This is a genomic window from Burkholderia sp. HI2761 (assembly GCF_002223355.1).
GTDB lineage: Bacteria > Pseudomonadota > Gammaproteobacteria > Burkholderiales > Burkholderiaceae > Burkholderia.
Genome location: NZ_NKFN01000008.1, coordinates 280877 through 396219, shown reverse-complemented (window position 1 = coordinate 396219; position 115343 = coordinate 280877). Strand labels below are relative to the sequence as shown.

93 protein-coding genes and 4 pseudogenes (2 of these 97 running past the window's edge) are annotated in these 115343 nt (G+C 66.0%); 56 read left to right on the top strand and 41 right to left on the bottom strand.

Features of this window, described 5'->3' with window-relative positions; all coding sequences use genetic code 11:
* Together CFB46_RS31750 and CFB46_RS31745 are read left to right on the top strand one after the other, a co-directional pair.
* Positions 1–501, top strand: the 3' portion of a protein-coding gene (locus tag CFB46_RS31750) for an AEC family transporter (RefSeq protein ID WP_027786206.1). Its footprint begins 423 nt before the window's first position; only the last 501 of its 924 coding nucleotides appear in the window; its start codon lies off the left edge, out of view; the stop codon is at positions 499–501.
* A 72-nt stretch (positions 502–573) separates the two neighbouring features.
* The gene (locus tag CFB46_RS31745; RefSeq protein ID WP_027786205.1) at positions 574–1485 is read left to right on the top strand and encodes an amidohydrolase family protein; all 912 of its coding nucleotides are present in this window, start codon (positions 574–576) and stop codon (positions 1483–1485) included.
* Between the two features lie 248 nt (positions 1486–1733).
* Here CFB46_RS31745 and CFB46_RS36805 read toward each other — a convergent pair.
* Positions 1734–2333: pseudogene (locus tag CFB46_RS36805) on the bottom strand (helix-hairpin-helix domain-containing protein); the annotation flags it as partial.
* Positions 2334–2939: 606 nt separating this feature from the next.
* Between CFB46_RS36805 and CFB46_RS31730 the strand changes: the two are divergent.
* Both CFB46_RS31730 and CFB46_RS35630 read left to right on the top strand, forming a co-directional pair.
* Positions 2940–8960: an RHS repeat-associated core domain-containing protein gene (locus tag CFB46_RS31730; protein WP_051421434.1), complete on the top strand. Its 6021-nt coding sequence runs from the start codon at positions 2940–2942 to the stop codon at positions 8958–8960.
* Between the two features lie 25 nt (positions 8961–8985).
* Positions 8986–9366, top strand: coding sequence for a DUF6984 family protein (locus CFB46_RS35630; protein WP_143751682.1), 381 nt, complete (start codon positions 8986–8988; stop codon positions 9364–9366).
* A gap of 31 nt (positions 9367–9397) precedes the next feature.
* Here CFB46_RS35630 and CFB46_RS31725 read toward each other — a convergent pair.
* Together CFB46_RS31725 and CFB46_RS31720 are read right to left on the bottom strand one after the other, a co-directional pair.
* Positions 9398–10489, bottom strand: a pseudogene (locus CFB46_RS31725) (helix-hairpin-helix domain-containing protein); the annotation flags it as partial.
* Positions 10471–11151, bottom strand: a pseudogene (locus CFB46_RS31720) (Y-family DNA polymerase); the annotation flags it as partial. The pseudogenes CFB46_RS31720 and CFB46_RS31725, both read right to left, overlap by 19 nt.
* An 816-nt stretch (positions 11152–11967) precedes the next feature.
* Here CFB46_RS31720 and CFB46_RS31715 point away from each other — a divergent pair.
* Positions 11968–12504, top strand: a complete 537-nt coding sequence (locus CFB46_RS31715; protein WP_034185512.1) for a hemerythrin domain-containing protein — start codon at positions 11968–11970, stop codon at positions 12502–12504.
* Positions 12505–12840: 336 nt separating this feature from the next.
* Here the strand turns inward: CFB46_RS31715 and CFB46_RS31710 are convergent, their stop codons facing one another.
* Both CFB46_RS31710 and CFB46_RS36680 read right to left on the bottom strand, forming a co-directional pair.
* Positions 12841–13125, bottom strand: coding sequence for a hypothetical protein (locus CFB46_RS31710; protein ID WP_027786202.1), 285 nt, complete (start codon positions 13123–13125; stop codon positions 12841–12843).
* Positions 13119–13643, bottom strand: a complete 525-nt coding sequence (locus CFB46_RS36680; protein WP_227789563.1) for a hypothetical protein — start codon at positions 13641–13643, stop codon at positions 13119–13121. Before CFB46_RS36680 ends, CFB46_RS31710 begins: the two co-directional genes overlap by 7 nt.
* Before the next feature lie 242 nt (positions 13644–13885).
* Here CFB46_RS36680 and CFB46_RS31700 point away from each other — a divergent pair, with 242 nt between their 5' ends.
* The 3 genes from CFB46_RS31700 to CFB46_RS31690 all read left to right on the top strand — a co-directional run bounded on the left by CFB46_RS31700 (position 13886) and on the right by CFB46_RS31690 (position 16310).
* Positions 13886–14203 carry a co-chaperone GroES gene (locus CFB46_RS31700; RefSeq protein WP_006482399.1) on the top strand — a complete coding sequence of 106 codons (318 nt, stop codon included), beginning with the start codon at positions 13886–13888 and terminating at the stop codon, positions 14201–14203.
* Positions 14204–14283: 80 nt separating this feature from the next.
* The gene (gene groL / locus CFB46_RS31695; RefSeq protein ID WP_027786201.1) at positions 14284–15906 is read left to right on the top strand and encodes a chaperonin GroEL; all 1623 of its coding nucleotides are present in this window, start codon (positions 14284–14286) and stop codon (positions 15904–15906) included.
* Positions 15907–16022: 116 nt separating this feature from the next.
* Positions 16023–16310 carry a hypothetical protein gene (locus CFB46_RS31690; protein WP_027786200.1) on the top strand — a complete coding sequence of 96 codons (288 nt, stop codon included), beginning with the start codon at positions 16023–16025 and terminating at the stop codon, positions 16308–16310.
* A 101-nt stretch (positions 16311–16411) separates the two neighbouring features.
* On the opposite strand, the gene CFB46_RS31685 is transcribed toward CFB46_RS31690, so the two are convergent.
* The 4 genes from CFB46_RS31685 to CFB46_RS31670 all read right to left on the bottom strand — a co-directional run bounded on the left by CFB46_RS31685 (position 16412) and on the right by CFB46_RS31670 (position 20552).
* A complete protein-coding gene (locus CFB46_RS31685; RefSeq protein ID WP_027786199.1) occupies positions 16412–17317 on the bottom strand; it encodes a manganese catalase family protein in 906 nt (301 codons plus the stop codon).
* A 598-nt stretch (positions 17318–17915) separates the two neighbouring features.
* Positions 17916–18197, bottom strand: coding sequence for a hypothetical protein (locus tag CFB46_RS31680; RefSeq protein WP_027786198.1), 282 nt, complete (start codon positions 18195–18197; stop codon positions 17916–17918).
* A 328-nt stretch (positions 18198–18525) separates the two neighbouring features.
* Positions 18526–19818, bottom strand: a complete 1293-nt coding sequence (locus CFB46_RS31675) for an NRAMP family divalent metal transporter (protein WP_027786197.1) — start codon at positions 19816–19818, stop codon at positions 18526–18528.
* Between the two features lie 131 nt (positions 19819–19949).
* Positions 19950–20552, bottom strand: a complete 603-nt coding sequence (locus tag CFB46_RS31670; RefSeq protein ID WP_027786196.1) for a TetR/AcrR family transcriptional regulator — start codon at positions 20550–20552, stop codon at positions 19950–19952.
* 415 nt (positions 20553–20967) lie between these two features.
* Between CFB46_RS31670 and CFB46_RS31665 the strand changes: the two genes are divergently transcribed.
* The 6 genes from CFB46_RS31665 to CFB46_RS31645 all read left to right on the top strand — a co-directional run bounded on the left by CFB46_RS31665 (position 20968) and on the right by CFB46_RS31645 (position 25952).
* Positions 20968–21555, top strand: coding sequence for a tetratricopeptide repeat protein (locus CFB46_RS31665; RefSeq protein ID WP_089502444.1), 588 nt, complete (start codon positions 20968–20970; stop codon positions 21553–21555).
* Between the two features lie 121 nt (positions 21556–21676).
* Positions 21677–22504, top strand: coding sequence for a hypothetical protein (locus CFB46_RS31660; RefSeq protein WP_027786194.1), 828 nt, complete (start codon positions 21677–21679; stop codon positions 22502–22504).
* A gap of 214 nt (positions 22505–22718) precedes the next feature.
* Positions 22719–22865, top strand: a complete 147-nt coding sequence (locus tag CFB46_RS36155) for a hypothetical protein (RefSeq protein WP_155257382.1) — start codon at positions 22719–22721, stop codon at positions 22863–22865.
* Positions 22866–22946: 81 nt separating this feature from the next.
* Positions 22947–23306 (top strand): avidin/streptavidin family protein, encoded by a 360-nt coding sequence (locus CFB46_RS31655; RefSeq protein WP_027786193.1) that lies wholly within the window; start codon positions 22947–22949, stop codon positions 23304–23306.
* Between the two features lie 433 nt (positions 23307–23739).
* Entirely contained in the window at positions 23740–24450 is a 711-nt protein-coding gene (locus tag CFB46_RS31650; RefSeq protein WP_027786192.1) for a response regulator transcription factor, read from the top strand.
* Positions 24450–25952: a sensor histidine kinase gene (locus CFB46_RS31645; RefSeq protein WP_027786191.1), complete on the top strand. Its 1503-nt coding sequence runs from the start codon at positions 24450–24452 to the stop codon at positions 25950–25952. Before CFB46_RS31650 ends, CFB46_RS31645 begins: the two co-directional genes overlap by 1 nt.
* A gap of 15 nt (positions 25953–25967) precedes the next feature.
* On the opposite strand, the gene CFB46_RS31640 is transcribed toward CFB46_RS31645, so the two are convergent.
* Positions 25968–27068 carry an AraC family transcriptional regulator gene (locus CFB46_RS31640; protein ID WP_027786190.1) on the bottom strand — a complete coding sequence of 367 codons (1101 nt, stop codon included), beginning with the start codon at positions 27066–27068 and terminating at the stop codon, positions 25968–25970.
* A gap of 311 nt (positions 27069–27379) precedes the next feature.
* On the opposite strand from CFB46_RS31640, the gene CFB46_RS31635 reads away from it, so the two are divergent.
* The 3 genes from CFB46_RS31635 (at position 27380) to CFB46_RS31625 (ending at position 31153) form a co-directional block, all read left to right on the top strand.
* On the top strand, positions 27380–29014 hold the full coding sequence (locus CFB46_RS31635; protein WP_089502443.1) for an AMP-binding protein: 1635 nt from the start codon (positions 27380–27382) through the stop codon (positions 29012–29014).
* Positions 29014–30174, top strand: a complete 1161-nt coding sequence (locus tag CFB46_RS31630; protein WP_027786188.1) for an AraC family transcriptional regulator — start codon at positions 29014–29016, stop codon at positions 30172–30174. Before CFB46_RS31635 ends, CFB46_RS31630 begins: the two co-directional genes overlap by 1 nt.
* Before the next feature lie 292 nt (positions 30175–30466).
* Entirely contained in the window at positions 30467–31153 is a 687-nt protein-coding gene (locus CFB46_RS31625) for a GNAT family N-acetyltransferase (RefSeq protein WP_256980724.1), read from the top strand.
* 34 nt (positions 31154–31187) lie between these two features.
* Here CFB46_RS31625 and CFB46_RS31620 read toward each other — a convergent pair whose 3' ends face one another.
* The 4 genes from CFB46_RS31620 to CFB46_RS31605 are packed head-to-tail and all read right to left on the bottom strand — an operon-like array spanning position 31188 to position 36884.
* Entirely contained in the window at positions 31188–32465 is a 1278-nt protein-coding gene (locus CFB46_RS31620) for an MFS transporter (protein ID WP_034185511.1), read from the bottom strand.
* A gap of 29 nt (positions 32466–32494) precedes the next feature.
* A complete protein-coding gene (locus CFB46_RS31615) occupies positions 32495–35314 on the bottom strand; it encodes a molybdopterin-dependent oxidoreductase (RefSeq protein ID WP_027786185.1) in 2820 nt (939 codons plus the stop codon).
* On the bottom strand, positions 35295–36149 hold the full coding sequence (locus CFB46_RS31610) for an FAD binding domain-containing protein (protein ID WP_027786184.1): 855 nt from the start codon (positions 36147–36149) through the stop codon (positions 35295–35297). The genes CFB46_RS31615 and CFB46_RS31610 overlap by 20 nt, the downstream gene beginning before the upstream one ends.
* Positions 36150–36206: 57 nt before the next feature.
* Positions 36207–36884, bottom strand: a complete 678-nt coding sequence (locus CFB46_RS31605) for a TetR family transcriptional regulator (protein WP_027786183.1) — start codon at positions 36882–36884, stop codon at positions 36207–36209.
* Positions 36885–37216: 332 nt separating this feature from the next.
* Between CFB46_RS31605 and CFB46_RS31600 the strand changes: the two genes are divergently transcribed.
* From CFB46_RS31600 to CFB46_RS31590, 3 genes are all read left to right on the top strand, one after another.
* The gene (locus CFB46_RS31600) at positions 37217–38605 is read left to right on the top strand and encodes a sensor histidine kinase (protein ID WP_027786182.1); all 1389 of its coding nucleotides are present in this window, start codon (positions 37217–37219) and stop codon (positions 38603–38605) included.
* Between the two features lie 322 nt (positions 38606–38927).
* On the top strand, positions 38928–39335 hold the full coding sequence (locus tag CFB46_RS31595) for a BON domain-containing protein (RefSeq protein ID WP_027786181.1): 408 nt from the start codon (positions 38928–38930) through the stop codon (positions 39333–39335).
* Between the two features lie 99 nt (positions 39336–39434).
* Entirely contained in the window at positions 39435–39881 is a 447-nt protein-coding gene (locus CFB46_RS31590) for a DUF3331 domain-containing protein (protein ID WP_080681406.1), read from the top strand.
* 49 nt (positions 39882–39930) lie between these two features.
* Here the strand turns inward: CFB46_RS31590 and CFB46_RS31585 are convergent, their stop codons facing one another.
* The 3 genes from CFB46_RS31585 to CFB46_RS31575 all read right to left on the bottom strand — a co-directional run bounded on the left by CFB46_RS31585 (position 39931) and on the right by CFB46_RS31575 (position 42042).
* Complete coding sequence (locus tag CFB46_RS31585; RefSeq protein ID WP_373558216.1) at positions 39931–40431, bottom strand: universal stress protein; 501 nt, start codon at positions 40429–40431, stop codon at positions 39931–39933.
* A gap of 94 nt (positions 40432–40525) precedes the next feature.
* Positions 40526–41074: an RNA polymerase sigma factor gene (locus CFB46_RS31580; RefSeq protein WP_027786179.1), complete on the bottom strand. Its 549-nt coding sequence runs from the start codon at positions 41072–41074 to the stop codon at positions 40526–40528.
* Positions 41075–41805: 731 nt separating this feature from the next.
* On the bottom strand, positions 41806–42042 hold the full coding sequence (locus CFB46_RS31575) for a DUF4148 domain-containing protein (protein ID WP_027786178.1): 237 nt from the start codon (positions 42040–42042) through the stop codon (positions 41806–41808).
* A gap of 702 nt (positions 42043–42744) precedes the next feature.
* On the opposite strand from CFB46_RS31575, the gene CFB46_RS31570 reads away from it, so the two are divergent.
* The 5 genes from CFB46_RS31570 (at position 42745) to CFB46_RS31550 (ending at position 49094) form a co-directional block, all read left to right on the top strand.
* Complete coding sequence (locus CFB46_RS31570) at positions 42745–45114, top strand: ATP-binding protein (RefSeq protein WP_373558215.1); 2370 nt, start codon at positions 42745–42747, stop codon at positions 45112–45114.
* Between the two features lie 103 nt (positions 45115–45217).
* The gene (locus tag CFB46_RS31565; RefSeq protein WP_027786177.1) at positions 45218–45886 is read left to right on the top strand and encodes a response regulator transcription factor; all 669 of its coding nucleotides are present in this window, start codon (positions 45218–45220) and stop codon (positions 45884–45886) included.
* A 133-nt stretch (positions 45887–46019) separates the two neighbouring features.
* Positions 46020–46403 carry a response regulator transcription factor gene (locus tag CFB46_RS31560; protein ID WP_027786176.1) on the top strand — a complete coding sequence of 128 codons (384 nt, stop codon included), beginning with the start codon at positions 46020–46022 and terminating at the stop codon, positions 46401–46403.
* 136 nt (positions 46404–46539) lie between these two features.
* Entirely contained in the window at positions 46540–47607 is a 1068-nt protein-coding gene (locus CFB46_RS31555) for an ATP-binding protein (protein WP_051421432.1), read from the top strand.
* A gap of 167 nt (positions 47608–47774) precedes the next feature.
* Positions 47775–49094 (top strand): MFS transporter, encoded by a 1320-nt coding sequence (locus tag CFB46_RS31550; protein WP_027786175.1) that lies wholly within the window; start codon positions 47775–47777, stop codon positions 49092–49094.
* Here the strand turns inward: CFB46_RS31550 and CFB46_RS31545 are convergent.
* Together CFB46_RS31545 and CFB46_RS31540 are read right to left on the bottom strand one after the other, a co-directional pair.
* Positions 49091–50020, bottom strand: a complete 930-nt coding sequence (locus tag CFB46_RS31545; protein WP_089502442.1) for an alpha/beta hydrolase — start codon at positions 50018–50020, stop codon at positions 49091–49093. The genes CFB46_RS31550 and CFB46_RS31545 overlap by 4 nt on opposite strands.
* A gap of 228 nt (positions 50021–50248) precedes the next feature.
* Positions 50249–50542 carry a DUF4148 domain-containing protein gene (locus tag CFB46_RS31540; protein ID WP_027786173.1) on the bottom strand — a complete coding sequence of 98 codons (294 nt, stop codon included), beginning with the start codon at positions 50540–50542 and terminating at the stop codon, positions 50249–50251.
* Between the two features lie 859 nt (positions 50543–51401).
* On the opposite strand from CFB46_RS31540, the gene CFB46_RS31535 reads away from it, so the two are divergent.
* The gene (locus CFB46_RS31535) at positions 51402–52595 is read left to right on the top strand and encodes an MFS transporter (protein WP_080681405.1); all 1194 of its coding nucleotides are present in this window, start codon (positions 51402–51404) and stop codon (positions 52593–52595) included.
* 97 nt (positions 52596–52692) lie between these two features.
* On the opposite strand, the gene CFB46_RS31530 is transcribed toward CFB46_RS31535, so the two are convergent.
* Positions 52693–53970 carry a phthiocerol/phthiodiolone dimycocerosyl transferase family protein gene (locus CFB46_RS31530; RefSeq protein ID WP_027786171.1) on the bottom strand — a complete coding sequence of 426 codons (1278 nt, stop codon included), beginning with the start codon at positions 53968–53970 and terminating at the stop codon, positions 52693–52695.
* Positions 53971–54025: 55 nt separating this feature from the next.
* Entirely contained in the window at positions 54026–54508 is a 483-nt protein-coding gene (locus CFB46_RS31525; RefSeq protein ID WP_027786170.1) for a cupin domain-containing protein, read from the bottom strand.
* 206 nt (positions 54509–54714) lie between these two features.
* Here CFB46_RS31525 and CFB46_RS36675 point away from each other — a divergent pair, with 206 nt between their 5' ends.
* The 6 genes from CFB46_RS36675 (at position 54715) to CFB46_RS31495 (ending at position 60214) form a co-directional block, all read left to right on the top strand.
* Entirely contained in the window at positions 54715–55092 is a 378-nt protein-coding gene (locus tag CFB46_RS36675; protein ID WP_227789565.1) for a DUF4148 domain-containing protein, read from the top strand.
* A gap of 83 nt (positions 55093–55175) precedes the next feature.
* A complete protein-coding gene (locus CFB46_RS31515) occupies positions 55176–55592 on the top strand; it encodes an organic hydroperoxide resistance protein (protein ID WP_027786168.1) in 417 nt (138 codons plus the stop codon).
* A 139-nt stretch (positions 55593–55731) separates the two neighbouring features.
* A complete protein-coding gene (locus CFB46_RS31510; RefSeq protein WP_027786167.1) occupies positions 55732–57012 on the top strand; it encodes an epoxide hydrolase family protein in 1281 nt (426 codons plus the stop codon).
* 90 nt (positions 57013–57102) lie between these two features.
* Complete coding sequence (locus tag CFB46_RS31505) at positions 57103–58389, top strand: MFS transporter (protein ID WP_089502441.1); 1287 nt, start codon at positions 57103–57105, stop codon at positions 58387–58389.
* A 341-nt stretch (positions 58390–58730) separates the two neighbouring features.
* On the top strand, positions 58731–59279 hold the full coding sequence (locus CFB46_RS31500) for an RNA polymerase sigma factor (RefSeq protein ID WP_027786166.1): 549 nt from the start codon (positions 58731–58733) through the stop codon (positions 59277–59279).
* Complete coding sequence (locus CFB46_RS31495) at positions 59276–60214, top strand: anti-sigma factor (RefSeq protein ID WP_027786165.1); 939 nt, start codon at positions 59276–59278, stop codon at positions 60212–60214. The genes CFB46_RS31500 and CFB46_RS31495 overlap by 4 nt, the downstream gene beginning before the upstream one ends.
* A gap of 153 nt (positions 60215–60367) precedes the next feature.
* Here the strand turns inward: CFB46_RS31495 and CFB46_RS31490 are convergent, their stop codons facing one another.
* Positions 60368–61273: a ketopantoate reductase family protein gene (locus CFB46_RS31490; protein ID WP_027786164.1), complete on the bottom strand. Its 906-nt coding sequence runs from the start codon at positions 61271–61273 to the stop codon at positions 60368–60370.
* 552 nt (positions 61274–61825) lie between these two features.
* Here CFB46_RS31490 and CFB46_RS31485 point away from each other — a divergent pair.
* The 4 genes from CFB46_RS31485 (at position 61826) to CFB46_RS31470 (ending at position 67461) form a co-directional block, all read left to right on the top strand.
* Positions 61826–63616: an acyl-CoA dehydrogenase gene (locus CFB46_RS31485; protein WP_027786163.1), complete on the top strand. Its 1791-nt coding sequence runs from the start codon at positions 61826–61828 to the stop codon at positions 63614–63616.
* 81 nt (positions 63617–63697) lie between these two features.
* Positions 63698–65326 carry an electron transfer flavoprotein-ubiquinone oxidoreductase gene (locus CFB46_RS31480; protein ID WP_373558218.1) on the top strand — a complete coding sequence of 543 codons (1629 nt, stop codon included), beginning with the start codon at positions 63698–63700 and terminating at the stop codon, positions 65324–65326.
* A gap of 48 nt (positions 65327–65374) precedes the next feature.
* Positions 65375–66568, top strand: a complete 1194-nt coding sequence (bktB, locus tag CFB46_RS31475; RefSeq protein WP_027786161.1) for a beta-ketothiolase BktB — start codon at positions 65375–65377, stop codon at positions 66566–66568.
* A 38-nt stretch (positions 66569–66606) separates the two neighbouring features.
* The gene (locus CFB46_RS31470) at positions 66607–67461 is read left to right on the top strand and encodes a 3-hydroxybutyryl-CoA dehydrogenase (RefSeq protein ID WP_027786160.1); all 855 of its coding nucleotides are present in this window, start codon (positions 66607–66609) and stop codon (positions 67459–67461) included.
* A gap of 148 nt (positions 67462–67609) precedes the next feature.
* Here CFB46_RS31470 and CFB46_RS31465 read toward each other — a convergent pair whose 3' ends face one another.
* The 3 genes from CFB46_RS31465 to deoC all read right to left on the bottom strand — a co-directional run bounded on the left by CFB46_RS31465 (position 67610) and on the right by deoC (position 70570).
* Positions 67610–68473 carry a DUF2071 domain-containing protein gene (locus CFB46_RS31465; RefSeq protein ID WP_027786159.1) on the bottom strand — a complete coding sequence of 288 codons (864 nt, stop codon included), beginning with the start codon at positions 68471–68473 and terminating at the stop codon, positions 67610–67612.
* A gap of 265 nt (positions 68474–68738) precedes the next feature.
* Positions 68739–69650 carry a phytanoyl-CoA dioxygenase family protein gene (locus CFB46_RS31460; RefSeq protein ID WP_027786158.1) on the bottom strand — a complete coding sequence of 304 codons (912 nt, stop codon included), beginning with the start codon at positions 69648–69650 and terminating at the stop codon, positions 68739–68741.
* Positions 69651–69889: 239 nt separating this feature from the next.
* Positions 69890–70570, bottom strand: a complete 681-nt coding sequence (deoC, locus tag CFB46_RS31450) for a deoxyribose-phosphate aldolase (protein ID WP_027786157.1) — start codon at positions 70568–70570, stop codon at positions 69890–69892.
* Positions 70571–70716: 146 nt separating this feature from the next.
* On the opposite strand from deoC, the gene deoR reads away from it, so the two are divergent.
* Positions 70717–71487 (top strand): DNA-binding transcriptional repressor DeoR, encoded by a 771-nt coding sequence (gene deoR / locus CFB46_RS31445; RefSeq protein WP_027786156.1) that lies wholly within the window; start codon positions 70717–70719, stop codon positions 71485–71487.
* Between the two features lie 58 nt (positions 71488–71545).
* Here the strand turns inward: deoR and CFB46_RS31440 are convergent, their stop codons facing one another.
* From CFB46_RS31440 to CFB46_RS31425, 4 genes are all read right to left on the bottom strand, one after another.
* The gene (locus CFB46_RS31440; RefSeq protein WP_027786155.1) at positions 71546–72598 is read right to left on the bottom strand and encodes an aldose 1-epimerase family protein; all 1053 of its coding nucleotides are present in this window, start codon (positions 72596–72598) and stop codon (positions 71546–71548) included.
* A 2-nt stretch (positions 72599–72600) separates the two neighbouring features.
* The gene (gene fucP, locus CFB46_RS31435; protein ID WP_089502440.1) at positions 72601–73974 is read right to left on the bottom strand and encodes an L-fucose:H+ symporter permease; all 1374 of its coding nucleotides are present in this window, start codon (positions 73972–73974) and stop codon (positions 72601–72603) included.
* A 40-nt stretch (positions 73975–74014) separates the two neighbouring features.
* On the bottom strand, positions 74015–74941 hold the full coding sequence (gene rbsK, locus CFB46_RS31430; RefSeq protein WP_027786153.1) for a ribokinase: 927 nt from the start codon (positions 74939–74941) through the stop codon (positions 74015–74017).
* Between the two features lie 392 nt (positions 74942–75333).
* Positions 75334–75936: a LysE family translocator gene (locus CFB46_RS31425; RefSeq protein WP_027786152.1), complete on the bottom strand. Its 603-nt coding sequence runs from the start codon at positions 75934–75936 to the stop codon at positions 75334–75336.
* 931 nt (positions 75937–76867) lie between these two features.
* Here CFB46_RS31425 and CFB46_RS31420 point away from each other — a divergent pair.
* The 4 genes from CFB46_RS31420 to CFB46_RS31405 are packed head-to-tail and all read left to right on the top strand — an operon-like array spanning position 76868 to position 82462.
* Positions 76868–78484, top strand: coding sequence for a tryptophan halogenase family protein (locus CFB46_RS31420; protein ID WP_027786151.1), 1617 nt, complete (start codon positions 76868–76870; stop codon positions 78482–78484).
* The gene (locus CFB46_RS31415) at positions 78484–79569 is read left to right on the top strand and encodes a monodechloroaminopyrrolnitrin synthase PrnB family protein (protein ID WP_034185509.1); all 1086 of its coding nucleotides are present in this window, start codon (positions 78484–78486) and stop codon (positions 79567–79569) included. The genes CFB46_RS31420 and CFB46_RS31415 overlap by 1 nt, the downstream gene beginning before the upstream one ends.
* Positions 79570–79620: 51 nt before the next feature.
* A complete protein-coding gene (locus CFB46_RS31410) occupies positions 79621–81321 on the top strand; it encodes an NAD(P)/FAD-dependent oxidoreductase (RefSeq protein WP_027786149.1) in 1701 nt (566 codons plus the stop codon).
* Positions 81322–81346: 25 nt separating this feature from the next.
* Positions 81347–82462: a Rieske 2Fe-2S domain-containing protein gene (locus CFB46_RS31405; RefSeq protein WP_027786148.1), complete on the top strand. Its 1116-nt coding sequence runs from the start codon at positions 81347–81349 to the stop codon at positions 82460–82462.
* Here the strand turns inward: CFB46_RS31405 and CFB46_RS36150 are convergent.
* The gene (locus tag CFB46_RS36150; protein WP_155257381.1) at positions 82459–82611 is read right to left on the bottom strand and encodes a hypothetical protein; all 153 of its coding nucleotides are present in this window, start codon (positions 82609–82611) and stop codon (positions 82459–82461) included. The two genes, CFB46_RS31405 and CFB46_RS36150, sit on opposite strands and share 4 nt — an antisense overlap.
* Before the next feature lie 86 nt (positions 82612–82697).
* Between CFB46_RS36150 and CFB46_RS31395 the strand changes: the two genes are divergently transcribed.
* Together CFB46_RS31395 and CFB46_RS31390 are read left to right on the top strand one after the other, a co-directional pair.
* Positions 82698–83375 (top strand): heavy metal response regulator transcription factor, encoded by a 678-nt coding sequence (locus CFB46_RS31395; protein ID WP_027786146.1) that lies wholly within the window; start codon positions 82698–82700, stop codon positions 83373–83375.
* Positions 83372–84832, top strand: a complete 1461-nt coding sequence (locus CFB46_RS31390) for a heavy metal sensor histidine kinase (RefSeq protein ID WP_027786145.1) — start codon at positions 83372–83374, stop codon at positions 84830–84832. The genes CFB46_RS31395 and CFB46_RS31390 overlap by 4 nt, the downstream gene beginning before the upstream one ends.
* On the opposite strand, the gene CFB46_RS31385 is transcribed toward CFB46_RS31390, so the two are convergent.
* Genes CFB46_RS31385 through CFB46_RS31375 form a run of 3 tightly spaced genes read right to left on the bottom strand, consistent with a single transcriptional unit; the run spans position 84810 to position 91061 of the window.
* Positions 84810–86336, bottom strand: coding sequence for an efflux transporter outer membrane subunit (locus CFB46_RS31385; protein WP_027786144.1), 1527 nt, complete (start codon positions 86334–86336; stop codon positions 84810–84812). The genes CFB46_RS31390 and CFB46_RS31385 overlap by 23 nt on opposite strands.
* Positions 86337–86364: 28 nt before the next feature.
* Positions 86365–87768: an efflux RND transporter periplasmic adaptor subunit gene (locus CFB46_RS31380; RefSeq protein ID WP_027786143.1), complete on the bottom strand. Its 1404-nt coding sequence runs from the start codon at positions 87766–87768 to the stop codon at positions 86365–86367.
* Positions 87769–87821: 53 nt separating this feature from the next.
* Entirely contained in the window at positions 87822–91061 is a 3240-nt protein-coding gene (locus CFB46_RS31375) for an efflux RND transporter permease subunit (RefSeq protein ID WP_027786142.1), read from the bottom strand.
* A gap of 267 nt (positions 91062–91328) precedes the next feature.
* Here CFB46_RS31375 and CFB46_RS31370 point away from each other — a divergent pair, with 267 nt between their 5' ends.
* Positions 91329–91796 carry an MEKHLA domain-containing protein gene (locus CFB46_RS31370; protein WP_027786141.1) on the top strand — a complete coding sequence of 156 codons (468 nt, stop codon included), beginning with the start codon at positions 91329–91331 and terminating at the stop codon, positions 91794–91796.
* 236 nt (positions 91797–92032) lie between these two features.
* Positions 92033–92311 carry a DUF4148 domain-containing protein gene (locus CFB46_RS31365; RefSeq protein ID WP_027786140.1) on the top strand — a complete coding sequence of 93 codons (279 nt, stop codon included), beginning with the start codon at positions 92033–92035 and terminating at the stop codon, positions 92309–92311.
* Between the two features lie 199 nt (positions 92312–92510).
* On the opposite strand, the gene CFB46_RS31355 is transcribed toward CFB46_RS31365, so the two are convergent.
* Positions 92511–93653: an FAD binding domain-containing protein gene (locus CFB46_RS31355; RefSeq protein ID WP_089502439.1), complete on the bottom strand. Its 1143-nt coding sequence runs from the start codon at positions 93651–93653 to the stop codon at positions 92511–92513.
* Between the two features lie 41 nt (positions 93654–93694).
* On the bottom strand, positions 93695–94570 hold the full coding sequence (locus tag CFB46_RS31350; RefSeq protein WP_027786137.1) for an alpha/beta fold hydrolase: 876 nt from the start codon (positions 94568–94570) through the stop codon (positions 93695–93697).
* A gap of 95 nt (positions 94571–94665) precedes the next feature.
* Between CFB46_RS31350 and CFB46_RS36670 the strand changes: the two genes are divergently transcribed.
* Together CFB46_RS36670 and CFB46_RS31340 are read left to right on the top strand one after the other, a co-directional pair.
* Positions 94666–95139 (top strand): DUF1427 family protein, encoded by a 474-nt coding sequence (locus tag CFB46_RS36670; protein WP_227789567.1) that lies wholly within the window; start codon positions 94666–94668, stop codon positions 95137–95139.
* Entirely contained in the window at positions 95121–95858 is a 738-nt protein-coding gene (locus CFB46_RS31340) for a YoaK family protein (protein WP_027786135.1), read from the top strand. The genes CFB46_RS36670 and CFB46_RS31340 overlap by 19 nt, the downstream gene beginning before the upstream one ends.
* Positions 95859–96200: 342 nt before the next feature.
* Here CFB46_RS31340 and CFB46_RS31335 read toward each other — a convergent pair whose 3' ends face one another.
* Positions 96201–97109: a LysR family transcriptional regulator gene (locus CFB46_RS31335; protein WP_027786134.1), complete on the bottom strand. Its 909-nt coding sequence runs from the start codon at positions 97107–97109 to the stop codon at positions 96201–96203.
* 152 nt (positions 97110–97261) lie between these two features.
* Positions 97262–97540: a XapX domain-containing protein gene (locus CFB46_RS31330; protein WP_027786133.1), complete on the bottom strand. Its 279-nt coding sequence runs from the start codon at positions 97538–97540 to the stop codon at positions 97262–97264.
* Positions 97541–97846: 306 nt separating this feature from the next.
* On the opposite strand from CFB46_RS31330, the gene CFB46_RS31325 reads away from it, so the two are divergent.
* From CFB46_RS31325 to CFB46_RS31300, 5 genes are all read left to right on the top strand, one after another.
* A complete protein-coding gene (locus CFB46_RS31325) occupies positions 97847–98533 on the top strand; it encodes a hydrolase (RefSeq protein ID WP_027786132.1) in 687 nt (228 codons plus the stop codon).
* Between the two features lie 168 nt (positions 98534–98701).
* Positions 98702–98869, top strand: a complete 168-nt coding sequence (locus CFB46_RS31320) for a DUF1427 family protein (protein ID WP_034185508.1) — start codon at positions 98702–98704, stop codon at positions 98867–98869.
* 19 nt (positions 98870–98888) lie between these two features.
* Positions 98889–100778, top strand: coding sequence for an amidohydrolase (locus CFB46_RS31315; RefSeq protein WP_027786131.1), 1890 nt, complete (start codon positions 98889–98891; stop codon positions 100776–100778).
* 440 nt (positions 100779–101218) lie between these two features.
* Positions 101219–102172: a VOC family protein gene (locus tag CFB46_RS31305; RefSeq protein ID WP_027786130.1), complete on the top strand. Its 954-nt coding sequence runs from the start codon at positions 101219–101221 to the stop codon at positions 102170–102172.
* Positions 102173–102186: 14 nt separating this feature from the next.
* On the top strand, positions 102187–103650 hold the full coding sequence (locus CFB46_RS31300; protein ID WP_027786129.1) for an alginate export family protein: 1464 nt from the start codon (positions 102187–102189) through the stop codon (positions 103648–103650).
* A 21-nt stretch (positions 103651–103671) separates the two neighbouring features.
* Here the strand turns inward: CFB46_RS31300 and CFB46_RS36800 are convergent.
* Positions 103672–103891, bottom strand: a pseudogene (locus CFB46_RS36800) (LysR substrate-binding domain-containing protein); the annotation flags it as partial.
* 131 nt (positions 103892–104022) lie between these two features.
* Between CFB46_RS36800 and CFB46_RS31290 the strand changes: the two are divergent.
* Complete coding sequence (locus tag CFB46_RS31290; RefSeq protein ID WP_089502438.1) at positions 104023–105093, top strand: MBL fold metallo-hydrolase; 1071 nt, start codon at positions 104023–104025, stop codon at positions 105091–105093.
* Positions 105094–105120: 27 nt separating this feature from the next.
* Here the strand turns inward: CFB46_RS31290 and CFB46_RS31285 are convergent, their stop codons facing one another.
* The gene (locus CFB46_RS31285) at positions 105121–106041 is read right to left on the bottom strand and encodes a helix-turn-helix domain-containing protein (protein ID WP_027786126.1); all 921 of its coding nucleotides are present in this window, start codon (positions 106039–106041) and stop codon (positions 105121–105123) included.
* A gap of 395 nt (positions 106042–106436) precedes the next feature.
* Here CFB46_RS31285 and CFB46_RS31280 point away from each other — a divergent pair, with 395 nt between their 5' ends.
* The 3 genes from CFB46_RS31280 to CFB46_RS31270 all read left to right on the top strand — a co-directional run bounded on the left by CFB46_RS31280 (position 106437) and on the right by CFB46_RS31270 (position 112139).
* Positions 106437–109331, top strand: coding sequence for an ATP-binding protein (locus CFB46_RS31280; protein WP_027786125.1), 2895 nt, complete (start codon positions 106437–106439; stop codon positions 109329–109331).
* Positions 109332–109475: 144 nt separating this feature from the next.
* The gene (locus tag CFB46_RS31275; RefSeq protein ID WP_027786124.1) at positions 109476–111374 is read left to right on the top strand and encodes an amidohydrolase; all 1899 of its coding nucleotides are present in this window, start codon (positions 109476–109478) and stop codon (positions 111372–111374) included.
* Between the two features lie 90 nt (positions 111375–111464).
* Positions 111465–112139, top strand: a complete 675-nt coding sequence (locus CFB46_RS31270) for a hypothetical protein (RefSeq protein WP_027786123.1) — start codon at positions 111465–111467, stop codon at positions 112137–112139.
* 81 nt (positions 112140–112220) lie between these two features.
* Here CFB46_RS31270 and CFB46_RS31265 read toward each other — a convergent pair whose 3' ends face one another.
* Both CFB46_RS31265 and CFB46_RS31260 read right to left on the bottom strand, forming a co-directional pair.
* A complete protein-coding gene (locus tag CFB46_RS31265; RefSeq protein ID WP_027786122.1) occupies positions 112221–113138 on the bottom strand; it encodes a LysR family transcriptional regulator in 918 nt (305 codons plus the stop codon).
* A 97-nt stretch (positions 113139–113235) separates the two neighbouring features.
* Positions 113236–115343 carry the 3' portion of a xanthine dehydrogenase family protein molybdopterin-binding subunit gene (locus tag CFB46_RS31260; protein ID WP_089502437.1) on the bottom strand. It continues 154 nt past the right edge of the window, so the window shows 2108 of its 2262 coding nt (coding positions 155–2262); its start codon lies beyond the right edge, outside the window; the stop codon is at positions 113236–113238.

Sequence of the window (115343 nt, the reverse complement as noted above, 5' to 3'; positions counted from 1 at the left end):
GTGCTGTTGTCGTTCGAGCATGGCCAGACCGGCGGCCGCGGGCTCGTGCGGATCGTCGGCAAGGTGGCGGCGAATCCGCTGATCGTCGCGAGCGCGTTCGGGATCGTGCTGAACCTGACCGGCTGGCGTCTGCCCGCCGCCGTGGACCAGACCGTCGACGTGCTCGGCGGCGCCGCGCTGCCGTTGAGCCTGATCTGCGTGGGTGCCGCGCTGCGACTGCCGCTGCCGCGCAAGGAGGCGGCACTCGTGCGCGCGGGGCTCGTGACCACCGCGATCCGGCTGGTCGGCTTTCCGCTGCTCGCGCTGACCGCGACCAAGGCATTCGCCGTGACGCCGTTGTCCGGGAACCTGATCCTGCTCTATTCGGTGCTGCCGTGCGCGAGCAACTCGTACGTGCTGTCCACGCAGTACGGCGGCAACCATCGGCTGATGGCGTTCGTTGTCGCGCTGTCGACGGTGCTGTCGTTCGTCCCGATATTCCTCGTCGCGCGCACGATGTAGGCTGATGTGCCGCCTCGCGACCGGCGGGGCCGCGCCGTTCACCCTCAATCGAAAAAAAACCAGGAGACACCCATGATTTCGAGGCGGTCGTTCAACCGCGCACTCGCCGGCATCGCAATGGCCGAAGTGCTGGGCGGATGCGCCGGCACGACGCCGGATCGGCGGACGGTTACCGGTGTCGACGCGCACGCGCACGTGTTCCTGAAGTCGCTGCCGCTCGTGCCGGGCCATCGCTACACGATCACGTACGACGCGTCGCTCGACCAGTACCTCGCGATGCTCGACCGGCACGGCATGTCGAATGGCGTGCTGATCCAGCCGAGCTTTCTGGGCACCGACAACCGCTATCTGCTTGCCGCGCTGCGCGCGCAACCCGCCCGTTTGCGCGGCATCGTCGTGATCGATCCCGCGCGCGATGCGGAGCAGGTTGCCGCATGGACGCCGCTCGGCGTGCGCGGCATCCGGCTGAACCTGATCGGCGAACGCGATCCGGATTTCGCGGGTGCGGCGTGGCGCGCGCTGTTTCCGCTGCTGCGCGCGCATGGCTGGCAAGTCGAGCTGCATGCGGAGGCCGCTCGATTGCCGGGGCTGATGCCGCCGCTACTCGATGCGGGCGTCGACGTCTCGCTCGACCATTTCGGCCGGCCCGATCCGCGGCTCGGGATCGACGATCCCGGCTTCCGCTATCTGTTGACGACGGCGGCAAGCAAGCGCGTCTGGGTCAAGGTGTCGGGCGCCTACCGGAACGACCGCCCCGACCGCTGGCAGGCGTCCGGGCTGACGGCGATGCGCGCGCTGCGCGACGCGTTCGGTACGCAGCGGCTCGTGTGGGGCAGCGACTGGCCGCATGTCGGATACGAGAAGGCCGTCGACGATACGCTCGCGTACCGGTATCTGGCGACGCTGCTGCCGGACGAGGCCGGCTTCCGGCAGGTGATGGTAGATACGCCTGCGGCTTTGTATCGATTTAACGTGGAACTGTGATTTTCCTCGGGAGCGCTTTCCTTAGCGGCAGGCGGTACTAGGCAACGCCGACGACTCCCAAATGCGTCGGGTAGGCGCAGCCCAAGTAATAGATCTGCCGATCCGAATGAAGCGCGACGCGATATTACGTCGTCTCCGCTTTCATAAAATCGGATACACGGGCGAGCCCTCGTCCTCGTTGAAGCGCCGTTCGCTTGTTTGCATATCCGATGCGCTTGCACCCCTATGTTGAGTGTGCTTCGATGCGGAAACGTTATGTCGTTGACCGTGGCCGGCCGTTGCCGCACCGTGACCAGACCGCATGCACGCGCGAGTTGCCCGCTCCACAGGGTCGCGAGCTACTCAGCTGACTGCAGACGATCGAGCGCCAGGCGATCGCCCAGTAGCGCCAGCGGGTGCCGGCCGAGCGTGAAGCCAATCGCGTTGTAGTCGGTCACGATCTCTTTGCCTTCGGAAGCCTGCGGCAGCGCCGGCACCGCGTCGTCGCGCTCGGCGCCGCGCAGCAGATCCCGATCGGGCACTGCGGCGGCCGCCAGCCAGAGCGCGGCACGCCGATTGCCACTGGCGAGCGAGCGTAGCGCGTTAGCGCGCGCATGCACCTGCAGGTCGTGCCGGTCGGGCTGGGCTCGGCGCGCGAGATCTGCGACGTCGACGAACGGTCGCGCGGCGTGTGCGGGCCACGGCTTCGCGCATGCCCAGCAGCAGCGAGAAGCTAAGCCGCACTGGCTCCGATACGGTCAGCCCTTCGATCGTGGGGCCCCCTTGGTCACGTTCACGTCGACGGACAGCACCTGGACGCCATGACGTCGCGCGTCCTGCAGCAGCTTAGAGGGTTTGAAAAAACTCAATCGATCGCATGGGCCACACGGCGACGCGGAACTTGCACGCTCCTCGCATGGCTATAGGAATTGATATCGATCGAGGTCTTCAATTGGGCGCGCGTATACCCTAGGTATCGGGGAACGCAATGCTTTGATATGTTTATTTCAAAATGTTTCAGAATAAGAGCTTGTGAGAGCCGAAGTGCAAAATAGGCGTAGGGAAACTGTCATTTTTTTGCCTTGTGCACTTTGTGACCTATCAGTACGACAGGTGCATCCGGGGGCAACATGCGTCATCCGAAATTCCAGCTTGGCCGTCGCCAGGGCAGGGGAGTAGCGCACTCTTTCATCCGAGGAGCTATGGCTCTGGCGCTGATTGGTGTCAGCGCTGTCGCAACCTCCGGTTCCATCAGCTACACATATGATCCACTGGGCCGATTGACAAAGGCCGTTTTCAATAACGGGTCCAGTACCACAACAGTTATCTACAACTACGACGCAGCGGGTAACCGTACGTCTGTCTCCACCACATCCCCATAGCGTCCTATTGCGTCGTCGCGCAGCGCACGAATCGCATGCGTCGAATCTATCTATTTCGTAATCCGAAGTGATGGTTTTTGTCGAGGGGATGCAATGTCCAGGTTGCTGCGCGTCGTTTTCCGTACTTCGGTCGGTGTCGTCCTTCTGAGCGGTCTAATGGTGACGGGACCTCATAGCCTCGCTGCCCCAATGCAATCTGCCTTGCCACCGGTCGCCAAAAAGACGCCAGCCGAGAGGATGTTGGGCGTGCAACCAACTGCGAAGGCCGGAAAGCACTACGTTGGAAAAGAACCATCTTCCACCGGGGTGGGGCAACCGGTGACCTTCTCGAGCGGGAAGCCCGCGATCGCGTATTCGGCAGAACGCCTTTCGGCTCTCGCCAACATGAAGGGACCTGGGAGAAATGCCGCTAACTTGTTCCCGATTTCGGGCGAGGATTGGGAGCAATCTCGCAGGCGAGTCGTACTTTCACCCACAGTCAATCAAGGCGCAGCGATAGAAACGAAGACCGTTTCTCCCTCAACACGCGACACCAAGACGCATGCCTTGAGCGCCGGTGGAAACGCGAGTCCTCAAGGTCCGGCGTCGATCGCTGAGCTGGCGCGTGCTCTGAATTACAACCCGGACGTCATCTATCAGTACGTCCACAACAATGCCGAGGTCTATCCGATCTACGGTACCCAGAAAGGCTCGTTCGGCACCGTATTGGACAACTACGGGACGGTCTACGATCAAGCCATGCTGATGGTCGACCTCCTGCGAGCATCCGGTTACACCGCAAGTTTCACGACAGGTGTGATCAAGTACACCGCGGCTCAGCTCAATTCCCTTTACGGCATTGACACGTCGAATGTCTGTGCGGCCATCCACCTGTTGGGTGTGGGTGGAATCCCCGTCTATGCGACGACAGCGGTGAATCCAGGACAATGCCCAGGCAACACGTCGGCACTCGTCGATGTGTCCGTTGGCCATGTCTGGGTGAAAACGGTCATCAACGGTACGTCCTATTACTTCGATCCCAGCTTCAAGACTCACACGTTCAAGACGGGTATCGATCTCGCCAGCGCGAGTACGACCGGGTACAACGCGGCCGCGTATCTCAGTTCCGCCACGAGTGGTGCGACGATCACCGCCAATTACGTCCAGAATCTCAATCGGACAAACATCCGGAATAACCTCACAACATACGCCAACAACCTTGCGGCGTATCTGCGCGCGAACATGCCAACGGCCACAATCGATGATGTGGTGAGTGGCAAATCGATCGATCTGCTCTACGGCGCGATTCCGCACTATACGGCGCCCCCTCTGCAGAATACTGCATACCCTTTGCGGGATGTTACAGACGTTCCGACGTCAATGAAGGTGACACTGAGGATCCAGTATCAAGGGATAGACCAAACATATACGTCCGATGCAATCTATGGGCATCGTCTAACTATTACGTATAACGCGTCGAATCAGCCAATCCTCAGTTTGGATGGTAACGCTGTTGGCAGTCCCGGAATCGCGCCGACTGTTGGCTCGAACACGACCCTCACGATGGTCGTTACCCATAATGCGTTCGGAACAACAGGCGCTGACCAGACCGTCACGCAGACGATCGTCGCGAAACCGGGGAATGTCTTTGCGATTTCCGATGCATGGGGACCAACTAGTCGCGGCCTCGCGAACTTCTTCCAAACGTCACTTGGCAATTTGCGAGCATCCGGCGTCCCTGATACATCGGACGCGGTCGGGGGTACCACGTTGGCCCTGCTTGCCGCTCAGTGGCTCGGCCAGACTTCGCAGGCCTACTACTTGAGCGAACGCCTTTCTGGCACCTCGATCTTGCTATATCACGATGTCGGCGTAGCCGGTTATACCGGCGCGTCCTCCTACGTTGATTTGCCGGGCGGGTTGGTTGGGCTCGCCAACGTTGCCGGAGACTCGACGAAGGAGCCGCTTGCGTTGTATCAATCGGGGATGCATTCAAGCATCCTCGAATCGACCGTAGTTCAGCAGGTCAGCACTATCTCGGCCGCTTCGACAGTGAAACTCATTGATCTGGCGGCAGCTGCTGGGCAGCCAATTTACAACGCGACCTCAGCAAACTACGCGAGCGCGGTACAGCCGAATCTCGTGAATTGCAGCGCATATTTCGGAACATTCAGTAACTACCTCGCTGCCGGATACAACCTGATATTGCCGCAACACTGCGATATTACTGAGAATAGTTGGACCGGTGCGGGTTACTATTTTCTTGGCCCAAACATTTTGGGCTCGATGATCAAAGGAAACCTCGCCGGTGGGTTCATGACCCTCGGTCAATATCTGTCCACGCTTTCCCCGCTGGCGCTGCTCGCGGCGCCGTTTCCGCTCTCGATGTACAACCTTCCGGTCACTGTGCTCAATAATGGCGCCATCCAAATTGGGGCGCCCCTCCAAGGCGAGCCACTCAATTACGTCGGCGACCCGATCGGTCTAGTGGCCGGTAATTTTACGTACAACCGAGATGACCTTTCGTCAGGGGTGGGGGCCTTTCCGCAACGCCTCACCTTCAGACGCATGTACAGTTCGAGCGCCAAGAATCAGGACAGTGTTCTGGGGAAGGGCTGGGCACACAATTTCAATGTGACCGCGAAAGTAAATTCGGACGGTTATCAGGGGATGGGCGAAGATTCTGCACTCGATGCAGTAGCTGCGTTGGTCGAGATGAAGGCGTCGGTGGATTTGCTTGCGGATTCGTCACATCCTATTGAGAAGATGGTCATTGCGACTCTGGGGCAGCGGTGGTTCGGTGATCAGCTGATCAACAATACCGTGATCGTTACACAAGGTCTGAATGGCGAGGTGTTCGTGAAGTTGCCGGACGGCAGCTACAACCCGCCCCCTGGAAATTCGTCGAAACTGATACTGAACGGGGATGGGACGTACAGCTACGATACTGTTCACCACAATGCGATTCACTTCAACTCGTCGGGGAACATCGATACCTACAAGGACGGGAACGGTACGCAGGTCAACTACAGCTATTCCGGAAACAACCTGACCAGCGTGAGCAACGGCTTCTGGCGCACGCTAAATTTCAGCTACACGAACGGACGGATCAGCCAGGTCTCCGACGGTGCTCGAACCGTCCAATATGGCTACGACACGAATGGCAATCTGACGACCTTCACCGACACGATGTCGAAGAGTACGACCTACGGCTATGGGTTGCCAGGTCAGATGACGCAAATCTTTTACCCAAGCTTCCCGTCCGCCGCGGGCGTCACAAATGTCTATGACAGCCTGGGACGAGTCCAGACCCAGACGAATGCGCGTGGCAAAACGTACAGCTACTACTTCGCCGGATCGCGAGCTGTTGAATTAGCACCGGGTGGTATCACGAGGCTCAGCTATCTTGATGTGCTTGGGAATGTGTTACAGCAAGCGGACCCCCTATTCAACGTCACCCAATTCGCCTATGACGGGCAGGGACGGTTGATCACCAAGACGCTGCCACAGGGCAATGGGTTTTCGTACACCTACGACGATGCAACGTGCGCGAGCACCGAAAAGCGTTGTACGCAAAATGTGAAGTCGATCACGCAGTTCGCACCGCCCGGTTCTGGTCTCGCACCACTTGTTCGAAGCTTCACCTACGAGAGTGCATACAACAAAGTTGCAACAGAAACCGATGCGCGAAGCAATACCACGACGTACACCTACGCCCCCTGGGGCGACATCGCGACCGTAACCTCGCCAGTTGACGCGAGCGGGGTAGCGCCGTGGACCGCCTACGATTATTACTCGTGGACACCTACGGGCTTTCCCACGATGTATCTGCTGGCGAAGACAACGGTAAAGACGAGCGCATCCAATACCACCGCGACAACGAGGACCTATGATTGGGCGCACCATGAAGTACCCGCGACCACGACAGTCGACGCCGGCACTGGGACGCTGAATCTCACAACAACCTACACCTACGACGACATCGGCAACCTGACAGTGGTTGACGGACCGCGCACTGACGTGATCGATACGATTACGACGAGCTATGATAGTGAACGACGCCCGAGCGTCGTCACGGATGCGCTTGGGAAGCAATCTCAAACCACCTATGACGCAGACGGCCGGCCGATTGCTGTCGCCCGGCAGATCGGCGCTCAATGGTTAACAAATTGTTCGCGGTACAGCGCGACCGGAAAGGTTATCCGGGCATGGGGGCCTTCGTTGACTGCATCGGCGACAACCTGCCCATCCGAGGCTGCTCCGGTGCCGATCACGGACACCGCGTATGACGATCTCGATCGGCCATATCAGCAAACCCAGTATCTCGCGGCTGCAGATGGCGGGAACAGAGTCACGACGACGGTGTACAACGTTGACGACTCCATCAACACGATCCAGAAGGCGACTGGCACGGCGCAACAGCAAAACTATGTGCAGTACACCTATACGCCGAACGGTAAGCTCAATTTGAGTGCTGACGCGAAGAATAATCTGACCGTCTATGCATACAACGGATTCGATCGCCTGACGAACCGGTACTACCCAATGCCCAACTCACCGGGCTCGGCGAACAGCAATGATTACGACGGGTACACCTACGATCCGAACGGCAACGTGGTCACCATCCGCAAACGTAGCGGAGACACGATCACCCAGACTTGGGACAACCTGAATCGCTTGACCGCACGTAGCTATCCGAACAGTGCAAACAATGTTCAGTTCGGTTATGACCTGCGCGGACTACGCACCGCGTCGCAGTACGCGAATGGCAGCTACGCAGTGTCCTATGCCTGGGACAATGCGGGTCGGTTGCTCAACACGACCGCGGGTGGAAGGACACTCAGTTTCCAGTACGATGCCGCAGGAAACCGGACACAGACGACATGGCCAGATGGGTTCAACACGACTACTAGCTACGATGCGCTGAATCGGCCGAGCGTGATCAAGGAGAACGGAAGCACCGCACTAGCGACGTACACCTACGACGACCTGAGCCGGGCAGTTACGCTCTCTTTCGGAAACGGAACGTCGGTTCAACGCGGGTACGACAATCAAGGCGGCCTCGCGACGCTGACCAACCTACTGACTGCGCCTAGCGATCAGGTGCAGTTCACATATGCACGAAATCAAGTTCTGGACGTGAGTAGCGTCACACCGAGTAACCTCGCATATCAGTGGAGTGGTGGAACGACCGGCAGTCAGAGCTTTACCGCGGATGGCCTGAATCGTTACACGACTGCTGCTGGAGGCTCTGTCGGGTACGACAACAACGGGAACGTGACGAGCTATGGCGGCTGGACCTACAGCTACGATCTCGACAATCGCCTCGTCTCCGGAAGCACCGGTTTGTTTTCGACGGTCGGTCTATCCTACGATGCGGACGGGCGCCTGAGGCAGACCGTCGAGCCGAACGGGCTTTTCGGAAGTATTACTACCAATATGCTCTACGACGGGACACGACTCGTTGCCGAATACGATTCGTCAGGCAATATCCTGAGGCGCTACCTTCATGGCTTGGACGTTGACAACCCGCTCGTCTGGTACGAGGGTTCGGGGACTTCGAACAAGAGTTGGTTGTACACGGATCATCTTGGTAGCATTGTCGCGACGGCCAATGCAGCGGGAGCCAAGACGGCGGCCTATACGTACGGCCCGTTTGGCGAGCCGAACGCGACGAGTGGTATTCGTTTCCGGTACACGGGGCAGCAGTTCATTGGTTCGCTAGCCCTGTACTACTATAAAGCGAGGTTTTATTCGCCGGGGGCGGGACGTTTTTTTCAGATCGATCCGGTAGGCTATCAAGATGACCAGAATCTGTATGCATATGTAGGGAACAATCCCGCAAATCGTGCGGATCCGACCGGTATGACTGGGACCACTTTCGGGGAAGGGGAACTAGTTGCGGGGGTTATTACTAATCAGAGTCATTATATCGATCGTGTAGGGGCGGATAGAGTTAACGCGGTTTCTGGGGCGGCGATTGGGATTGCTTTGTCGCCCGGCTTCGTGGGGGGCACTAGCTTTGGCATGACCGTGGACGGCATAAACTACAACGTTCGAAGCTTTGTTCTTCCAAATGGAAACATTAATTTAGGGACGATTCATCCTGACGATGGCCGTAATATTGGAAGATGAGGGTCATATTTTTTAGGGTGATTATATGTTGAATGATGAATGGGCTATCCGCGATAACGAAATCGAACTAATAAGAGTTCTGCTTGATCATGCATTCCCTGGGGATACCTTATTTTCAGCTCAAATCGAGCAGATGGAGAGGGTGGTGTCATTCAATGGCGACGACACCATTCTGAAGATTGGGTTTGGCCAGAGTTACCATGCAATTAGAAAACAAGTTATCCGTCCAAATCTGAATGGATTTATTGAGGCGTCGGGGATCGACTCCGACGGTGCGGTGGTAAATGTCATGCTTTGGATCACTGACGGAGAAATCAAAGAACTGGAATTTCTTCGGCCTGATTCGAAGCCGGTTCAACGTAAACCGCGTCCTAGCGATCTTTCCGGTTTTCAATCCGCTATTTGAGCGGGAGCAACTCAATACAATACGCGATAGATCAGCAAAACTCCCTTGCCGTCGTCGGTAACGCGCCGAGCAACTCGGTCCGATCGACGAGCTTGCTCGCGATCAGGTGCCGCACCTTGCCTTCCGCCTGCCATACGCCGTAGACCGCGAGCAGCGCGGCGCCGAGCGCTTCCTTCCGAAACTTCTCCAGCAGGCCGGGCCACAGGATCACGTTCACCTGGCCCGTCTCGTCCTCGAGCGTCATGAAGAGCACACCGTTGGCCGTGCCCGGCCGTTGGCGCACCGTGACCAATCCACATGCGCGCGCGAGCTGCCCGCTGCGCAGTGTCGCGAGCTGCTCGGCCGACTGGAGACGATCGAGCGCCAGGCGATCGCGCAGCAGCGCCAGCGGATGCCGGCCGAGCGTGAAACCCATCGCGTTGTAGTCGGTCACGATCTCCATGCCTTCGGAGGCCTGCGGCAGCGCCGGCGCCGCGTCGTCGCGCTCGGTGCCGCGCAGCAGATCCCGCTCGGGCACGGCGGCGGCGGCCAGCCAGAGCGCGGCACGCCGGTTGTCGCCGGCGAGTGTGCGCAGCGCGTTCGCGCGCGCGAGCACCTGCAGGTCTTGCCGATCGAGCTGCGCTCGGCGCGCGAGATCCGCGACGTCAACAAACGGTCGCACCGCGCGCGCGAGTTCGATGCGGCCGGCCACGTCTTCGCGCATGCCGCGCAGCAGCGAGAAGCCAAGCCGCACGGGCGCCGATGTAGTCGGCCCTTCGATCGCAGAATCCCACGTGCTCACATTCACGTCGACGGGCAGTACCTCGACACCACGCCGGCGCGCGTCCTGCAGCAGTTGCGACGGCGTGTAGAAGCCCATCGGCTGGCTGTTCAGCAGCGCGGCGAGGAATACGGCCGGCTCGTGCCGGCGCAACCACACGCTCGAGTAGACGAGCAGGGCGAAGCTGGCCGCGTGGCTCTTCGGGAAGCCGTAGTCGCCGAAGCCTTTGATCTGCGCGAAGATCGCCTCGGCGAATTCGTGATCGTAACCGCGCGCGAGCATGCCGGTCACCAAGCGCTCGTGATACGGCTCCAAGCTTCCCTTGCGTTTCCAGGCCGCCATCGCACGTCGCAGCTGGTCGGCGCGATCGCGTCGCGGCCGCGCTCGTGCTCGAGCAGCAGCGCGAACGCAGCGACGTCCAGCTGCTTCGCGGTGAGCCAGCCCGTCAGCTGCAGGATCAGCCGGCGCGCGACGAACAACAGCGCCTCGGCGTGCTCGACGCGATCCATCAGTTCGACCCGCGTGTCGAACGACGGCGGCATGTCGAGCCAGTCATACGCGGCCGGCGCGGTGCCGGAGACCTGGTCGAGCCAGTCGAGCAGTTGCGTGCCGCACCGCTTCTTGAGGCCAGCGCGCAGCAGGCGCTGTAGGTCCGCGAGCGTTTCGCAGCCGAGTTCATCGAACCACGTCGCGTACCGGCGCGCGTCGGGCGCCACGCCGAGCGGCACGCGCGCGAGCGCGCGGCGCAACGATCGTGCGGACAGCGCGAGGCCGCCGCGCAGGCCGCGGGCGACTATCCATGCGGCCGGGCCGGTGGACGCGACGGAAATCGCCGCGGAGACGCCGAATGACGCGACGACGTCGCGCACGCGCCGGCGCAGCGCGCGGATGCCGTGAAAGAGGCGCAGGCTGGCCGTCACGTCGAGCAGCACCACGGCTTCGTCAGCGTCGACGACGCTCGGTGTGAACTGCAGCAACGCGTCGGCGACGCCGAGCACGAGTTCGCGCTCGCGCGCCACGACGCGGCCGCTGTTGACGTTCGAAGTTTCTGCTAACGGTGACCACAGATACTGCTAACGGGTAAGCCCGTGGTAGCGCCGTCGGCAAAGGCTGAGAGCGATGTTCCTTTCGTGTCCGCACGCATTGCGAGAATGCAACAAAGGGAGGATGTATGTGCGAAGATTTTGCTAATGCGCCTTCAAGAGCTTGCAATGTCGGATGTGGCTCATGAGCGGCGTAATGAGGAAAGTTGCTCCTGACAAGAGCATGGTGTGCACGTAACCGATGATCAACAATGTGGGTGCGTGCGCAACAATATACCTCGCGTCCAGAAGACAGGGGGCGCAACTTTAATGCCTATTTTCCAAGGCAGGGGAGTCTGTCGACATTGAGCCGTGATGCGCGGCTATGTCGCGTTTCAACACCATCGCTGGGAATTTTACGCATGTCGATGAAATACCTCGCCAGCGACCTTATCGCCGTTCGCTTCCTCAGCTTGACGTTCGCCGCCCCGTATTAGCGAAATCACTGGACACGATTAGCGCACGAACGGACACCATTAGCAGTATCTACGAACTTCAACACGTGAACACGCATATAGGGATGCGCCGGGCGCGCGATTTTGTGGCTGACGATCGTGGCGGAACGTCTTTGCTCGTGGCCCGGAAACTGCCCGACTTTTCCGACTCTTGCCATGCTGCCACCCGCCCAGTGGCACCGTTACCGTTGAGCAGCGAGCAAACCGTGCCTGACTAGAGCGGCGTCCGTGCTGCTTTTTCGGAGCAGGTGCAAGTTTTGCTCAAATGGCTGGCCGTCATTCACCTTTAGACAGAGGGCCAGCCATGGCAAACGCGAACCAGACGCAGCGCATCAATCCTGACCGCGACGAAGCTGATAGTTCGTCAGCGACCGGCGCCATCGCCCTACTTGAGTCTGACCATCGAGCGGTCGAAAAGCTGTTCACTATTTTTGAAAGAACCGCCGACGAGGACCTCGATGCTAAGCACGCGCTCGTTAGAAGAGCCTGCGAAGAGTTGACCGTCCACGCGATGATTGAGGAACAATTTCTTTACCCAGCTGCGCACGATGTGCTATCCGGCGACCCGCAAAAGAAGGTCGACGAAGCCTACGTGGAGCACTTCCTCGTGAAGACGCTCATCGAGAAATTCGAAACCCTCAAGCCCGGTATGGAAGGGTTTGACGCCACTTTCAGGGTACTGATGGAAAACGTCCGGCATCACATCAAGGAAGAGGAGACGGAGCTCTTTCCAGAACTACACTCATCGGGACTCGACATTGCCGGACTTGGTCGCAAGCTCGCACAGCGAAAGGCGCAACTGGAGGCCCGACTACCGAAAGACGCCGGCGATCGGACATGACCGACGACCCAAACATATCGGTAGTCGCCAGCGAATAGACCACTGCCGTGTCGCGCGTGGGTGGGCGACGATGCCGCACGGATTGTCGTGACCGACCCACAACCGGTCGTGTGGGACGAGCGACTATTTCTGATGCCTCACGTCGGACAGTCTTAGCGACATCCTGATGAACTGCTAGAGTTCGCGACGATTGGCCGGCGAGGTCGCGCAACGCGGCGGCGTGGCCGCATCGTCGCTCCCCTTCCACGAAGCGAAGGGATGGGTCCACGGCCGACGTAGCGACGGCAACCGGTGCCGTCATGCACCGGCCACCGCGCCGCTGCCCCGAACACCGCGTTACCCGGCCTCGTCCGATAGTGCGACAGACGCCGCGTGTTGACCGCCACCGCCTCGCTCCGCTGTCGACCCCTCGCTCCGGCGGTAAGCGATATCGGCCCCGAGCGCGTGGAGGAGCGATCGGCCCTTCTTCGTCAGATACGCGCGCCGGCGGCCGGGAGCGCCATGTTCGAGCATGACGAGTTGTCGTTCGAGCAACGCATCGAGTTCGGCGCGATTCATGTCGAGCTGATCGGGCGCCTGGCACACCAGCATCAGCGTCGCGAATTCGTGCGGGCTCAGCATGGCCGCCTCCCGTCGCGCACGGAACCGCCGCCAGCAGGCGTGACGCGGAAAAACGAAACAGGGTGCGGCACGTGTCCAGCGGTGACGACGCGACGGCGCGGCAGCTTCGGTCGGCCGACCGCGGCGGGTTGGGCCGCGCGACGCAACGCGAATGGCTTGCGCGCGGCGCGTGCCCGAGCACCGATCGGCGCGAAGCGACCGTTGCCGTTGCGCGCGACCCGCAGGCCGGCTGGCAGGCCCTTGACGATGCGGGCGACGCGTCGTGGCCGGCGGCCGGCTTCCGTCGGCCGATCGGAGGTAAAGAAAGGATCGTTCATGATTCGCTCCCGGTTGGACCTCGCACGGAGGGCGAACCGGACCACGCGCTCCAGTTCGTCGATCCGCGAGAGGGCTCGCTGACAAACAAATCGAAACACGCAGCGCGTAAGCCGCGACTGCCTGAGCGATACCAAAATAGGACGGCAAGCGCGGATTTCAAGCGCCGTTTTGCGATGATTCGCGCGGCCCGGCGCGGCCACCGTCGACGTCGTACCGTCGCGCGTCGCAGGGCATCGCGAGACGAGCGACGGTCGGACGAACGCGGTTTCTGGTTGGAAACATTTTGTTACACATGCGCTTTCCTGGCCCTCTTGAAGCGCGCTTACCGCGCCACTATTTCGCTTTTCGCCAATCGATGGCACGCCGGTGCGTCGCTGTCTTTATGCGTGCAGGCGCCGGCGGATTCCCTTTTCCAGGTGATCTCATCGCTCAGGAGATGAAAATGCAGATTCGTCCCCTCTACGACCGGGTTATCGTCAAGCGAATCGAACAGCAGCGGACGACAGCCTCCGGCATCGTGATTCCCGATTCGGCCGCCGAACGGCCCGAGCAGGGTGAAGTGATCGCGGTCGGCAGCGGCCGGCTGCTCCAGGACGGCTCGCAGCGCCCGCTGCAGCTCCAGGTCGGCGACCAGGTTCTCTTCGGCAAATATGCAGGCCAGACCGTGAAGGTGAACGGCGAGGAACTGCTCGTGATGCGCGAAGAGGACGTCATGGGCGTACTCGAACCCGAATCGCCGGCTGCCAGGAAAGCGGCCTGAATGCCGATTCGGCCGCGTCGCACGGGTGAGTGCCCGATGCGCGCGGCATCCCGTTCAACGACTGTATCCGGAGCAAGAAAATGACCGTAAAAGACGTGAAATTCCGCGATGGCGCCCGCCAGCAGATCGTCAAGGGCGTGAACGTGCTGGCCGACGCGGTGAAGGTGACGCTCGGCCCGAAAGGCCGCAACGTCGTGATCGAGCGCGGTTTCGGCGCGCCCGTGATCACGAAGGACGGCGTGTCGGTCGCGAAGGAAATCGAGCTGCAGGACCGTTTCGAGAACATGGGCGCGCAGATCGTCAAGCAGGTCGCGTCGAAGACGGCGGACGTGGCCGGCGACGGGACGACCACCGCCACCGTGCTCGCGCAGGCGATCGTGCAGGAGGGCATGAAGCACGTCGCGGCCGGCATGAATCCGATGGATCTGAAGCGCGGCATCGACAAGGCCGTCGGCGCGGTGCTCGACGAGCTGCGCAAGCTGTCCCGACCGATTTCGACCCACAAGGAAATCGCGCAGGTCGGCGCGATTTCCGCGAACTCGGACGACGCGATCGGCAAGATCATTGCCGATGCGATGGAGAAGGTCGGCAAGGACGGCGTGATCACCGTCGAGGACGGCAAGTCGCTGGAGAACGAACTCGACGTGGTCGAAGGCATGCAGTTCGACCGCGGTTACGTGAGCCCGTATTTCATCAACGATCCCGCGAAGCAGGCGGCGTATCTCGACGATGCGCTGATTCTGCTGCACGACAAGAAGATCTCCAGTATCCGCGACCTCCTGCCGATCCTCGAAGCGGCGTCCAAGGCCGGCAAGCCGCTGCTGATCGTCGCCGAGGACGTCGAGGCCGAAGCGCTCGCGACACTCGTCGTGAATTCGATGCGCGGCATCCTGAAGGTCGCCGCCGTCAAGGCGCCGGGTTTCGGCGACCGGCGCAAGGCCATGCTGGAGGATCTCGCGATCCTGACCGGTGCGACGGTCATCTCGGAGGAAACCGGCAAGCAGCTCGACAAGGCCACGCTCGAGGATCTTGGCAGTGCGAAGCGTATCGAGGTGCGCAAGGACGATACGATCATCATCGACGGCGCGGGCGATGCGGCGCGCATCGATGCGCGCGTGAAATCGATTCGCGTGCAGATCGACGAAGCGACGAGCGACTACGATCGCGAGAAGCTGCAGGAGCGTGTCGCGAAGCTCGCGGGCGGCGTGGCGGTGATCAAGGTCGGCGCAGTGACCGAAGTCGAAATGAAGGAGAAGAAGGACCGCGTCGACGATGCGCTGCATGCGACGCGCGCGGCGGTCGAGGAGGGCATCGTGCCGGGCGGCGGCGTCGCGCTGCTGCGTGCGCGCGCGGCGCTGTCGGACATCCGGGGCGCGAATGCGGACCAGGACGCCGGCATCCGGATCGTGCTGCGCGCGCTGGAGGCGCCGCTGCGCGTCATCGCGGCCAACGCGGGCGACGAACCGTCGGTCGTGGTCTCGAAGGTGCTCGAAGGCAAAGGGAACTTCGGCTACAACGCGGCGACCGGCGAGTACGGCGATCTGGTGGAAGCCGGCGTGGTCGACCCGACCAAGGTCACGCGTACCGCGCTGCAGAACGCCGCGTCGATCGCGAGCCTGGTGCTGACGACCGATGCGACTGTCGCGCAAGCGCCGAAAGAGAGCAGCGCCGAGCCGGCTCCCGCGCCCGAACTCGGCTACTGAGCTGCATCGCAGGCCCGCCTGCGATCGTCGAACAGCCGCTGGCCGGAGCGGCTTTACCCGGCGCGCGCGACAGCGGGGAGCGTCGCGCCGCTTTTTTCATGTTTGCGAGACCAACCATGAAGCTCGAACTTTCGATCGACTCCAGGCCGCTGCACGTCGAACTCGACGACGTCATCGCCGGCCTGCTCGCCGCGCGGCTCGGCCTGCCGCCGGAGGGCGACCATCGCGGTGCGATCGGCCGCTACCTCGGCGACGCGGCGGGGCCGTGGACGCTGGATGACGACCATATGCGCAAGCGCGTGATGCGCCGCCTGATTCTCGACATCGCCGATCCGACGCTGGTCATCCAGTACCTGATGGCCGACCAGACCGACCAGACCGGCCCCGGCGAAGCAGGCGCCTGATGCGCGCCGAACGCGCGTCCGTCCGTTCGACGACGCATCGAGCGCTTCCTGTCGCTTCGCCGGCGCGCCGGGATCCTGGGCGCGCGCCCGGGAGCTTCGAGTCAGGCGCCGTCCGGCTTGCCCGGCTTGCGGCCTTGGGGGGCCGGCTGGCCCGTGCCGAGTTCGGCACCCGTCACCGGGTCGCTGTTCGGGTCGGAGGCGAGTCGCCGCGCCATCGCTTCGACGGCGTCCGCCTGCTGCGGCTCGAGCATGCCTTCCGGAATACCGCTGCCGCCGTCGACCGCGGGTTCGGCGGGGCGGATTTCGAGTTCGCCTCCGTGGTTCCATGGCCCGACCAGCGGTGCGGCGTCCGGCTGCATCCGGAAGTACACGTGATCGTACGGCGCCTTCGGCGGCAGCTTGCCCGGCGGGAAGTTCGCGGTGATCGCATACAGCGCCTTCTCGAACGACATCTGGTGCGACACCTCGCGCGTCATCAGGAAGCCGAGCGCGTCGCGAATATCCGGATCGTCGGTCACGTTGATGAGCCGCTCGTAGATGATCTTCGCACGTGCTTCGGCCGCGATGTTCGAGCGTAGGTCTGCCGTCGGTTCGCCGATCGTGTCGATGTACGCGGCCGACCACGGCACGCCGCCCGAATTGGTCAACGGTGCGCCCGCGCCGTACAGCACCTGCGTCACGTGGCTGTCGTTGCCCGCGCCGTGCAGCTTGCGGTACAGCTCGGCCTGTTCGTCGACCGCTTCGGCCAGTTCGCCCTTGGCGCCGCGATTGAGCATCGCGGCCATCGAGCCGATCACTTCGAGGTGGCTCAGCTCCTCGGTGGCGATGTCGAGCAGCATGTCCTTGCGGCCGGGATCCTCTTCGGTGATCGCCTGCGTGAAATAGCGCATCGCGGCGGCAAGCTCGCCTTGCGGGCCGCCGAACTGCTCGAGCAGCAGATTGGCGAGTCCTGGATTCGGCGCGCCCACGCGCACTGTGTACTGAAGCCGTGTGTTGTGGATGAACATGGCATCTCCGTGGAAAGGGTTGCGCGACATTCGCCGGATCGAGACAGCACGAATCGATCCCATGGTCGGCCGCCCGATCCAGCGCATGCGCGATGCCGACCGGTGCGGGCTGCGGCAGGCCCGGCTTCTCGTGGATGCGGGTGCGGTTCCTCGTGCGGCACGCGTGCATCGTGCCGACGGGCGGTGGCCGGGCCGGGCATGGATCGGCGCCGGGCGACGAAGCAGCAATCGTGCGGTCGGCGCGCGACGGGCAGCGTCTCGCGGGCGAAGCTGCCCGCCGCCGATGCAAGGACACCGCATGCGAATACGGCAGAGACGGCGGCGACTCGGGCGCGCGTCGCGTGACCCGCAACCCTGGTCGCCGGATTTTCAAGCGGTTGTCATTTCAACAGCCTGCCGGGCAGCGCCACGCCGGCCTGAATGCGCGCCGTGCGGCATGTCGACGGTGCGCGGGACCGAGCGTCTCGGTGACGCGTGATGCCGGATTCACAAAGGAGTACAGATGACGACGCGCGACGGAAACGCGGTGCCTCCGCATTGCCGGTGAGTCGGACGACGGCAGGCGCGCGGGCCGAGCGGCCCCCGCGCGCCTGCCGGCTCATCGCGCTTTCAGCATTTCGTCGGCGAGCCGATAGGCGCTGACCGCGCGCTTCGATTCGTAGTCCGCGATCGTGGACACGTTGCGACCGGCGTCACGCGACAGTAAACCTTGCAGTGCGGCGGCGGCGAAGAAATCGCGAAGATCCGGCGTAACGGATTTCGCCTCCGGTGGCGCGGCTTCGACGAGCGGATCCGGCTTCCAGAAAACGGGCGACAGCGGCGACGATTTGGATAGGGCGGCTGTCTGTTTGATGCTCACATTCTGGGACAACGGTGTCATTTCTTCCCCTTCGATCAGGTATCAAGTGGCGAAGCAGCGGAATATCCCCGATTGAATGAGCGAGCATCGTTTCGTTCTTTTCTGAGCGGTACTAACGATTGATCGACGCGAATGTTCGCCGGTAATACGAAATCCGTCAAAGAAAATAAATTGGCTCCACCTCGCGGTCGAACGAGCAGGATTCGTTCCCGCTCCGGGGAGGGCCGAAGCGGCGTTTTTCGCGCGCCGGAGTCGATGGTATGTCGGCACGGATGACGTTCCGGTGACGCGCCGTGGGCATCGTCGATTCCGGGTTTTCTGGCACCGACGGCGGTCGATATGGTGCGATTTATCCCGGCACGAACACGCCCATCGCCGCGACCGCCATCGCGAGCGTCGCGAGCCATCCTCCCCATGCCAGGGGGCCTTTGACGGCAAATTCGCCCATGACCCGCTTGCTTCTCGCCATCAGCATCATCACGACCATGATCGGGACGGCGCTCACCCCATTGATGACCGCACTCCAGTAAAGCGCGCGGATCGGGTCGAAATGCATGAACGTGAACGCGATTCCGCCGACGGTCGACAGGGCGATCACCGCATAGAATTCGGGTGCGACGCCCAGTTCTAGCGCGAGACTGTTGCGCCAGCGAAACGTGCCGGCCGCCGCATAGGCGGCCGATCCCGCGAGCACCGGCAGCGCCAGCAGGCCGGTGCCGACGATGCCGAGCGCGAACAGCACGTACGCGAAGTGGCCGGCAAGCGGCTCGAGCGCCCGCGCGGCGTCCGCCGACGTTTTGACGTCGATGTGATGCGCGTTGAGCGTGGCTGCCGCCGTCAGCACGATGAAGAATCCAATTACGTTCGATACGCCCATGCCGAACCACGTATCGAAGCTGATCCGGCGCAACTGCGCGGGCGCCTGGCCCGGCATGCGCCGCAGCGGCCTCTGATTCGGCACGGCGCGCAATTCCTCGACTTCCTGGGACGCCTGCCAGAAAAACAGATACGGGCTGATGGTCGTGCCGAGTACGGCGACGACCGTGGTCAGATAAGCGGCGCTCAGCTGCGCATGCGGCCGCACGATCGCGCGACCGACCTCGGCCCAGCTGACGGGCACGATCAGGGCGACCGCGACGTAGGCCAGCAGCGTCAGCGCCGTCCATTTGAGCAATCGCGAGTAGCGATCGTACGGGACGAAAACCTGCAGTACGACCGACACGCCGCCGAGGCACACGATGTAGAGCTGTTGCGGGCCGGGCAGCAACAAATTGACGGCGGCACCCATGGCCGACAAGTCGGCCGCGATGTTGATCACGTTGGCCGTGATCAGCAGCACGACGGTCCCGTACAGCAGCCATCCCGGGTAGTGCCTGCGCATGTTGGACGCGAGGCCCTTGCCCGTCACGCGGCCGATTCGCGCGCTGACCAGCTGGATGGCCGTCATCAGCGGGTACGTCAGCAGCAGCGCCCACAGCAGTTCGAAGCCGAATTGCGCGCCCGCCTGCGAGTACGTGCCGATACCGGAAGGATCGTCGTCGGCGGCGCCGGTGATCAGGCCGGGGCCCAGGCGACGGACCCACGTGACGGCGTTCGGGTCCGGTTCCGTCGGCTCGGGCTGAAGCAAATCGTTGTCGTTCATGATGGCGCGCCTCCCGAGGAGTGCAGCAGGCGCAATCGCCGTGCCCGCTCGACGGGCGCCTCGCGCGGGGCGGCCCAGGCGGACGCCCTGCGGTCCCGGTTTGCCCGCGATACGACGGCGCGCGACGGGCGTTACGTCGAGCTACCCGCACCGCCGGCGGGCGAGACCGTCGCGTGCATCGCCTGTTCGAGAAGGACATGCGCGGCTTGCCACGCGCGCGCGGCAGCCGCGGAGTCGTTGAACGCCCGCGCTTCGACCGTGGCGCCGTCCAGCAGCATCATGAAGACGATCGCCAGCCGGTTTGCGGTTTCCGCCGGCACGAGGGCTTCGATCAGTTCGGCGATCCATTCGACCATTTTGCGACGATAGCGGATCGCGACATCCGAGATCGGCGCATAAGCGGTGCCGAATTCGGCCAGCGCACGCTCGAACAGGCAGCCGGCAAATTCGGGCGTCCTGAACCATGCCGCGTACCAGTCGAAGATGGTCTTGACGCGCTCGACCGGATCGACGACGTGCTGCAACTGCGCGTCGATGCTGTCGACGATCAGGTCGTAGCGCTGGACCAGCACTTCGCGGATCAGTTCGTCCTTGCTCGCGAAATGCCGGTACAGCGTCATTCGGGCGACACCGGAATCGTCGATGATCCAGTCGACGCCCACCGGGTGGAATCCGTGCCTGGAGAACAGTTCGGTCGCTTTGTCTACCACCAGCTGGCGTTTGTTGGCTCGCACGAACAGCTTCCTCCTCGATATTTCAGCAGCATAGACCGATTATTCTAGCATCGTGCCGCGCAACGGAATCGGCTTCCCGGCGCTGTCCGACGGCATTGCCGCCATGGCAACCATGCTTGCCGAGCCGGTCATCAAGTTATCTTGACTATTAGATAGACCGATATGTATCATTTGGAAACCGTAAGCAGCGGTAGGTATTGTGCGGATTAAAGAGACGGAACAGGGCGGGGTCCCGCTTGCCGTTTTTCGCCGCATCGGATGCTGCAACGATGTTTCAAGTCGACAAGAGAACCTGAGAGAGCCTTGGCATGCGGGCCCGCGCACGATCTTCGCTGCGTCCCGCACCAGCCGGGGGCAGGCTCGCGGGCGAGCGCGCGAAGCAATCCGGCGCAAATAAAACGTGGGGAAAGCACAAATGATTCGCCGTTTACTCGCACCGGGGCTGCTGTTGCTGTTGGCCGCGTGCGCGCAGGATCCGTCCATCACGAGCAGGACCGTGCGGATCTGCGACGACACCGGTTGTTCCGATCGCCCTAAAGATCAGGTCTCCTATCAAAAAAAGGACGATTCGGACGACCGCGACGATCCGCGCATCGCCGCGCTCAAGCAAACCGCGAAAGCCCAGCCGAAGGCCGCCTACGACCTCGGCCTGCGCTACTTCCGCGGCGACGGCGTGCGCCAGGACAGCTACCAGGCCCTCAAGTGGATGCGCGAGGCCGCCGAACACGGCGACCTGAACGCGCAGAAGGCCCTCGGCAGTTTCTACCTGTTCGGCCTCGAGGAAATGGGCTCGGATGCGCGCGAAGCGGAGAAGTGGCTGTCGATCGCGGCGGCTCGCGGCGACAAGGAATCGAAAAAGCTGCTCGAGCTCGCGCGCAAGGCGAAGAAGGAAGACGAAGACGACTGGAAATGGCGCACGCAATGGCGTGATGTCTATTACGGCTACTGGTATTCGGGCTATCCGTACTACGGCGTCTGGAATCAGACGTACTGGTACTACTGACCGAGCCTGAAGCAACGGGGGCAGCCGCGGGGAGACCACCATCGCGCGCCACGCCGGGGGGCTTATCGAAGTTCGCACGGACGCATAAGCCGAACAACGACTCTAATCGATCGACAACGACATGAAGACCAACCTTTCCCAACGTCTCATTCAAGGTGCGCTGGTTGCAGCGCTTGGCGCGTCCGTCGCGGGGTGCGGCGGCGTGGTGACGCCCGGCGGGCAGAACGCCGGCGTGACGGGCGCGGCAGCAGGCGGCGCGAGCGCCGGCGCCGATTCGGGGCTGCAGCGCTGCACGTCGCCGCTCGGCACGATCGCGGTCGATGACGGCCGCAACGCCGACTGGTGGGGCCCGTTCGGCAGCGCGACCAAGATGACGACGATCGACCCGCTGCTGCGCCTGGCGGTGCAGCAGTCGAACTGCTTCGTGATCACGTCGATCGGCAACCAGAAGAGCGACGCGCGCCTGTCGCGCATCACGCAGTTGCAGCGCAGCTCGGGCGAATACCGCGCGGGCTCGAAGCAGCAGAAGGGGCAGCGGGTCGCGGCCGACTACTACATGGAGCCGCAGATCGTGATCAACGACTCGCCGATCGCCGGGATCGGCAGCATGATCGGCGGGCTGATCGGCAACAGCGCGATCGCGGCGGTGGCGGGCCACCTGCAGACGAAGGCGTCGGTCGTGACGCTGACGCTGTTCGACGTGCGCTCGGCGGTGCAGATCGCGGCGTCGGAAGGCAGCTCGACGGCGACCAACTACGGCGCGGCGCTGGGTGGCTTCGGCGGCGGCGTGGGCGGTGCGCTCGCAGGCTTTTCGTCGACGCCGGAAGGCAAGGCGACGGTCGTCGCGTTCATCGATGCATACAACAAGATGGTCGTCGCGCTGCGCAGCTACAAGGCGCAGGACGTCAAGGGCGGCCTTGGCCGCGGCGGTCAGCTCCAGGTCAACTGACGTCGTGGGGCCGGCGGGGGCCGCCGGCCGAGCGGTTCAGGCGAGAAAGTTGCTCGACATCTCCTCGACGCCGTCGCGGCGAGCGCAGGCGCAATTGGAACACGTGCGGGCCCCCTGATCGACACATGTCGACGCAGGCGGGTCTTCGCTCCGGACTGCGTATCGTGATCAATCAGGTGACGAACAAAAGCGTCTTCACTTGCCGGATCGCTATATGCAGCGCCTCATATCGTCCGACGAGCGTCTATACTTTTTGATCGTCATGTCGGCGCCGTGGGCGCTGGCGATTCTTCGCTATTGCCGGATTCGCGCCAGTTCTGCCATCACAACGGTGCTCGCCCATGCGCGGCGCTGGCTTTGAGCGCCCGATAGCCGCGAGAAGGCGCTGGCACCAGGAATGCCCGGCCCGTTCGCGCGCGATCAAATACTCCGGAGGTGTGTCATGACCTGGATCGGTACGTGGCGTAATCAATACGGCTCCACGCTTTCCATCACGGACGACGAGGAGGGCGCCATCCGTGGCGTATTCAGCACCGCGTTGCAGGACAGCGCCTTCTTCGGTCACGATCTGCCTGTCTCAGGCGTCTGGTTTGGCGATTGCATCAACTTCGCGTTCGGCATGTCGAATGACGTAGCTACCGCGATCTGTTCTTTCACCGGCATGCTGCGTGACGGCAAGCTGGAGACGGTATGGCATGTCGTGACCAGCAAGGCGCCTCGGCAAGGCTCGCGATCGTCGGAGTTTGGATGGGCACATGCCGTCCAGACCAATGCGGATACATTCCAAAGAGTCGCCGCGTAACGTACCCGCAAAATCGTGGTTCGGAGCGATTGTAAGCCGCGATGCCCGTCGCCGGCTCGAACGGCGCGGCCATGCGCGCGGCATGCAGGTTCGTGCAGAACGTCGCGACCGGGTCCGGCCGCCCCGTGCAGCCTCGCGCCTCAGTGAGGAGAGCAGCATGTCGAGCACTTTCGCGATGCCGTAGGAGTCGAGCAGCCCAAGATGCTGCTCGGCCACACAGTCGAATGCCACCGCACTTTTGACGGCGGGAAGCCTTGCCGATATTGGCGCACATCACGGGCACGATCCAGATATAAACGAAATGTGATCACTCGCGACCGCAAAATTTTGCACAATGGCGGCAGCGCGGCCTTCCGCCGCGCTTCGCGCCGGCTTCGATCGCCGCCCGACAACCGTGCCCCATCCCCGCTCCGACGTGCCGCCGCCCACCGCCATGGACCAACCGAAACGTATCCTGATCGTCGAGGACGACGCCGACATTGCCGACGTGCTGAGCCTGCACCTGCGCGACGAGCGTTACGAGGTCGTGCACACCGCGGACGGCGCCGACGGGTTGCGCCTGCTCGAACAGGGCGGCTGGGATGCGCTGATCCTCGACCTGATGCTGCCGGGCGTCGACGGCCTCGAAATCTGCCGGCGTGCGCGGGCGATGACGCGCTACACGCCGATCATCATCACGAGCGCGCGGTCGAGCGAGGTGCACCGGATCCTCGGCCTCGAACTCGGTGCCGACGACTACCTCGCGAAGCCGTTCTCGATGCTCGAACTCGTCGCGCGCGTGAAGGCGCTGCTGCGGCGCGTCGATGCGCTCGCGCGCGATTCGCGGATCGACGCGGGCACGCTCGACGTCGCGGGGCTGGCGATCGACCCGATCGCGCGCGAGGCGAGCGTCGACGGCGCACGCATCGACCTCACGCCGCGCGAATTCGACCTGCTGTATTTCTTCGCGCGGCATCCGGGCAAGGTGTTCTCGCGGATGGACCTGCTGAACGCCGTGTGGGGCTATCAGCATGAAGGCTACGAACACACGGTCAATACCCATATCAACCGGCTGCGCGCGAAGATCGAGGCCGATCCGGCCGAGCCCGTGCGGATCCTCACCGTGTGGGGGCGCGGCTACAAGCTCGCCGCGCCGGACGCATGATGAAGCTCACGCTCCCCCAGCGGCTGTCGCTCGTATTCTCGATCCTGCTGCTCGCGTGCTCGGGCGCGTCGGCGTGGCTGCAGATCCGCGCGAACGACATGCGCGAGAAGGAAGTCGTGCAGGCGCTGTCGCGCGACCTGGCCGCCAACATCGCCGGCAGCGCGCCGCTGATGGACGCGAACGGGTTGCGCCCCGACGCCGTGCGCACGCTGTTCGGGCAGTTGATGGGCGTGAACCCGAGCGTCGAGGTGTATCTGCTCGACAACGCGGGGCGCATCAAGGGCGACGACGCGCCGCCGGGCCACGTCAAGCGCGACCGCGTCGATCTCGCGCCCGTACAGCGCTTCATCGCGGGCCAGCCGCTGCCGATCCTCGGCGATGACCCGCGCAGCCCGGACGCGCGCAAGGTGTTCAGCGCCGCGCCGCTGCAGCGCGCCGGGCAACCGCCATCGGGCTACATCTACGTGGTGTTGCTCGGCGAGGCGCACGACCGGCTCGCCGCGCGCGTCGACGCCGGCAACGTGCTGCGCACGACGCTGTGGTCGATGGCGATCGTCGCGCTGCTCGGCCTGCTCGCGGGCCTCGTCGCATTCAGCTTCATCACGCGCCCGCTGCGCCGGCTGACGGCCGCGATGCGCGGCTTCGACGCGAACGGTGCACCCGGCGCGCCCGACACGCCGCCGCCGGTGCTGCGCTTGCCGCCGAGCCGTCGCGGCGACGACATCGCGGTGCTCGAATCCGCGTTCGCGCAGATGGCCGACCGGATCGGCGACCAGTGGCGCGCATTGACGCGCCAGGACCAGCAGCGGCGCGAACTGATCACGAACATCTCGCACGACCTGCGCACGCCGCTCACGTCGCTGCACGGTTATCTGGAGACGCTGTCACTGAAGGCCGACACGCTGGCCGAGCCCGAACGGCGGCGCTACCTGTCGATCGCGCTCGCGCAGAGCGCGAAGGTCGGGCGGCTCGCGCAGGCGCTGTTCGAGCTCGCGCGGCTCGAATCGGGCGGCGTGCAGGCCGAGCGCGAGCCGTTCTCGCTCGTCGATCTCGTGCAGGACGTGTTCCAGAAATTCGAGCTGGCCGCGCAGTCGCGCGGCGTCGCGCTGCATGCGCGGATGCCGCCGCGCGTGCCGGCCGTGTCGGCCGATCTCGGGATGATCGAGCGGGTGCTGACCAACCTGCTCGACAACGCGCTGCGGCACACGCCTTCGCACGGCGAGGTCGAGATCGCGCTGGAGCCGCAGGGCGACCGCGTGGTCGTGACCGTGTCGGATACCGGCGAAGGGATTCCGCCGGCGCGGCGCGAAGGGCTGTTCCAACGGCCGCAGCGGCCGATGAGCGGCGGCACGGCGACGAGCGGCGGGCTCGGCCTGTTGATCGTGCACCGGATGCTGGTGCTCAACGGCAGCGGCATCCGGCTCGTCGACCGGCCCGGGCGCGGCGCGGTGTTCGAGTTTGCGCTGACGGTTGCGTCGCCGGCGGCGGGCGACGCACGCTGAGCGCGGTCGGCGGCGTCAGCCGCCGCGCTTGCGCCGCACGTCGCTCGGCGTCGTGCCGGTCCAGCGCTTGAACGCGTGGCGGAATCCCACGGCATCGCTGAAGCCGAGCGTCAGCGCGATGTCCTCGGTGCTGAGCGTGGTCGTGCCGAGGTAGTCGATCGCGAGCGCCTTGCGCACGCTCGTCAGCAGTTCGCTGTACGACGTGCCTTCGGCTTCGAGCTTGCGGCGCAGCGTGCGCGAGGTCATGCACAGGATCCCGGCGATCGCGTCGATGTCCGGAAATTGTCCCGGCGTGCGGGTGAGCTCCTCGTAGACGCGTCGCGTGATGCCCGACTGGCTGCGCAATTCGTCGAGCAACCGCGCGCAGTGCGACGACACCTGCGCGGCCGTGATCGGATTCGCGAGCTGCGGCGCGCGCGTGAGCCATGCCGCCGGATAGCTGAGCACGTGATGCGGCTGGTCGAACGCGATCGGGCATTCGAGCGCGTCGGCCAGCAGCGCCCCGTGCGGCGGCCGCGGCTGCGCGAACTGCGCGCGCGCGGGCACACACCATCCGCCCATCACGTCCTTGATGATCGTCACGTGCAGCGCGAACTGCATGTCGATCAGGAAACGGTACAGCGGCTCGTCGAGATCGGGTAGCGCGACTTCGTGGCGGTCCGGAAACAGCCACGACGCGGTGTCGCCCTGTTCGACCCAGCGGATCGGCAGCATGCCGTTCGCGAGCCGGTGATATTTGACGGCCGAATCGAACGCGCGCGCGAGCGATTCCGAGCACAGCATCGCGTAGCCGTACATGCCGTAGCTCGACGCGCGCAGCAGGCGGCCGACGCGCACGCCGAGGTCGGGTCCGTCGTACCGGCCGACCGCGTTGCGCGCGGCCGTCAGGAACTGCAACGGCGACGTGAGCGTGAACGGATCCGCGACGTCGGCCGGCGCGAGGCCGGTGCCGGCGAGCACCGTCGCCGGGTCGAGGCCGGCTTGCGCGGCCACGTCGACCAGCACGGCCAGCTTGGCCGGCGTGAAGCGCTGCGCGCGCAACGCGTGGGCGGCTTCGGCGTCGGGCAGCCGGGGGGGACGGGCGTCCGTCGGTTTCAACAGCGCACTGCGCGACATGGCGGGATCCTGCGTCCGAATCGATATCGTTGACGGCCTGCAATTCTGCGCGGGAACGATCCCGTCCGCCACAGGGTTCACCCTGATGGGCTGACGGTACGGCCCGATCGGGCGGGCGTTCGCCGCGTGAAGCTACGTGGACGGGCGCATCCGCGTGTCCGTTTCGATCATGTTTTCGGCCGCCCGGATCATTTGCAAAGCGCGTCGCGCGGGCGATAGTCGCCGCTCAGGCGGCGGCCCGCGTCCTTCCGGCGTGCAGGCCTCCGTGCGAACGGCGCGCAGGCTGGCGTGCCGCCCCCAAGGAGTGAGACATGACGAAGAGACACTGGACCGGGTCGTACGGCTCGATCCCCGCCGAGATCGACGCCGATCGCCATCCTTCCGTCAGCGCGCTGCTGGACGACGCGATGCGCCGCTTCGCCGACCGTCCGGCGTTCCATGCGTTCGGCCGCACGCTCACCTATGCCGACGTCGAGCGCCTGTCGACCGCGCTGGCCGCGTATCTGCAGCAGGTCGTCGGCGTGCGTAAGGGCGATCGCGTGGCCGTGATGCTGCCCAACGTGCTGGCGTTTCCGGTCGTGTTCGTCGCCGTCGCGAAGATCGGCGCGATCCAGGTCAACGTGAATCCGCACTACACCGCGCGCGAGCTCGAGCATCAGCTCAACGACGCGGAAGTCGAGGCGGCGATCGTCTGCGGCGGGTCGATGGGCACGTTCGCGGAGGTGGTCGGCGGCACGCGCGTGCGCACCGTGCTGAGCGTGGGGCGCGAGGATCTCGGCGCCGTCGATGCGCCGGCGGGCACGTGCGACGCACTGCCGCCCGGTTCGACCGCGCTCGCGCACGCCATCGCCGCCGGCGAATCGCTCGCGTGCGAGCCGGTTGCGCTGCGCGGCGCGGACCTGCTGCTGCTGCAATACACCGGTGGCACGACCGGCTTGTCGAAGGGCGCGGCGCTGTCGCATCGCAACCTCGTCGCGAACGTCGCGCAGTTCGCGGCGATCGTGCCGGATGCGCGCCAGCCGGGCGAAGAGGTCGTCGTCACGGCGATCCCGCTGTATCACATCTTCGCGCTGACGGTGAACTTCCTGTCCTACTTCGCGATCGGCGCGCAGAACTGGCTCGTCGCGAATCCGCGCGACATGGACGGGTTCGTCGACGTGCTGAAGGCCGCGCGGCCCACGGTGTTCGTCGGCGTGAACACGCTGTACGCGGGGCTGGCCGGCCATCCGCGCCTGAAGGAGGTCGACTGGTCGCGGCTGAAGTTGTCGGCCGGCGGCGGGGCGGCGGTAATCGACGTGATCTCGGCACGCTGGAAGGCGGTGACGGGCAATTTCATCCGCGAGGGCTACGGGCTGTCGGAAACGTCGCCGGTCGTGTCGTTCAACCCGCAGTCGATCGACAGGTTCACGGGCACCACGGGCCTGCCGCTGCCGTCGACCGACGTGAAGCTGCTCGACGAGCAGGATCGCGAGGTGGCGATCGGCGAAGCGGGCGAGATCTGCGTGAAGGGGCCGCAGGTGATGAGCGGCTACTGGCGCAAACCGGACGCCAACGCGGCCGCGTTCACGGCGGACGGCTATTTCCGCACCGGCGACGTCGGCACGTTCGACGCGGCCGGCTTCCTGCGGATCGTCGACCGCAAGAAGGACATGATCATCGTGTCGGGCTTCAACGTGTATCCGAACGAGGTGGAAGCGGTGGCGACCGCGCTGCCGGGTGTTGCCGAATGCGCGTGCATCGGCGTGCCGGACCCGCGCACGGGCGAGGCCGTCAAGCTGTTCGTGGTGCTGGCGCCGGACGCCGACGTGACGGAAGCGCCGCTCGTCGCGCATTGCCGCGCGAGCCTGGCCGCGTACAAGGTGCCGAAGCTGGTTCGCTTCGTCGACCGGTTGCCGAAGTCGACGGTCGGCAAGATCCTGCGCCGGGAACTCAGCCGCGCCGACTGATGAGGGCGACGCGTCGCGCGGTCGCGGCTGCGCGGCCCGGTGCACCGAAGACCCGGAAGGTGGCGCGCGGCCCGCTCAAGTACAATGCGGTCGGTTCGATCGACGGGGACGTGATGACCGGCTCAGATTCACTTTCCGCCCGGCCCGGGCGTGCGCTGCCGTCGCCGAGCGCGACGGTGCCGATCTCGCTCGTCAACGGCTTTCTCGCGAGCGCGGGCGTGCAGCGCGACGTGGTCGAGCGCTACCTGCGCGGCGCCGGCATTCCGATCGAGCTGCTCGGCGAGCCGCACGCGCGCGTGACGGAGGAGCAGTTCTCGACGCTGTACCGCACGCTCGCGATCGATCTCGACGACGAGATGCCCGGCATTTTCTCGCGTCCGCTGCGCGGCGGCACGCTGAAGTATCTGTGCCTGAGCCTGCTCGATGCGCGCAACCTCGAAACGGCGCTGCATCGTTTCGGCCAATTCTTCCATATTCTGCTCGACGACTTCTTCGTCGAATCGAAGCGCGACGATCTCGTCGCGCAGGTGCTGCTGCGCCCGAACGACGCCATCGGGCCGATCGGTGCGCTCGGCCAGGAGCTGATGCTCAAGCTGGTGCACGGCGTGTGCTCGTGGCTGATCGGGCAGAAAATTCCGCTGCTGCAGATCGAGTTCGCGTGCCCGCGGCCGCGCCACGCGGTCGATCACCTGTACTTCTTCACCGGCTCCGTGCAGTTCGACCGCGAGCGCACGCTGATGCGCTTCAGCGCGGATTACCTCGGCGCGCCGATCCGGCAGAGCAAGCGCAACCTGGGCAAGTTTCTCTCGCGCGCGCCCGGCGACTGGATCTTCGAATCGTTCAGCGAACAGCTCGTGTGCCATCGCGTGCGGCAGTACCTGTCGGCGGCGCTGCCCGACCTGCCCGTGATCGACCAGGCGGCCGAGCACCTGCATTGTTCGGTGCGCACGCTGAGCCGCCATCTCGCGGCCGAAGGGACGACGTTCCAGGTGCTCAAGGACGAACTGCGGCGCGACATCGCGATCCAGCGGCTGACCGATACGCCCGACACGATCGCGGCGATCGGCGCCGACATCGGCTTCGACGATCCGAGCGCGTTTCATCGCGCGTTCCGGCACTGGACGGGGAGTACGCCGGGGACGTATCGGCGGCGCGCGTAGCGCGCGGCGCGTGCCGTCGTCGTTTCGAAGACGGTTCCCATGGCTGGCTCCCATCGGCGGTTCCCATAACCGGCTCCCTTCGCGATGGAAGCGAATCGCGGAATCTCCGAAGCGGCGACCCGCCCTGCGATGCGGACGCGGAATAAATCCGTGATTCGCGTGTTGTCGATAGATCTGCCATCGACACTGTTCCAGGAACGAAATGCGCTCATACACCGATACGCTGGATGCTTCCGTCGCCGCGTGGCACGAATCGATCGATGCGTTTTGCCGCTTGCAGGACGTGGGTTCCGTGACGACGGGCGTGCACGGAACGAAGTCGATCTACAGTGGCGCGCCCGTGCCCGTACTCAATGCGGTGATCGGCATGACGCGCGAGCCCGACGTCGAGGAGATCAGGCGCTTTGCCGAATCGTTCAGGGATTGCGAATTGCCGTGGAGTATCCAGACACGCGCCGTCGGCACGCAAGCCGCGGCAATTCGACGAATCGCGGGCGAATACGGTCTGACGCAATGCGTCGCGCTGCCGTTCATGACGAAGCGGCTGGATGGCGCCGCTGCACCGGCAGCCGGCGATGGCCGTGTGGTCGTGCGTCAGGTGGAGGCAGCGGACAGCGAACGGTACAACAGCACGCTTGCCGCGGGCTACGAGGCGCCGGGCCCGGTGTTTCGACGGCTGAGCGCACCGGCGGTTCTGGAGTCGGACGGGATGATGGGCTTTCTGGTGGAATGGGCCGGCATTCCGGTTGCGACATCATTCGGTGTCCTGCGCAACGATCAGGTTGGGGTATTCAATGTGTCGACCGTTCCCGCGTATCGGCGACGAGGCTACGCGCGAGCGGCGACCCAGGCGGTATTGAACGCCGCGGTCGCCAAAGGCGCGCATACCGCGTTTCTGCATTGCACGCCGGCGGGGCACCACGTGTACGAGTCGATGGGCTTTGCCGCCGGCGAGGCGTGGCAGGTGTACGTCGGCTAGTGACAGCGGGGGGCGAATATTCGACGAAGAACATTCAAAGCGATCGGGCTTTGGTCTCCGGTAACAGGAGAACCGCCAGCAGCACCACGCCATAGGCCGCCCCTGAAAAGATCGCGATGGCCATCGCCAGCCCGATCGAGTGGCTCAACATCCCGACCAGACTCGGAAACAAGGCGCCGATTCCGCGGCCGAAGTTATAGGTGAAGCTCTGGGCATTCGCGCGGAAGCCCGACGGAAACAATTCCGTCAGGTACGCACCGACCCCGCTGAAGATGCCGCACGAGGAAAATCCCAGGGGAAACCCGAGCCAGAGCATCTGCGCGTTGGACAGCGGAAGCGTCAGGTACAGGCATACCGATACGAGCGACAGCGCCGAAAACAACATGAAGTTGCGGCGCCGCCCCCAATAGTCGGAAAGGTACGCGCCGACGACGTAGCCGCAAAACGACCCCACGATGATCACGAACAGATAAGCGCCCGTGTTGAGCACGGAAAGATGCCGCTCGATCTTGAGGAAGGTCGGCAGCCAGATGGACATCGCATAGAAGCCGCCCTGGATGCCGGTGCAGAGCAGTGCGGCCAGTACCGTGCGCCGCAACTGCGAACGGGAGAAGATGACCCATGCCGAGGGCCGGCCGGCGCCTTGTTGCCGGGTGGCGGCCGCGTGCGCGAACACGTCGGGTTCCGGCACATTCCTGCGGATGTACAGGACGAGCAACGCGGGCAGGATCCCCACCCAGAAAAGGCTGCGCCAGGCGAGCGTCTCGGGCAGCACGGAAAACGCGATGCTGTAGAGAATCGCCGCGATACCCCACCCGACGGCCCAGCCGCTCTGCACCAGGCCGACCACCTTGCCGCGATGGGCGGGCGAGACGATCTCGCCGATCAGCACGGCGCCGACGGCCCATTCGCCGCCGAAGCCGAGCCCTTGCAACGCGCGCAGGACGAAGATCTGCTCGAAATTCCCTGCGAAGCCAATCGCGAGCGTACAGACCGAGAACCACAGGATGGTCCCTTGCAGGACCTTGACCCGCCCGTATCGATCCGCCAGGATGCCGGCGATCCATCCGCCGATCGACGAGAAAATCAGCGTCACGGTGCCCAGCAGGCCTGCCTTGCCGCGATCGAGCCCCCAGAGGTCGATCAGCGAAGCCAGCACGAAGCTGAACACCATGAAATCGAATGCATCGGTTACCCACCCGGCGAACGACGCGTTGAACGTGCGCCTGCCCGCAGGACCGAGTTCCGCATACCAGGACGGGCCGGATACCGCGGGTTGCGACACCTGCTCGACATTTCTCGTTGACGTCATCGTGCTGTCCGGGAGTAGAAACGGCCTTGTCAAAGCCGCGCGGGCGAGCGTCGGGCCGCCAGCGCCCGACGGACGACGTCCGGTGACGCGGGGGCTTCGCGGATGCGCACGCCGATCGCGTCATGGATCGCATTCAGGATGGCCGCGGCCGTCGGGACCAGCGCCGGCTCGCCGATGCCTTTTGCTCCGTAGGGGCCGACGGTCGTCGGTGCTTCGACGAAAATCGACTGCACCTCCGGCATGTCGTGCACCGTCGGAATCATGTAGTCGTGCAGATTGTTGTATTGCCCGGGGTGATATTTCTCCATCAGCGCCATGCCGACGCCTTGTGCCACCGCGCCTTCGATCTGCCCTTCGAGCAGCGTCGGATTGACCATCCTGCCGACGTCGTGTGCCGCCACGACCTTGAGTACCCGAACGCGCCCGCTCTCGCAGTCCACCACGACTTCCGCAATTTGCGCGCCGAACGCGTAGGCCGCGTAGGCGATGCCTTGCCCCGCCGCATCGAGCGATGTCGTCGGCGGATCGAAGCTTTCCTCTGCCGCGACGACGTAGCCGTGCGCATCGACGGGCAGGGTCCGGAGATCCAGTGCGACGCCGTCGACGGCGATCCCGCGCGTATCGGACGAAATCCGTGCATCGGGCGCCGCGGCTGCCAGCGCGAGCAGCCGGTGGCGCAGCGTCGTGCCGGCGAGAAAGGCAGCCCGACCGGTGACCATGGTCTGGCGTGACGCCGAAGTACGGCCGCAATCCGGCGTCAGCGCGGTGTCCGGACCGACGATCCGCAGGCGATCGACCGGCACGCCTAGCGCATCGGCCGCGATTTGCGGAATGACCGTGTTCGAACCCTGACCGGCATCCACCGCACCCTGATGCAACACGATCGTGCCGTCGGGACGAATACCGAAGCGGACGGTCGACGGATTCGGCAACGCGGTGTTGCCGCAACCATAGAAGAACGCGGCCAGGCCGACGCCGTGGCGAAGGGGGCCCGGCGATGCGCCATTCAGCGCGGCGACACGGGCTTGCGCTTCACGCCAGGCCGGCCGCAGCGCATCGAGGCACGCGACGAGGCCCACGCTATCGTCCAGGATTTGCCCCGTCGGCAGCAGGTCCCCCGGCCGCAGCGCGTTCATTGCACGAAACTCGAGCGGATCGATGCCCGTCTTGAGCGCCAGCTCGTCGACGAGTTGTTCCTGCGACATCGTCGTTTGCGGGACGCCAAAGCCGCGGAACGCGCCCGCGGGCGTGACGTGCGTATGAATCGCACGCGAGTGCGCCGTGTAGTGGGGAATGACGTACGGGCCGCCAGCATGCACCGGCACGCGATTGGCGACGGCGGTGCCCCACGAAGCGTACGCGCCGGTATTGAAGTCGCCGTCGAACGTCACGGCACACAGTCGGCCATCGGCATCGGCAGCCATGCTGGACGTCATTCGACCGGGATGGCGCTTGGTCGACGTGGCCATCGATTCCTCGCGCGAGAACACCATCGCAACCGGCCTGTCGAGATGCCAGGCCGCGATCGCGAGCAACGGCTGGACCGTCATGTCGAGCTTGCCGCCGAAGCCGCCGCCGACCGCGGTTGCCACGACGCGCACCTGCTCCGGCGGGACGGCGAGAATGCGGGCGAGATCGCCGCGATGCGGATGGGGTGCCTGCGTGGACGAATGGATTTCAATGGTGTCGCCCACGCGTCGTGCCCAGCCGGCCTCGGGCTCGAGGTACGCATGCTCGACGAAACTGGATTCGAACGTTGCGCTGACGACGTACGGGGCGCCCTGCATCGCACGTTCCGCGTCGCCGCGGCGCACGAGCCCCTCGATCAGCACATTGCCGGGACGATCGGCGTGCAGTTGCGGGCTGTCGTCCAGCACGGCGTCGACGATCGCGAGCACCGGGCTCAGCGGTTCCCATGTGACGGGGAAGCGGCTCAGGTCGAGCGCCGCGATGGCATCGCGCTCGCCGACCACCAGTGCAACCGCCTCGAGATGGTGTCGCGTCTCCGTTTCCGGAAGGACGGGCTGGTCCGCGTACGGCGTGGCGACACCGTGCAGATTCATGCCGGGCACGTCGGCGTGGGTCAGCACGCGCCGCACGCCCGGATGGGCTGCGACAAATGCGTCGAGGTCGCCGAACGCGAAACGAGCGCGGTGATGAGGGCAACGGACCGCGCGCAGGAACAGGCTGTCGGCCGGATAGTCGTCAGCGCCGAAACGCTGGCTTCCATCGACCTTTTCGGGCCCGTCGAGGCGCGTCAGCGGTACGCCGACGGACGGCCCTTCGGACGGGGCAACCGTACAGCGCCGCGTGGCAGCACCGCACCCGACCTCCGTCACGGCGTCGACGATCTTCCGGTAGCCCGTGCATCGGCACAGCACGCCATCGATGGCGGCCCGCGCACTGGCGCGGTCGGTCACGCGGCCGGCGTCGATGGCCGCCGCCGCGGCCGTCAGCATGCCCGGCGTGCAAAATCCGCATTGCACCGCCTGATGCGCGAGAAAGGTCTGCTGCAGGCGGCTGCCGCATCGGGTGCCGTCGGCCAGCCCTTCGACGGTGACGACGCGGCGCCCCGCGACCTGCCCCAACGGAATCAGGCAGGCATAACGTGCGTCGCCATCGACGATCACGGTGCAGCTTCCGCAATCGCCCTGGCGGCAGCCTTCCTTGGTCCCGAACTGCCGCAAGTCCGCGCGCAGGTAGTCGACCAGCCGCTGCGACTGGTCCGGCGGCAGGCGCAGCCGCGTGCCGTTGAGTTCGAACCAGTCGAGTGGCGGCGAAACCGGCGCGCTGTCGCTTGCGGTGATTTCGCGAACGTCGGCGAGCTCGTCAAGCAAGGGATGCGCCACGTGCGTTCTCCTCGATGCAGCTTCTGAAAGCGCGCGCCACGGCCAGCCGCGCGAGATGAATGCGATGCAATGCCGTCGCACGGCAGTCGTCGAGCGGGGACAGCTCCGCAAGCGGCGCCGCTTCGATCACGCCGGCCAGCTCTTCGCGCCGCCGGCCCGACAGCGCCGCCTCGAGCATCGGCATCCGCCGTGCAACGTCGGATGCGCCGCCCACGGCAATGGCCGCCGCTTCTACCGTGCCGCCCGCGGACACGCGCAGATGCGCGGCGGCCGACACGACGGCGATCGCTGCGCCGTCGCGATTCGTGCATTTGACGAACGACGTCCGATCCGGCGCGCGCGGCAGCGCAAACAGCACGGCAACCAGCAGTTCGTCCGCGTGCAGCGCGGTCCTGCGGCTGCCGGCCAAGAACTCGGCCAATGGCAAACGGCGCACGCCCCGCGTGCTCGCCAGTTCGACGCGTGCGTCGAGTGCCAGCAGCGGCGGGATGCCGTCCGCCACCGCGGAGGCATGGCACACGTTCCCGCCGATGCTGCCCTGGACGCGAATTTGCCGGGGCCCGACGGAAGCGGCAGCTTCCGTGAGCGCCGCGGGCAACCAGGCTGTCCGGGCGATGGCCTCCCAGGTGCTCGCCGCGCCGATACGGGCAATGCCGTCGCGCTGCTCGATGCCGCGCAATGCGTCGATGCGGCTGATATCCACCCATGCCGATCTGGCGGGCACCAGCCCGATATCCGCAAAGGCATCGGTTGCTCCGCAGACGATGCGCGGCCGCGGGTGCTCCGCGAGCCGGCCGAGCACTTCGTCGATGGTGTTGGCGCGAAGATAGTTCATCGCAAGGGTGCGTGCATCTTCATGGTCACGATGGTCGATATTGGCACCGGCGCGCGCTCAGCCGCCCGCCGACGCATCCTTGCGGACAACCCGCAGCACGCTGTCGATCACGAACGACTCCCAATGACGCACGGCATGCGGCGCATCCAGTTCCTCCCCGAGGAACACGGACAACGTGTAACGGTTCGACGTATAAAAATACGCCGTCGAGATGATCAGCAGGAACACGTCGCGCGCATTCAGGTCGTCACGAAACAGGCCTTGTTCGACGCCGCTGGCGAGAATCTTCGCGATGGTCTGCACCGCATGCGACGAGTATTCGCCCCGACGCTCCAGCTTGGACACGTGCTTGCCCTTGTGCAGGTTCTCCGTGTTGAGCAGCGTGATGAAATCGGGATTGCGCCAATAATAGTCCAGCTTGAAACGAATCACGGATTTGAGCGCTTCCACGGGATCCGCAGGATCGGGCGTCAGCTTGAGTTCCGACTCGTCCATCCGCCGATAGATGCCTTCGAGCACCGCGACGAACAGGCCCTCCTTGCTCCCGTAGTAGTAGTAGATCATCCGGTCATAGGACTTCGCCAGCCTGGAAATCCTTTCCACGCTGCCACCTTCGTAGCCGTAGCGCGCGAAGACCTTCGTCGCTGCACGAAGGATCTTGTCGCGGGTTTCCTGCGCCGCTGCTTCCCGGACGCCGGTTCCACGCACCGGCTTGCTTTTTGCTGCCTGGGCCATACTGCTCCTATGGCGGCCGACAACCTGGCCTTTGCCGCCTCAAAAAACTTCCAATAGCAGGCTTCCTCGACTTTCGTACAGGGAACGCTACATGAACTATGGATTCTACGGAACTCTCTTCGTGACTGCAACAAAACATAAAATCGCCATAAATTCAAAGACTTACTTTTGATGTTGTCTACCGTCCGGTCACTCGGGCGAGCCAGTCTTTCACCGCTTGCAGTTTTTATTTCCGGAAAGTGCTGCTACCATTCGTTTGTGGAGTACTCACTACATGAAACGCCGATTCCAGGTTGTCTTGGGCCGCTGTCCGGTAAGCAGGAGATAGACGAATGAACAACGAACTCGACGATCCCTGCAGCGCTTTCGCTGCGCGGAGTATCTGGAAATCGCCTTCCGACGCGAGCAATCCTGAAATGATCCCGGTCTTCGGCGGAGGTGCGTCTCAATCGCTGCTCGATCTGGACATGCACGCGTTGCGACATGTTTCCCGTGCGACGGCGAACGAGGTCGCACCGGCGGCGCGCATTGGAAAATTGCTCGAGGCCGCGATGCAGGGCGCGGCGGCGACCTGGGGACTGATTGCGGTCATGCGCGACGGCGGCTGGGAGGGTGCCGCCGAGGCGACGGCATCGGGTGCGCCGAACGTCGACGTGGAACGGCTGCCGATCGATCGGCTTCCGGCCTCCATCCTGGCGGCTGCCGTCCATCTGCGCAATGGACTGGTGCTGCACGACGCCCGTGCCGCCGATCAATGGCGCATGGACGACTATGTGCGCCGTCGCAAGCCGCGCGCCGTGATCTGCGTGCCGATCCGGTGCAACGGCGCATTGACCGGCGCGTTGTATCTGGAACACGGTGACGCGCCAGGCGTCTTCACGCCGGCGAACGCCGCGTTGGTCGAGATCATTGCACTGCATGCCGGGTTCGCGCTGGAGAACATTCGTCTTCGCGACGAGCTGGCCGCGCTGCACGCCCGCCTGGGCAGCACCGAAGCACGGATGCACGACACGCTGTCCCAGATGGATCGCGTCGATCGGCTGAAAGCCTATGGGGAGCTGGCGGCGTCGATCGTGCATGAAGTCGCCCAACCCGTCACGGCAATAGACACATCGGCGCGCGCCGGGCTGAAGTGGCTCGACCGCAGTGCCCCGAATATCGATGCCGCCCGCGAGATGCTCGCCCACATCTGTGCATGCGCCGTGCGTGCGCGAACCATCATCAGCGCGCTGCGCGCGAGGGCGCGGCACGCAGCGCCCGTCTTCACCGTGTTCGATCTCGCCGATGCGCTCCGCGAGGCGGCCGAATTCGTGGAAAGCACGCTGGACGCGATGAAGGTGAGCCTGCGCGTCGAAGGGTTCTCGTCCCCGATGCCGATGCGCGGCGAACGCGTGCAATTGCAGCAGACCGTCATCAGCTTGCTGATGAACGGCGCGGAAGCCATGCTTGGCATTCCAGAGGATGAACGAGTGCTCGTGCTGACATGCGAATCGGCCTCCAACCTCCTGCGCATCCGCGTCGACGATTGCGGCGACGGCCTCGATCCGCAGTTGGCGGAGCGCATCTTCGAACCGCTGTTCACGACCAAGCCGCATGGCATGGGCATGGGCCTTTTCATCTGCAAGTCCATCGTGGATGCGCACCACGGTCAACTGGAGCTGACGCCGCGCTCGGAAGGCGGTACTCGGGCAACGGTGACGTTGCCGCTCTTTTCGATGTGACGCGCACGGGTTCCATCGCGAGCGGGCGATCAACGGGCGTGGCGGGATGGCGTGCGCATTCGGTAACGGATCGGGTGCCTATACGAACGTATGGGGCGACTTATCCCGACGCGTCATCCGGCTAGCTGCAGATTCAATGGATCGGGTCGGCACCGCGACTTATGCTCGTCCCACCGGTACACGAATCGCATTGACGACGGCTCGAGCGGCAGGTCGTCGAGTCGGATCGCGATGTGGCGGATATGTGATGCGTGTGCGTCGTGACGATGCAGACGACCGGAACGTGCGTGCTTCTCGATACCCGAAATCCAAGGAACCCATCATGAAACTCCGACGAATCGTTGCAAGCGGCGGCCTGGCCGTCGTCCTGACTGCCTGCTTGCATCTGCAGGCATTTGCCGATGAACGGCCCGATACGGCGGGCGCTGATGTCGCGGCGACCTCGACCACGGCGACTACGTCGGCCCAGTCCGCCGGCACGACGAAAAAGGCCGTGCGTGCAGCCAATCGCACATTCTCGCGCTCGGTTCAGAAAGTGCTGGCTCACACCAAAGGACTGGAAGGGAAGCCGATCACGGTATTCGGTAACGCTTCGACGGGGCGGGTGACGCTGGCAGGCCAGGTGGAAAGCGAAGACCAGGACCATCTGGCGGTCGAGGCGGCCAGAAAGGCTCGCGGCGTTACGTCGGTGAACAGCCGGATCACGCTGCGACCGCAAGGCGGAGCCTGAGCGCCGGGCGGGCGCACTGCCGGGCCGGATGGCATGGTATCGGTGACCTGCGTGCGCTCGCTTTCACATGACCGATCCGATTGGCTGGGAGAAGTGGCGATGGCGACAGTGCCTGAAGCGGACATCGTGGTTCGCACTTTGATCAATGTCCTCGATCCTTCGCTGGAACAACGCGATGTCTGCTTGCGAGCGCAGCGCGCGCGATACAAGTCGCGACGCTTCGGTGTGCGTCAATGCGACGAACCCGAGGTGCTCGCGCGGACCGAACCGCTTTCCAGCATAGCGGTGACGGAATGCCTTTCGCTATCCATGATCAGCGTGTCATGGAGCGACTCGTGTTCGGGGCGGTATACCGAGCAAATCTGGTGCAGGAGCCGCGCGCGCGTCCCGTCGGTCTGCGTACTGACCGGACGTGCAATACGGCGCGGCGATCCCGTGTTCCGTCCGCGTGCGAGCGATATCTGCCTGCCCTCCAACCGTCAGCGGATGATTCTCGCCGCGACCGTTCAACCATGCGACGGCGGGTCTGCACCCGATACGATCTAGCGGTACGCGCGAATCGGTCATGCATTCGCGGGTGTGGTGCGAGCCGGGCCTAAGGCGACGGGACCGTCACGACGATCAGTGCCGCACCGTGAAGACGTTCGGCCAGATCGAAGTGAACGGGACGCTCGCGCCACCAGCGCGCGAATCCGCTGCGGGCGCAATGCCCGACGACGACCAGGTCCGGACGGGTCGTCACCGCATGTGCCGCGATGGCGTCGGCCGGGCGTCCGAACCGCACGTAGCCGCGCGCGGCGATACCATCGTCCGCCAGTGCGCCGATCGCCCGTTGAAGCTCGTGACGCGCGAATTCCTCGATGCGGTGGTGGGCGAGATCGCCGAGCATTCCGGCCGCCTGCGCATTCGCGGTCACGGGGTCGACAACGGCCACGACGTCGACCTCCGCCGACAATGCGCGCGACAGCGCCGCACACCGCACGAGTGCGGCCTTTGCCTCATCGGTCCCGTCATAGACGAGCAGCATTCTGGAAAGCGATGACATGTGTTTCGCGTGGGTTGTGGGAATGAACGCGTCCGTGGCGAGCACCGGCATGCGTGGCGCGTGCCCGGATACTTCCGCCGCAGCGGACGCGGTTGTCTACACTGAACACGCAAGGCATCCCGTTTATTCCAGCGTCGTTCGAATGTCAGCCGCAGGTTTCGGTGTCGACGCAATTTTCCGTCGGCATGCGCGATTCGCGGGGCTCGTCGAACGCCACGCGGATCGCTTTGCGCGCGCGGGATATTCGGCTCATGATCGTGCCGACGGGTATATCGAGCGTATCGGCTGCTTCCTGATAGCTGAACCCGTCGATGCTGACCAGCAGCAACGCGATGCGTTGGGGTTCCGGTAACCGTGCCACGGCATCGATGATCTGCCGGACGGCCAGGCCGGTTTCGGACGTGGAGCGCGGATCGGCGACCGTTTCCATCAAGGCGTCGTTCCAGTCGAGCAGCAGGCGGTCGCGATGATTGCGTTGGCGCAATTCATTGAGCCATATCGAATGGATGATCGAGAAGACCCAACTCAATGGCGACGTATCGGAGCGCAGTTGATGAGCCCGCTCGAGCGCGCGAACGCAGGCACGCTGAACGAGTTCTTCTGCATCGTACCGATTCCCGGTTATGCGCATGGCGAACGACCGAAGGCGTGGCAGCATGTCGGGAAGCATCATTGAAAGTTCGGTTTGCTTCATGGGCTACTCGAGTCCGGCACGGGATCCCGGCTGCGCATCACGCGACGCGTCGACCTGCGGCACGCGCGGAATGGATCCCTTGGGAAAAGAATGTTCAGATGCGGCGGTTGGACCGACGACGTGGGTCGTTACGATCCGGGCAACCGTGCGATTTCTGTACCGACGTATTGGAACGTCGCAACGTATCGGGCTTATTTCGTCGGACGGGGTGAATGCAACGTCATGTACCTGCGACGCGTCCGGATACATGGAGAGACAATCGAAGGCTCGATATGGACGACGGCTTGCAAGCGCAGCGTCGTGACTCGACAGCGGTTCCCGTCATCGACGGGCACGATTGCGGGACGGCGGAGTTCGCGTGGCGGGATGGATCGCCGACGGCGGCGCAACTGCGCGGCATGCTCGAATATCGACGGGGCGGGTCGCCATCGGGTGACCGGTTGCCTCGATGCAGGGCTGGCGGCCAATGATTCGGGCAGCAGGTTGCACCTGTCGTGCAGGATGCGTGGAATCGGCGCGCGGGCGCGACACGGCGAACGTCTGGATGGAATCCAGGCCAGACGATTCGCCGGGCGGCCGGCCGCGCTGCACTCGAATCACTCGTCCGTCGGGCGGCCGTGCGGATCGAAACAAATGAACATTGGAACGGGACCGTATGCAGGGGCGGTCAGGGCGCTGCGGGCGTGCCGACATTGCACCGCCAGGGCCAGACCTGATAAAGAGGCCGGTGTTCAATGGCCGGAATACAGCTTCCTCAGTGCGTCGAGCTCGCCGCTCTGCCGCGCCCGCTCGAGTTCCTGGCGTACTTCCGTACGCGTCTTCGCCATCGGCGCCATGGCGACCGGTGCCCACTGATTGGTGGCCTGGGCATCGTGATTTCCCGTGATCGAATCCGCGGGGGTTGCCGCATAGACCGAGGCCGTCATCGCGAGCGCGGCGAACGCGAAGGTGATCTTGAATGTATTCATGTCGGAATCCTTAAAATAGATCGATCGGAAATTACGCACGGCATCTGATGAAGTCGGGAGCACGCATGAGCCAGCCGCGTGATGGTTCGTCGCCAGATTCCGTCGTGTGTGTATTGGGCGCCGGGAAGGTATCTCGCATGTGTCCGGGGCGCGGCATTTTGCAATGCCGTGTATCCGTCCATCGGCGGGATACATTCGGATACGAAATCGCCCGTCGTCGCGGGGCGCGAGCCGGCTTCGACGGCCGGCGCGCCACCGGTCGGTCGTGCTGCTCGCGTGTGCTGCCGGCCGTTCGGGAGGAATTGGGCGCCGCGCTCGTTTTTGCGTTTGGCGCGACAGGTGCTGAGCCCGGGAGAGGGAACGTCTCCGTCGGTGAAATCTCGGTCCGCTTTCACGCCGGTTCCGATCTGACAACAACGGCTGTACGTGTCGTCGAAGCGACGAAACGGGGACGACAGTCGATTCGGACGATGCACCGCCGGAAGCGGACCGATTCGAACGGGTGGGCTCGACTGTCGGGGCCGGCGCCGGAGGCGCGTGACCCCGGGTCGTGCCGAACCGGGGCCCGTTGTTGCGTTGGCGAATTCGGGCTGGAATAATCGGGCGGCTCACGTGTTTTCAGTGGTGCCGGCAGAAGGTCGTTGCGATCGGTGGGGGGCGGCAACGACCGAGTGGAGTCGACGTTGGGGAACCGGCCATGGCATGCGCCGCGGCTGCGTGTCCGGCCGAACGGATGCGGCCGGGTATCCCGCTCCGAGCCGGCGCACAGGTACCGACATGTCGCGTACCGCGCCGCCGTGCCAGCGGCGTCCGGGTTCATGCCTGCCACCGTTTCCTTACTGCATCCGCATGATCGAACTTTCGACACGACGCTTGATTGAGCTTTGCCCAGGGCCGCCACGGCTGCAACGTGCGATCGACGACAATGCGCCGTCCGTCCTGATCACCGGACACGGTGCGGCGGCACCGTCGGTCGCCGCGGCGATGCAACGCGAATATGCGTTGCGCGCGGTGCTGCGCGATGGCTGGTCCGCGGTTCCGCAAGCAATCGTGTCGCACGGCGGCGGAGCCGTGCTCGTCCTGGCCGATCCGGGTGGGGAGCCGCTGTCCGTTGCCGGTGCACCGCAGGAAGGGCCGGCCGCGTTCCTGCGGCTCGCGATTGCGCTTGCGACGACGGTGGGCGCAATGCATGCGGCCGGGGTCGTGCATCGCGCACTTGCGCCGCATCGCTTCCTGGTGGATGACGACGGCCGTGCGTTCCTGACGGGCTTCGGCCATGCCGTCTGCCCCGGTGCGATCTACCCGTTGCGCGACGCCGAGCTCGATTGGAACGTCGCGAATTTCGTCTACATGGCGCCCGAACTCGGCGCAGGCATGAACACAAGTGTCGACGCTCGGGCCGACCTCTACTCGCTCGGGTGCATTCTCTACGAGCGACTGGTCGGGGTGCCGCCGTTTGACGCGATCGATGCCGCCGCACTCGTGCATGCGCACGCCATGCATTCGGCGCGGGCGCCTCACGAGCGTGCCGGGCACGTACCCGAGCAGATCTCGCGGATCGTCATGAAGCTGCTCGAAAAAGCCCCGGAGCAACGCTACGGCACCGCCGCGGCGCTCGTCGCCGATCTGCGGCGATGCGAACGGCGCCGTCGCCGCGATGAGACTGCTGCTCAAGCCCGTTTACCCGATGTGCGGGGCGCCGGGCAGCGCTCGGAGGCGCTGGCCGAGGTGCGGCAACGGCAGGCCGCGCATGCCGGGGGTTTCGATGGGGCGGGCATTCTCACCGGGAATCGTTTGCACGAACTGGACGTCCGGGCGGTGCTGCGCATCTCGAATGCGCTGGCGAGCGACATCGTCCCGGCGCGCCTCGTGGAGACGCTGTTGCGCACGACGCTCGAAAGTGCCGGGGCCGAATACGGCGCGCTCGCGGTGCTGCGCGAGGGTGCATGGCATGTGCCGGCGCGCGCGGACGTGGTCGACGGTACGATCGTCGTGACGCAGGCGGCCGAGCCTTTCACGGCGGACGTGCTGCCCGTGTCTCTCGTGCAGGCGGTGGCGCGTACGCAGGAGGGCGCGGTGCTCGACGATGCGTCCGAATCGCCGGCCCACGCACAGGATGCGTACGTTCGGCGCAAGCGCCCCCGGTCGGTGATGTGCGTGCCGCTGATGCGTTATGCGACGCTCGTCGGTGTTCTGTACCTGGAAAACAATCTGGCGGCGCGAATGTTTACCGCGGCCAACGCAGCCCTGGTGGAAGTGATCGCGTCGCAGGCCGCGTTCGCGCTCGAGAATGCACGGCTCTACGAGGAACTGGTCGAGCAGAACCGTCAGCGCGCACATGCCGAGGAACAGCTGCGGGCCGCACTTGCCAGCCTCGAGCGCGCCAGCCGCCTGGAAGCGATGGGCGAGCTCGTCGCGTCGATCGTTCATGAAGTCTCGCAGCCGATTGCCGCCGTCGATACGTCGGCGAGCGCGGCATTGCGTTGGCTGAGCCGGGAGCCGCCGGACGTGGGCGAGGCGCGGGAAATGCTCGTGCATATCAACCGGGGGGCGGCGCGAGCCAAGAGCATCATCCAGGCCTTGCGCGCAAAGGCGTGCAAGGCCGAGCCGCAGTTCGCGACGGTCGATCTCAACGAGGCCGTCCAAGAGGCAGCGGTGCTCGTCGCGCGGCAACTCGACGCGCTCGATGTCGTGTTGGATCTGCGCGTCCAGGACAGCCCCGTCTATGTTCATGGCGACCGGATCCAGCTCCAGCAGGTCGTGATCAATCTGCTCACGAACGGTGCTGAAGCGATGGCGGGGCTCGCGACGGTGCGTTGCCTGTCGCTTGCTTGCGAAGCGGACGGCGTTGACAGCGCACGCGTGACTGTAGAGGATCTCGGCAGCGGTATTGCGCCGGATATTGCAGACCGGCTGCTCGAACCGCTCTTTACGACCAAGGAGAACGGGATGGGCATGGGCCTCGCCATCTCGCATTCCATCGTCGATGCACACGGCGGGACGTTGACGTTGTCGACCCGCGACGGCACCGGTACGCGCGCAATCATCATGCTGCCGCGGGCCGATCCATGACCGGGTCGTCCGCCGGCGCGCGGCGCGGCGGACCGACCGGTTCTTCGAGATGTCTTTGAGCCGCCACGCGGCCATCCCTGCAAATTCACCAGTGAATACTTCGATGCCCGAAACCAGAATGCCTTATTCGGATCCTTCATCTGCGGATCGGAACGGTCGTGTCGTCTACGTCGTCGACGACGACGAGTTCATTCGTGCCGCGCTGATCAGCCTGCTGCGATCGATTGACCTGGACGTTCGCGCATTTGCGTCGACCGAAGCATTTCTCGCGGCGCCGAAGGGCGCCGGACCGTCGTGCCTCGTGCTCGACGTCAGGCTGCGCGGGCAGAGCGGGATTGCATTCCAGAAGTCGCTGGTCGAGAACGGCGGTCCGCAGATGCCGATCATCTTCATCTCGGCGCACGGTGATATCGCGATGACGGTGAAAGCAATGAAAGCCGGTGCGATGGATTTCCTGACGAAGCCGTTTCACGATCAGGAAATGATCGATGCGGTGATCGCGGCGCTCGATCGCGATGCGAAACGACTGGAGGCCGATCACTCGCTGCTCGATCTGCGCGCATGTTGGGAATCGCTGACGCCGCGAGAATGCGAGGTGCTGCAACACGTCGCGGCGGGCTTGATGAACAAGCAGGTCGCGGCGAACATGGGCATTGCCGAGATCACGGCCAAGATCCATCGCGGTCAGGCGATGCGCAAGATGAAGTGTCGCTCGGTCGCGGAACTGGTGCGCAAGATGAGTGCGCTCGGCATCGGGCAGCCCTCATGTTAGCGGCGGCACCGTTATCGAGGGAAAACCTACCCCATACGTAGATATGGTGACGGTGCGGCGGCGTGGCGGTATGCTGGCAACTCGGGCAGCCGTAGTCGGGACGGTCCGGTCAGCTCACTCGCCATAAGCAGGGATGCCTTTTTCACTCTCAGCCACCGATCTCGTATCGATTGTCGACGACGACCCGTTCGTGCGCGCCGCCGCGAGAAGCTTCGTGCGTTCGCTCGGCGGGGAGGCGCACGAGTTTGCGTCCGGCCCGGCGTTCCTGGCTTCGGACGTGGCGTCGCGAACAGGCTGCCTGATCTGCGACATCCAGATGCCGGAGATGGACGGCCTCGAGGTGCTGGCCCGGATCGAAGCCCGCGGCCTGACCATTCCGACCGTGTTCGTCACGGCATTCGCCACTGCCCGCGAGCGCGAGCGCGTGCGGGCCAGCGCCGCGCTGTGTCTGCTCGAGAAGCCGATCGACGCGCAGGAGCTTCAGACGTGGCTCGCCCGCGCGCTCGGCTACGGCTGACCCGCCGCGGTTTGCCGCCGCGCCGACCTAAACCTTCGTAGGGGGTGGATGGCCGCTTGTTTGATGGTGCGAGCCCCCACCTGCGTGTTCTCATCGTTCCTGTACCGTCCGCCGTGGCGGCGACAGGAGAACGAAGATGGCGAACCTTCCTACCTTATCGTGCGGGGCCTTGTCCGAGTTCCGCATTGCGCGTCGCATCCGCAACGTCGCCCGCGTAGGGTTCCCGTATGTGCGCGAGTTCATCGTGTGGCCCGTCCGTCTTGTCGTCGCGGCCGGCGTGCTGCTCGTCGCGGAGCGCATGCATGACGCTCGTGCCATGCTGCCGAACGCGTTGCCTCCCGTGGCCGGCGGCAGTCTGCTGCTTGCAAGTGCGGCCGGTATCCTGTTTGCGCTGGCAGCGGTGCTGTGGCTGCGCACGCGGAGGCTGGACACGAGAATCCGGCAGCTCGCCGCGGCAATCGAGAATCATGGCGTCGAGGCGCTGCCCGATGCACTGGTCGAGCGCGGCGGCCCCTCGATCGCAAGGCTGACGCGCGCGATCAACGACGCGCATCGCCAGCAAGCGGAACGCGTGACGGAATTGCTGCATGTGCTGGCCGCGTACGCGCATGATCTGCGCACGCCATTGACGCGGATGATGCTGCGTAGCGGGATGCTGGACGATGGCGCGTTGCGTGACGCGATGGAGCGCGACCTTGCCGAGATGGGGGAACTGGTCGAAGCGAGCCTTGCCTGCGCACGACTTCAATGCAGCGTGGCGGAGCCGCCGCGGCGCGTCGACGCGGACGAGTTGCTCGGCGCGCTGGTCGGCAACTATCGCGACGCGGGCCTGACCGTCGGCCTCGACGGGCGGGTGGGCCGTCCGCTGGTCACTTGCCCGCACGCGCTGCGTCGCGTGCTCGTCAATCTGATCGACAATGCGCTGCGTTACGGCGGCGACGTCCGCCTGTGTGTCCGGGTCGAGGCAAGACGTGTGATGCTCAGCGTGGTGGATTCGGGGCCCGGCATTTTGCCGGCGGAGCTGGAGGCGGTGTTCGCGCCCTGGTATCGTGCGCCGCAGACAGCGGCGCGCGCGTCGGGATCGGGGTTGGGGCTGGCGATCGCGCGCCGTCTGACGCAGGCGATGCAAGGGGAATTGCAGTTGAACAATCGCAGTACCGGAGGCCTCGAAGCGAGAGTGACGTTGCCGCTCGCCGTCGCATGACGGCATGGGGAGATGATGGCGGCCGAAGAGGCCCGTCTTCATCGATGCGCAACGTCGGCCGCGTCGATAAATCGGCGCGCCATGGAATGACATGAACCGGTCAGGTGTTGTGAACAAGTAGCACGTCATCGGGTTGGCGCGCCGCCACTGAACCAGACCTCTTCCAGATGAATTCCATGGACTCGCCTCGGATTCCGGTTGTACCGCATCGTCCGCTGGCAGGCAGTGATCACCGAACGCTGGTACTCGCCGCGCTAGGCGGGGCACTGGAGTTTTACGATTTCGTGATTTATGTGTTTTTTGCGGCGGTGATCGGTCATCTGTTCTTCCCGCAGTCGATTCCGGACTGGCTGCGCCAGGTGCAGACATTCGGCGTGTTCGCGGCAGGCTATCTCGCGCGGCCGCTCGGAGGCGTGGTCATGGCGCACTTCGGCGATCTCGTCGGCCGCAAGCGCATGTTCACGATGAGCGTGATGCTGATGGCCTTGCCCACGCTGATGATGGGGCTGTTGCCGACCTATGAGTCACTTGGGGTGGCGGCACCCGTCCTGCTCCTGCTGTGCCGGGTGTTGCAAGGCGCCGCGGTGGGCGGCGAGGTGCCCGGGGCCTGGGTATTCGTCTCCGAACATGTGCCGTCGCGTCATGTCGGCTATGCCTGCGGTCTGCTGACGGGCGGTCTTACGTTCGGCATCCTGCTCGGCTCGCTGATCGCATCGGCGATCAACCATCATTATTCGCCCGCTGCAATCAGTGCCTATGCGTGGCGGATGCCTTTTGTCATCGGTGGCCTGTTCGGGATCTTGTCCGCGTTTCTGCGGCGCTGGCTCAATGAAACGCCCGTCTTCATCGAAATGAAGCAGAGCCGTTTGCTGGCCGGCGAAGTGCCGTTGAAAGCCGTGCTGCGCGATCACCGCCGGGCAGTGCTCGTCTCGATGATACTGACGTGGACGCTGACCGCGGCGATTGTCGTCGTGATCCTGATGACGCCGACGCTCGTGGCAAAACGCTTTCATATCGCGCCCGCGCTCGCGCTACAGGCGAATTCGGCGGCCACGCTCTGCCTGACGATCGGATGCGTGATCGCCGGTTCGGTGGCGGGGCGGATCGGCGCCGGTCGCACGATCTTCTTTGGCTGCCTGCTGCTCGGCGCATCGTATTTTCTGATGGTCACGCAACTCTCCACGAATCCGTCGTCGCTGCTGCCGCTCTACGCGGTATCCGGCTTCTTCGTCGGTGCGGTTGCGGCGATTCCGGTTGCGATGGTCAACGCGTTTCCGCCGATCGTGCGTTTTTCGGGCATCTCGTTTTCGTACAACGTCGCGTATGCCGTGTTCGGCGGTCTTACGCCGGTGTTCGTCTCGGTGATGCTGAAATCGAATCCGCAGGCGCCGGAAATTTATGTAGGCGTGCTGTGTATCGTTGGGGCGCTGGCAGGTCTCGCGTTGCGCCCCGTGCGCAAGCCTGTTATCAGCGTGAACGGGCCCTAGGCAGAGGCCGTTGCTGGCGCACCCAGCTTCGCACCGAAGAAATCGCCGAGCTTCGATACGGCGGCATCGACGTACGGCGCCTTGTCGTACAGGGCGACATGGGTGGCGCCTTCAACCCAGAACAGTTCCTTGGGTTCCTGCGCATTGGCGAAGGCGTCCGTCGACATCCACGACGTCACGGCCTCGGTGCCGACGATCATCAGCAACGGACGCGGTGCGATCAGGTCGATGAACCGGAATGCGTCGAAGTGTGCGATGCGATCCACACTGTTCCAGGTGAAGAACCTGGCCGAGCGCGGGTGATGCGCGCGCGGCGAGCAGTAGTACTCCCAGCCTTCGAACAGATGCAGGTTGCCCGTACGTGCCGGCTCTTCAGCCGGGAAAATCGGAAACCCACCCACGCCTTCGCCGTTGACCTCGGCAGTGCGCGCCGCTGCGGCGGCATCGAGCATGCGCTGGAAGATCGCGGGATCCTGCCGACCATCCGCGCCGAAGCGAAACTGCAGATTGATGTCCGCGGCGCTGACCGTCGCCACGGCCTTGATGCGATGGTCGGTGGCGGCGGCGGGAACGACATAGCCGCCAGATGCGCAGATGCCCAGCGCACCGATGCGGCTCGGATCGACGTCGTCGCGTGTCGTGAGGAATGAGACGGCGGCCTTGAAGTCCTCGACGCGGTGGGCGGGATCTTCGAGTCCGCGCGGCTCGCCCCCGCTCTCGCCCTGGTGTGCGGCGTCGAAAGCAAGCGCGATAAACCCTTGCTGGGCCAGACGCCGCGCGTACAAGCCTGCAGCCTGTTCCTTGACGCCGACGCCAGGATGGCCGACGACGATTGCGGGACGCAAAATCCCGGCTTCGGCAGGCTGAAGATAGAGGTGGCCGGCGAGTTTCACCCCGGCGCTGTCGAAGGTGACGAATATTTTCATGGTCGATCCAGTGGCTTGCAAAAAGAGGCGCTTCCTGCATCGGCTCGCAGTAACCGTCAAGTTACGCCGAAGACTCGTGCGAATCACGATCCACATACATTCGTATGTTCATCGCCTAATGCCCGGGCCGACGTGAAGTCCCGCGCTTGCCACTGCGCCGCGTGCAAGCGGCGACAGCGGAAAGGAATCCAGCAGGCGTGCAATAGCCTCGCTGGAGGCGCCGGGCCGTCATGCCGTGCGCGCGTGCGTCGTGTCGCGATGCCGGTCGGGCGAAGTCGCATCGGCGGTATTGTCGCCTTGGGATTTCGACGGGCTGTTCTGGTCCGAGCGTGCGATCTGCAGCGCGGTGGCGATGTCGTCCGGATAGCGCGGTTCGCTGCGAGCCGGGTTGTAGCCGGCCTGTTCGAGTCGCACGAGATCGGCGCGCACGGCGGCGCGCGTGAGGCTGGGCCCGGCATCGGCGAAAGACACGAGGGGAACGACGGCAAGCACCGCGGCAGCAAGGATTCGAGTGGCTTTCATGTGAGCGCTCCTGAAGTCAAGTGATCGGATCGACCGTCGGACATCCGAATCAGCGTCGTATGTCGCATGTCTTCCGCATGTCGGCAGTAGAACTCGCCAACGTATCCGCCATGTTTCCGCTACCCGGGATTCGTGCATGCTGATGTTTCGGGAGCGGCTCTTGATACGGTGCGATACAAAATCGGGGGGTGCCGTATCAGTCTTGCCGCCACTGCTTGGCTCACTGCGTCACCCTCGATATGGTCCGGGGGCCAAACCATCGATGGTCCCGATCATCCCTTCGTACGAGTAGTCTTGCGCATTCGATTTCGATACCGTGTCTTCACTGCGACGCGGCGTGCGCTCGCAGTTCCGTTTCGCGGCGGCGCTCCGGCGCGTTGCCCGGGAAACCCCATACCGCTCGAGGATGAAGGCAAATGTCGATAAGTGAACGGATCCAGGCGTTCCTCGCCATCAGCGAGGTCTTTCTTCGTGGCGCCGGCCGGGACTTCGCCGACGAAGCGCGCATGACGACCGTGCGCACGATGTCGATGTGCCCGGCTACGGAATCGCCGCTTTCTGACGAGCGATGCCAAGCGACGGAGCCGTGTGGTCGCCATCGCGCAGTGGTTGCCGTGCGGGATTGAACATACGAACGTATGCGGTGCATCATCGGAACGGTTCGTTTCCCCGGCGGCAGATTGTGTGGATCATATTGCGACCGGCCGCCGACCTTGTCGCGATGGGCACGAATCGATGGGTATGTGCTCATGCGGGCGGCCAGTCGAACTCGACGCGCGCGGCCGCGCGTAACGCCACGCCGACGCGTCGCTGCGGCGCTGGCAGCTCGAATGGGCCGGATTTTTGAACAAGAGGAGCCATGATGGCCTATCCACGCACGATGTCCCCGCGCGTCGCGTCGTTCGGGCTACTCGGCGCGCTGCTGACTGCATGCGGATACGGCGCGACATTTCTTCTGTCGATGCATTTTCGTTCGGCAGGAGGCAACGACGTCGATACGGGGGCGGCACTGGCCGAAGCCATGGTCGGTACGCTGATCGGCCTGCCGCTGGTCGCGTGGCTTGCGCACGGAATCGGGGCGGCGCGGACGACCGCGCTGGCTGCGCTGGTCGTCGGTGCGGGCGTCGCCGGCTTTGCCGTGATCGGGCGCACCGGCTCGTTGAGCGTCGTGCCGGGATTGCTGGTCGGCGTCGGTTGGGGCGGGTTCTACCTTGCGGCGCCGATGATGCTGGCGGAGCGGACCACCGATACCGAGCGCGAGCGCTGGTTCCTGCGGTTCGGCTCGTTTCAGATGGCCGGAGTCGGGGGCGGGCCGGCAGTCGCCGCGCTCGCGATTCGCAATTGGCACTGGACGACGGGCGCGGTGTTCTGCACCGTCGGCGGATTGTGCGCGATGGCTGCGTTGATGCTGGAATGCTTCGGGCGCCTGTCGCCTGCGCCGCTCCCCGTCGTGCCGCCGGCACGGGAACGGTGGTTGCGCGAGATGCGTGCGATTGCCCGTACGCATGCGATCTACCCGATCGCGATCATCGCGCTCGGCTCCAGCGTCTTCTCGGGGCTGATGACGTTCCAGATGTCGATGGCGCAGGAAACGGGGGTGAAGGCGGGCACGTTCTTCGGCCTCTATTCGGCAACGGTTGTCGTCACGCGCTGGCTGCTCGGTGCGATCGTGATTCAGCTACGTGTCAGCGCGACCACGCAGATCCTCCTCGGCTTCATGATACTGAGCGTCGCCGTGACCTTCGCCGTGCCGCACAACACGATGCTTCATTCGGTCAGCGCCGTGCTGCTCGGGACCGGGTATGGCCTCATCTATCCGATCGTTCAGGCGCAAGCCGTCAACAGTACCGATGCGCGGCACCGGCACGCGGTGCTGACCTGGTTCGTGGCGTCCTATTTCGTCGGCGTGTTCGGATTCCCCGCTGTCGGCGGACTGGTGCTGGTCAGCATGGGCAAGACGACGCTGCTGCTGCTCATCGCCGCGTGTGGCCTGGCCGCGCTGCTGCTGTCGATCGTCGAACACCGGAAGAGAGCCTCGCTCGTGGCCGTCTGAAGGCACGGGAAAAGTCACCCCCCACTCGCCGGACAAACCGTGCGGATCAACGGGTGAAGATCTTTTCACGCGAAAAAATCTTCATTTGGCCTCGTCTTCAGCGTGACGGTGCCGTCACGGCTTCGTCGAGAATCGCCCGGACTTCGCCGAGCAGCCCGGGGATCGCGCCATGGCTCGTGTGCGTGAGCCGCAGTATGCCGTCGATCGTGCACACGCCGATGACCTGGTCGTCGGCGAAGCCCGAAGTCACCAGCGGGCCCCATAGCGCTTTGAGCGACAAGCTGTCGTAAGCGGCGGCAATGGGCTGATTGCCCAGATTCGACAGCAGAACGTCGAAGGCCAGCACGGCCGACAGGAATCCGGCCGCGTGTTGAACGTTCGGCCGCGCGGACATCGCGGCATCGAGCGTTTTTAGTTCCGCCGCGACGCTCGCGCGCGTTTGAAAAGGTGCGAGATCCTGTTTGATCTTGCGGGCGACGGTCCATAGATCGGTACCGCGCGGGTAGTCGTCGACCGTGATGGTCTGCGTGATGTACGCGCCGTTGGCGATGCCGATTTCATCGGCAAGATGGCGCACGTCGATCGGCGTGACGGTGCGCAACGCGCGCTCGGCCCATTCGCTCGACAGACGCCGGCCTGCTTCGTGAACGGCCGCGGCAACGGCGCCGTGCACGGTGGTTTGCTCGACACGCGCGCGGGCGATGAGCCGGCGCGTCGATTCAGCCGAAAGCTCGACGGCGTCGACACGCGGCACGTCCGCGGCGTCCGGGCGAAACGGCTTGGGCGCGGGCGCCGGCAGTGCGTCGGGCAAGACGGCGGTCCGGTTCAGGTCGGCGTCGAGCACGGCCTCCAGCGACGGCACCAGCGGCAACGGCGCCAGCGACTCGCCCGACAGCAATCGCAGCAGATCTTCGATCAGATACGCGCTGCCCATGCCGTCGACTACGGAATGATGCGCGACCAGGATCAGCGCCGAGTCGCCGTCGCCTTGCAGCACGGTCGCGCGCAACAGCGGCGCTGTCGACCAGTCGAAGCGCGTCGCGATTTCGCGGGCCGCTTCCGCGTGCCACGAAGTTCCGCTCTGCTCGATCACGCGCAATGGCACCACGGCATCAGGTGTGCCATGGAAGCCGGAATTCATCTGCGCGTCCGCGGCGATATAGGTCGACAACAGCGGATGCCTCCGCTGGAGCGCGCGAAAAGCCGCATGCCATGCTGTCGGCGGAAAACGGCGATCGATCTCCGCGACCATGGCGAAATGCGTCGGCCGATTCTGATCGAGCAACCAGAACAGGTGTTCCGTACCGCCGAGCCCGCGGACGAATGCCGGCACGGTCGATTGATCGTTGTCGATTTCCTGTTGCTGGTTCTGCATCGTCTCGCTCCTGCGGAAGAGGTGTCTGCATCACAGAACACGCGAGAACGGATCGCTATTCCGCCATTTTCGGATGACCCGATATGTCGGACTGCTTTTTGGCGTCGTCGGGGCTGTAGGTCACGTAGAGCTTGGTATAGCCCGGCGTGTCGAAATGCCCCGTCCATCCCTTGGGAAGCGTGACGGCTTCGCCGGTCTTCACGACCATCACCGAACCGTCCGACGACGTCAGCTTTACGCTGCCCGACAGAAAGTACAGGAACTCGTTGTACGGCAATCCTTGCGGCCCCTTGATTTCTTCACGCGAAGGCCCGGATCGATAGACGCCGGTCTGGTAAGCCGTATCGGTCGACGTGAACGTCACGACGTCGGCGCTCCGGTCGCCACTTTCGTCTTTTTTCACGACATCGGCGCGAGCGAATATCGCACCGGCCAGCTCGGACTTCGACGCCTTGATCGGCTTGATCGTTTCAGCGCGCGCGCCGGCCGAGGCCATGACGCCGATCAACACCAGCGTTCCGATTGCGTATCTGGTCATCGGTGATTTCTCCTTGGGTCTTCCTGTGGCAACGAGGCAAATGAGCGGGCTCGCCATTGCAGCGTCATTTCATTGGAGCGCCATTCTGTCGGAAAAGCGATCTTCATTTTGGAGCGTTAGCGAAAACGGAACGGCAGATTTGTTTCTTAATGTGTACGAGACCGGAATAGATACATGGCATTGCAATAGCCCCGTTATCAAGACACATGCCGGATACGTGGCCTGGATTTAATGCATCTCAACGACTGGATCCGATCGAGGCACTCGGGCAGACATCGCAGGATGAAGCCGCCACCGAGCGCCCGGACGGATTCTCGACCCTTGAATTGCTCCAGGAGAACGACATGCAAGCAAAGACGATCGCTTTGGCTTTTGCGGCTTGTGCCGCAGTTGCAACCGCTGCTTCTGCTTACGCAGGCATCCCCGTCGACACGAGCGCCAATGTCCAGGGCGCACAGCAAGCGCGCCAGTGGGCGTCGGTCGCGCCGAAGACGAAGACGCGTGCCGAAGTGCGCGAGGAACTGGTGCGGGCACAGAAAGACGGCCAGCTCGCGGCGCTCGACAAGCTCTATCGAGGCGGCTGAATCCCGGCTACCGACGCAACGCCGGTTTCAAGCATCGCCATTCACCACCACTGTCACCCACCCAGTTCAATACGACACCGATCATGAGCCAAGAAACGAAAGTCCTGTACACCGGCAAGACCCGCACCACCGGCGGTCGCGATGGCGCGGCCCACAGCTCGGACGGCCGCCTGGACGTCAAGCTGTCCGGTCCCGGTTCGGCCGCGCCCGGCACGAATCCAGAGCAGTTGCTGGCCGCAGGCTGGTCGGCATGCTTCATCGGCGCGATGGGCCTGGCCGCGCAACGGCTGAAGATTGCGCTGCCGCGCGACACGCATGTCGATGCGGAGATCGATCTGGCCATGAACGACGGTGCCTACTTCCTGCAGGCACGACTGAACGTCAGCGTGCCGGGCGTCGACACCGCCGTCGCGCAAGCGCTGGTCGACGCGGCGCACCAGACCTGCCCGTATTCGAAGGCCACGCGCAACAACATCGACGTCGTCGTCACCGTCGTTTGACTCGCCTGCTGCCGGACCCGCGCACGACGCCGTTTGCGTGATCGGCACGCCCGGCGTGGTGCGCGCTTCCGGCAGGCACTCCCGCGTGTCGCGTATCGATCGCGACATGCGGCCTTCTTCTCGCGCCAGGATACCCATCATGTCATCCACACCGTTTTCTCCCCGTCGACGCCACGTGCTTGCCGCTACCGCCGCTACCGCCGCCGTCGGTGCCATGGGGCTGATTCCCGGGTCGGTGTTCGCCGCAACCGGCAACACGGCCATTCGTCCGTTCAAGGCCAGCGTGCCCGAGGCCGCCCTCGTCGATCTGCGGCGCCGCATCGCGGCGACGCGCTGGCCCGGCAAGGAGACCGTCAACGACGAATCGCAAGGCGTGCGGCTCGCGAGAATGCAGGCGCTTCTCCAGTATTGGGGTTCCGACTACGACTGGCGCAAAGGCGAGGCAAAGCTGAACGCGTTGCCGATGTACATGACCGAGATCGACGGCCTCGACATCCAGTTCATTCACGTGCGTTCCCGCCACCAGAACGCGCTACCGTTGATCATGACGCATGGATGGCCGGGTTCGATTTTCGAGCTGATCAAGGTCATCGGCCCGCTGACCGATCCGACCGCGTACGGCGCCAGTGCGAACGACGCGTTCGACATCGTGATTCCGTCGCTGCCCGGCTTCGGCTTCTCCGGGCAGCCGAAAACGACCGGCTGGGGCTCGGATCACATCGCCCGTGCATGGGGCGAACTGATGGCCCGACTCGGCTACACGCGCTTCGTATCGCAAGGCGGCGATTGCGGTTCGGTGATTTCGCACCGCATGGCGATGCAGAAGGTGAAAGGGCTGATCGGCATCCATGTCAACATGCCGGCCACCGTGCCGCCGGACATCGCGACCTTGCTCGCGCTCGGCGAACCCGCGCCGGGCAGGCTGTCGCCGAAGGAAAAGGCCGCATACGATTCGCTCAACGTCTTCTACAAGGACAATTGCGGCTATTCCGCGATGATGGTCACGCGTCCGCAAACCGTGGGTTATGCGTTGGCCGATTCGCCCGCCGGCCAGGCTGCGTGGATGTACGACAAGATCTCGCAATGGACCTATAGCGGCGGCGTGCCGGAACGTTCGCTCACCCGCGACGAAATCCTCGACGATATCTCCCTCTACTGGCTGACGAACAGCGCGACCTCCGCCGCGCAGATCTACTGGGAAGATCATTCCAACAACTTCAACGCGGTGGACATTTCGATGCCGGCTGCCGTGACGATCTTCCCCGGCGAGATCTATCAGGCGCCGCGCAGCTGGACCGAGCGGGCTTACCACAACCTCATCTACTTCAACGAGGTCGACAAGGGCGGTCATTTCGCCGCGTGGGAAGAGCCGCAACTGCTCGCAAGCGAAGTGCGCGCCGCATTCCGCACGCTGCGCTGAGCAAGCAGGTTTCGACGGCGATCGCCTGCCGCGATCGCCGTCGCGTTCCGATGTCGCCGCAACGCGCGCACCGTGAAGCCAGGAACAGTCATGTCTCGATCCACCGATTCCACCGATTCCACCGATTCCACCGATTCCACCGATTCCACCGATTCCACCGATACCCGAAAGGCAGCCGCGGCCATCGCGCTGTTGATACTCTCGATTGCATTGCGCCCGCCCATCGTTTCGATCGGGCCGGTGCTCGAATCGATCCAGCAGAGCTTCGGCCTGAGCTACACGCAGGCGTCCCTGCTGACCGCGATTCCGGACGTCTGCATGGGTGTCTTCGCGCTCGCCGCGCCGGGTGTCGCGCGCAGATTGGGTACGGACAACGCGGTCGTGGCCGCGCTGGCCCTGCTGTGTGTCGCGATGGTCGCCCGCGCGCTGGCCGGCTCCGCCGGCGTACTGCTTCTGTGCACCGTCTTTGCCGGAATCGGCATCGCGATTTCGGGTTCGCTGATCGGCGGCTGGGTGAAGAAGCACTTCGCGCGCGACGCGACGTTCTTCATGGGGATCTACAGCGCGGGACTCAGCGTCGGCGCGACGGTCGCGGCGAGCGCGTCGGGTTACATCGCGCTGAGTTTCGGCGGCTGGCGCGTGGCCGTCGCATTGTGGAGCGTGCTTTGCATCACCGCGATCCTGAGCTGGCGCCGGCTGGCCCGGCGCTTCCAGGAGGCGAAGGCCGCCGAAGCGCAACCTCGGCAGCCTGCGCAAGTGCCGGCGGCGGTCGGTCTTCCGTGGGGCAACATCCGGGCGTGGCGGGTCGCGGCTTACTTCGGCGCGAGCCAGTTCATCGTGTACGCATGCTTTGCATGGCTCGCGTCGTCGAGTGTCGAACTGCATATCGAGACGCTGTCGCCCGGTCTGGTATTGGGCCTCTTCACCTGCGTGTTCGCGCTCAGCAGCTTCGGAATGGGCATGAAGGCCGGCCGCTCCACCGATCGGCGCGGCTGGCTCGGCCTCGCGTCGGCCATCACGGCGGCAGGCATCGGCGGGCTGGCATTTGCGCCGACCGCCTATCCGGCGTCGTGCATCGTCCTGATCGCGATCGGACAAGGCATGTGCTTCACGCTCGCGATGACCTTGCCGCTTGACCATACCCATTCGCCCGCCGAGACCAACGCGTGGAGCGTGTTCATGCTCTTCATCGGCTATCTGGTGGCCGCATTGGGGCCGCTCGCCTTCGGCTATCTCCGCGACCGGACGGACGGTTACTTCGCTTCCTATTTCATGCTGTTTCTGGTTGCCACCGGCATCACGCTGATGGTGCCGCTGCTTCGGCCCGCGTCGGCGCCGCAAAGCGAATCCATTCCCACGGTTTCCGAATCGCCCTGATTTCGCAGGGGTTTCGGCCAAATTCGTTATTGGCGGGCGGCAGCGGTGACAGTCGTCCCGCATCGCGTCGTCGGAATAAAGCCGGCATTCGGGTGTTCCGGTCCGCATGCAGGAATGACGCGGAGCGCCGAGCACGCCGGCTTTTCCTGAACGCGCTCCCCGGCCGCAACGAGCCGGGATCGGGCTGTTCGTTCAACACACGACGGCGATGGAATAACTTCGCCGACCAACTGTTTACCAGGGGGTATCGCCCGCTCAATTTCGCCTAAACCCATGGACACATGTCAGATGCTGCAGTTTCTCAACGTCGCCTTGGTCGCACCGCAGGAGGATCGACGTAGATGACCGCAGCCGAACTGTCCGCCATGCTGCCTTCGATGCTCCCGCGTCTGTGGGCATTCGCGCTACGGATCTCGGGTGATCGCCACGACGCTGAAGATCTCGTGCAGTGCGCGTGCCTTCGCGCGCTCGAGCGCGCGCATCAATTGCGACCGGGCACCGCGCCGCTGAGCTGGATGTTCTCGATCGTCCAGTCCACCTGGCTCAACGAACTCCGCGCACGCAGCGTGCGCAGGCGCTCGGGCATGGACTGGGACGACGACTTCCTCGAAACCGTCTCCGATCCCGCTGCACCGACGCTGGAGCAACAGGCCCTGGATGAACAGATCGTCAGGGCAGTGCAGCAGTTGCCCGAAGCCCAGCGCGTGGTCATGCTGCTGGTCGGTGTAGAGGGGCTCAGCTATAGCGAAGCGGCCGACGCGCTCGGCGTACCCATCGGCACGATCATGAGCCGGCTTTCGCGAGCCCGCCAGACGATCGGTTCCCTGTTCATCGATCGACAAGACCGACGTGTGAAAAGCAACGCGAATAGTGAGGATCAGGGGGCATGAAAATAGACGACATCCTGCTCATGGCATACGTGGATGGAGAGCTCACGTCACACCAGCGCGAGGAAGTCGAGAGGGCGATCGGAACGTCGCCCGATATCGCCACACGCGTTGCATGGCTCGAAGCATCGGTGTTGCCGTACCAGCGTGCATTCGAGCAGCAGGAATGGCCGTCGGTTCCGCAGAGCCTGGTGCACAAGGTCGCCGAAATCGCGCAGGCGTACGTCGCGTCTTCGGACGTCGTCGCGCGTGACGTCAGTCGTTCCGTCGATGCACCTGTGCCGCAACCCGAGGTACGTGAGGCGTTCGCCGCGCCGATACGCTCGCGGTTTGGCATGATGGCGCCTTGGCTCGCCGTGGCCTTCGTCGCGGGTGCGTTCTGCTTCGGCGCCATACTGCGCTTCGCGCCGGGCGCGGCGCGAGGTGGCTTCGCACCGCAGGCCGCACCGATGGCTACGCAGACGCGCGCGTCCCCCTGGATCATGGCGGCTGCGAATTATCAACGACTCTATACGCGCGATACCGTCGCGTTCGATTCGTCGAATCCCGCTGTCGCGGCGCATACGGTGGAAAACATTCGCCGTGACGACGGGCTGCCGATACGGATTCCGGATCTGCGCTCGGCGGGGCTGACGTTCAAGCGCATACAGCGCCTGCGCTTCAACGACAAGCCGTTGGTGCAGATCGTCTATCTGCCGGAAAAAGGCATGCCGGTGGCGCTGTGCCTGATGAAGGATGACAAGCCCGACACGGCGCTCGCCCGACAACAGGTCGGCGGCATGGACGTCGTGACATGGCGGCGTGCCAACCTCACTTATGCGCTGATCGCCCCGCCCGGCGACACCGATCTCGGCGCAATCGGCAAGCAGATATCCGAAAATGTCGTGGGGGAAAGGCTAGGTCAGGTGCCGCATGTCGATCTGGCGATCGCGAGTTGAAGGAAATCTCCGCGGCGTACAGCGCATTTCGATCACGCAGCGCGCATTCTGACGTGCAGACGAGCAACTTCGTTCTGCGGACCGGCGGCAAATTGCGCCGTTTTCGGCGGCCGTCCGGGCCGCAAATGACAGCGAACACCTGGCCGCGTCCGATCACGACCTTGCCGCGGCCTTCGCTTCCAGCATCTTCACGAACAGACAGAGCGTCTGATTGACCGGTGTGCCGATGCCGGCGGCAAGGCCGCGCCGAACGACCGCGCCATTCAGATGGTCGATTTCGCTGCGTTTGCCCCGCGCCAGATCCTGCGCCGTCGACGAATACTGACCCGGCGGAATCGTCGCTTCGATTTGCTCGACGATACGCGCCGGCGGGTCTGCGAAGTGGACACCCTCGGCGGCAGCGACGGCGAGGCACTCGGCGACGACTGCGCGCATGGTTTCGCTCAGTGCGTCGCGATGCGGCATTTCGCCCAACGGCAGTTGCACGATCGCCGAAATCGCGTTGTATGCGCAGTTCAGGATGAACTTCTGCCAGAGCGTCGCGCGTACGTCGTCGGCGATCCGGGTGGGAATGCCCGCCGCACGCAGGATGTGCGCGAGCGGTTCGCTGGGCGGCGCTGCTTCGATCGCGAGATCGCCGCGGCCGTGGTGCAACAGATGCCCCGGGCCGGCCATCTCGCTGGCGACATACACCGCCGCGCAAATGACGGGTTGCGAAATCTCGGCACGCAAGAGCGCGGCGTTGTCGACGCCGTTTTGCAGACTGACCACGGTGGCTTCCGGTGCGAGGACGCGGCTTAGCTTGCGCGCCGCTTCGGCGGTATCGCCTGATTTCACGCATACCAGAACGACGTCTGCCGATCGGGCCGCCTCGATATCGGTCGACGCGTTGGCGGGTACGTGCTTGTCGAACGCGCGCGTCTGGAGGCGCAATCCGAAATCGCGAATCGCGTCCACGTGCGACGGCCGGCCAATGAAGACGACATCGTGGCCGTGCAGCCCCAGCATGCCACCGAAGTAGCAGCCAACCGCGCCGGCGCCCAACACTGCAAACCGCATGATTGCTCCAAGGGAACCCGTGAACACTTCACGCATGCACGAAGTGCACGCGCACGACCGCCCCGTGGGGCCGTCCATCCACATTGAACACGCGAGTGCCGCCGTTTATTCCCGAAATCGTGAGAGGCGACGGCACGCTTGCGCGAGTGTTGACCCTGATGGCGGTGGTGAACCGGGCGGCGAGCCGCGCAGACCTCGTGACCCGCGCCGACTCCGGCCGCTCGCTCCCATGGCCGGCTCCTCATCCGCGATTCCCATAACCGGCTCCCATAAGCTCACGCGTCGTCAATGCGCTCGCTGCTTCGACCCCATCACTCGGGCATACCGATGGTCCGCCGCCGCCCCGATCCGGCCAAACCCTTATCCAGCCGTCCATTTCGGGCCGAGCCCACGCAATCTGTGGCCGATTTTGTCACCATGTGGGCCGGATATGACAACGCGAATCGGCCATTGCGGCATTACGATGGGTCACGTCGTCGCCCGGAGCCGGCCGGTTTTGGCGGACCGGCCCGGTAGCGCGCCTCATTCACCGCCTGATTTGGAACATCGACCATGAGCTATAACGCCCCCGTCAAGGACATGCTGTTCGTGCTGAAGGAACTCGCGGGTATCGACGCCGTCGCGCAGTTGCCGGGCTTCGAGGATGCGGGTTACGACACGGCGCAGGCCGTACTCGACGAGTCCGCGAAATTCTGCGGCGAGGTGCTGGCGCCGCTGAACGTCGAAGGCGATCGCAACCCGAGCAGCTGGAAGGATGGCGTCGTGACCGCGACGCCGGGCTTCGGCGCAGCGTTCCGCCAGTTCGTCGAAGGCGGCTGGCAGGGGTTGCAGCATCCGGCCGAATACGACGGCCAGGGGCTGCCGAAGCTGATTGCGACGCCGTGCATCGAGATGCTGAACGCGTCGAACCTGTCGTTCGCGCTGTGCCCGCTGCTCACCGACGGCGCGATCGAGGCGTTGCTGACGGCCGGCACCGACGAGCAGAAGCAGCGCTACGTGCCTAAGCTGATCTCGGGCGAATGGACCGGTACGATGAACCTGACCGAGCCGCAAGCCGGTTCGGATCTCGCGCTGGTGCGCTCGCGCGCGGAGCCGCAGGGCGACGGTACGTACAAGGTGTTCGGCACGAAGATCTTCATCACGTGGGGCGAGCACGACATGGCGGACAACATCGTCCACCTGGTGCTGGCGCGCACGCCGAACGCGCCGGAAGGCGTGAAGGGCATCTCGCTGTTCATCGTGCCGAAGTTCATGGTCAACGAAGACGGCTCGCTCGGCGCGCGCAACGACGTGCACTGCGTGTCGATCGAACACAAGCTCGGGATCAAGGCGAGCCCGACGGCGGTGCTGCAATACGGCGATCACGGCGGCGCGATCGGCTATCTCGTGGGCGAGGAGAACCGTGGCCTCGAATACATGTTCATCATGATGAATGCGGCGCGCTTCGGGGTCGGGATGCAGGGGATCGGCGTGGCCGACCGCGCGTACCAGAAGGCGGCCGAATTCGCGAAGGAACGCGTGCAGAGCCGTCCGGTGGACGGCTCGGCCAGGCAGTCGGTGACGATCATCCATCACCCGGACGTGCGCCGGATGCTGGGCACGATGCGTGCGCTGACCGAAGGCGCGCGGGCGCTGGCGTATGTGGCCGCCGCGCACAGCGACATTGCCCACCGCCATTCGGACGAGGCGACGCGCTCGCGTCACCAGGCAATCTACGAATATCTGGTGCCGGTGGTGAAGGGCTGGAGCACGGAGATGGTGAACGACGTGGCGAGCCTGGGCGTGCAGGTGCATGGCGGGATGGGCTTCATCGAGGAGACGGGCGCGGCGCAGTACTACCGCGATGCGCGGATCCTGGCGATCTACGAAGGGACGACGGCGATCCAGGCGAACGACCTGGTCGGCCGCAAGACGATGCGAGATGGCGGCGCGGTCGCCAAGGCGCTGATCGCCGAAATCGGCGACACGGTGGCGGCGCTGGGCAAGCTGGAGGGTGCGGCGGCCGCGTCGATGAAGGCGCAGCTGGAGAAGGGCGCACGGGCGCTGTCGTCGGTGGTGGATTACGTGGTGGCGAACGCGAAGCAGGACCCGAACGCGGTGTTCGCGGGCAGCGTGCCGTACCTGAAGCTGGCGGGCGTGGTGCTGTGCGGGTGGCAGATGGCGCGCGCGCTGGTGGCCGCGCAGGCGAACCGTGCGAGCGACGTGGCGTTCTTCGACGCGAAGATCGCGATCGCGCAATGCTATGCGGAGCACGTGCTGGTGCAGGCGAGTGCGCTCGAAGCGTCGATCGTCGGCGCGAAGGGCAACGAGAGCGTGCTCGCGTTGACGGAAGACCAGTTCTGACCGGCTGACGGTCGGGACGCAGCAGGAGACAGGATTTTGACCACACAGGACTTGCTCGCGCAATACGGCCCGCGCGAATCGATGGAATACGACGTCGTGATCGTCGGCGGCGGCCCCGCCGGGCTGTCGGCGGCGATCCGGCTCAAGCAGCTGGCCGCCGAGAAGGGCACCGAGATCGGCGTATGCGTGCTCGAGAAGGGCTCCGAGATCGGCGCGCACATCCTGTCGGGCGCGGTGATGGACCCGCGCGCGATCACCGAACTGTTTCCCGACTGGAAGGAACGGGGCGCACCGCTCGATGTCGAGGTGACGGAAGACCGCTTCCTGTTCCTGTCCGAGAAGAGCGCGGTGACCACGCCGAACTGGGCGCTGCCCGAGAACTTCAAGAATCACGGCAATTACGTGATCTCGCTGGGCAACGTCACGCGCTGGCTCGGGGCACAGGCCGAAGCGCTGGGCGTCGAGATTTTCCCGGGCTTCCCCGCCGCGGAGATCCTCTACAACGACGACGGTTCCGTGAAAGGCGTCGCGACCGGCAACATGGGCGTGGGCAAGGACGGCGAGCCGACCGAGAACTTCCAGCTCGGCATGGAATTGCACGCGAAGTACACGCTATTCGCCGAAGGCTGCCGCGGCCACCTCGGCCGCCAGCTGATCTCGAAGTTCAAGCTCGACGCGAACGCCGATCCGCAGGCGTACGGGATCGGCATCAAGGAACTGTGGGAAATCGATCCCGCCAAGCACAAGCCGGGTCTCGTGATCCACACGGCCGGCTGGCCGCTGAAGTCGGATACGTACGGCGGCTCGTTCCTGTATCACATGGACAACAACCAGGTGGTGGTCGGCTTCGTGGTGGGCCTGGGCTACACGAACCCGTACCTGTCGCCGTTCGAGGAGTTCCAGCGCTACAAGACGCATCCGTCGATCCGCGCGTTCCTCGAAGGCGGCAAGCGCGTGTCGTACGGCGCGCGGGCGATCACGGCGGGCGGGCTGCTGTCGCTACCGAAGACGGTGTTCCCGGGCGGCGCGCTGATCGGCGATGACGCGGGTTTCCTGAACGCATCGCGGATCAAGGGCAGCCACGCGGCGATCAAGACCGGCATGCTGGCGGCCGACGCCGCGTTCGACGCGGTGCAGGCCGGCCGTCAGTCGGATGAACTGAATGCGTACCCGGATGCGTTCAAGCAATCGTGGCTGTACACGGAGCTGTACCGCGCGCGCAACTTCAAGCAGTGGATGGCCAAGGGCCTGTATCTGGGCACGCTGATGGTCGGGCTCGAGCAGAAGGTGATGGGCGGCAACGTGCCGTGGACGCTGCATCACCAGCATGCGGATCACGAGATGCTGAAGCCGGCGTCGCAGTGCGAGCCGATCGCGTATCCGAAGCCGGACGGCAAGCTGACGTTCGACCGGCTGTCGTCGGTGTTCATCTCGAACACGAACCACGAGGAGAACCAGCCGGCGCATCTGACGCTGAAGGATGCGAGCGTGCCGGTGAACGTGAATCTGCGCACGTACGCGGGGCCGGAGGCGCGGTTCTGCCCGGCGGCGGTGTACGAGTTCGTGAAGAACGACGACGGCGGCGATCGTCTGGTGATCAACGCGCAGAACTGCGTGCACTGCAAGACCTGCGACATCAAGGACCCGACGCAGAACATCGTGTGGGTCACGCCCGAAGGGGGCGGCGGGCCGAATTACCCGAACATGTAACGCAACGCATCCCCGCGCCCGCGGGCGCGAACGAACCGGAGTGAGACGATGAGCAATGCAGCGAAGGAAGTCGTGGTGGTGAGCGGTGTCCGTACCGCGATCGGTGATTTCGGCGGCAGCCTGAAGGATTTCTCGCCGACCGACCTCGGCGCGAAGGTAGTCGCCGACGTGCTGGCGCGCGCGAACGTGCCGGGCGATGCGGTCGGCCATGTCGTGTTCGGCCACGTCGTGAACACCGAGCCGAAGGACATGTATCTCGCGCGCGTCGCGGCGATCAACGGCGGCGTCGCGCAGCACACGCCGGCGCTCACCGTGAACCGCCTGTGCGGCTCCGGCCTGCAGGCGATCGTGTCGGCCGCACAGACGATCATGCTCGGCGATGCCGACGTCGCGATCGGCGGCGGTTCGGAGAGCATGAGCCGCGCGCCGTACACCGTGCCGGCCGCGCGCTTCGGCCAGCGCATGGGCGACGGCAAGCTCGTCGACATGATGCTCGGCGCGCTGCACGACCCGTTCCAGACGATCCACATGGGCGTGACGGCCGAGAACGTCGCACGCAAGTACGACATCTCGCGTGAAGCGCAGGATGCGCTGGCGCTGGAATCGCATCGTCGCGCGGCGCGCGCGATCGCGGAAGGGCGCTTCAAGGATCAGATCCTGCCGATCTCGATCCGCACGAAGAAGGGCGAAGTCGCGTTCGACACCGACGAGCACGTGCGGCACGACGCGAGCTCGGACGATTTCACGAAGCTCAAGCCGGTGTTCGCGAAGGAGAACGGCACCGTGACCGCCGGCAACGCATCGGGCATCAACGACGCGGCCGCTGCCGTGCTGATGATGAGCGCGGACGCCGCACGCGCGCAGGGCGTGAAGCCGCTCGCCCGCCTCGTCGCGTATGCGCACGCGGGCGTCGATCCGGCGTACATGGGCATCGGCCCGGTGCCGGCCACGCAGAAGGCGCTCGAACGCGCCGGCCTGAAGATCGCCGATCTCGACGTGATCGAAGCCAACGAGGCGTTCGCCGCGCAGGCCTGCGCGGTCACGCAGGAGCTCGGCCTCGATCCCGCTAAGGTCAACCCGAACGGCTCGGGCATCTCGCTCGGTCATCCGATCGGTGCGACCGGCGCGCTGATCACGGTGAAGGCGCTGTACGAACTGAAGCGCATCGGCGGGCGTTACGCGCTCGTGACGATGTGCATCGGCGGCGGCCAGGGGATTGCTGCCATCTTCGAGAACATCTGATAATCGACCGCTCAGCATCCGAATACACAGGACATTTCATGGCCATCGAAATCGTCGGCGTCGTGGGCGCCGGAACCATGGGTAACGGCATTGCGCAAACCGCCGCCGTTGCAGGACTGAACGTCGTGATGATCGACGTCAGCGACGCCGCGCTCGACAAGGGTCTCGCGACGCTGAAGGGCAGCCTCGAGCGGCTCGTGTCGAAGGACAAGCTCGACGCGGCCGCACGCGATGCGGCGCTCGCGCGCATCGCGACGTCGACGGACTACGCGAAGCTCGCCTCGGCCGACATCGTGATCGAAGCCGCCACCGAGAACGTCGAGCTGAAGGGCCGCATCCTGAAGCAGATCGAGGCCGTCGCGCGCCCGGACGCGATCATCGCGACCAACACGTCGTCGATCTCGATCACGGCGCTCGCGGCGCCGCTCGCCGATCCGTCGCGTTTCCTCGGCATGCACTTCTTCAACCCGGTGCCGCTGATGCCGCTCGTCGAGATCATCCGTGGGCTGCAGACGAGCGACGCGACCGCCGCGGCCGTGCGCGCGCTGACCGAGCGTTTCGACAAATCGCCGATCGGCGTGCGCAATTCGCCGGGCTTCGTCGTGAACCGGATCCTGGTGCCGATGATCAACGAAGCGTTCTTCGTGCTGGCCGAAGGCATCGCGTCGGCCGAGGAGATCGACGCGGGGATGAAGCTCGGCGCGAACCACCCGATCGGGCCGCTCGCGCTGGCCGATCTCGTGGGCCTCGACGTGTGCCTCGCGGTGATGGATGTGTTCCTGAAGGACTTCGGCGATCCGAAGTATCGCGCGTGCCCGCTGCTGCGCGAGATGGTGTCGGCGGGGCGGCTCGGGCGGAAGACGGGGCGTGGGGTGTACGACTACGGCAAGTAAGCGGCGCATCGGTGCCACTTCGCGCGGCCGCCTTCGGGCGGCCGTGTGCATTGTGCGGCGCGCGCGGACCGACAGACCGGGCCGGTCGGCCCACTCGGCGATCGTACGCCGGTCGCGCGTCCGTGCGCCGGCCCGCCTGAGCAGCGCGCTACAGCAGCCGTTCGGACAGTACGCGGAATGCGACGTCGGGCACGACGAAGCACAGCGGTTCGCCGGTCGCGCCGATGCGAGCGAGGAAGTCGCCGCCTGCGGGCCCGACCGTCTTCAGCGGCCGGACCGCGTCGACGTCGATCGGCAAATCGATCGACGCATACGCGAGGCGATCGCAGTCTTCGACATGAGCGATGGCCGCGTGCTGCAGCGACAGGGCGGCGACGGCCGCGCGCCAGTCGTCGAAGAATGGCGCGAATGCATCGGGCAGCGTCCGGTCGTGCGACGCTTCGGCCGTGCAGCGGAAGTCGGGGGCACTACCGCCGCCGCCGGCCAGCAGCGTGTCGTACTGTCCGTCACGCACCGCATGCGTGAACCGCCGCGCAAGATGCGACGGCAGCGCGTCGCTGAAGAGCCGGCTGCCGAGCGCATAGAGCGGGTGGTCGAACACGTTCTTCACGAACAGCACCGTGCGCTCGGCCGGCATTCCGTCCGGCAGCCCATCGACGTAGAGCCGCCAGTTGCTCTGCAGCGGCGACGGAAACAGGCGCCGCAGCGGGCCGGCAAGACGCGGGCCGAAGTGCCGGTGCGCGTAGGTGAGCGTCGTGAACAGCGTGCGGCCGTCGCGGCTCGCGAGCGTGACGCCGCGCGGCACCAGGTGCGCGACGGCCGCGACATCGACGACCCAGGTGCAATACACGACGTTCTCGACGTCGCTCGCGAGCTGCAGGAACGGCAGCCGCGACAGCAGCGCGCGGCGTGCGCGCAGCAGCGGGCGGCTCGCGACGATCCGGTTGGCGATCCGGCCGGCGAGGCCGGGGGACGGGTAAACGAAGGCGTTGTCGTAGCGCATGGGCGGCATTGTGCCGGGCTTGTCGCGTGCGCGGAAGAGGCGGGGTGGTGTCTTTGGCCCAACCGGGCGAATTTGCCGGGCGCCGCCGCATGGTGCCGCTCGTGCGATGGATCCCGCCGGCCGGTCTTCACGCGTGCCGCACGCGTGCGGATAATCGATCGCCACCGACCTTGCGGATCGAATGCGGATGTCAGCGCGCCGGAATCGATGGAACAATTTCCGTCGACCCGCGCGTACAGGAGAGGTGGCAGCGCTCCAGCGCTTCCGCCACGATTCATTCCGGCTCGGGTTCGTGCATCCGTTGCCGCGACACGTTCAGCCAACGCGCGATCCTGCCGCCCGCGAGTTGCCACTCGAACGGATTGCGGAAATCGAACGTGTACAGCTCGCGTCGAAGGTACGAACAGCACCCGCGTAGACTCCGGGACGCCCGGGAGCGTTCGATGCGCGAGGGCCGCCACGTGTTGTGCCACGGAAAGTTGGTCGCCATACTCGAGCGCCGTCGCGGTAACCGGAAATTGAGCGCATACGCGTACCGCGGCTGGTCCGAGAAGTTTGCCCCCGCGGCATGCAGCGTACGCCCCGCATGCACGGTGCAGTCTCCCGGCATCAACGGACACGCCACGGCGCGCGCCGGATCGAATCCGCCGACACACTCGAGTCCATGGGCGGTCACGTCGCCCCCGAGCGGTACATGCGGAAGCACGTCGTACAGATGAGACCCGGGGATGAACTGCATGCACCCGTTGTCGACCGAGACGGCTTGTAACGGAATCCAGAAGTTGACTTCGCGGTGGTCGATGCGCGCGTCGGTAAACGCGTCGTCCTGATGCCATGGCGTCACGGTGTCCGTATGCGACTGCTTCAGGAAAAAGCTGTCACCGGCAAAACGAACATTCGAGCCGAGCAGCGCCTTGGCGATATCGAGCGCGGCGCGGCGGATGCGGAGTTTCGATAGCCGACGCTCGAAATAGGAGGCCCAGTGGAGCTGGAGAAGTTGATGCTCGGAATCGCATCCGTTCGACTCGGGATAGAAATCAAACATCAGGCCCTCGGCGTAGCCCGTGCGGCTGCCGAGCAGACGATGGCCGATTTCGCGCAAGTCTTCGATCTCCGAGGTGTCGATCAGCCCGTTGATGATCGCAAAGCCGTCGTGATGGAACTGGGACCGAAGATTGGCTTGCATTGGAGCCTTGACGATGAGTTCACGGATCGCGAAGCGATGCAGACGGCCTCTGGTTTTCGATTTTCGTATTTCCGCGCAGGACGCTTCTGTTCGATACCTTACGTTGGCGGCCGACGGCGGAGCAGCCCGACGAGTTGTACGACAACGGTTATCGGGTCGTGGATGGTGCGGACGGCAACGCGCACGACGTCGCGATGCCGCCGCGTGCCGGGCGAGCGCAGTGGCCGGCCGTTCGTGCGTCAGTACCCCGTTCCGCCGCCGCCCTGATCGGTGACGATCGCCACCCCCGAACTCGTGCCGAGCCGCGTCGCGCCGGCTTCGAGCATCGCGAGCGCGGCCGCGCGGTCGCGCACGCCGCCCGACGCCTTCACGCCGAGCGTCGGCCCGACCGTGCGGCGCATCAGCGTAACGTCCGCAAGCGTCGCGCCGCCGTGGCCGAACCCGGTCGACGTCTTCACGAACGCGACGCCGAGATCGCGGCACATCTCGCACACACGCACCTTCTCGTCGTCGGTCAACAACCCCGTTTCGAGGATCACCTTGAGCGGCACCGTGCCGCAGGCGCGATGCACGGCTGCGATGTCGGCCTTCACGTCGTCGGCGCGGCCGCTTTTCAGCGCGCCGATGTTGATCACCATGTCGATCTCGCCGGCGCCTGCCGCGATCGCGGCGGTCGCCTCGAATGCCTTCGCGGCGGACAGCCCGGCGCCGAGCGGAAAGCCGACCACGGCACAGACGAGCACGCCGGTATCGGCCAGCTCGCTCGCGGCGAGCGGCACGTTCGCCGAATTCACGCAGACCGAGTAAAAGCGATGCTCGGCCGCCTGGCGGCAGAGTTCGCGGATCTGCGCGTCGCTCGCGTCGGGCGCGAGCAGCGTGTGATCGATGGCTTGGGCGAGTTGGGCGTTGGAAAGCGGCATGTGTCAGGACTCCACGGATCGTGTGCGGAAAGGGCACACGGAAAGTTGATGTTTTCACATCGGTTTGTTACAAATACGACATTCCGGCCGGGCCTGCGCGCCCGGCACGACGAGCGACTCACGCGACGGGCACGCAGGATACAGGCATGGAAACAAAGAAGGGCGAACGGATCAAGACATTGATGAACGTGCTGCAAGGGCAGAACGCGATTCATCTGAGGGAAGTCGCCGAGCTGTTCGGCGTGTCCGAAATGACGATCCGCCGCGATCTCGCGGACAATCCGCACGGCCTCAGCCTGATCGGCGGCTACGTGACGCGCCATTTCGCCGCGCAGCGCAGCGACATCGGCGAATACCTGATCAGCGCCGAGAACAACCGGCAGACCGAGGAAAAGCGCCGCATCGGCAAGCTGGCCGCGCAGTTCGTGACGACCGGCGACACGATCTTCGTCGACTGCGGGTCGACCACGCCGTTCATCGTCGATTTCATTCCGGACGACCTCGAATTCACGGCGGTCTGCAATTCGTTGAACGTGTTCGCGAAGCTGCAGCAAAAGCCGCATTGCAACGTGATCCTGTGCGGCGGCGCGTATCACCGCCAGAACATGGTGTTCGAATCGGTCGCCGAAACGGGCATCCTCGATTCGGTGCGCGTGTCGAAGGCATTCATCTCGGCGGCCGGCGTGAGCGACCGCTGCGGCGTCACGTGCTTCAACTTCCACGAAGTCGATGCGAAGAAGAAGGTGATGGCCCGCGCGCAGAACCGCTTCCTGCTGGTCGACCACACGAAGTTCGACGAAGTGCGGGCGGCCTATTTCGCCGAACTGACCGATTTCAATTACGTGATCTCCGACGGGCAACTGAGCCGCCGCTACGAAACGGCGATCCGCGAGCACGGGATCGCACTCGTGACCTGATGCGGCGCGGGCTTGCGGCGCGCATTGCATTGCGCTTTCCGTCACGCTTTGCATCGCATCACGCATCGCGTGCTTCAGCCGCGCTGAGGTAGCCGGTGACCACCTCGAAGCGGCGAAACGCGCCCGGCGCCAGCGCCGCGACGTGGCCCTTGCGGCGTTCGGCTTCGTAACCCTCCGGCTCGCAGGTCGACGGCAGCGCGAACGCGGCGACCTGCTGGTCCGCGTTGTGCAGGATCCAGCGCGTCGCATGCGGGAATTGCGCGGGGCGGTAAGCGGTATGGAACGCGCCGCCGTCCGGATGCGCGAGCCGGAAATGCGCGACGCCGTCGGCATCCGTTTCCACGTCGTTCATGAAGAACACGATCTCCGGGTCGTACAGCGCGGGTGCATCGAGCGTCGCGAGCCACGCCGGCTCGCGCGCGAGCGTGGCCGTGTAGTCGCGCCACGCGGCGGTCGGCTTCACGTGCGCGGGCACGCTGTCGCGCAGCCGCACGCCGCCACGCGGGAGCGATTGCACGAAGCGGCCGCCCGGCACGTACGCGTAGTTCAGGTGGGCCATGTACATCAGGTCCATCGGTGCGCCGCCGAGATTCGTCACGTCCATCGCGATCGTCATCCGGGCATCATGCTCCGTCAGCCGCACCGACGGACGCGCGACGTAGTGGCTGCCGAAGCCCTGCACGTACTCGTATTCCCCGGTCACTTCGACCGTTGCGCCGCGCGCATCCGTGCCGACGACCAGGCTCGCGCGATCCATCGGCGCGCACGGCATCTCGCCGTGCAGCGCATGCGTGTCGTCCGGCCCCGGGCAGCCGTTGCGCAGCAACCCGCTGTGGAACATGAAGCAGCCATAGGTATCGATGATCGACGTCGCGCGCCTCGGCTGCCGGAACATGTGCTTCATCGTCAGGTCGCGGCCGTCGAATTCGGCGGCCCAGATCATCTGGCCGAGATACGGCAGCACGACGAGATGACCGCGACGGTTCTCGAGCTTCAGTGCCTCGACGCCGGACGGATACGCGAACGCGGTGACGGTGATGCCGTCGGTGCGGTACAGCGTGCGCGGTGCCTCGCGGAAGTCGTCGCGCCGCAGTTCGATCTCGCCGCGCATGGTCAGGCTCCCGACGTGTTGCGCGTCGCGGCGTAGCGCGTGGACGCATGGCCGTCGGCCGCCGCGTCGGGCGTTGCCGCCGGCAGGTGACACAGGCAGTAGAAGCCGTAGTAGACGATCACGACGAAGCACGCGAGCGGCACGACGAATGCGAGCTGCATGTTGCCGCCCGTGTGATCGGAGATCAGCCCCTGGATCAGCGGCACGACCGCGCCGCCGACGATGCTCATCACGAGGATCGAGCCGCCGTATTCGGTGTCCTTGCCGAGGCCGTCGATCGTCAGCCCGTAGATCGTCGGCCAGCACGGGCCGAGGAAGATGCTCACGCACACGGCCGCATAAACAGCCGTGATGTTGTGCACGCTGATCGTGTACGCGAGCAGCGCGATGCACAGGATGCCGTAGACGATCAGCACCTTGGCCGGTCCGACGCGTTTCATCACGAGCGTCGCGACCAGCTTGCCGACGAAGAACGCGAAGAAGGTCGCGAGCAGGTAGCGCGACGCACCGCGCTCAGTGAGGCCGCCGATCTGCATCGCGAGCCGGATCGTGAAGCTCCACACGCCGACCTGCGCGCCGACGTACAGGAATTGCGCGACCACGCCCGCGACGAAGCGCCGGTTGCCGAACAGGCGCGCGAGCGTGCCGCGTGCGTCGATCCGGTGCGTGACCGTGCCCGCACCGTTGCCCTTGCACGCCGGGTACGGCGTGAGCGCGAACACGATGAACACGGCGACGAGCACGACGATCAGCCACTTGTACGGTTCGAGCGTGGCCTGGATCATCGCGAGCTGGTGCGTGTGGGCGTCGGCGGCCGACATCGCCGCGAGCTGCGCATGCGACGCGTCGCCTTCCTTGAAGATCAGGAAGCTGCCCATGTAGACGCCGGCCATCGCGCCGAACGGATAGAACGTCTGCGAGATGTTCAGTCGCCGCGTGCTGGTGTCGCGCGGGCCCATCAGCGTCGAATACGAGTTCGACGCCGTTTCGAGGAACGACAGGCCCGCGGCGATCACGAACAGCGCGACGAGGAACATCCCGTACTTTGCCATCGACGCGGCCGGGAAGAACAGCAGGCAGCCGGTCGTGTAGAGCAGCAGGCCGACGAGGATCGTCGTCTTGTAGCTGAACTTCTTCACGACGGTCGCGGCCGGAATCGCGAGAAAGAAGTAGCCGAGATAGAACGCGGACTGCACGAACGCCGATTCGAAATCGGACAGGAAGAACGATTTCTTGAACTGCGCGATCAGCACGTCGTTCAGGTTCGCGGCGGTGCCCCACAGCGCGAACAGGCAGCACAGCAACGTGAACGCGAAGAGCGGCGTGCGATTCAGGTAATAGCCGTCGGGGGTGTGTTCGATCCGGGTTCGGCTCATGGGTGTCTCCTTCCCAATGTCTCGTCGATGAAGGCGCCGGTCAGAAGCCGGCGTCGCGGAGGAAGCGTTCGAACGTCGCGGCGTCGGCGTACGACTTCTGCGTGCCGAGGCCCGTGACCGAATGCGCGGCGTAGGCGGACGCGTAACGCATCGCGTCGACGGCGTCGCGCGACGCGGCATAGCAGTGCGCGAAGCAGCCGATATATGCATCGCCGGCGCCCGTCGTATCGCGCGCGTCGACCGGCACGCCCGGCACGTGACGCGCGCCGTCGCGCGACACCAGCAGCGAACCGTTGCTGCCGAGCGTGACGAGCACGTGCTTGAGGCCGCGCGCGACCAGCGCTTCGGCGGCACGGGTCGCGCTCTCGCGCGAATCGACCGGCATGCCCGACACGATCGCGAGCTCGGTTTCGTTCGGCACGAAGAATTCGACGGAACGGATGCGCTCGAAATCGAGGTCGGCTACGGCGGGGGCCGGGTTCAGCAACACGGGAATGCCGTGCCGCGCGCCGAATTCGATCGCGTGATAGACGGTGTCGAGCTCGATTTCGAGCTGCAGCACGATCAGCGCGCAGTCGGCGAGCATCGGCGCGGCCGCATCGATGTCGGCCGGTTGCAAATGGCGATTCGCGCCCTTGACGATCAGGATGCTGTTGCTCGAATCGGGCTCGACGAAGATCGGCGCGACGCCGCTCGGCACGCCGGCGACCTTGCGCACGTGCGTGGTGTCGATGCCTTCGCGCTCGAAGTTGCGGATCGTGGCGTCGGCGAACACGTCGTCGCCGACCTTCGTGACCATCACGACGCGCGCGCCGAGGCGCGCGGCCGCGACGGCCTGGTTCGCGCCCTTGCCGCCGCAGCCGAGCTCGAAGTTCGGCGCCTCGAGCGTTTCGCCCCGGGCGGGCATGCGCGTGACGTAGGTCACGAGGTCGACCATGTTGCTGCCGATGACGGCGATTGTCTCCATCTGCGTCTCTTCCTTGGTATGGGCGGCCGCGCGTGTGGGGTCGGCGGCGGCTCGCGACAGGTGATAATAAAATCACATTGGATGTGAAAATGCAATCCTATGGTGTTAGGAGGGTCACTTTGTGGCGGGTGGCAGGCGGGCGGACGAAATCTCCTGCCTCCGCGTCAGAGAGGTTTCGGATTCATCGGGGAATGGGGCAGTCGTCACGCGAACGATGTCGACAGAGAAGACGAACTCACCGGGAAGCGCCGCGTACGCGGGAGCGATCCGTACAGCGCCGCGCCGCGATGATCCAAACGGGAATCGCCGCCGGCTCTACGCAAACGGCACTCGGGGCGGGCGCCGCCGCGCCACGCCGGATGCTTGCTCGCGCGTCGCGACGATGCCCTCGCTCAGCGGTTCACGATCGAATACACGAGCGTGCCGGAGAACATCAACAGCACGAGCGACGCGCCGCGCAGCAGTGTCGACGTGCGGGCGGCCCACGCGCGTTGCGAAGTGAGGATCCCGCCGAGGGACGACCAGCCTACACCGATCGGCGTGAGCACGACCAGAAATACGAGGAGCGCCCATGCAAAATAGTGCGCCGACCTGAACGCGTCCAACGGAAACAGCGTGCTCGAGAACAGCAGCGCTTTCGGATTCATCATCGTCGCGACGAACACGTCGCGAAAGCGCACCGGTGCGATCGATACGTCCTGCAGCACGCGGCTATGCGTCCACAGCTTCAGCGCGAGGAAAAAGATGTAGACCGAACTCGCGAGCTTGACCACGTCATAAAGCCAGGGGCGGCCAGCAGCGAACGCCGACAGGAAGAATCCCCATACGGAAATCGCGATCGCGTAGCCGAGCGCCTCGGCGACCACCAGCGGCCAGGTGCCACGCAGGCCTACCTTCAACCCCGACGACAACAGCAACGTATTGGTCGGCCCCGGCACGATCAGCACCAGCGATACGTACATCGACATCTTCAGCAAGGCTTCCTGAATAGGCACGCGGCCTCCTCCATTCGTCAGTGTCGCGGTTCGCGTGCGGCCAAGGCTGGCGCACCGTCGAAATAGCGATTGCTCTTTACGCGCTGCGGTTCGATCGGCTCGCTCGGCACCGGCTGTCCGATGACGTCCCGGGCGGCTCGCTCTCCTGTTTCGTTGCGCGGCGCGATGCAGGCCACGTTGCACGCTTCGTGGCGGCACCCGGCCCGGTTCGTTTCAGTGCAAATGCGATCTGCGCTTGCATGAACACGCCCGTCTTCATCGCACGGCTTTCGTATTCGCGTGAGACACATCATGACGAATTTCTCTACTGACGAGTCGGATTATTTTTGGGTCGAGATCAATATCGTCGAAATTCGAAAAGGTCGCCATCTTTGTTCTGAAAACAGTGAATTCGTTATTTCTTTCCTGTGAATTCAGTATGCCATTTACCATTTTTTTGACCGCATGATATCGGGTGCGCATGATTAAAATGAAAAAATGAATTTTGTTGTTTCGAAAAAATTAAATCATTTGATTCGCGAAATTTCACCGATATTTTCCGGGATTTAGAATTTCTCTGAATCGCCTGGGATCGATATGAAATTTTTCGAGATATGCCGTCGTGAACGCTGCTATGGTGTGTCGGAGCGGTCAAGTGCATGGTGTGACAATCCTGGCAACAATTGATAAAACCGAAAATATCAATGAGCTGATGGCGATCGCTGCATCGCCAAGTCGATTTGTCGAGGCGTAATCCATTACGCGGTGTGCCGCCGCGTACGATGGGGGATTCGCATTTTTTGCTTAACCGCGCTGAGATTCGCTACGCCTTTTCGGTGCCATTTGTCGTGATGGGACAGGTGCGTCATGACGCGTTATCGGACGCATTTCCGGTTCAACTCGACGAGGCGGCACTATCCATTCAGGTTTTAAATCCTATGGGAAGCGTGTAATGACTAATCCGATCAAGAATATCGTCATCGTGGGCGGCGGCACGGCGGGCTGGATGAGCGCGTCGTACCTCGTGCGGGCGCTCCAGCAGCAGGCGAACATCACACTCGTCGAATCCGCGGCGATCCCGCGGATCGGCGTGGGCGAGGCGACCATCCCGAGTTTGCAGAAGGTGTTCTTCGACTTCCTCGGGATACCGGAGCGGGAGTGGATGCCCCAGGTAAACGGCGCGTTCAAGTCCGCCATCAGGTTCGTGAACTGGAGGAAGTCTCCCGACCGCTCGCGCGACGATCACTTCTACCATTTGTTCGGCAACGTGCCGAACTGCGACGGCGTGCCGCTGACCCACTACTGGCTGCGCAAGCGCGAACAGGGCTTCCAGCAGCCGATGGAGTACGCGTGCTACCCGCAGACCGAGGCGCTCGACGGCAAGCTGGCACCGTGCCTGGCCGACGGCACCCGCCAGATGTCCCACGCGTGGCACTTCGACGCACACCTGGTGGCCGACTTCTTGAAGCGCTGGGCCACCGAACGCGGCGTGACCCGCGTGGTGGACGAGGTCGAGCAGGTTCATCTGAACGAGCGCGGCTACATCTCCAGCCTGTCCACCAAGGAGGGGCGCACGCTGGAAGCGGACCTGTTCATCGATTGCTCCGGCATGCGGGGGCTCTTGATCAACCAGGCCTTGAAGGAACCCTTCATCGACATGTCGGACTACCTGCTGTGCGACAGCGCGGTCGCCAGCTCCGTGCCTGCCGACGACGCCCGCGTGGGGATCGAGCCGTACACGTCGGCGATCGCCATGAACTCGGGATGGACCTGGAAGATTCCGATGCTGGGCCGGTTCGGCAGCGGCTATGTGTTCTCGAGCAAGTTCACATCGCGCGATCAGGCCACCGCCGACTTTCTTCGCCTCTGGGGCCTCTCGGACGCGCAGCCTCTGAACCAGATCAAGTTCCGGGTCGGGCGCAACAGGCGGGCGTGGGTCAACAACTGCGTCGCGATCGGGCTGTCGTCGTGCTTTCTGGAGCCGCTGGAATCGACCGGTATCTACTTCATCTACGCGGCGCTTTACCAGCTCGTGAAGCACTTCCCCGATACGTCGTTCGACCCGCGGTTGACCGACGCGTTCAACGCCGAAATCGTCCACATGTTCGACGACTGCCGGGATTTCGTGCAGGCGCACTATTTCACCGCGTCGCGCGACGACACACCGTTCTGGCGCGCGAACCGGAACGACCTGCGGCTGTCGGACGCCATCAAGGAGAAGGTCGAACGTTACAAGGCGGGGCTGCCGCTGACCACCACGTCGTTCGACGATTCCACGTACTACGAAACCTTCGACTACGAGTTCAAGAACTTCTGGTTGAACGGAAACTACTACTGCATTTTTGCCGGCCTGGGGCTGCTGCCCGACCGGTCGCTGCCGCTCTTGCAGCACCGGCCGGAGTCGATCGACAAGGCCGAGGCGATGTTTGCGCGGATCCAGCGCGAGGCCGAGCGTCTGCGGACGAGCCTGCCGACGAACCACGATTACCTGCGCTCGCTGCGTGAGCGCGACGCGGGGCTGTCTCGCAGCGAGCCCGGGCCGACGCTCGCGACGCCGGAGATCCTGTAGTGGAGCGCGCGCTGGACCGGGTAGGCGCCATCGCGGCCACGCACGCCGCGGTGGCGGCCTGCGATCCGCTGCGGGCGCGCTCGCTCGTTCTGCAACTGCCGGCCCTGAACCGCAAGCAGGATGTACCCGGCATCGTCGGCGTGTTGCGCGAGTTCCTCCCGGCGCACGGCGTGCCCTCGGGCTGGGGCTTCGTCGAAGCCGCCGCCGCGATGCGGGACATCGGGTTCTTCCTCGGGTCGCTCAAGCGGCACGGCCACGAGCCCGTGGACGTGGTGCCCGGCCTCGAGCCGGTGCTGCTCGACCTGGCGCGCGCGACCGACCTGCCGCCGCGCGAGACGCTCCTGCACGTGACGGTCTGGAATCCCGCGGCGGCCGACACGCAGCGCAGCTACACCGGGCTAGGCGACGAAGCGCACCTGCTCGAGAGCGTGCGCATCTCGATGGCGGCCCTCGAGGCGGCCATCGCATTGACCGTCGAGCTGTCCGACGTGCCGCTGCGGTCGCCCGCGTTCGCGCAAGGGTGCGACGAGCTGACGGCCTACCTGCAGAAAATGGTCGACTCGATCGTTTACGCGTACCGCTTCATCTCGGTGCAGGTCTTCTACGACGAACTCCGCCCGTTCTACGAACCGATTCGAGTCGGCGGCCGGAGCTACCTCGGCCCCGGTGCCGTCGAGATGCCCCTCTTCGTGCTGGAGCACGTGCTGTGGGGCGCGCAATCGGACCATCAGCCTTATCGGGAATTCAAGGAGACGTACCTGCCCTACGTGCTTCCCGCGTTCAGGACGATCTACGCGCGCTTCGCCGATGGGCCGTCGCTCGTCGACCGCGTGCTCGGCGACGCGCAAGCGGACCGTGCGCGGGGCGAGCCCGTCGGGGCAGGGTTGGCGGCCCTCGACCGGGTGTTCGAGGTTCTGCTGCGCTTCCGGGCGCCGCACGTCAAATTGGCGGAGCGGGCGTACGAAGTCGGGCGAAGCGGCCCCACGATCGGCAGCGGCGGCTACGCGCCCAGCATGCTCGGCGATTTGCTCACGCTCACGCGTGCGGCACGGTCGCGCGTTCGCGCCGCGCTCGACGGGCCCTGACGCCCGACGCGCGCGGCCATGTGTTCCATCTCACCAGGAGAGTTAGCCCCCATGACTCAGCAGAGCCCCGCAAACGGGCGCGACAGCAACCACTTCGATGTGATCATCCTCGGCTCTGGCATGTCGGGCACCCAGATGGGAGCCATCCTGGCCAAACAACGGTTTCGCGTGCTGATCATCGAGGAGTCGTCGCACCCGCGGTTCACGATCGGCGAATCGTCGATCCCCGAGACGTCGCTGATGAACCGCATCATCGCCGATCGCTACGGCATTCCGGAGCTCGATCACATCACGTCGTTCTATGCGACGCAGCGTTACGTCGCGTCGAGCACGGGCATCAAGCGCAACTTCGGCTTCGTGTTCCACAAGCCCGGCGAGGAGCACGACCCGAAGGAGTTCACGCAGTGCGTCATTCCCGAGTTGCCGTGGGGGCCGGAGAGCCATTATTACCGGCAGGACGTCGACGCCTACCTGTTGCAGGCCGCCATCAAATACGGCTGCACGGTTCGCCAGAAGACGACCGTGACCGAATACCACGCCGACAAGGACGGCGTCGCGGTGGCCACCGCGCAGGGCGACCGGTTCACCGGCCGGTACATGATCGACTGCGGCGGGCCCCGCGCGCCGCTCGCGACCAAGTTCAATCTTCGCGAAGAGCCGTGTCGTTTCAAAACGCATTCGCGCAGCCTCTACACGCACATGCTCGGGGTCAAGCCGTTCGACGACATCTTCAAGGTCAAGGGGCAGCGCTGGCGTTGGCATGAGGGAACCCTGCACCACATGTTCGAGGGCGGCTGGCTCTGGGTGATTCCGTTCAACAACCACGCGCGTTCGACCAACAATCTGGTGAGCGTCGGCCTGCAGCTCGACCCGCGTATCCACCCGAAAACGGACATCTCCGCGCAGCAGGAATTCGACGAATTCCTCGCGCGGTTCCCGAGCATCGCGGCGCAGTTTCGGGACGCCGTGCCGGTGCGCGACTGGGTCAGGACCGACCGCCTGCAGTTCTCGTCGAGCGCGTGCATCGGCGACCGCTACTGCCTGATGCTGCACGCGAACGGGTTCATCGATCCGCTTTTCTCCCGCGGGCTCGAGAACACCGCGGTGACCATCCATGCGCTCGCGGCGCGCCTCATCAAGGCGCTGCGCGACGACGACTTTTCCCCCGAGCGCTTCGAGTACATCGAGCGCCTGCAGCAGAAGCTGCTGGACCACAACGACGACTTCGTCAGCTGCTGCTACACGGCGTTCTCGGACTTCCGGCTGTGGGATGCGTTCCACCGGCTGTGGGCGGTCGGCACGATCCTCGGGCAGTTCCGGCTCGTGCAGGCACATGCGAGGTTCCGCGCGTCTCGCGACGAGCGCGACCTCGATCGCCTCGACGACGAGGCCCCGTACCTCGGGTTCCTGTGCGCGGACATGGAGGGGTACTACCAGTTGTTCAACGACGCCAAAGCCGAGGTCGAGGCCGTGAGCGCCGGGCACAAGTCGGCGGAGGAGGCCGCGGCGCGGATTCACGCCCTCATCAACGAACGGGAATTCGCGAAGCCGATGTTCGGCTTCGGGTACTGCATCACCGGCGCCAAACCGCAGCTCAACAACTCGAAGTACAGCCTGCTGCCGGCGATGAAGCTGCTGCACTGGACGCAGACCAGCGCGCCGGCGGAGGTGAAAAGGTACTTCGACTACAACCCGATGTTCGCGCTGCTCAGGGCGTACGTCACGACCCGCATCGGCCTGGCGCTGAAGTAGTCGGTCGACCTCCGGAATGAAAATGATAGACGACGTTCAATTGAATCAGGTGGGTGCCCGGGAGCATCCCGCGGGGGCGTACGATGCGACCACGCGCGTGGCCGCGAGCTGGTACGTCGCGATGCGCTCGAGCGACCTCAAGGACAAGCCGGCGGCGCTGACGCTCTTCGGCCGGCCGTGCGTCGCGTGGCGCGGTGCGACGGGCCGGGCCGTGGTGATGGATCGCCACTGCGCGCACCTTGGCGCGAACCTGGCCGACGGGCAGGTCGAGGACGGGTGCATCCGGTGCCCGTTTCACCACTGGCGGTACGACGAGCACGGCCAGTGCGTGCATATCCCCGGCCACAGCGCGGCGGTGTGCCGGCTGGAGCCCGTCCCGCGCGGGGCGCGGCAGCCGACGTTGGTTACCGTCGAGCGGTACGGCTATGTGTGGGTCTGGTACGGCTCCCCACAGCCGCTGCATCCGCTGCCCGAAATCGCCGCGGCCGACGTCGACAACGGCGACTTCATGCACCTGCATTTCGCGTTCGAGACGACGACGGCGGTCTTGCGGATCGTCGAGAACTTCTACGACGCGCAGCACGCGACCCCCGTCCATGCGCTCCCGATATCGGCCTTCGAGCTCAAGCTCTTCGACGATTGGCGCGAATGGCCGGAGGTCGAGTCGCTGGCGCGGGCGGGCGCGTGGTTCGGCGCCGGGATCGACTTCACCGTGAACCGGTACTTCGGGCCGCTCGGCATGCTGTCGCGCGCGCTGGGCCTGAACATGTCGCAGATGAACCTGCATTTCGACGGCTACCCCGGCGGGTGTGTGATGACCGTCGCCCTGGACGGAGACGTCAAATACAAGCTGCTCCAGTGTGTGACGCCGGTGAGCGACGGCAAGAACGTCATGCACATGCTCATCTCGATCAGGAAGGTGGGCGGCGTCCTGCGCCGCGCGACCGACTACGTGCTGTTCGGACTCCAGACCAGGCAGGCCGCGGGGTACGACGTCAAGATCTGGAACGGGATGAAGCCGGACGGCGGCGGCGCGTACAGCAAGTACGACAAGCTCGTGCTCAAGTACCGCGCGTTCTATCGCGGCTGGGTCGACCGCGTCGGCGCGAGCGAGCGGCAAGGCATGAGTCGACAGCCCTAGCCGGAATCGGCGGCCGGCCGGCCGCCGCTCGGCATCGCGTCGATCGAGGTGGTGAACGCGAGCGAACGGAACGCGGACAGCTCCAACCCGCCGCCCGGCGTCGCGACCGCACGCCAGGATGACAGGCCGATTACCGTTTTGTCATCCACGCCGTTCGCGCCCGCACGGAGCGCGGCCGTGTCGCCGTTTCCGGGTAACATCGCCGGATGTTCCCACGAAAGCGACGGAGCCGGCCATGCGCATCCTGATAGTCGAAGACGAACCGAAGACGGGCGCGTACCTGAAGAAGGGGCTCGAGGAATCGGGTTTCAGCGTCGATCTCGCGAAGGACGGCGGCGAAGGGCTGACGCTCGCGCAGGAAGAGCGTTACGACGTGATCGTGCTCGACGTGATGCTGCCCGTGCTCGACGGCTGGGGCGTGCTCAAGCGGCTGCGCGACACGCATACGACGCCGGTGCTGTTCCTGACCGCGCGCGACGACGTGCAGGACCGCGTGCACGGCCTCGAACTCGGCGCCGACGACTACCTCGTGAAGCCGTTCGCGTTCGTCGAACTGCTCGCCCGCATCCGCACGCTCGCGCGTCGCGGGCCGCCGCGCGAGACCGAACACCTGGCGGTCGGCGATCTGGAAATCGACGTGGTGCGCCGCCGCGTGAAGCGCGGCGCCACGCGGATCGACCTCACGCCGCGCGAATTCTCGCTGCTGCAACTGCTCGCGCGCCGGCAGGGCGAGGTACTGAGCCGGACGCAGATCGCATCGTACGTGTGGGACATGAATTTCGACAGCGACACCAACGTCGTCGAGGTCGCGATCCGGCGCCTGCGCGCGAAGATCGACGACGCGTTTCCGGTCAAGCTGATCCATACGGTGCGGGGCGTCGGCTACGTGCTCGAACCGAAGGACGACGCATGACGCGCCCGCGTTCGCTGGCCGCGACGCTCGCGCTCGCCTTCGCCGCGACCACGCTCGCCGCGTTCGCGCTCGTCGGCGCGTATGTGTATGCGGGCCTCGAGCGGCAGGTGAACACGCAGGACGATCTCGACATCGTGCTGGCCGCGCGCCACACGCGCCGGCTCGCGGGCGAGCTCGAGTCGCTCGATGCGGTGCGCGCGCACACGGAGCGGCTGACGAGCCAGGTGCTGGGCAACGAGGCGATGTCGATGGCCGCCGTCGATGCGCGGGGCGACGTGCTCGTGCGCCACAACGTCCGGCTCGCCGCGCTCGACGATGCGCCCGCGGCCGCATCGGTTCCACTTGCCGACGCGCAGTTGTTCGCGCCGCACGCGGTGCCGATTCCCGCGAGCGACCGGATCACGGCCGATCGGCTCGTCACGTGGACTGCCGCCGGCGGCACGCCGATGCGCGGCGTCGTGATCGAGGCGGCGCTCGGCGATCGCACGCCGATCCGCATCGCGATCGCCCGCAACATGCGCGACCGGGCCGATCTGCTCGACGGCTACCGTGATCGGCTCAAGCTTGCCGGCGGCGTGGGCGCGTTGTTCGCGCTACTGCTCGGGTACTGGCTGATCCGCACGGCGCTCGCGCCGCTGCGCGAGATCGTCGACAACACCGGCCGGATCACGGTCGACAAGCTCGATACGCGGCTCGATGCGTCGCGCGCCCCTCCGGAATTGCGCGCGCTCGTCGATGCGCAGAATGCGATGCTCGGCCGCTTGCAGCAGGCGTTCGCGCATCTGTCGCAATTCAGCGCCGATCTCGCGCACGACCTGCGCACGCCGCTGAACAACATGCGCGGCGCCACCGAAGTCACGCTCGCGCGGCCGCGTTCGACCGACGAGTACCAGGCGTTGCTCGAATCGAATCTCGAGGAATACGATCGTCTCGCGCGGATGATCGAGAACGTGCTGTTTCTCGCCCGCGCCGAGCATCCGAGCTTCGTCACCCGGCAGCGCGCGTTCGACGTGCGCGACGAACTCGAGCGCATCGCGGAGTATTTCGAGGGGCTCGCCGACGAAGCGGGCTCGGCGTTGCGCGTCGAAGGGCAGGGGCAACTGACCGCCGATGTCGAGCTGTTCCGGCGCGCCGTCGGCAACCTGCTCGCGAACGCGCTGCGTTACACGCCCGCCGAGGGCGTCATCACACTGAGTGTCGATGAAACCGCCGATGCGGTGCGCGTCGTCGTCGCGAATCCGGGCGAGCCGATCGATCCCGCGCTGCTGCCGCGGATCTTTGACCGGTTCGTGCGCGGCGACCCCGCGCGTAGCGGCGGTGCGCCGGGCGGCACCGCCGGGCTCGGCCTCGCGATCGTGCGCTCGGTGATGGAACTCCACGGCGGCACCGCGCAGGTCGAAAGCGACGCGTTCGGCACACGTTTCGTGCTCACGTTCAACCGGCCGCCGGCAGCGTGACGGCGGGTCCGGACCGTGCGGCCGCCGCATGTTCCTTCGCGCCGATTTTCGATTCCGCGTCCGTGCCTGCGCTCGCCTGCCAGCCGCCGCCCAACGCCTTCAGCAACCCGACTTCGGCCTCGATCCGGCGCGCGTCGATCTGATCGGCCGTGCGCCGGTTCGTCAGCGCGATCGTCTGCGCGGTCACCACGTCCAGATAGCTGACGGCGCCCGCGTTGAAGCGATTCGTCGTCAGCCGCAGCGACAGGTCGGCCGCGTCGGTCGCGCGCTGCTGGCTGCCGGCTTCGGACGCGAGTGCATCGAGCGCCGATAACTGATCCTCGACCTGCTGGAACGCGACGAGCACGGTTTGCCGGTAGTCGGCGACCGCACTGTCGTATTGCGCATGCGCGCCGCGCAGCGACGCGCTGCGGCGCCCGCCGTCGAACAGCGTGCCGGCGAGCTGCGGGCCGAGCGACCAGAACAGGCTCGGCGCGGCGAGCCACGGCGCGAAGAACGAACTCTCGAGGCCTGCGCTCGCCGACAGCACGAGATCCGGGAAGAACGCGGCGCGCGCCTCGCCGATCCGCGCGTTCGCGGCCGCGACTCGGCGCTCGGCCGCCGCGATGTCGGGCCGCCGCTCCAGCAGTTGCGACGGCACGCCAGCCGGCACGGCCGGTACTTGGAACGGCTGCACGTGCGGCGGCAGCGTAAACGTCGACGCGCTCTCGCCGACGAGCGTCGCGATCGCATGTTGCAACTGCGCACGCGACGCGTCGATGTCGGTGTCCTGCGTGCGCGTCGATTCGAGCTGGGCCTCGGCTTGTGCGACCGCCGACGCATCGATCGCACCGGCCGCGAGCTGCTGCTCGAGCAGCGTCAGTGCGCGCGCGTACGCGCGCACCGTGTCGTCGAGCAGTTGCTTCTGCGTGTCGAGCGAGCGCAGCGCGAAATAGTCGGTCGCGAGTTCGGCCGTGACCGAGAGCTTTACGGCCTGCAGATCGGCCGCGCTCGCGGCGGCGTTCGCTTGCGCGCCCGTCACCGCGTCGCGTACACGGCCGAACACGTCGGGTTCCCAACTCGCGGCCACGCCCGCCTGATAGTCGGGCGTCGTCTTGCCGGCGAGCGACGAGCCGAGCCGGTTTTGCGATACGCGAGCACGGCTTTGCGCGGCACCCGCGGTGAGCGTCGGCAGGAGCCCGGCGTGTTGATAGTCGACCGTCGCGCGTGCCTGCCGCAACGCGGCGACGGCTTTCTTCACCGTCTGGTTCGACACGTCGACGCGCGCTTCGAGCGCGTTCAGGCCGGCGTCGTCGAAGACGGTCCACCAGGCGCCGCGCGCGGCGGCGTCGGCCGGCGTCGCGGCGCGCCAGCCGGCCTGCGCGGCCGGTGCGCCCGCGTAGTGCGCGGGCACCGCGACGGCGGGCGGCGAATAGGGCGGCAGCGTCGAGCAGGCGGTCAGTGCAGCGGCGGCGCCGAGTGCGGCGACACGGCGAGCGAACGGGAGCGGATGAAGGCAGCGCATGGCGGATATCTCTTGAGTCGTCGATGGTTCAGCCGCGCGCGGGCGCCGAAACCGGCGTCGACGCGGCCGTCGCGGCACCGTCAGCGCTGGCGGCGTGCATCGGCGGCGCGACGCGCGTGGCGGTGGCGGGTTGCGCGGGTCGAGTGGCAGAAGCGCCAACAGGCGCCGCATCGTGCGCGGTCGACACGATCTTCACGGCTTCGCCCGCCGTGATCGCATCGCCCGGGTTGTCGATCACGCGATCGGCTGCCGCGAGCCCCGCGACGATCTCGACGCGCGTGCCGAAATCGCGCCCGATCTGCACGGTCTTCAGCGCGGTTCGGCCGTTCGCGCCGACGGTGGCGACCGTCACGCCGTTCGGGCGGAACAGCAGCGCACTGACAGGCAGAGCGAGCGCCGGCGCCGCGCTCGGCACGGCGAGATGCGCCTGCGCATACGCGCCGGGCATCAGCGTGCCGTCGTGATTGTCGACGTCGATCTCGACGCGCAGCGTGCGCGTGACGGGGTCGATCGCGCCCGCGCTGCGCGCCACCCGCGCGGCAAGCCGCCGCCCCGGATACTGCGGCGTCGTCAGGTAGACCGGCGTGCCGGTCGATACGCCGGTCGCACTGTCCTGCGGCACGTCGACGAACACGCGCAGCGTGTCCGTCTGTTCGAGATGGAACAGTTCGCCGGACAGGCCCGGGCTGCCCGGCGTGCCGCCTGCGGTGACCAGCGTGCCGACGTCGACGTTGCGTGCGGTGATCACGCCGTCGAACGGCGCGGTGACGGATTCGTACGACACGAGTTCGGCAAGATGCGCGACGTTCGCCTGCGCGGACGCGAGCATCGCGCGCTTCGCGTTCATGTCCGCGACCTTCGTGTCGGTGTCCTGCTGCGACACCGATTGCGTTTTCAGCATGTCCTGCCAGCGCTGCGCGGTCGATTTCGCGTAGTCGTAGTTCGCCTGCGCGCTCGCTTCGTCGGCGCGCGCCTGGCGCAATTGCGCATCGAGATCGGGCGCCGAAATCCGCGCGAGCGTCTGGCCGGCCTTCACGTGCGTGCCGAGATCGGCGCTCCAGTGCGCGACGTAGCCGCTCGTGCGCGCATAGATCGACGCGTCCGCATAGGGCGCCACGGAGCCGGGCAACGTCAGCGTCTGGTCGGCCGGCGCCGCGCCGGGCACGACGACCGACACCGGCAGCGCCTGTTGCGCGGCTACCTGTGCACGCTGAGCGGCGCGTGCATCGATACGCGGCACGATGCCGAGCGCGAGCAGCGCGGCGGCGAATGCGACGGCCGCGAGCGGCACGGCCAGCTTGCGGCCGCGGCGGGCCGGCGGGGTGTCGGGGGTGGCGCCGCGCGCGGCGGGCGGCACGGCTGCGGCCGCGGCGGTCGCGGCGGTCGCTTCGGCGGCGGGCGGCGCGGCGACGGGTTCGATCGAATCGTTCATGATGGGTCCGGGGTCGGGCGAATCGAAGGATGAGAAGGGGCGGGCGTCCGCGCTCAATGCAGCGCCGGCGTATCGGGCGCGTGCTGCGCGCGCCGGGCGGCCGCCGCGTCGCGACGCCGCGCGAGCCACGCGTGGACGAAGCCGAACAGCACCGGCACGAACAGCAGCGTCGAGACCGTGCCGAACGCGAGGCCGCCGATCACCGCGCGGCCGAGCGGCGCGTTCTGCTCGCCGCCGTCGCCGAGGCCGAGCGCCATCGGCAACATGCCGATCAGCATCGCGAGCGCGGTCATCACGACGGGCCGGAAGCGGCTGAAGCCTGCATCGAGCGCGGCCTGCCACGGTGACGCGCCGGCCGCGAGCAGCTCGCGTGCGGCGTTCACGACGAGAATGCTGTTCGCGGTCGCGATGCCGATGCAGAGGATCGTGCCGGTCAGCGCGGGCACCGACAGCGTGGTGCGTGTGACGAACAGCATCCACGCGATGCCGGCGAGCGACGCCGGCAGCCCGCCGACGATCACGAGCGGATCGAGCCACGACTGGAAGTTCACGACCATCAGCAGGTAGACCAGCGAGATCGCGAGCGCGAGGCCGACGAGCAGGCCCGCGAACGACTCGTGCATCGCCTGCACCTGGCCGCGCAGCACGATTGACGAGCCGGGCGGCAGTTGCGCGCGCGCGGCGTCGACGAGCTTCGTCACGTCGGCCGTGACGCCGCCTAGATCGCGCCCCTGCACCGACGCGAAGATGTCGAGCACCGGCTGCACGTTGTAGTGCGACACCACGGCCTGCTGGGTCGAGCGCGAGAACGTGCCGAGCGAGCCGAGCAGGTTCTGCGCGGGCACGCCCGCGGCGGGGCCGCCGGCCGGCGTCTGCGGTGAGCGGGCGGTGCCGGCGGGCAGCGGCACGTTCGCGAGCGACTGCAGCGAATTCACCGTGTATTGCGGCGTCTGCACGAGCACCGGGTAGCTGACGCCGTTGCGCGGATCGAGCCAGAAGTTCGGCGTCGTCTGCGAGCTGCCGGACAGCGCGATCAGCAGGTTCTGCGCGACGTCGCGTTGGTCGAGGCCCGCCTGGATCGCCTTCGTGCGGTCCACGTTCACGTCGATCGCCGGTTCGTCGCCGGGCTGCTGGATGCGTGCGTCGACGAGTCCGCGCACGCCGCGCAGCTTCGCGAGCAATGCATTCGCGACCGCGCGGTTCGGGTCGAGCTTGTTGCCGACGATCTGGATGTCGATCGGCGCGGGCAGCCCGAAATTGAGGATCTGGCTGACGATGTCGGCCGGCAGGAACGCGAACGTCACGCCGGGGAACGACTGCGCGAGCACGTTGCGCAGCTTCGCGACGGTCGCGGCGGTCGGCGCGTGATTCGGCTTCAGCGTGACGAGCACGTCGGCGTCCTCGCTGCCGATCGGATCCGACGAGTCGTACGTGAGGTTGATCCCGCTCGCCGGCACGCCGATGTTGTCCAGCACGCTCGCGAGCTGGTTGGCCGGAATCGCGCCGCGGATCTTTGCTTCGACTTCATCGGTCAGCCGCGCGGTTTCCTCGATCCGCGTGCCGGTCGGCGCGCGCAGGTGCAGGCGGATCTCGCCGGTGTCGACCGACGGGAAGAAGTCCTGCCCGGCGAACGCGTAGAGGCCCGTCGACGCGACGCATGCGAGCAGGAACGCGGCCGCGAAGCGGCGGCGCCGCGCGATCGCCGCGGACAGCAACGCGCGATAGCGCAGCCGCACGGCCTCGAAGCGATGCTCGAACGCGGCCTGGAAACGCGCGATGCGTGCGAATACGCCGCGCGGCGGCCGGCCGTTCCCTTTCGCGCGCATCAGCGCCATCGCGAGCGTCGGCACCAGCGTGCGCGAGAAGAAGTACGACGCGATCATCGCGAAGATAACGGCCTCGGCCAGCGGTACGAACAGATAGCGCGCGACGCCCGTCAGCAGGAACATCGGCACGAACACGATGCAGATCGACAGCGTCGACACGAAGGTCGGCACCGCGATTTCGCCCGCGCCGGTCAGGATCGCGTCCTCGAGCGCCGCGCCGCGCTCGAGATGATGCGTGATGTTCTCGATCGCGACGGTCGCGTCGTCGACGAGGATTCCGACCGCGAGCGCGAGGCCGCCGAGCGTCATGATGTTGATGGTCTGGCCGAGCGCGGACAGCGCGAGCAGCGACGCGAGCACCGCGAGCGGGATCGTGACCGCGATGATCAGCGTCGCGCGCCAGCTGCCGAGAAACAGCAGGATCATCAGCGCGGTCAGGCAGGCGGCGATCAGCGCTTCGCGCACGACGCCCTGGACCGCCGCCTTCACGAACACGGACTGATCGTCGAGCGGCGAAATGTGCAGCGCCTTCGGCAGCCCGGCCGCTATCTTCGGCAGCATCGCCTTCACCTGGTCGATGATCGTCAGCGTCGACGCGCTGCCGGTTTTCTCGATGGTCAGCAGCGCCGCGCGCTTGCCGTCCGCGCGCACGATGTTGGTCTGAGGCGCGTAGCCGTCCCGTACGTGCGCGACGTCGCGCACGTACACGACACTGCCGCCGATCGTCTTCACCGGCAGGTCGTTCAGCGCGGCGACCGTCTGCGTGCTGCCGTTCATCTGCACGTTGTATTCGTGCGTGCCGATTTTCGCGGTGCCGCCCGGCAGAATCAGGTTCTGCGCATTGATCGCGTTGACGACGTCGATCGGCGCGAGCCCTTTCGCCTGCAGCGCGCGCGTATCGAGGTCGACGACGATCTGGCGGATCTTGCCGCCGAACGGCAGCGGCACGGCCGCGCCCTGGACCGTCGCGAGCTGCGTGCGGATGAAGCTGTTGCCGAGGTCGTACAGCTGCTGCTCGGCGAGCGTGTCGCTCGACAGCCCGAGCTGCAGGATCGGCACGGTCGACGCGTTGTACGTGATGATGTTCGGCGGCAGCGTGCCGGGCGGCAGGATGCGCAGGATCGACGCGGCGTTGCTCGCGGCTTCCGCGATCGCGCGATTGATGTCGGCGCCCGGGTGAAAGAAAATCTTCACGACCGACACGCCGTTCAGCGACTGCGACTCGATGTGCTCGATGTCGTCGACGTCGGACGTGAGCGCGCGTTCGTAGTTCGACGTGATCCGCTTGGCCATGTCCTCCGCGGAGAAGCCGTTGTACGACCAGACGATGCTGACGACCGGAATGTCGATGCTCGGGAAAATGTCGGTCGGCGTGCGCAGCAGCGCGAGCGGGCCCGCGATGAAGATCAGCAGCGCGAGTACGACGAACGTGTAAGGCCTGCGTAATGCCAGCCGGACGATCCACATGACGGTGCTCCTCGAAGCAGGGCTCGGATGCGCATTCGATGCGACGAGCGTGCAGTCTGCCGGTGCGGCGTTGACCCGATCCTGACCCGAAGATTACGAAACCGTTATCCGTGCGCCGCGGCGGCATCGGCCGTGCGGCGGGCCGCGCAGCGCGATGCGGGCTGGCTGAACCCTCGTCGCCGACGGGGTGCGCCGCTTCGTCCATATAATGTCCGGCGGCAAACCTTCGCTCATTCGCGTATCTCGCCGATTTCAGGAGCCAGACCGATGTCGTTGCGCACCGATGCAAACTTCTTCTCCCTTCTTGCCGACTCGTATAGCCGGCTCGTGAACCGCCCGCTCGTGCCCGACGGCATGAGCGCATCCGACGGCGCCGCGTGGCTGTACGATACGGCGCCGTTCGGCGTGCTTGCGCACGACACGTCGGCCGATCCGGTGTTCGTGTACGGCAACAAGCGCGCGCAGGCGATTTTCGAATACGACTGGGATGAACTGACGGCGTTGCCGTCGCGTCTGTCGGCGGAGCCGATGGAGCGACACGAGCGCCAGGTGTTTCTCGACAAGGTGATGCGCGACGGCTTCGTGTCCGAATACCGCGGCGTGCGGGTGACGAAGTCCGGCAAGCGGTTCTGGATCGAGTGCGCGACCGTGTGGCAGCTCATGGACGCAGACGGAATCGTGCACGGCCAGGCCGCGATGATTCCGGAAGTACGGCCGCTCGACGCGCCCGCATGAACTCGACGATCAACCGGCATACGGACCGCGTTGCGGGCCCGCGCCGTGCCCGGCGAACCGGAGTCGCCCACCCACGACGGGCGCAGGCGATCAGATAACAAAACCGTAATCGAAGCCTCACCTTCAGGAAAGCGCGCGAATCGCAGAATGGACACCACTCCTCATCGCATCGATGCGGAGCGGATGTCCGGCCTGATCTGCGGACGCGAACACGCCATCTTTGAGAGGTGAACATCATGAACGACCTGATTCGTGCAGTCCTGCTTTCCTGTGCGCTGAGCGCACCGATCGTCGCATTCGCGCAAACGGCCGACCATACGGCCACGCGCGCCGACGTGCGCGCCGACCTGATTCGGGCGGAGCGCGACGGTACGCTGCCGACGTCGAACTGGGACTATCCGCCGAGCACGCAGACGATCGCGCGCAATCGCGAACTGTATGCGATCGCCCATGGCGACCGGCACGCGGAAATGGCCGCGACGTCGGCCTCCGTATCGACCGCGAGCACGCAATGAAGCGGGGCGCCGTCTCGACACGCGCGACGGGGCTGGCGCTCGCCGCGTTGCTTGCGGCGGCAGCGGCCCCGACCGCGGCTTTCGCGCGCGGGCAGCCGCTACTGCCCGATGACGACGGCGGGCGCGCCAGCGTGCTGCGCGCGCTGAATCCCGAGTGCGATCCGTGCCGCGCGGCAGCCGACCGCCGGCCGGCGACCTTTCACGCAGTGCCCATCAGCCGCGCGCCGAGCGCGATCCCGCGCGCGGACAGCAGCGCCCCGGCCGCGCGCTGACGGGCGTCCCAGCCGGCCAGCGCGGCGTCGAACGCGGCGCCGCGCGCGACGTCGCGCAAGGCTTCGGCGAGACCGACCGCGTCGTCCGCCGCTTTCGCGACGCCCGCCGCCGTGTGCGGGCGCACGATGCATGCGGCGTCGCCGAGCAGGACGGCGCGGCCGAAGGCCATGCGTGCGACCGCGAGATCGAGGATCGCCTGCGCGAACGGCGCGGGTGTCGCATCGACGAGCGCGGCGAGCGTCGGTGCGAGCATCCGGTCGGCGGCGTCGACGAGTTCCGCGCGGTTGTCGTCGCGCATCGCGCCGGGCGGCAGCGACCCGTCGCGCTGCGTGCCGTCGCGCGCAAGGAACAGCGACGGCAGCCGGTCGGCTGCCAGACGCCGGTACCACACCCAGTTCACGCGCCGTTTGCCCGGTTCGGTCGCGCCGTCGGTGCCGGGCACGAGATAAGTCAGGAACAGGTGCCGGTCGCCCTGCTGGAACGTGAAGCGTTCGCGCAGCAGATACAGCACCTGCTCGGGCAGCGTATGTTCGTCGACGAGGCCGCGCCACGCGACGTAGCCCGCATACGTCGGCCGCACGTCGGGCAGCAACTGCGCGCGCACGGTCGAGCGACCGCCGTCCGCGCCTATCAGCAAACCCGCCGTCTCGGTGCGGCCGCTCGCGAAATGCGCGACGATCCGCTCGCCGCCCTGCTCGAACCGCTCGAACGCATCGCCGGCCTGGATGATCCCGGCCGGCAGCGCACGCTTGAGCGCCGTGTAGATCACGTTCCACGCGGTCTGCGTCTGCGGCATCGCGAGGCGCTGCACGATTCGGTCCTGCGCATCGACGTAGATCCGGTCGATCGAATCGACGCCGGCGTCGCGCGGCAGCGCTACGCCGCCTAACGCGAACGCGCGCTCGATCGGCGGCTGCAGCACGATGCCGCCGCCGCGGCTGTCGAGCGCATACGGCGATTGCTCGAATACGCGGACGTCCCAGCCGGCCGCGCGCAGCGCGGTCGCCGCGAACAGCCCGCCGACCGATCCGCCGGCGATGACGGCCTTGCGGCCCGATCCGTGTTCCATCCGATGCTCTCCCGGTGATGCCGCGTGCGGCGGGCGTCGCGTCAGCCGGCCCAGCCGCGCAGGAAATCGAGCAGCAGCGCGTTCACGCGCTCGGGCTGCTCTTCGTGCGGCAGATGCCCGCACTGCGCGATCGGCTCGGCACGCAGGTTCGTCGCCATGCCTTCCCATACGGCCTTCATGTCGAACATCTTGCCGACCGCGTAGAAATCCTCGCCCCAGATCGCCATGGTCGGGCACGCGATCCTGACGTCGGCATCGACGAGGTCCTGCCGCACGTCTTCCGCGTTCGCGCGATAGTCGGCCAATGCGCCGCGCACGGCCCCCGGGCGCCGATACGCGCGCACGTAGGTGTCGAACGCGTCGCCCGCGATCGCGTGCGGGTTGTAGCACCAGTCCGCGAAAAAGTAGCTGAGCCATTCGGCTTCCTTGCCGGCGATCAGCGCCTCCGGCAGGTCGGGCACCTGATGGAACAGGAAAAACCAGTATGCGCGCGCCGTTTGCGCGGTCATGTTCTGCGCGACGATGCGCGTCGGCACGTTGTCCATCACGACGAGCCGCTCGACGCGTTCGGGGAAGTCCTTCGCGAAACGCGTCGCGACGCGTGCGCCGCGATCGTGCCCGACGAGCGCGATGCGGTCGATGCCGAGCGCGTCGAGGAGCGCGGCGAGATCGCGCGCCATGTTGCGCTTGTCGTAGCCAGCCGCGGGCTTGTCGGTTTCGCCGTAGCCGCGCAGGTCGGGCGCGATCACGCGATAGTGCCGCGCGAGTGCGGGAATCTGGAAGCGCCACGCGAAGCTGGTTTCGGGGAAGCCGTGCAGCAGCACGACGACGGGCCCGGCGCCGGCGTCGATGACGTGCTGGCGGATGCCGTTCGCCGTAACGGTGTGATGGGTGAGTGCAAGCGTGTCGGTCGTCATGTGGGAATCCCGGTTCTGCGGACGGTGCGCAATACGGCACGCGTCCGATGCTGTCCGAGCATAGGGCAGGCGACGCGCGTCGCGGCTGAATCGTTATGAATCGGCTCGAGCGCGGCGCCGCTGCGTCGCCTGCGGCGCGGGCGCTTCGCGGATGCGCCGGACGCGACACGCTTCAGCGCGGCCGGCCACGCAGGCAGGCGGCCGCCGTGCCGAGCCGTGGCCGGTTCGGCGCTTTCAGAAAAATTCAGTTCGCCGCCATGACATTCAGGCTGGCGTTCCCTAGTCTTGCTTCCGAACCGCCGCACGTGCCGGGCGCCATCCTGTCGGCCCGGCACGCGGCGCAACCGGAACGGACCATGTCTCATCTGATCTCGCCGGGAGCCGGTATCGCAATCGGCTTCCTGTACCACCGCGTGCGCGTGCAATCGCCCGCGGCGCCGCTGATCGCGCCAGCGCGCCTGCTCGGCATCGTCGTTGACGAGCAGGCGGTCCCGCTCGCCGCGCAGGTCCGCGATGCGGACTCCGCCGACAAAACCGCGGAGGCGACGACATGCAGCCCGCGCAAGTAACGGCAGCGGGCGCGGCGGCCCCCGATCCCCTGCGCGGCGAGGACGTGTTCCTCGCATCGATCGCCGGCTATGTCGACACGCTCGGCTTTGTCGCGCTGTTCGGGCTCTTTACCGCGCACGTCACCGGCAACTTCATCCTGATCGGTTCGGGCCTCGCCGGCGTCGGCCAGGGCCTCACGATCAAATGGCTCGCGTTTCCGGCGTTCATCGCGGGAATCGTGGCCGCCCGCCTGCTCGATCACCGGATGCGCGTGCGCGGGCATGGCCCTCGGGCGCGCTCGCTGTACGCGCTGCAGACGATCCTGCTGGCCGGATTCATGCTCGCTGGCGTCGCGGCGTCGCCGATCGGCAGCGCCGATGCGCCCGCGACGATCGTCTGCGGGCTGCTCGGTGCGGCGGCAATGGGCGTGCAGAACGCGCACGGCCGGCTGACCGCGCGCGCCGTCGTCGCGAACACCGTGATGACCGGCAACGTCACGCAGGCTGTCATCGATGCATTCGACTGGCTCGTGCCGATCGCCGCGCCGGCCGAACGGGAAACCGCCCGCGCGCGGCTGCGACGCACGCTGCCGCCGGTCGCCGGTTTCGCGCTCGGCGCGGGCGCCGGCGCGAGCGCCTACCTGTACGCCGGGTTCTGGGCACTGGCGCTGCCGCTCGCGGCGCTCGGCTTCCTCACCTGGCGATCCGGCCGGACCGGCGAGCCGTACGCGTCGCGCTGAACGCCGATTCCGCACGCGGCATCGGCTGCCTGCGCCACCGGGGCTGCGGCGAGCCGCCCCGCGTTTTTCATTTCTTCAACGCTGATTTCAAGCACGGCTTGATCCAGGCCGGCAAGCGGGAGACGGCTCGACCGTTCGCGGCTGCTCGCGTGGAAGCCGGGACTCGGGGTGGCGGATGCACGAATCACGCACCACGCACATCGCGACCGACTCGAAGAAATCGATACCGAGCGTCCCAAGCACGCAGGCATCGTTCAACGTGATCGAGCAGCCCGGGAAGGCGTTGGAACCTGTCTGCGAACCGTTCGATCGACGCTGCGGGCGGTCACGGAAAGAGTCGCGTCACGCGCGCGCGGTGAACCGGTCGACGAGGTCCGGATGACCGAGCTGTTCGACCCACCAGCGCAGCGCGCGCCCGGCTTCGTCGGCGCGCCACGCGATATAGCAATGGGTCGTGTCGCGCATGCCGGTGACTTCCCGCGCGACCAGCCTGCCTTGCGCGATCGCGGGCGCCGCGATGCAGTCCGGGAGCGTACCCACCGCGAGTCCTTCGCATTGCGCGGCCAGTTTCGCCGCGAGCGTCGGCACCGCGAGATACGGTTGGCCAGCGTCAATCGCGACCGACTGCGGCTGAAGTTCGCGGGACGTGTCGGAGATCACCGCGCCGCGATACTCGACGATCGACGCCATCGACAGCGGTTCGGGCAGCGCCGCGAGCGGATGGGTAGGGGCGAGCGCGAACACGTGCCGGAGCGTGCCGATTGGCTGCGCCACGATGTCCGGCAGTTCGGGCGGCTCGCCCGCCGCGCCGACGATCAGATCGGTCCGCCGCGAAATCAGCGCATCCCAGGTGCCGCCGAGCACTTCGGTGGAGAGTCGCAGCCGCGTGTCCATGTCAAGCTCGTAGAACGCGTGGACGTATGGCCACATCATGTCGAAGGGCAGTATCTCGGCGATGCAGACGCGGACCTCGGTTTCCCACCCTTGCTGCGCGCGTTGTGCCTTCCGTTCAAGCTGTTCGGCAGCATGAAGAAGACGACGGCCTTCCTCGACGACGACGCGGCCCGCGCGCGTGAGCTTCGCACGACGCCCGCTGCGATCGAACAACGCGACGTCGAGGTCGCTCTCGAGCTTCTGTACGACGTACGTCAGTGCAGACGGCACGCGGTGCACCAACTCCGCCGCGTCAGCAAACGTACCGGTGCGTTCGATCGCGTCCAGTGCCTCGAGTGCTTCGAAAGACAGCTTCATGGCGAATTCCGCTAGGGCATCGGACGGTGTCGGACCGTCGCGCGACGCTGAATCCAATACTGTTCACGACGGTTCGTTACCCGACGTGCCGAGACACGCACGCCTGTGCGCCAACGGTCGGGTCGCCGCCGCGTTGGCTCGACGTCTGCCTGTCACGTCGGTGTCGATTCGCGGCGCTTCACGGAAGCGTCGGTGTGTGCGCCGGGCAGTGCGCCGAACATGTGCTGGCTGCACTTTGCGTCGCGCCACGCGGTTCCCGGCCGGATTCCGTCGATCATCCGTCGCACCACGGGAAGAATCTGTTCGCCGGCCAGAATGCCGAGCAGGCCGACCAGGGCGACGGCGGGCGGCGCCGGCGATTGCACGCCGATCAGCGCGTAAACGACGCCGGCGAGGATGCCGGCGAAAAGTGAAGCAGTGTACGGTTTCATAGGTCCGGAATGGAATGACGGCCGTTAAAAAATATGGATGAATACCGGTCTGGCGTCGATCCGAAAGTCTTGGGCCAGCCTATCAGGTCTGCGCGTTCGTCGTTGGCCCATTCAACGAAATTCAGATCTTTTCAGTCTGAATTTGGAGCGTGGCGAGAATCAGAACAATTAACTGGCGCGGTCGCATATTCACGTATTGAATGACGCAGGCCGACTGCCGACGCTTCCGACACCGCGCATTGGATGCTTCGGGGATTCGTCGGCCAGGCGAGCCTCATTTTCTCCGCGTCAAAGGACATCATCACCATGAGCAATCCGAAGCTTGAAGTACTTACTCCGCACAACAGCCAGCTGATCTTCATCGACCAGCAGCCGCAGATGGCGTTCGGCGTGCAGTCGATCGATCGCCAGACGCTGAAGAACAACGTCGTCGGGCTCGCGAAGGCCGCGAAGGTCTTCAACATCCCGACCACGATCACGACGGTCGAAAGCGAGAGCTTCTCGGGCCACACCTATCCCGAACTGCTCGACGTGTTCCCGAACCAGAAGACGCTCGAACGCACGTCGATGAACTCGTGGGACGACCAGAAGGTGCGCGACGCGCTCGCCGCGAACGGCCGCAAGAAGGTGGTCGTGTCGGGCCTGTGGACCGAGGTCTGCAATACGACGTTCGCGCTGTGCGCGATGCTGGAAGGCGACTACGAGATCTACATGGTCGCCGACGCATCGGGCGGCACGTCGCTGGCTGCGCACGACATCGCGATGCAGCGCATGGTGCAGGCCGGCGTGGTGCCGGTCACGTGGCAGCAGGTCCTGCTCGAATGGCAGCGCGACTGGGCGCACCGCGAGACGTACGACGCGGTGATGGCGATCGCGAAGGAGCATTCGGGCGCATACGGGATGGGCGTGGACTACGCGTACACGATGCTCCACAAGGCGCCGCAACGCACCGCGACGCCGCACGAGTCGATTCCGCCCGTTCCGGCGAAGTAAGCGCGGACGGCCTGCAACGGCTGATGCCGGTGCGGCGGGTTCGATGCGAACGCGCCGCATTGGCTCCATTGCCGCGGGCGGCGGACGTGACCGAAACACGAATGCCGCCCGCGGCATGCTGGTCGGAACACTGCGCCTGCATTTGAAATTGTCCGGGAGATTTATTGCATGGAACCTTATCTGGTTTCCCTTGGTGCGGGCGTGCTGATCGGTGTGATTTACAGCGCCATCAAGGTTCGCTCTCCCGCACCGCCGCTGATTGCGCTGGTCGGGTTGCTCGGCATGCTGATCGGCGTGCAAGCCTTACCCACCGTCAAACAACTCTTTGGCTTCTGATCGACAAGAGGTGATGCATATGACCGCAACCGTGACCCAACCGGATCTGATCCTGCATAACGGACGATTCACGACGCTCGACCGCGCGAACCCCGTCGCGACGGCGGTCGCGATTGCCGCCGGGCGCTTCGTCGCCGTCGGCAGCGAAGCGGACGTGATGCCGCTCGCGGGCCGCGCGACGAAGGTGGTCGATCTCGGCGGCCGCGGCGTGCTGCCGGGCCTGATCGACAACCACTGCCACGTGATTCGTGGCGGACTGAACTACAACATGGAACTGCGCTGGGACGGCGTGCCGTCGCTCGCGGTCGCGATGGAGATGCTGAAGCGCCAGGTCGCGATCACGCCCGCGCCGCAGTGGGTGCGCGTGGTCGGCGGCTTCACCGAACATCAGTTCGTGGAGAAACGGCTGCCGACGATCGACGAACTCAATGCAGTCGCGCCCGATACGCCCGTGTTCATCCTGCACCTGTACGATCGCGCGTTGCTGAACGCGGCGGCGCTGCGTGTCGTCGGCTATACGAAGGACACGCCGGAGCCGCCTGGCGGGACCATCCTTCGCGATGCCGCCGGCAATCCGACCGGCCTGCTGCTCGCGAACCCGAACGCTACGATCCTCTACGCGACGCTCGCGAAGGGCCCGAAGCTGCCGTTCGAGTATCAGTACAACTCGACGCGCCATTTCATGCGCGAGCTGAACCGGCTGGGCGTGACGGGCGTGATCGACGCGGGCGGCGGTTCACAGAATTATCCCGACGATTACGAAGTGATCCGCAAGCTGCACGACTCGGGCGAGATGACGATCCGGATCGCGTACAACCTGTTCACGCAGAAGCCGAACGCGGAGAAGGAAGACTTCGTGAACTGGACGAAGAGCGTCAAGTACCACGATGGAACCGACTACTTCCGCAATAACGGCGCCGGCGAGATGCTGGCGTTTTCCGCGGCCGATTTCGAAGACTTTCGCGTAGCACGGCCGGACCTGCCGGAGCAGATGGAGGACGATCTCGAAGGCGTCGTGCGCGTGCTCGCGGAAAACCGTTGGCCGTGGCGCATGCATGCGACCTACGACGAAACGATCAGCCGCGCGCTCGACGTGTTCGAGAAGGTCAACGCGGACGTCCCGCTTGAAGGGCTGAACTGGTTCTTCGATCACGCGGAAACGATCACCGAGAAATCGATGGATCGAATCGCCGCGCTCGGCGGCGGTATCGCGGTGCAGCACCGGATGGCGTACCAGGGCGAATACTTTGTCGAGCGCTACGGCGCGCAAGCCGCCGAGGCGACGCCGCCTGTCGCGAAGATGCTCGCCAAGGGGCTCAAGGTGTCGGCCGGCACCGACGCGACGCGCGTCGCGTCGTACAACCCGTGGGTGTCGCTCGCATGGCTCGTGACGGGCAAGACGGTCGGCGGCATGCGCATGTATCCGCAGCGCAACCTGCTCGATCGCGAAACCGCGCTGCGGATGTGGACCGAGTACGTGACGTGGTTCTCGAACGAAGAGGGCAAGAAAGGACGCATCGCGGTGGGGCAGCTTGCCGACTTGGTCGTCCCGGATCGCGATTTCTTCGCGTGTGCGGAGGACGATATCGCCGCCACGACCGCGTTGCTGACGGTGGTCGACGGGAAGATCGTGTGGGGCGCGGGGCCATTCGCATCGCACGACGCGCCGATCCCGCCGGCGATGCCGGACTGGTCGCCCGTGCGCGAGTTCGGCGGTTACGGCGGCTGGGGCGCGACGCAGCGCAACGGCGCGCCGCTGCAACGCGCGGCGGCCGCCGCGATGTGCGCCTGCGCGAATGAATGCACCGTTCACCAGCATGCGCACGCAGGCGCATGGGGGAGCGCGTTGCCGACGTCCGACGCGAAGGGCTTCTGGGGCGCGTTCGGGTGCTCTTGCTGGGCGATCTGATAGGGCGATGCATACCACTTGCGACTCCGCGGCATGGGTCCGCACGCGGGTGTCGCGGCCGTGGGTGCTGCCGAAATGGCCGCCGAGTTCTGGAACATGACACACATTGCGCGCTTCATGGCCCATAACGCATTTTTCGAAGCTCCGGGATTGATCGGTGGGCTCGTCCTCGTCACCGTGCTCGACGATAGACGAGACCCCCGCTCGCACGGTCCCGCAATTCGGTGATGTCGCGACGACCGTGCTGAAACGACGAGTCTGCTCCGGCCGGCCCGCCCGCCCAGGAAGTCGCGCGCGTCCGGTTGCGGCGCGCGCTGCCGCCGCGGTGCTCGTGTTTCCCGCCTGTCGTCCGGGCCGCCCGGATGAGCGGCCGGCATCCCGCTGAATCCAAATCCGCGCGCGGCCCGAGGCCGCGCGCGTCACCATCAAGGAGAAAACCGATGAGTTCACTGAACCTGCGCAACATGCTGCGCATGACCGCCGCGTCGTCGGCCGTGCTCGCCGCGCTGCTGGTCGGCGCGCCGGCACTCGCCGACGAAACTCACCTCGACGACGTCGCGTCGCCGGCCGCCGCGGCGCGCTTCCCCGCGATCGCGGTCGGCCCGCAGTACGACACGACTCACGTGTGCGTGGCGCCGGAAGACTTCGACCGGTTTACCGACAGCTTCGTCGCGACCTTCGGCGGCAAGAAGTCGAAGCAGGGCGTGTTCCAGGTCACGCCGACGCCGAGCCAGACGATGTCGCAGCTCGTGCTCACGCCGGTCGGCACGATCTCGGTGTTCGGCTTCAAGACGCCGATTCCGTATCCGTTCTGTGAGGAACGCACCGGCTATCTCGTCACGGACATGGACGTCGCGGTGAAAGCGGCGCGCGCGCATGGCGCGGACATCGTCGTGACGACGTTCCCCGATCCGATCGGGCGCGACGCGATCGTTCGCTGGCCGGGCGGCGTGAACATGCAGCTGTACTGGCACACGCAGGCGCCGAACTACGACGCGCTGCAGACGGTGCCGGAGAATCGCGTGTACGTATCGCCGGAAAGCGCGAGCAAGCTCGCACACAACTTCGCCGCGTTCTCGCACGGCAAGATCGTGTCCGACGTGCGCCATGCACCGGGCATCGAGATCGGCCGGCCGAACGACACGTATCGCCGCATTCGCATCGAATCGGGCTTCGGCAAGATGACCGTGCTCGCGACCGACGGCCACCTGCCTTACCCGTTCGGGCGCGAAATGACGGGCTACGAAGTGGCCGATCTCGCCGCGACGCTGAAGCAGGCCGAAGCGGCCGGCGTGACGGTGCTCGTGCCGCCGTTCAAGTCGGACGGCCGTGACGCGGCGCTCGTGCAGTTCCCGGGCGGCTACGTCGCCGAAATCCACGCGCGATCGAAATGACGGTGCGCCGGCCGATGAAGCGATCGTGGCGCGGCGCGCTGCCGTGCGTCGTGCTGGCGGGGGGCGCCGCGTTGCACGCGGGGGCGGCCGTCGGCGCCGATGCCGATGTAGCGGCGGCCGGCGCGGCCGCGTCGCCGGCCGCGGCCGCCGCGGCGTCGTGCACCGCGAAGCGCCCGACGGTGCTGTTCAACCGTTGGCAGGAAGACTGGTCGGTGCTCGCGAATCCGTGCGTGCCGCGCAAGCCGTTCGATGCGCTGAAGTACGTGAGGCTCGGCGACGATCCGTCGACCTATCTGTCGCTCGGCGCCAACCTGCGCGAACGCTTCGAGCTGAACAACGCGCCGCTGTTCGGCCTGGGCGCCGCGCATGACGACAACTACGTGATCCAGCGCGCGAACGTGCATGCGGACCTGCGGTATCGCGGGCATCTGCAGGCGTTCGTGCAGTTCGTCGATGCGCGGCCGTTCGGCAAGGACACGGTCGGCCCGGTCGACAAGGATCAGCTCGACCTCGAGCAGGCGTTCGTCGCGTACGTCGATCAACTGGGGCCGGGCACGTTCAAGACGCGGATCGGCCGGCAGGAGATGGCGTTCGACCTGCAGCGTTTCGTGTCGGTGCGCGACGGCCCGAACGTGCGGCAGGCGTACGACGGACTGTGGACCGATTACGAAATCGGCAAATGGCGGCTGATCGGCTATGTGACGCGCCCGGTGCAGTATCGCAATGCGGCCATGTTCGACGACGTGTCGAACCGGCACCTGCGATTCGACGGCGTGCGCGTCGAGCGCACCGGAACCGGGCCCGGCGATCTGTCGGCGTACTGGTCGCGCTATACGCGCGACAACGCGCGCTATCCGGATGCATCCGGCACCGAGCGGCGCGACGTATTCGACATGCGCTACGCGGGCAAGACCGACGGATTCGACTGGGACGTCGAGGCGATGCTGCAGACGGGCCACGTCGGGCAGGACACGGTCGGCGCGTGGGCGTTCGGCGCGCTGGGCGGCTACACGTTCGCGAAGACGGCCGGCACGCCGCGCATCGGCATCCAGGTCGACGGTGCGTCGGGCGACGCGCATCCGGGCGACCGGCGCGTCGGCACGTTCAACCCGATGTTTCCGAACGGCTATTACTTCACGCTCGCCGGCTATACCGGATACAGCAACCTGATCCATGTGAAGCCCTCGCTGACCTTCAAGCCGGCCAGTTCGGTCACGGTGCTCACCGCCGTCGGCTTCCAGTGGCGGCAGACGACTGCCGACGCGATCTACGGGCAGGGGATGTCGGCGGTGCCGGGCACGGCCGGCAAGGGCGGCGCGTGGACGGGGATGTACGCGCAGGCGCGCGTCGACTGGCTCGTCGACGCGAACGTCGCGCTCGCGCTCGAGGCCGTGCACTTCCAGCTCGGCTCGTCGATTCGCGCACTCGGCGCGCGCAATGCCGACTATGTCGGGATGGAAGCGAAGTTCGGCTGGTGACGCGTCGCGTCGCCGCGCGTATCAGCACTGCGCGCTGGCGAGCGATTCGACGCAATCGATGAACGCGGTCACGCGCTTCGAGCCGCGCTGGTTCGGCAGGTACAGGGCGGTGATCACCACGCGCCGAGCCCGGCGTCACGCCGTACTGTCCGAACAGCCGCTGCAGGCGGCCTGCTTCGAGATCCGCACCGACCAGTCAGTCGGGCAGCAGCGCGATGCCGGCACTGTCGAGCGCGGCCTCGGTGTCTTCAGGACAATTCAGGCGCCGCTCAGGATTTTCGCCGCGGCGCCCGATAAGCTGCGCGGCATCGCGTGTCGTGCGGGTCGTTCCGTTCATGGCCGGGCGCGCGCACGTTTCGTCACGGAGATCGCATGAAGACCCTGTTCCGGCACGCGTGCGTTGCGCATGCGGCCCGTTTGCTGATCGTGGCCGGGTGCGTGGGCCTGTCGACGCCTGCGGCGTTTGCGCAGGCCGGCGTGCAGCCCGACGTCCACGCCAATGCGCAACCCGAAGCGCAATCCACGGCGCAATCCATGGCGCAATCCATGGCGCCTGCCCCCGCCGCGGCCCGGCAGCCTCCCGGCTTCTACCGACTGAAGATCGGCGACTTCACGGTGATCGCGCTGTCCGACGGCACCCATCCGTTTCCGGTCGACACGGTGTTTCGCGACATCTCGAAGGCCGAGATCCGGCGCGACCTCGACCGCGCATTCCTGGAGCCGCCCGTGCAGGGGTCGATCAATGCGTTCCTGGTCGATACCGGATCGAAGCGGATCCTCGTCGATGCGGGCGCCGGCACGCTGTACGGCGATTGCTGCGGCAAGCTGCTCGACGACCTGCGCGCGGCGGGCTATGCACCCGAACAGATCGACGAAGTGCTGCTCACGCACCTGCACAAGGACCATGTCGGCGGCATTGCGTCGAACGGCGCGATGACGTTTCCGAATGCCGTCGTGCGGGTGAACGCGGTCGAGGCCGCGTATTGGCTCGATCCCGCCAACAAGGCGAAAGCGCCGGCGTTCCTCGCGTCGTTCTTCGATGCGGCCGCCGCGGCCGTCGCGCCTTATGTCAAGGCCGGCCGCTTCGAGACGTTTCGCGGCGAAGCGACGCTGGGGCCCGGCATTCGCGCGGTGCCGATGCCCGGCCATACGCCGGGCCATACGGCTTATCTGATCGAGAGCGGCCACGCGGGCCTGCTCGCGTGGGGCGACATCGTGCACGTGGCGGCGATCCAGTTGCGGGACGTGAACGCGACGGTCCAGTACGACAGCGATGCCGGCGCCGCACGCCGCACGCGGCGGGACACGCTGAAGCGCGTCGCCGATCGACGCTATCTCGTCGGTGCCGCGCATATCGCGTTTCCCGGGCTCGGCCACCTGCGCCGGGACGGTGCGCAATACGACTGGGTGCCGGTCAACTATGACGCGACGCCGGTGCGGTGACGCCCCGGCGTGCGTCCAGGCCGCCGGTCAGCGCGACCGTGCGCGCCGCCACGCGCCGGGCGGATGGCCGACGATCCGCACGAATACGCGGTTCAGATGGCTCTGGTCGGCGAAGCCGCACGCGACCGCGATGTCGGCCAGCGTCATATCGGACGTCTCGATCAGCTCGCGCGCGCGCATCACGCGCTGTTCGAGCAGCCACTGGTGCGGCGTGCGGCCGGTGGTGCGCGAGAACGCGCGGATGAAATAACCGCGCGACAGGTCGCATTCGTTCGCCACTTCCTCGATCGATACGCCGAGGTCCGCCTTTTCCATCAACAGTTCCTGGGCGAGCGCCACCTTCGCGGGCGACAGCACGCCCTTGCGCTCGAGTTCGCACGCACGCGCGTTGCCGTAGCGGCGCACGAGATGCGTGCCCATCGCGAGCCCGACCTGTTCGATGAACAGCGCGTTCAGCGGGCCGGGTGCGTCGAGGCTGTCCGCCACCGCGTGCGCGAGATGGCCGAGGACCGGATCGCGTACGTCTGGGCGGCACGTGAGGCCGCTGATCGGCTGGCCGCCGTGCTCGGGGCCGACGTGTTCGAGATACGCATGCGGCAGCTCGACCAGCACGAAGTCGAAGTTGCCGTACAGGTCCGCGTGGAAAGGGCGCGAGAAGTCGCGAATGTAGATCGAGTGATGCTGGAACCGGCGCTCGCTCGCGCCGGCGTGCCCATAGAGCGTGCGGCGATGGCCGCCGCCCAGCGACACGCCGACCAGGAAGCCGCGATCGCACGCGGGCATCTCGATCCGTTCGACGTGCGCTTCGCTCATGCATTTGCGGTGAAGCCTCAGGCCGCCGGCCGCCGTCTCGATATCCTTCGACAGCAGGCTCGACACGCAGCCGAGCGTGTCTTTCGGCCGCCGCGGTGGCGATGCCACCGCGGCGGCGATGACGGAGTCTGACATGGAATTCCCCAGCGAGGGACTCGGAGCTGAAATGACGAGTCCAGTTTAGATGCGCACGCGGACGTTCAAAATGAATTTGCATAAACGTCCGCTCGTCATCCTGACAATTTGCTTTCAATGCGAGCGTGCGGTGAGTGCGTGTCCCGGCGCAACGCCTGCGCAAGCGGCCCGGCAGAGTATAGCGCCCCACTTTTACACGCAAGTGATCGTGCGCCCGGGCCCGCCCGGAATGCGCGAACAGCGCATTTTCCTCCAAGATTTTCGGCGACCGTCCGTCTACACTCGGTCCGGAATTCGACATTTTCCGTCCGGTGCAAGGTGCGCCGGACGCGGACTTCCTGCCGGGTGAACTGCCGCGTTCATCCGGCAGTCATCTCGAGGGACCGGAGGCGGCCATGATTCAGATCGGAACTTTGTCGGTGGATTTCGAGCAACGCGACATTCGTCGTCAAGGCGCGTCGCTGCGCATCGGCGCGCGCGCGCTCGACATTCTCGAAGTCCTGCACCGCGCCAGCGGTTCGGTCGTGTCGAAAGACGACATCATGGACGCGGTCTGGCCGGGCCTGATCGTCGAGGAAAACCGGCTTCAGGTGCATGTGGCGACGCTGCGCAAGGCGCTCGGCGCGAGCCGCGATCTGATCAAGACGGTGCCCGGCCGTGGCTACCTCCTGGTGGCGAACGCGTCGTCCGGCCCGGACCTCGCGTCCGCGCCCGAAGCGCCGGCCGTCGCCGCACCGCCCGATGCCCCCGTGTCCTCGCAGATCGCACCGCTCGTCGGGCGCGACGCCGAACTCGCGCAGATCGTCGACATGCTCGAACGCACGCCGGTCGTCACGCTCGTCGGCGCGGGCGGAATCGGCAAGACGAGCCTTGCGGTGCGCGTCGCGCACGGCGTGCGCAGCCGCTCGCGCGAGCGCGTGCTGTTCGTGGAGCTGGCGCGCGCGTCGACGCGCGACGACATGCTGATCGCACTCGCCGCCGAGCTCGGCCTCGATACGCAGGGCGTGCCCGCCGTCGACCGCATCGCCGACGCGTTCGCGACGGCGCGTTGCCTGCTCGTGCTCGACAACGCGGAGCACATCGTCGATCTGGTGGCGAGCCTCGTCGAAACGCTGACGTCGAGCGCCGGCTCGCTGCGCGTGCTCGTGACGAGCCGCGAGCCGCTGCACATCTCGGCCGAAGCGGTGCTGCGCATGAGCCCGCTCGCGGTGCCGGACGGCAACGCGTCCCTCGACGAAATCGTCCGCTGCTCGGCCGTCGAGCTGTTCCTGGAACGCGTGCGCGCGGCCGCGCCGGATTGCGCGATCGATGAAACCGGCGTGCGGCTGATCGGCGACATCTGCCGGCGCCTCGACGGGCTGCCGCTCGCGATCGAACTGGCCGCGGCGCGCGTGGCGACGCTCGGGCTCGCGGTCGTCGCATCGCGCCTCGACGACCGGCTGAACCTGCTGACCGGCGGGCTGCGCTCGGCACTGCCGCGTCATCAGACGCTGCGCGCGACGTTCGACTGGAGCTATGTGCTGCTCGATGGGGCCGCGCGCGCCCTGTTTCGCCGGATGGGGTGCTTCATCGGGCCGTTTTCGTTCGATGCCGCGCGCGCGGTCGCCACCGAGCCCGGTACATCGGCTGCTGACTTGATCGCGGTGCTCGGCGAGCTGGTGGCGAAATCGCTGGTGACGGTCGAGTTCCATGGCGCGTATGCGCGCTACCGGCTGACCGAATCGACGCGTGCGTACGCGCTGGAAAAACTGCACAACGAAGGCGAGTTCGAGCGCATCGTCGCGCGCCACGCGGAGTACGAGCGCGAGCGAGCGCCGGCGCGTCCCGCGGCGCTGGCCGACGCGCCGGCCGCGGATGCGCACGCGCCGGCCGTGGATGAACCGGCGGACGCCGCCGAGGCCGCAGGCGTGCCCGAACCCGACCGACTGGCGCGCGCGCTGCTGGAGCCGTCGCGGATGCGCGCGTGCACGGCGCGCGCCCGCCAGGTACTCGACGAACTTGACACGGGCGCCGCGGGCCCGGTCGACGCCGCGCGCGAGATGCGGCTTCGGGCGGCCTGCGCATCGGCGCTGCTGCATACCGACGGCGACGCACTGGCCGCCGCCGCGATGTGGGACCGCACGCTCGGTCTCGCCACGCACATCGGCGACGATGCGTTCGATGCGCGCGCGCTGGTGGGGCTGTGGAACACGATGCTGACGCTGTCGGACATTCACGAATCGCTGCGCTACGCGACGCGTTTCGAGCGGGCGGCGGAGCGGCGCGGCGACCGTTCGCAGCGGTTGCTGGCGAACACGATGGTCGCGACGTCGCTGCATTACTTCGGCGAGCATGCGCAGGCGCGCGAGCGGCTGGAAGCGGCGACGGCCGAGCTCGCCGACGCGTGCGAGCCGTCGTGCGCGCAGCCCGCGCTGGGCGTCGACATGGCGACGCTGGGGCGCACGATGCTGATCCGTCTGCTCTGGATGCAAGGCGAACCCGAGCACGCGATGCGCATCGCCGCGCAAGCGGTCGAGCACGCGCGCCGCGGCCCGTCGCCGCTCACGCTGTGCATCGTGCTCGGCGCGGCCGCCGTGCCGATCGCCCTGCGCTACGGCGATCACGACATCACGACAGACTATCTCGCGACGCTGCGCGCGACCGCCGACGCGCACGGCTTCGACATCTGGCGCAGTCACGCGGAATGCCTGACCGGCCAGTTCGACATCCAGGCCGGCCATCCCGGCGCCGGCCTCGCCCGGCTCGAACCCGCGCTGCGGCACGTCGAGGCGAGCGGATTCCGGCGCGTGCTCGCGCCGTTGACCGTCGCGTACGCGGAGGGCCTCGTGCGAACCGGCCGCGCCGATGAAGCGCGCATCCGGCTCGATGCGACGCTCGCACGCTGCCGCGCGCACGGCGAGCACCTGTTCGTCCCCGAGCTGCTGCGCGTGAGAGGCGTCGCGATGCTCGAACAGGCGCGCACCGTCGGCGCGAATCTCGCCGCGGCGTACGAGGCCGACGGGCATCGTCATCTGCAGATGGCGATCCAGACCGCGAACGCGCAGGGCGCCGCGATGTGGGCGCTGCGCAGCTCGCTCGATCTCGCCGATCACCTGATCGAGCGCGGGCACACCGGGCAAGCATCGGCGCTGGTCGCCGGCGTCGCGCGGCACTTCGATCCGCATTCGCGCGCACACGACGTGCGTCGCTTGCTGCGCGTGCAGAACTTCGTCCGTCAGGATGCGCCGCTCGCGCCATGCCTGACCCGCGCGCGACGCGATGCCGCCGACGCGGCGCAGCAGGCCGCATGACGATGCGCGATTCCGGTGCAGCCGCGCGGCCGCGCGATCAAAGCGTGCGTCTCGACGTGCGCGGTGCAGCCGCTTTCCGGGCCGCGGCGAGAAGCGGGGCGTGCCGCGCGGCGCCGCGCACGAGCGCGCGCGGGAGGCCCGACGGTGCTTAGAGCGACGGAACCCGCGCGCTCGGCGGACCTCGTCGTCTTCAACGGCAAGATCGCGACCCAGGACGAACAGCGCTCGTTCGTCCGCGCGCTCGCCGTGAAGGACGGGACCATCGTCGCGACCGGCGACGATCGCGACGTGCTGCGCCATGCGCACGACGGCACGACCTGCATCGATCTGCATGGCCGCACCGTGATTCCGGGCCTGATCGATGCGCACCTGCAGGCGATACGCGGCGGGATGAACTTCAATCTCGAGGTGCGCTGGGACGGCGTGTCGTCGCTTGCCGACGCGCTCGAGCTGCTGGGCCGGCAAGTACGACGCACGCCCGCGCCGCAATGGGCGCGCGTGGCGGGCGGCTGGACCGCGCTGCAGTTCGCGGAAAAGCGCGGCCCGACGGCGGCCGAGCTCAACGCGATCGCGCCCGACACGCCGGTATTCATCCAGCATCTGGGCGACTGCGCGTGGCTGAACGCGGCCGCGCTGCGCGCGCTCGGCTACGGGCGCGACACGCCCGATCCGCCCGGCGGCGAACTGCGACGCGACCGCCATGGGCGGCCGACCGGGCTGCTGATCGCGCGTGCGGACCCGGCGGTGCTGTTCGCGGCGCTCGCCCACGCGCCCATGCTCGATGCGGCCGACCGGGTCAACTCGACGCGGCAGTTCATGCGCGCGCTGAACCGCGTCGGCGTGACGAGCGCGATCGACGCCGGCGGCGACGGCCTCGCGTATCCGGACGACTATGCGGCGGTCGCGACGCTCGCGCGGCGCGGCGAATTGACGACGCGCATCGCCTATGCGTTGGGCGCGCGGCACGCCGGCCGGGAGCTCGACGACTTCGCGAAATGGATCGCGCTGACGGCGCCCGGCGACGGCGACGCGTTCCTGCGCGCGAACGGCGCCGGCGCGCGGCTGCTGTTCTCGGCGGTCGATCTCGGGAATTTTCTCGAGCCGCGCGTCGACCTGCCCGCGTCGATCGACGTGGAGCTGGCGGCCATCGTCCGGCTGCTCGTGCACCACCGCTGGCCGTTCCGGTTGCATGCGACCTACGACGAATCGATCGGCCGCTTCCTCGACGTGTTCGAAGCGGTGGATCGCGACACGCCGTTCGACGGGCTGCGCTGGTGCTTCGATCGCTGCGAGGCGATTTCGGATGCCAATATCGCGCGTGTCGCGGCGCTGGGCGGCGGCATCACCGTGCAGCCGCGCATGGCGTTCCAGGGCGAAGCCTTCATCGCGCGCCATGGTGCGGCGGCGGCCACGCGTGCGCCGCCGATCCGCGCGATGCTCGCGGCCGGGCTACCGGTCGGCGCCGGCTCCGGCGCGATGGGCGCGGCGAGCTACAACCCCTTCGTCGCGCTGTACTGGATGGTATCGGGGCGCTCCGTCGGGGGCACCGCGCTGTATCCGGCGCGCAACCGGCTGGGCCGGATGGAGGCGCTGCGCCGCTACACGGTCGGCAGCGCGTGGTTCTCCACGGACGAGCACCGCAAGGGCGCGCTGGTGCCCGGCCGGTATGCCGATTTCGCGGTGCTGAGCGACGACTACTTCACGATCGACGCGCGGCGCATCCCGGCGTTGTCGTCGGTGCTGACGGTCGTCGGCGGCAAGGTCGTGCACGCGGAGCAGGAATTCTCGCCGCTCGCGCCGCCGCCGCCGCCCGTCAGCCCCGCATGGTCGCCGGTCGCCGAGGGCCGCGTCGACGATGCGGCAGGCGCCGGCGGGCGCGACCGATCGCACGCGGCGGCGGCGGGCGACGCGTGCCCGGCGCCCGGTATCGATGCGTGCCGCGTGCGCGGCCATGGACGCCGCTTCGCGCGGCCGCGCTATCCGACGGCGAGTGCGGACGCCGAACCCTGCGAAGCCTTCGGCCGCTGCTGCGTCGCGTTTTGAGCGGTGCGAGCCGGTGCGCGACGCGCTGCCGGGGCGCCGCCATGCATTGAACGATTTTCCGCCCCGGGTACGGGGCACGAAGGAGACAGAATGAATGTTGCGCACACGCGCGCATTGGCCACCGGCGACGAAGTGGCCGGCGTTCGCATTCCGCGCACGCCCGTTGCGGTCGAGGCAGCCGACGCGGCCCGCGCGTCGTTGCCCGCCGCGCTCGCCGACCATGCGGCGCGCGTGTTCGTGTTCGCGTCGCTCGCCGCGCGGCGTGCAGGCGACGCGTGCGACGCCGACGCACTGTACGTCGCCGCGATGTACGCGAACATGGGATTGAGTCCGGCGTACTGCCGGTCGGCCGAACGCTACGAGCTCGACGGGGCGGACGCCGCGCACGCGCTGCTGCTGCGGCATCGCCGGTCGCGGCGCATGCGCGACGACGTGTGGCACGCGATCGCGCTGCATACGACGCCGGGTGTGGCCGCCCGTACGTCGCCGCTCGCGCGCGCGTTGGCAGGTGCGGTGTCGACGGACCTGATGGCGACCGACTTCGACGCCTACACCCTCGACGAGCGCACGGCGCTGCTCGCGACTTACCCGCGCGGCAGCGGCTTTCGCGAAGCGTTTCTCGACACGGTCGCGCGCGGCGTCGAGCATCGGCCGCAGTCGACGTTCGGCACGTGGAGCGCGGACGTGCTCGAGCGCGCGGATCCGGATTTTCATCGGCCGAATTTCTGCGGGCGCGTACTGGGCGCGCGGTGGAACGACACGTGACGGCGCTGGTCCGGCGTGCGGAGCCGGACGGACGACCGGCTGCATCGCGACACCGCGCGCGGCATGTCGCGCCGTGCGGATTCAGCCGCGTTTGCCCTGCAGCGTCGGAATCTGCTCGAACAGGCTCGCGAGCCAGTCGACGAACACCTTCAGCTTGACCGGGATGTGGCGATTGGGCGGATACAGCACCGAAATCGGCTTGGGCGGCGCGTTGAAATCGGTCAGGACCTCGCGCAGCCGCCCCGACTTCAGGTACGGCTCGACGAGGTACAGCGACGTCTTGATCAGCCCGATGCCGGCGACGCCGCATTCGATGTAGTTGTCCGCGTCGTTGACGGCCACCGTGCCGCACATCTGCACGATGCGCGGCTCGCCGTCGACGACGTAGTCCCACGCACGCGGCCGCCCGGTGTCGGCCGAGATGTGGCTGACCGCCACGTGCTGCGCGAGATCGTCGACGGTCGCGGGCTCGCCGCACCGCGCGAGATAGGCGGGCGACCCGCAGGTGCAGGTGGTCAGGCTGCCGATCCGCCGCGCGATCATCCCCGAATCGTCGAGCGCGCCGATGCGCACCACGCAGTCGACCCCTTCGCCGACGAGATCGATCTGCCGGTCGGTGACGCCGAGTTCGATCATGATGCCCGGATGGGCGTCGAGAAACGCCGGCAGCGCGGGCACCACGACCTGCTTGGCCATCGCGGGCGGCAGGTTCACCTTCAGCCGGCCGCGCGGCACGTTGCGGGCCTGCGAGACCGACGCCTCCATGTCGTCGATCTCGCGCAGCACCGCGACGGAACGTTCGTAATAAGCCTGGCCGTCCTCGGTCAGCGAGATCCGGCGCGTGGTGCGGTTCAGCAGCCGGCAGCCGAGATGCTGCTCGAGTGCGCTCAGCAGCGCGGACACGCGCGGGGTGGTGAGGCCGGTCGTGTCGGACGCGCGCGTGAAGCTGCCGGTTTCGACGATGCGCGTGAACACGCGCATCGAAAGCAAGGTATCCATCGTCGGAAGTTCTCCAGCCTGTCGGCATGCGACGCCGGTGCGTGCCGGCGCCGTCTGGTCGCGTATCGGGTAGCGCGTAGCGGGTGCGACCAAACCGCTATGCGTCGATGCGTTGTCTCAGTGCGTCGCCGGCGAACGGCATTTCGCGCATGCGCTGGCCGGTCGCATCGAAGATCGCGTTGGCCAGTGCGCCGGCGGTCGGCCCCATCGACGCCTCGGCGGCCCCGAGAAACGGCGCGCCGGGGCGATTGACCAGATGGACCGTCACGTTCCGCGGCACGGCCGAGAAGCGCAGGATCGGGTAGCTGCTCCAGTCGAAGCTGCGAATCCGCTCGGTGTCGTACTTCAGCGCCTCGTACAGCGTCCAGCTCGCGGCCTGCACGATGCCGCCCTCGATCTGGTTGCGGATGCCGTCCGGCGACACGATCTGGCCTGCGTCGACGGCGGCTTCCGCGTGTTCGAGCGTCACGTGGCCGGTTTCCGGCACGACCGACACCTCGACCGCGATCGCGACGTAGGCCATCAGGTTCTTGTACTTGCCGAACGCGAAGCCGACGCCGCGGTTGCGCGCGCGCGGCGGCCTCGGCCAGCCGAAGTGCTTCGCGGCGAGCCGGATCACCTGGCGCGCGCGATGGTCCTCCATGTGACGCAGCCGGAATTCGACCGGATCGACGCCGGCTGCGTGCGCGAGTTCGTCCATGAAACTTTCGATCGCCCAGATGTTCGTGTGCGCGCCGAGCGAGCGCATCGCGGACGTCTGCAGCGGCATCGTCGGCGAGAAGTTATTGACGATGTGCTGGTTCGGCAGCGCATACAGCGGAATCGCGTTGCGGTCGGCGCCGCCCTCGGGCTGCAGCATCGGCGTGGACGGCGCGGGCACGAACGGCGGCTCCAGCATGCGCGCGGGCAGCAGCCGGCCCGCGTTGACGATTCGCTCGTTGTGCGAGCTGCTCCACAACGCATAGTTCCAGTCGACGATGCGGCCGCCCGCGTCGAGCGATGCGCTGACCTCGGTCACCATCGCCGGCGTGAAATGATCCCACGTGTGCTCCTGTTCGCGCATCCATTGCACGCGGATCGGCTTGCCGGGCATCGCGGCGGCGATCAGCGCGGCATGCGCGGCCGCGTCGTCCGCCCCGTTGTGTCCGTAACAGCCCGACCCTTCGGTGTGAATGCAGCGCACGCTCGCCTTCGGCATCGACAGCATCTCCGCGAGCGCGTCGCGCAGCGGATAGACGCCCTGCGAGTGGGTCCAGACCGTCATCGTCCCGTTCTCGAGATGCGCGACCGAACACGACGGCCCGATCGACCCGTGCAGCAGGTAATTCTTCAGGAACGTCGCGTTGAGCGTCTTCACGGCCGGCGCGGTGGCCGCATGCGTGTTCGCGATCTCGATGCGCTGCGTCGAGATCCGCTTCAGATCCGCGTGCACGGTGCCGCGATCGGGCAGCGTGCGGCCCGGCGACCAGCGGCAGCCGGCGGCGAGCGCGCGCTGCGCGACCACCGCCTGCCATTCGCCCTGCGCGACCACCGCGAGCATGCTGCCGTTGCGCACGACTCGCACGACGCCCGGCAGCTTCAGGATCGCGGCTTCGTCGAACGACAGCAGCTTCGCGTCGTATACCGGCGGCATCACGACGCGTGCGTGCAGCATGCCGGGCAACTGCATGTCCTGCACGTAGCTGACGCCGCCCGTGACCTTGTTCGGGATGTCGACGCGCGGCAGCGACGTGCCGATCACGGCGAACGTCGCCGGGTTCTTCAGCGGCGACGTGGGCGCAGCATTGCGGTGCAGGTCGACCGTGCGAATCGCGTCGCCGTAGGTCATCGTGCGGCCGTCCGGCGCCTTGATCACCGCGTCGGCGGTCGTCAGCGTGCGCGGATCGACGCCGAAGCGTTTCGCCGCGCCTTCCACCAGCAGCGCGCGCACCTGCGCGGTCGCGTTCAGCAGCGCGGAGCCGCTGTCCGCCATCGTATGGCTGCCGGCGGTCAGTCCTTCGTCCGGCGACGCGCCGGTGTCGGCGGTCAGGAACGTGATCAGCGACGGCTTCATGTCGAGTTCCTCGGCGGCCACCTGCAGCAGTGCGGTGCGCACGCCGGTGCCGAGCTCCACTTTGCCGGTGAACACGGTGACCTTGCCGTCGGGCGCGATCTTGACCCACGCGTCGAGCAAGGGATTGGTCTTCAGGCTGCCGGCCAGCGTCT

Excerpts from the sequence above, each read along its gene's own strand:
- CFB46_RS31745 (WP_027786205.1), top strand. The coding sequence starts at position 574 with ATGATTTCGAGGCGGTCGTTCAACCGCGCACTCGCCGGCATCGCAATG.
- CFB46_RS31730 (WP_051421434.1), top strand. The coding sequence starts at position 2,940 with ATGTCCAGGTTGCTGCGCGTCGTTTTCCGTACTTCGGTCGGTGTCGTC.
- CFB46_RS35630 (WP_143751682.1), top strand. The coding sequence starts at position 8,986 with ATGTTGAATGATGAATGGGCTATCCGCGATAACGAAATCGAACTAATA.
- CFB46_RS31715 (WP_034185512.1), top strand. The coding sequence starts at position 11,968 with ATGGCAAACGCGAACCAGACGCAGCGCATCAATCCTGACCGCGACGAA.
- CFB46_RS31710 (WP_027786202.1), bottom strand. The coding sequence starts at position 13,125 with ATGCTGAGCCCGCACGAATTCGCGACGCTGATGCTGGTGTGCCAGGCG.
- CFB46_RS31700 (WP_006482399.1), top strand. The coding sequence starts at position 13,886 with ATGCAGATTCGTCCCCTCTACGACCGGGTTATCGTCAAGCGAATCGAA.
- groL (WP_027786201.1), top strand. The coding sequence starts at position 14,284 with ATGACCGTAAAAGACGTGAAATTCCGCGATGGCGCCCGCCAGCAGATC.
- CFB46_RS31690 (WP_027786200.1), top strand. The coding sequence starts at position 16,023 with ATGAAGCTCGAACTTTCGATCGACTCCAGGCCGCTGCACGTCGAACTC.
- CFB46_RS31685 (WP_027786199.1), bottom strand. The coding sequence starts at position 17,317 with ATGTTCATCCACAACACACGGCTTCAGTACACAGTGCGCGTGGGCGCG.
- CFB46_RS31680 (WP_027786198.1), bottom strand. The coding sequence starts at position 18,197 with ATGACACCGTTGTCCCAGAATGTGAGCATCAAACAGACAGCCGCCCTA.
- CFB46_RS31675 (WP_027786197.1), bottom strand. The coding sequence starts at position 19,818 with ATGAACGACAACGATTTGCTTCAGCCCGAGCCGACGGAACCGGACCCG.
- CFB46_RS31665 (WP_089502444.1), top strand. The coding sequence starts at position 20,968 with ATGATTCGCCGTTTACTCGCACCGGGGCTGCTGTTGCTGTTGGCCGCG.
- CFB46_RS31660 (WP_027786194.1), top strand. The coding sequence starts at position 21,677 with ATGAAGACCAACCTTTCCCAACGTCTCATTCAAGGTGCGCTGGTTGCA.
- CFB46_RS36155 (WP_155257382.1), top strand. The coding sequence starts at position 22,719 with ATGCAGCGCCTCATATCGTCCGACGAGCGTCTATACTTTTTGATCGTC.
- CFB46_RS31655 (WP_027786193.1), top strand. The coding sequence starts at position 22,947 with ATGACCTGGATCGGTACGTGGCGTAATCAATACGGCTCCACGCTTTCC.
- CFB46_RS31650 (WP_027786192.1), top strand. The coding sequence starts at position 23,740 with ATGGACCAACCGAAACGTATCCTGATCGTCGAGGACGACGCCGACATT.
- CFB46_RS31645 (WP_027786191.1), top strand. The coding sequence starts at position 24,450 with ATGAAGCTCACGCTCCCCCAGCGGCTGTCGCTCGTATTCTCGATCCTG.
- CFB46_RS31640 (WP_027786190.1), bottom strand. The coding sequence starts at position 27,068 with ATGTCGCGCAGTGCGCTGTTGAAACCGACGGACGCCCGTCCCCCCCGG.
- CFB46_RS31635 (WP_089502443.1), top strand. The coding sequence starts at position 27,380 with ATGACGAAGAGACACTGGACCGGGTCGTACGGCTCGATCCCCGCCGAG.
- CFB46_RS31630 (WP_027786188.1), top strand. The coding sequence starts at position 29,014 with ATGAGGGCGACGCGTCGCGCGGTCGCGGCTGCGCGGCCCGGTGCACCG.
- CFB46_RS31620 (WP_034185511.1), bottom strand. The coding sequence starts at position 32,465 with ATGACGTCAACGAGAAATGTCGAGCAGGTGTCGCAACCCGCGGTATCC.
- CFB46_RS31610 (WP_027786184.1), bottom strand. The coding sequence starts at position 36,149 with ATGAACTATCTTCGCGCCAACACCATCGACGAAGTGCTCGGCCGGCTC.
- CFB46_RS31605 (WP_027786183.1), bottom strand. The coding sequence starts at position 36,884 with ATGGCCCAGGCAGCAAAAAGCAAGCCGGTGCGTGGAACCGGCGTCCGG.
- CFB46_RS31600 (WP_027786182.1), top strand. The coding sequence starts at position 37,217 with ATGAACAACGAACTCGACGATCCCTGCAGCGCTTTCGCTGCGCGGAGT.
- CFB46_RS31595 (WP_027786181.1), top strand. The coding sequence starts at position 38,928 with ATGAAACTCCGACGAATCGTTGCAAGCGGCGGCCTGGCCGTCGTCCTG.
- CFB46_RS31590 (WP_080681406.1), top strand. The coding sequence starts at position 39,435 with ATGGCGACAGTGCCTGAAGCGGACATCGTGGTTCGCACTTTGATCAAT.
- CFB46_RS31585 (WP_373558216.1), bottom strand. The coding sequence starts at position 40,431 with ATGCCGGTGCTCGCCACGGACGCGTTCATTCCCACAACCCACGCGAAA.
- CFB46_RS31580 (WP_027786179.1), bottom strand. The coding sequence starts at position 41,074 with ATGAAGCAAACCGAACTTTCAATGATGCTTCCCGACATGCTGCCACGC.
- CFB46_RS31575 (WP_027786178.1), bottom strand. The coding sequence starts at position 42,042 with ATGAATACATTCAAGATCACCTTCGCGTTCGCCGCGCTCGCGATGACG.
- CFB46_RS31570 (WP_373558215.1), top strand. The coding sequence starts at position 42,745 with ATGCGCCGCGGCTGCGTGTCCGGCCGAACGGATGCGGCCGGGTATCCC.
- CFB46_RS31565 (WP_027786177.1), top strand. The coding sequence starts at position 45,218 with ATGCCCGAAACCAGAATGCCTTATTCGGATCCTTCATCTGCGGATCGG.
- CFB46_RS31560 (WP_027786176.1), top strand. The coding sequence starts at position 46,020 with ATGCCTTTTTCACTCTCAGCCACCGATCTCGTATCGATTGTCGACGAC.
- CFB46_RS31555 (WP_051421432.1), top strand. The coding sequence starts at position 46,540 with ATGGCGAACCTTCCTACCTTATCGTGCGGGGCCTTGTCCGAGTTCCGC.
- CFB46_RS31550 (WP_027786175.1), top strand. The coding sequence starts at position 47,775 with ATGAATTCCATGGACTCGCCTCGGATTCCGGTTGTACCGCATCGTCCG.
- CFB46_RS31545 (WP_089502442.1), bottom strand. The coding sequence starts at position 50,020 with ATGAAAATATTCGTCACCTTCGACAGCGCCGGGGTGAAACTCGCCGGC.
- CFB46_RS31540 (WP_027786173.1), bottom strand. The coding sequence starts at position 50,542 with ATGAAAGCCACTCGAATCCTTGCTGCCGCGGTGCTTGCCGTCGTTCCC.
- CFB46_RS31535 (WP_080681405.1), top strand. The coding sequence starts at position 51,402 with ATGATGGCCTATCCACGCACGATGTCCCCGCGCGTCGCGTCGTTCGGG.
- CFB46_RS31530 (WP_027786171.1), bottom strand. The coding sequence starts at position 53,970 with ATGCAGAACCAGCAACAGGAAATCGACAACGATCAATCGACCGTGCCG.
- CFB46_RS31525 (WP_027786170.1), bottom strand. The coding sequence starts at position 54,508 with ATGACCAGATACGCAATCGGAACGCTGGTGTTGATCGGCGTCATGGCC.
- CFB46_RS36675 (WP_227789565.1), top strand. The coding sequence starts at position 54,715 with ATGCCGGATACGTGGCCTGGATTTAATGCATCTCAACGACTGGATCCG.
- CFB46_RS31515 (WP_027786168.1), top strand. The coding sequence starts at position 55,176 with ATGAGCCAAGAAACGAAAGTCCTGTACACCGGCAAGACCCGCACCACC.
- CFB46_RS31510 (WP_027786167.1), top strand. The coding sequence starts at position 55,732 with ATGTCATCCACACCGTTTTCTCCCCGTCGACGCCACGTGCTTGCCGCT.
- CFB46_RS31505 (WP_089502441.1), top strand. The coding sequence starts at position 57,103 with ATGTCTCGATCCACCGATTCCACCGATTCCACCGATTCCACCGATTCC.
- CFB46_RS31500 (WP_027786166.1), top strand. The coding sequence starts at position 58,731 with ATGACCGCAGCCGAACTGTCCGCCATGCTGCCTTCGATGCTCCCGCGT.
- CFB46_RS31495 (WP_027786165.1), top strand. The coding sequence starts at position 59,276 with ATGAAAATAGACGACATCCTGCTCATGGCATACGTGGATGGAGAGCTC.
- CFB46_RS31490 (WP_027786164.1), bottom strand. The coding sequence starts at position 61,273 with ATGCGGTTTGCAGTGTTGGGCGCCGGCGCGGTTGGCTGCTACTTCGGT.
- CFB46_RS31485 (WP_027786163.1), top strand. The coding sequence starts at position 61,826 with ATGAGCTATAACGCCCCCGTCAAGGACATGCTGTTCGTGCTGAAGGAA.
- CFB46_RS31480 (WP_373558218.1), top strand. The coding sequence starts at position 63,698 with ATGGAATACGACGTCGTGATCGTCGGCGGCGGCCCCGCCGGGCTGTCG.
- bktB (WP_027786161.1), top strand. The coding sequence starts at position 65,375 with ATGAGCAATGCAGCGAAGGAAGTCGTGGTGGTGAGCGGTGTCCGTACC.
- CFB46_RS31470 (WP_027786160.1), top strand. The coding sequence starts at position 66,607 with ATGGCCATCGAAATCGTCGGCGTCGTGGGCGCCGGAACCATGGGTAAC.
- CFB46_RS31465 (WP_027786159.1), bottom strand. The coding sequence starts at position 68,473 with ATGCCGCCCATGCGCTACGACAACGCCTTCGTTTACCCGTCCCCCGGC.
- CFB46_RS31460 (WP_027786158.1), bottom strand. The coding sequence starts at position 69,650 with ATGCAAGCCAATCTTCGGTCCCAGTTCCATCACGACGGCTTTGCGATC.
- deoC (WP_027786157.1), bottom strand. The coding sequence starts at position 70,570 with ATGCCGCTTTCCAACGCCCAACTCGCCCAAGCCATCGATCACACGCTG.
- deoR (WP_027786156.1), top strand. The coding sequence starts at position 70,717 with ATGGAAACAAAGAAGGGCGAACGGATCAAGACATTGATGAACGTGCTG.
- CFB46_RS31440 (WP_027786155.1), bottom strand. The coding sequence starts at position 72,598 with ATGCGCGGCGAGATCGAACTGCGGCGCGACGACTTCCGCGAGGCACCG.
- fucP (WP_089502440.1), bottom strand. The coding sequence starts at position 73,974 with ATGAGCCGAACCCGGATCGAACACACCCCCGACGGCTATTACCTGAAT.
- rbsK (WP_027786153.1), bottom strand. The coding sequence starts at position 74,941 with ATGGAGACAATCGCCGTCATCGGCAGCAACATGGTCGACCTCGTGACC.
- CFB46_RS31420 (WP_027786151.1), top strand. The coding sequence starts at position 76,868 with ATGACTAATCCGATCAAGAATATCGTCATCGTGGGCGGCGGCACGGCG.
- CFB46_RS31410 (WP_027786149.1), top strand. The coding sequence starts at position 79,621 with ATGACTCAGCAGAGCCCCGCAAACGGGCGCGACAGCAACCACTTCGAT.
- CFB46_RS31395 (WP_027786146.1), top strand. The coding sequence starts at position 82,698 with ATGCGCATCCTGATAGTCGAAGACGAACCGAAGACGGGCGCGTACCTG.
- CFB46_RS31390 (WP_027786145.1), top strand. The coding sequence starts at position 83,372 with ATGACGCGCCCGCGTTCGCTGGCCGCGACGCTCGCGCTCGCCTTCGCC.
- CFB46_RS31385 (WP_027786144.1), bottom strand. The coding sequence starts at position 86,336 with ATGCGCTGCCTTCATCCGCTCCCGTTCGCTCGCCGTGTCGCCGCACTC.
- CFB46_RS31380 (WP_027786143.1), bottom strand. The coding sequence starts at position 87,768 with ATGAACGATTCGATCGAACCCGTCGCCGCGCCGCCCGCCGCCGAAGCG.
- CFB46_RS31375 (WP_027786142.1), bottom strand. The coding sequence starts at position 91,061 with ATGTGGATCGTCCGGCTGGCATTACGCAGGCCTTACACGTTCGTCGTA.
- CFB46_RS31370 (WP_027786141.1), top strand. The coding sequence starts at position 91,329 with ATGTCGTTGCGCACCGATGCAAACTTCTTCTCCCTTCTTGCCGACTCG.
- CFB46_RS31365 (WP_027786140.1), top strand. The coding sequence starts at position 92,033 with ATGAACGACCTGATTCGTGCAGTCCTGCTTTCCTGTGCGCTGAGCGCA.
- CFB46_RS31355 (WP_089502439.1), bottom strand. The coding sequence starts at position 93,653 with ATGGAACACGGATCGGGCCGCAAGGCCGTCATCGCCGGCGGATCGGTC.
- CFB46_RS31350 (WP_027786137.1), bottom strand. The coding sequence starts at position 94,570 with ATGACGACCGACACGCTTGCACTCACCCATCACACCGTTACGGCGAAC.
- CFB46_RS36670 (WP_227789567.1), top strand. The coding sequence starts at position 94,666 with ATGAATCGGCTCGAGCGCGGCGCCGCTGCGTCGCCTGCGGCGCGGGCG.
- CFB46_RS31340 (WP_027786135.1), top strand. The coding sequence starts at position 95,121 with ATGCAGCCCGCGCAAGTAACGGCAGCGGGCGCGGCGGCCCCCGATCCC.
- CFB46_RS31335 (WP_027786134.1), bottom strand. The coding sequence starts at position 97,109 with ATGAAGCTGTCTTTCGAAGCACTCGAGGCACTGGACGCGATCGAACGC.
- CFB46_RS31330 (WP_027786133.1), bottom strand. The coding sequence starts at position 97,540 with ATGAAACCGTACACTGCTTCACTTTTCGCCGGCATCCTCGCCGGCGTC.
- CFB46_RS31325 (WP_027786132.1), top strand. The coding sequence starts at position 97,847 with ATGAGCAATCCGAAGCTTGAAGTACTTACTCCGCACAACAGCCAGCTG.
- CFB46_RS31320 (WP_034185508.1), top strand. The coding sequence starts at position 98,702 with ATGGAACCTTATCTGGTTTCCCTTGGTGCGGGCGTGCTGATCGGTGTG.
- CFB46_RS31315 (WP_027786131.1), top strand. The coding sequence starts at position 98,889 with ATGACCGCAACCGTGACCCAACCGGATCTGATCCTGCATAACGGACGA.
- CFB46_RS31305 (WP_027786130.1), top strand. The coding sequence starts at position 101,219 with ATGAGTTCACTGAACCTGCGCAACATGCTGCGCATGACCGCCGCGTCG.
- CFB46_RS31300 (WP_027786129.1), top strand. The coding sequence starts at position 102,187 with ATGAAGCGATCGTGGCGCGGCGCGCTGCCGTGCGTCGTGCTGGCGGGG.
- CFB46_RS31290 (WP_089502438.1), top strand. The coding sequence starts at position 104,023 with ATGAAGACCCTGTTCCGGCACGCGTGCGTTGCGCATGCGGCCCGTTTG.
- CFB46_RS31285 (WP_027786126.1), bottom strand. The coding sequence starts at position 106,041 with ATGTCAGACTCCGTCATCGCCGCCGCGGTGGCATCGCCACCGCGGCGG.
- CFB46_RS31280 (WP_027786125.1), top strand. The coding sequence starts at position 106,437 with ATGATTCAGATCGGAACTTTGTCGGTGGATTTCGAGCAACGCGACATT.
- CFB46_RS31270 (WP_027786123.1), top strand. The coding sequence starts at position 111,465 with ATGAATGTTGCGCACACGCGCGCATTGGCCACCGGCGACGAAGTGGCC.
- CFB46_RS31265 (WP_027786122.1), bottom strand. The coding sequence starts at position 113,138 with ATGGATACCTTGCTTTCGATGCGCGTGTTCACGCGCATCGTCGAAACC.